The following is a 115,343-nucleotide window of genomic DNA, read 5'->3' on the forward strand; positions in this document are numbered from 1 at the left end:
TCTGCAGCTTCTACTTCAGCTTGCATTTGTTCAAATTCTTCGTTTAGTTCAACTTCTTGCTCTGGTGATTTTGTCTGCTCAGACATAGCTTACATGCTCCAATTCTTTACAACTGCGGTAATTATGGGGATTGAATTAAAAGATTCAAGAGGCTGATGAGCCGATTAACTTAAATTCTTGGATGATTGCTTCTATTTGCGCTGATTTTGGACAAATTACGCAAAATCGGCTCTGGTATTCATGGTTATTAAAATAAGGAACGCTGATCACCATCAACTCATTACAATCTGTAAATGGCAATTGCTCTGTGTTTAATACCGATACACCATTTTTAAATGCAAGTTTATCTTCAACAAAATTTAAAAACGATACACCTATATTTAAACTGGTTTGACAATCAACTTGGCGGTAAAGGTAGTTTTCACCGACCACAATACTGTTGTCTGAACCAAGCTTTTGGCTTAATTGCCGAGTCCATTGTGTTAGTGAATCATGGCAATTATTTGGTGCCGTGCCTGCCATTGCCTGCATACGATATAAGCCTTCCATTAAGGTTTGCTGACTAAACACGGTATTAAGCCAAGTAGCAAACTGGTAACGAACGGCATCAGATGAATCTTCAGGTTTGGTAATGCAAATGTTATGGCTTTGCCCTGCTCTATCTATTAGTAGAATTAGCCAATTGCTACCATCAAAATCAAGTACCTCTACTCGAAAGACCAACTGTGAGCTGACTTGAGGTAAGCCCACACAACAACACACTTTATAGCGCTGACTCAAACCATGGGCAAGCTCGACTAATTGTGCTTGCTCAGGCTGCCAATATGGTGCGATTTCAGGTAGAGCAAAAAACTCATCAAGCCAATAATCAAAACCGGCATTGGTTGGTACGCGGCCAGCAGAAGTATGCGGCGAATAGAGTAAGCCCACTTTTTCTAGCCGTGCCATAGCATTACGCACTGTAGCTGAACATACCGCCATGCCTTTTTGTTTGGCAATACGAGTTGAGGCTACAGGCTGACCTTCCCCGTTACAGTAAAGGCTCATCACAGCTGAAAAAATTTGTTGGTCGCGCGGATTTAATTTCATAATTCATACATCTTGCTTCTTGCCAGTGGATATTTGGGCGCAGCAAGTTTATTTCAAGTTATTTTCAAAGCATTAATTTTTAATGTAATCTATCGATATGAAAGTTTAAGTGCAAATAACATGGATTCACCGTTTAAAACCATAGGTTTAATTGGCAAACCTAATCACAGCGGGGCAGCTGCCACACTTGCTCGCCTGCACACATTTTTGCGAGCCTTGGGTTTCGAAGTGCTAGTAGAACAGCGCACTGGACGTCAACTTGAAGACCTTCCTCAAGAAAATCTAGTTAAATTGGTAGATTTAGGTGAACGAGCAGACTTAGCCATAGTCGTCGGTGGTGATGGCAATATGCTTGGCGCAGCTCGAGTATTAGCGCGTTTTGATGTCGCTGTGATTGGCGTAAACCGTGGCAACTTAGGCTTTTTAACTGACTTAAACCCAGAAGGTTTTGAAGCGAGCCTAGAACAAGTGTTAAGTGGCCAGTTCCTTGAGGAAAAACGCTTCTTGCTTGAAGTTGAAGTATATCGCCATGCCGAACTCAAAAGTGCAAACTTGGCAGTGAATGAAGCGGTACTTCATGCTGATAAAGTTGCGCATATGATCGAGTTTGAGGCCTTTATTAATAACGACTTTGTATTCTCTCAACGCTCTGATGGATTAATCGTTTCAACACCAACTGGCTCAACAGCTTATTCATTATCTGGCGGCGGGCCTATTTTAACCCCTGAGCTGAATGCGATTTCATTAGTTCCTATGTTCCCGCACACATTATCAAGCCGTCCTCTTGTGGTTGACGCTGACAATGAAGTACGTTTAAAGCTTAGCCTCGAAAATACCGACAGCCTACAAGTCAGCTGTGATAGTCACGTAGTTTTAGCTGTATTACCTGGTGACGAAGTAGTGATTAAAAAAGCAGACAAGCGTCTACGTTTGATTCACCCAAAGGAATACTCTTACTACAATGTATTAAGAAAAAAATTAAATTGGGGAAGCCGCTTATTTTAAGTGGCTTTTTTATCTCAAGCTAATTGCCAAGGCGTATTGATTAGCGCAAAATAATAAGACTAAAAGCTGTATTTTTTAAAGGATTCTAAGGCGAAATGAGTTATATCGTTTTTCTTGCTCTATTATTACTTATCACCTTACTAGGTTGTTACTGGGTGGTTGAGAGCAATCGTCGTAAAGCTATTGAAGCTGAAAAAAAACGTTTTAATCAACGAGTCAAAGAAATCAATAATGACTTTAAAAATAAATTAATTGATTTTAGCGAAGGCAAAATTATCCGCCCTAAGAATATTTCGCGCCTAAATATGATCACCAGCAATTACTTTGTAGTGCAAGCGCACAATGAAGAAAATCTCACTTACCTCGAATTCATTAGCGATTTGCTTATCAACACAATCATAATGGAAGCCAGTAAAGCGCAAAGCCCTGAGGAAATTGATCAGCTCGCTGACAGGTTACAGTATTTTATGGCTGAATTGCCTTACAACGGCATCGAGTACAATAAAGCGTTTTATCAAGAAGCCTTACCATCGCTGATTGAAGTAATTAAATATCAGTCCCCCACCGATTTACAGGACGATCAGCCGCTAGCCCAGAGCACGCAAGCTACAAATGAATCAGTCCAAGAAAATCAACTGCCAGAATTAAGCAAAGCTTAAAAATTTAATTTGCAAAACCCGAAAACACTGTATAAATTAACAGTTAATTGACTGGATGGATAAACAGTATGTTAATCGGGTTAGAAATTAAAAACTTTGCCATTGTAAGTAATTTAAGTACTGAGTGGCACAATGGTATGACAGCTATTACAGGTGAAACGGGTGCAGGTAAATCAATTGCAATTGATGCCCTGTCATTATGTTTAGGCGAGCGTGCAGATGCAGGTGCTGTTCGCCCAGGTACGGATCGTGCAGAAATTTGTGCACAATTTGATATTAGCCAACTCCCTCTTGCCCAGCACTTTTTAGAGCAACATTTACTCTCAAACAGTGAAGGCGAATGTTTACTACGCCGTGTTATTTGCAAAAATGGCCGCAGCAAGAGCTACATTAATGGCAGCTCAGTTACCGCTGCACAATTAAAAGAGATAGGTCAGTATTTAATTTCTATTCACGGGCAACATGCCCATCAGCATTTATTAAAAGCTGAACATCAGTTGCACCTGCTTGATGCCTATGCCGGCCACAACCAGCTATTAGCTGATGTTAAAGAGCGCTTTAAAGCCTACCAAGCATTAATTAAAGAATTTAATCAACTTGAAAAACAACAGCAGCAACAAGCAGCTCAAAAGCAATTACTGGAGTATCAAGTAGCTGAACTTGATGAATTTGCCCTGCAACCGGGTGAGTTCGAAGAGATTGAAGCTGAGCATCATAAACTAAGCCATAGCCAGACTATTTTAGAGTCATGCCAACGTGAGCTACAACACTTATACGAAAGTGATGAGCAAAGTGCGTGTTCATTGCTGCAACATAGCGCCCAACAATTTACAGAGCTGGCAAGCTACGATGAAAGCTTATCTAGCATAGCATCATTACTGAGTGAAGCTGCCGTTCAAGTTGAAGAAGCTAGCCGCGAGATACGCAGCTATGTTGATGTAACTGATTTAGACCCTGCCCGGTTAGACGAAGTTGAAACGCGTTTAACAGGTGCTATGGACCTTGCCCGTAAACATCATATAAAACCAGAAGAGCTGGTAGAATTTCATCAGTCAATCGCAGAAGAGTTAGCATCAATTAGTTATAACAGCGACCGCCTTGTTGCACTCGAAAGCGAAATTAACAATGCCCTTGAGCAATATAAACAAGCAGCAAAACTGTTATGTGAAAGCCGCCATAAATACGCAGATACGCTTAATCAATTAATTAGTGATAGCATGGCTAACTTATCAATGGAAAACGGCAGGTTTGCGATTGATATTCAACAAACTAGCGATAAAGCGCCAAGTGCAATGGGTTTTGATACTGTGTCGTTTTTAGTATCTACCAACCCAGGTCAACCGTTACAAGCACTGTCTAAAGTGGCTTCTGGTGGTGAGTTATCGCGAATTAGTTTAGCTATTCAGGTCATTATTGCTCAGCGTGTTACAACGCCGACTCTTATTTTCGATGAAGTAGATGTGGGTATTTCTGGACCAACCGCTTCTGCAGTTGGCAAGCTTTTACGCCAATTAGGTAAATCAACTCAAGTTATTTGTGTAACTCACTTGCCGCAGGTTGCAAGCTCTGGACATCAGCAATTTTTTGTAGCTAAAGAAATTGCAAACGGCGAAACCTACACTCAAATGAATAAGCTATCTAAAGAAGGCCGTATTGATGAAATTGCCCGACTACTTGCCGGTGACAATATCAGTAAAATGGCTAGAGCAAATGCCAAAGAGCTTATAAGCGCACACGCATAACCCATTTTTAGCTATGAAACTTAGATTGTTGATGAATTTGATGGTATAGAGTTTATAAATGAAAAATAAAAATATACTTACAGCTTTGGGTCTTGCCTTAATAACGCTTAACTCAGGGCATTCGTTTGGCGCAGTGGTTGAACCACCCTATAACGATACGCAGTTATTCGTTGCTTTATTTAAATGTATTTTGTTTGTCTTGCCCTCAACTACATTGTTGCTGGTTCTATGGAGTCGCTGGAAGCACTTAAGATTTAAGCAATTATTACAAACAGTATTAAATTATTCATTGGTCATCATGTTAGCTAGCCTGATAATGGTTAATCATCTAACAGCTGAGCTTTCATCATGGTTAGTTGTGTTTGCAGGTATTCATTCATTGCTTGTTGGCATTAATTATTTATTGGTTAAACAACACACTAACAAGATAAAAAATACACTTACTAGTTGCTGGTAATGAAATTACTTTGGCTGCAAAAAAAATCGCGAAACAGCACGTTTCGCGATTTTAGTTCTTATTTGCTGATTAGCGTTATTCGATTTCGCTAGCTAAATATATCAAATTCATAAATAAACGGTCTGTCATACTACTAACTCCGGTACCATTGGTATAATTACCAACTTTATTTTGAGAGTTAATAATTGCATTATCTGCGAGTAATATATCACCCGATTTCAAGTCAAAAACCACTGTCGGTAAGCCATCTGGATTGACAGCTAACACTTGGCTTTCTTCTGGCATTACTGAGAAGTACCCCTTTGAACCACCGGCCTGATAAAAGCGTGTAACCTCTCCAAAAGGACCTGCAAATATAGCTTGTTGTATTTGAGAGTTTAAACCTTCTGGGTTTTGGGTATTTGGTCCATCTATGTAGCCTTCTCTGGTTACTGTATAACCCCACTTTGAATACACCTTCTCGTCAGTCATATCGGAATCTGATGCTATGATGACAACATTTCCTTTCTTCTCTGACCAATTATATAGCTCTGCAATTTCAGTTTCAGTAAAATCACTGTTGTAAAAACTACCCATAAAGAAGATATCAGTGTTATAGCTTTCAATCGCTTCCTGAGTAATTGAGCCTGATGCCGCAAAATCATGATTAACCGATACTGATTTAGCTACAACCCCACTTTCACCAAAATTTTCTGGACTTGCAAGTTTAGCCATCGGTAAATCAAACAAGTAAGCGTTTAATGTGTAGTTTTGCCATCGTGCCTTTCTTTGCTTATCAATACTCGTAATTACAAGCGACTCTACTCCTGTACTACAAGTAGGCTGCGCATAACATGCAACAGGCTTTAGAGTATTTAGTGCTAAATCGTTTATTCGCACTGGGTATGTCCCCAATGTGCATGTTTTACCCGTTTCGATTGATGCTTTATATAATTTAGTAATATTAAAATTACCTTGATCATTAATGACTTCACGGGAAATTACCAATTCGTCATTTTGATTTAGAGCAGCACCTGTTACCGTCGTTAAACCATGTTCAGATTTTTTTGTTAACTCCAGTGTTTCCGGATCCAATAAAAAAATGCTTGTGGCAGAGATGAGGTAAACCTCACCATTTTTAACAACCATGTCGCCACGCAGAATATCTGAACTACTATCGTAGCCCTTCATATTGCCTAAGAACTGAGTTTCACCTGAATCAATAGCAACCTGGTAAAGCTTACTCCCTTTAGAGCCATAAATAACGTCTTTGTTAGGGTCATAAGCAAGACGGGTCATAGGGTTAGTACGTGCCACTACAGTGTGTTTGCCTGTAGACATATCAACATAGGCGAGTTGTGTAAATCGATACTTGTCGGCTTTTATAGGCAGATCATTTAACTCTTCATCTGATAAGTTGAGAACACTCGTATCCAGTTTATAAGTTAAAGGTCTTGGGGCTGAAACATAATAGAGTCTATTTCGATAGCTATCAAAAGCCATTGCTGCGGATGAGAACTTTGCAGCAGAATGAATGTTAGCCGTTTGCGCTTGCTCATCTAAAGAAAAAACGAAGCCCGAGCTCCCTCTCCCTGAGTTGATTCCATATAACTCACCCGAACATTCAGACGCGCTAAGGCCAGCAGGTATTAAGCCTAAAAGGCTAACTGTAGATAATAAAAACTTTTTCATTTTAAATTCCTTTCAATGTAAAAATAACTCACTTCCTGTTCAACTTTATTACTATCCTCCTTATAATTTTGAACGAAATTGATATAAAACTCACAAACAAAATCGCGAGACCACAAGCCTCGCGATTTCAATTAGCGTTTAAAATTACAATTAATCGATTTCACTCGCATAATTGATTAAGTTCATAAATAAACGGTCTGACATGCTCGATACCTCGGTACCATCAGTAAAGTTGTCTTCTTTATTTTGTGTTGTCAGCATACCGCTATCAGCAAGTATTATGTCGCCTGTTGCAGCATCTAAAACAATTGTAGGCAAGCCATCCTGATTTACAGCTAAGACTTGAGTCCCTGAAGGCATTTCAGAGAAGTAACCTTTTGCGCCACCAGCTTGGAAAAAGCGAGATACTTCACCAAATGGTCCTGCAAAGATTGCCTCTTGAGCTGCACTACCTACTCCTTCTGGGTTTTGTGTATTTGGACCATCAACATAACCATCGCGAGTAACTGTATAGCCCCAAGTCGTATACACTTTTTCTTCAGGGTAGTCAGAATCACCCGCTATTATCGCTACGTTTCCTTTTTTAAGGGACCAATTGTAAGCTTCATTTAATTCGCTATCTGTGAAGTCGCTTTTGTGGAAACTACCAATAAAGAAAACATCGGTGCCATAAGCATCTATCGCAGCTTCAGTAATCGAATTTGCCGCTGCAAAATCATGATTTACAGATACTGTTTTATAAACAGTTCCCTGTTCACCAAAGTTTTCTGTACTTAAAAGCTTCGCAAGTGGTTTATCCATTAAGTGGCCATTTAGTGTATAACCTTGCCAGGTTGCTTTTCTTAGCGTATCAATACTTGTAACAACAAAAGAGTCTGGCTCTACACTACATGTAGCTTGAGCATAGCAAGCAACTGGTTTTGCTGTATTTAGCGCCAAATCATTTATGCGCATCGGGTAGGTTCCCATTGCACACGTTTTGCCAGTCTCAATCGATGCTTTATATAACTTGGTAGTATTATAGTGACCTTGATCGTTTATAATTTCTCTAGAAATTAATAGCTCACCATTTTGATCAAGCGCAGCACCTGTAACAGCAATTAAGCCATGCTCTGATTTTTTCGTTAACTCCAATGTGTTCAAATTAACGGAAAAAATACTCGTAGCACTGATCAAAAATAGTTGGCCATCTTTAAAAACCATATCACCGCGTAAAATATCTGAGCTGTCGCCATAGCCAGTTAAGTTACCAAGTAATGTAGTTTTTCCTGATACAGGATCAACAGTATATAACTTGCTTCCTTTAGAGCCGTACATCATGTCAGTATTAGCGTCATAAGCCAGTCGAGTCATTGGATTAGATCGAGAAACTACTGTGTGTTCACCAGTTGCCATATCAACATAAGCAAGCTGAGTATATTTGTATTTAGCCCCCTTAATTGGCAGATCTTTTAACTCATCTTCAGATAAGTTCAAATCACTAGGATCAAGTTTGTAAGTTAGCGGTCGAGGAGCTGAAACATAATATAAGCGATCCCTTGCACTATCATAGGCTATAGCAGCAGAAGAAAACTTTGCTTTTGAGTGAATAGCGGCTGTTTGCTCTTGCTCATTTAAAGAAAAAACAATGCCTAGATGGCCGCGACCAGAATTAATTCCATACAACTCACCCGTACATTCATTAGCGACTACATTTGTAGATAAAGCACTTGTGACTGCAAGAACTGAAAGTAGCGATTTTTTCATATTATTACACCTAAAAATTAGGCCGACTAACTAAAATAATTAATAAAAATAATTAAATTACTGCTTTAGCATCAGACCATTACGTTTAAATTTTGTACGCAATAATTTTATTTCGCTACAGTTCAAACACAATCAGAAATTACTGATTTGTCTCGATTTATTATAAAAACAGACATAACAATTAGCACCAATTATGTAAAACACACTTTAGTATTGGCAATGGCTAATAACTTCTGATTTTCTATATTCTCAATGTTTTAATATTCTTACTGCTCCATATTTTCCACACATTTTCTCAGTAGCATAACGGCAAAATTGGTCACCGAAATATTTAATGAAGCTAACTGTAACTTTAATCCTTGCTCTTCTTTCTCTTCCTTGTATGGCTAATACAGATCACATACCGCAGATAGAAGAAATATTTGCCTTAGAGCAGAAAGGAAACCTAAAAAAAGCACTATTGTTAATTGAACAACTACAAAGCAATAGCACGCCTGTCGCAAAATCAACGATTGATTTGATAAAAGCCCCCATATTAAGAAAACAAGGGCAATACGAGGCTGCAATAGAGTTACTCTTACCTTTACAGCATATTGCTGAGTTGTCCAAAGAAGAGCATTATCAAATCCAAAAAGAGCTTGGTATCAATTACAGACGTCAAGTTAAAACGACCCAAGCTCAGCAGCATTATATGGCAGCACTCAAACTAGCTTACGAGTTAAAGGATAAAAACAAACAGGCACAAAGCCATAGTAATCTGGGTACCTTATATGACACGTTGAATGACCTAGACCAGTCTATGTTTCAGCAATTAAAAGCACAAAAGCTTTTAATTGGCAGTAAAGATAATGAGTTAATCGCCACCAATTTTTATAATTTAGCAAACCTTTCTCATCGCCTAGATGATCTTGCTCAGTCTGAATACTTCTACAAAAAAGCACTTGAGTTTGATATTAAAACAAAAAATCAAATAAACATTGCAGATACCAGCTTACAGTTGGCAAAGTTAGTTTATAAACGTGGTGACTATGAGCAAGCTTTACCCTTATTAAAAAATGCCTACTCACGCTTAGCTGATTTAAATGCTTATGAAGGAATGGCAACAGCAAAGCATACGCTAATGCAACTATATTTAAAGCTCGAAAATAAACATATGGCTTTAAGTAGTGCAGATTCAGGCCTCAGAGCAGCACTTAAATCTGGCTCAGCATTGAGTCAAATATATTCATATTTCAATTTAATTGAACTCCACCTGCCACTTAAGAACTCACAATTGATTGACCTCTATTTGAGTCGTTCAAAAGAACTTATCGAAGGAATTGATAATCGGTTACTAAATAAAAAGCTGCATGGCTACACCGCAGTTTATGCCGAACTTATCGGTGACTACAAACTCGCAACTGAGCAATTGAAGCTTGAAAATAAACTAGCCGAGTCTTTGTTTGAAGAACATTTAAATCAAGCCGTTGAAAAAAACAAAAAGCAATTAACAGCAATCGAGCAACAGCAACGTATTGATGATGAAGTGCAAAAAAATAAGCTCACTACAGCACAAATGAATAACCAGCGACTAGAAAAACAGATTTGGTTATTGTCTGCGGGTCTTGTTTTGTTGTTCACGACTCTTGCGCTCGTGCTCTATTACTTCAAGCATCGAAAAGCGCTATTTAAAGCAAAACTTTATCAATATAACCTGCTTGAAAAAGACAAAATGCTTGCTGATATATCCCATGAATTACGCACCCCTTTAAGCGTATTAAAACTGCATATAGAAGCACTTGAGCTCGATATTCAAGAAAACCGCGATCTAGCCTATAGCAAAATTAATGGCAAAATAGCGCAACTTAACAACCTAATTTCAGATGTGTATCAGTTATCTCAAGCAGAAAACAAGACTCTCGCGCTAAATCTCCAACGCTTAAATGCTGCAAATGTCTTTGCTGAGTACGAGCAAGACATGCGTCATTATGTTCGCAGCCACCACCTGACATTTTTTTCAGACATTATTATTGCTAATGATGTTGAGATCACGGTAGATAAACAAAAGCTCGATCAGATCCTTAATAATATTTTTACTAATGCCTGCCTATATACCGACAGCCCAGGTCATGTTCGGCTCAAAGTGAGAACTAACAAGCAAGAGCTGTTTATTCAAGTCGATGATACTTCTCCGGGTGTAGGTAAAGCCCATATAGGCAAACTCTTTGACCGTTTATATCGTGTTGAAGAATCTCGAAGCCGCGCATCAGGAGGCTCAGGTTTGGGGCTATCAATTTGCCAAAGTTTTGTCGAATTAATGTCTGGCAATATCAGTGCATTACCGGGTAAGTCGGGTGGATTATGTATCCGAATTTTACTGCCTTTAAGCAATAAATAAGCTTCTCCATTTTTCCACCATATTTTATTGCTTAAATAGCATAATAAACTACTGTGGAATGGAACCATGTCAGAGTCATTAAAGCATGCTCAATGGGCAAAATCTGTTGAGCGTAAACACCGCCAAAGCAAAGTTAAAAAAACCAAAAAATCACCTCTTCCTATCTGCGCCGCGCTTGCTTGTGTGCTATTGAGTGCTGGGTTTTATTATGCGAGTTATGAAAAACCGAAAGAGTATCCACCGTTATCTGCAGCGGCGAAACAGCGTATCTCGCAATTTTTTGCCAAACAGTTTTTACTGGGGCAATGGCGCTTAAATAAAATTAACTACTCATCTGATGCAATTCAGGTGTATGTGCAAACGCCAAGCAAAATTGCTCTAGAAGGTGAAGCTTTGAGTCAATATTTACATTACGCTTTATGCCCTGTTGCTAGCAAACGCATTTGGCAAGATATCAAAACGAGGGAATTATCAGTGTATGTGTTTAGCCATTCGATTCGAAAAGGTGATCGAACAGTATGTAATTTAGAAAGCGATGAACGCCAAATCAATTGATTTGACGTTCATCATAGCGATAGCCAGCACCATAAACGGAAGCGACTATCTTAGGAGAGAAATCTAAACTCTTAAGCTTTTTGCGAATATTTTTAATATGGCTGTCGATTACCCGATCGGTAATATCAAAGTTGTTTGGTTGGATATGGTCAAGTATCTGCTGCCTAGAAAAAACACGCTTTGGGGCTTTGTACAAAAGTTTAAATACGTCAAATTCCACTTTTGTTAAACCTAAAGAGACACCTTTAATTTCAACTTCAAGCGCATCTTCTAATAAGCAAATTGCATCAGTCGCTTGCACTACTACATCGGTACTAGGTGCTGACGCACAACGCCTTAAAATAGCTTTAACACGCATCACCAGCTCTGCACCGCTAAAAGGTTTACAAACATAGTCATCGGCACCATGTTCCAATCCTTTTAACCTGTCAGCCTCTTCGACTTTCGCGGTTACCATAATAATCGGCACCATAGAAAAAGCGCGGATCTGCTTCATGCACTCCACGCCATCTAAATTGGGTAACATTACATCTAAAATTATCGCATCCGGATTATTTTCTTTAACCCACGACATCACAGCACTGCCATCAGTGATGTGGTGAGTGGTAAAGCCAGATGCATTGAAGAACAACAGCACTTGTTCTGCAATATCTAAGTCGTCTTCAACGACTAATATCTGCGGCATTTCTATTTCCGTTTATATTTTTTTTATTGTTCTAAGTTGTTGCTTCACCATCGCTTTAAGCGTATCTGATAAGGTTTCATCTAATAAAACCATAGTCAGAATATCGTGCAGATCTTCACTATTCATAACCTCATTGAGTAAATCATTTTCAGATTTCGAATTTGGCTGAAAAAAGCTTAACTGCTCGTCATTTGTGTGTTCGCAAAACATTTTCTTTTTATCCATGTTGTTAGCATCAAATATTAAGATGGGCTTCTGCCTCTACTAAAGATTAAAACGCAACAATATGGAGCAAATATGGAGTTAGTACGAAATAATGAATTTTTTCTGTTCAACAGTTAGATTCATTCCTAGATTTTAGGTAATAAGCGCTATTTTTTCATTATTTTTCTAAAACTAGGTTAAATTTTCGTATCAATAAAATGATAGGCAATAAAAAAGCAAGCTCGGTAGCTTGCTTTTAAAAGTGTTGAATGGCGCCTTAGAATTAAACGCCTAAATAATCCATAATCCCTTCCGCGGCATTTCGGCCTTCGAAAATAGCCGTTACCACTAAATCTGAGCCGCGGACAATATCGCCACCGGCAAAAATCTTAGGGTTGGTTGTTTGGTGAGTAAATTCACCTTTTTCTGGTGCATTGATACCACCCCAATGATTGATTTCAACACCGTACGGTTCTAACCAATCCATTTTATGAGGTTTAAAACCAAATGCCATGAGCACTTTAGTTGCTTCAATAACATGCTCAAAACCCGCAACTTCTTCAGCACGACGACGACCATTTTCGTCCGGCTCACCAAGTTGCGTTTTCACCATTTTAACGCCAGCAACTTTACCTTGCTCATCAACCACAATACCTTTTGGCTGAACGTTAAAGGTAAACTCAACGCCCTCTTCACGGGCATTTTTAACTTCGCGCTTTGAGCCTGGCATGTTTTCTTCGTCACGACGATACGCACAGGTAACCTGTGTAGCCCCTTGACGAATAGAGGTTCTCACACAGTCCATTGCTGTATCACCACCGCCTAATACAACGACTTTTTCGTTCGCCATATCGATATAAGCTTGCTTGTCTTCTGCATAGCCCATAACACGGTTAGTGTTACCAATTAAAAACGGCAGTGCATCAAACACACCCTCTGCATCTTCATTCTCAAGGCCTGCACGCATACTTTGATAGGTACCCACCCCTAAGAATACGGCATCATATTCAGCCAAAATTTCATCAAGGGTAATGTCAACGCCAACTTCAGTGTTTAGCTTAAACTCAACTCCCATTTCCGTGAAAATTTCACGACGCTTTTGCATTACTTCTTTTTCAAGCTTAAATGAAGGAATACCAAACGTAAGAAGGCCACCGATTTCTGGGTGACGGTCAAACACCACAGGCTTAACACCGTTACGTACTAAAATATCCGCACAACCTAAACCAGCTGGGCCTGCACCTATGATAGCCACTTTTTTGTCAGACCATACCACATACGACATATCTGGTTTCCAGCCCATTTTAAAGGCCGTATCAGTGATGTACTTTTCGATATTACCGATAGTGACAGCGCCAAACTCTTCTTCAAGTGTGCAAGAGCCTTCACACAAGCGGTCTTGTGGGCACACTCGACCACACACCTCTGGTAAGCTGTTTGTACGGTGAGAAAGCTCTGCCGCTTCTAAAATACGGCCAGTACGAATGAGCTTTAACCATTGTGGAATATAGTTATGTACTGGGCATTTCCATTCACAGTACGGATTACCACAATCTAAACAGCGATCCGCTTGTGAGTTAACTTGTGTCTCAGAAAACGGCTCGTAAATTTCTACGAAAGATTGTTTACGTGCTGAAATTGGCTTTTTGCGCGGATCAACACGTTGTACATCGATAAACTGGTATACATTTTCGCTCATACTACCCCCTTACTGAGCCTGAACACGAAGCTCTGCGCTACTGCGCGCTCGGTGTCCGAGTAAACTTTTTACATCACTAGACTTTGGCTTAACTAATTTAAACATTGGCATGTATAAATCGAAGTTAGCTAAAATCTGCTCAGCGCGGTTTGAGCCGGTAAGCTCTAAATGCTCAGCAATGAGGCCGCGTAAATGTTCTTGGTGTGACGCCAACCCTTCAAGGGTAACAATTTCAACAAGCTCAGGGTTAATGCGTTTTTCAAAGTCGTTGCCCTCATCAAGAATATACGCAAATCCCCCTGTCATACCTGCACCAAAGTTAATACCTACTTTGCCAAGTACGCAAACCACACCACCTGTCATGTATTCACAGCCATTGTCACCAACACCTTCTACAACCGCTTGAACGCCTGAGTTACGCACTGCAAAACGCTCACCGGCACAGCCTGCAGCAAATAACTTACCGCCTGTTGCACCATATAAACAGGTATTACCGGCAATGGTCGCTTTGTGGCTTTCGAACGATGAACCCAGCGGTGGGCGAATTACTAGCTTACCGCCAGCCATGCCTTTACCAACATAGTCATTGGCATCACCAACCAGTGTCATTTCAAGGCCACCCGCATTCCATACACCAAATGACTGACCCGCTGTACCATGAAGCTCAACAGAGACAGGATCAGCAGCCATACCTTGGTTACCGTGTTTAGAAGCGATATAGCCAGATAACATAGCGCCCACTGAACGGTCTGTATTGCAAATACGGTTAACCAGTGAGATACCTGATTTTTCATCAATTGCTTGTTTAGCTTTTTCAAGCAAGGTTTCATTTAGCTGACCTAAGTAGTGTGAGCTATTTGGCGCACTACAATACAGTGTTTCACCCGTTGGGTTGTTAGGCACAGCAATCACTGACGACAAATCGACTTTCTTTTGTTTCTCTGTGTTGCCTTCGATTGCTTCAAGTAAGTCCAAACGACCAATTAAATCTGTTAAACGAGTCACACCTAAACTTGCCATAATTTGGCGAGCTTCTTCGGCTATAAACTTAAAATAGTTCATCGCCATTTCTGGTAGGCCATGATAATGCTTTTGGCGCAGCGTATCGTCTTGCGTTGCAACACCGGTCGCACAGTTGTTTAAGTGACAAATACGTAAGTATTTACAACCTAGTGCCACCATAGGGCCAGTACCAAAGCCAAAGCTTTCAGCACCTAAAATAGCCGCCTTAATGATATCTAGACCCGTTTTAAGACCACCATCTGTTTGCAAACGAATACGGTGACGTAAACCATTTTCTACCAGCGCTTGCTGGGTTTCAGCAAGACCAAGCTCCCAAGGGCTACCTGCATACTTAACAGAGGTAAGCGGGCTTGCACCTGTGCCACCGTCATAACCAGCAATGGTAATTAAATCTGCATAGGCTTTAGCTACGCCAGTTGCTATAGTACCTACACCCGGCTCAGAAACGAGTTTCACCGAGATCAGTGCATCTGGGTTTACTTGTTTTAAATCGAAAATAAGCTGGGCTAAATCTTCAATCGAGTAAATATCGTGATGCGGCGGAGGCGAAATCAAGGTCACACCTGGCACTGAGTAACGTAATTTTGCAATATACGGCGTTACTTTTTCACCCGGTAATTGACCACCCTCACCTGGTTTTGCACCTTGCGCCACTTTAATCTGAATGACATCAGCGCTACGTAAGTAATGTGGTGTAACACCAAAACGGCCCGAAGCAACTTGCTTAATACGTGAGTTTTTCTCTGTACCGTAGCGAAGCTTGTCTTCACCACCTTCACCAGAGTTTGAACAACCCCCTAAGCGGTTCATTGCAATCGCGAGTGCTTCATGTGCTTCTGGCGATAATGCACCAATACTCATTGCAGCAGAGTCAAAACGTTTGTAAAGCTCAGTTGCTGGCTCTACGTCATCAACACTCACACCGCTATCAGGAATTTTCACCGCCAACATGTCACGTAAATTGGTGATCGGCCGGTTATTTACTAAATCAGCATAAGCCAAGTAGTCTTTATAATCCCCAGAGCGTACTGCCTTTTGCAGTGTTTGAATAACATCTGGGTTATAAGCATGGTACTCACCACCGTGAACATATTTTAGTAAGCCACCATGACTTAATAACTTACGTTTACTAAATGCCAGCTTATGAAGTTTACGTTGGTCATCATCAAAATCAGTAAAACACGCCCCTTTGATACGACTAGCTACACCGTTAAAACAGGTTTCTACAACCGCATCTGATAAACCAACTGCCTCAAATAACATCGAGCAGCGGTACGAAGCGACAGTACTGATCCCCATTTTCGACATGATTTTATACAGACCCTTGTTGATCGCATTACGATAAGCAAGCGTTACTTCGCAATAGCTCTTGTTTAAAATCTTTTTGTCACTCATTGCAACTAATGATTCATATGCAAGGTACGGATAAATTGCCGTTGCACCAAAACCAAGTAATACCGCAAACTGATGCGCATCACGGACACTACCCGATTCGATGATGATATTAGATTCACAACGTAAGTTATTATCGACTAAACGCCTTTGAATTGAACCAACCGCCATCGCAGCCGGGATCGGTAAATGCGTTTCGCTAAAGTTACGATCACTTAAAATAAGCATGACACAGCCTGACGCTGCTTTTTCTTGTGCTTCATCACAAATACGTGTGATTGCTTTTTCTAAGCCTTCTTCTTGTGTGTAAGTGATATCAATTTTACAGTAGCTGTAATGCTCATCGTCAGCATTGATCAGCTGTTGCATATCAGCGTACATCAAAATCGGCGTATCAAACTGTAAACGCTTAGCGTGGCCGGTTGTTTCGTTAAATACGTTTTGCTCACTACCAATACAGGTTGCCAGTGACATAACGTGATTTTCACGAAGTGGGTCAATTGGTGGATTGGTTACTTGCGCAAATTTTTGTCGGAAGTAATCAAACAGTGAGCGATGGCCTTCTGACAGTACCGCAAATGGCGTGTCATCACCCATTGAACCTGTTGCTTCTTGACCATTTTCACCCATTACACGAATCACGCTATCAAGTTCTTCGTTGGTGTAGCCAAACATTTTTTGATACTTAAGCAGTGTTTCGTCATCAAAAGAACGGTTACCCGCATCTTTTTCAGATAACTGTTCAAATGGCGTTAAACGCTTAACGTTTGCTTCAAGCCATGCTTTATATGGATGGCGTGACTTAAGATCTTGGTCAATCTCATCTGAATGCCAAATTTTACCTTGATGAGTATCAATAACTAATAACTCACCTGGGCCAACACGGCCTTTCTCAACCACTTCGTCTGGCGCGTAGTCCCAAATACCTACTTCTGAGGCAAGGGTAATAAAACCATCTTGAGTGATTACATAGCGCGCAGGGCGTAAACCGTTACGGTCAAGGTTACAAGCAGCAAAACGACCGTCAGACATGACAATACCAGCTGGGCCATCCCATGGTTCCATATGCATTGAGTTAAAGTCGTAGAATGCACGTAGGTCATCATCCATAGCACGGTTTTTTTGCCATGCTGGCGGCACAAGCATACGCATTGCACGGAATAAATCCATGCCACCGGCTAAGAACAATTCAAGCATATTATCTAAACTTGAAGAGTCTGAGCCGCTTTCGTTCACGAAAGGTGCTGCTGATTGCAAATCTGGAATAAGTGGTGAGGCAAACTTATACGCACGGGCACGCGCCCATTGGCGGTTACCTTGAATCGTATTAATTTCACCATTATGCGCTAAATAGCGGAATGGTTGCGCCAGTGGCCAACGAGGTTGTGTATTAGTAGAGAAACGTTGGTGGAATACACAAATCGCACTGGTCATGCGAATATCAGCTAGGTCTAAATAAAAGTTAGGTAAGTCTACAGGCATCATTAAGCCTTTATAGACAGTAACTAAACCAGATAAGCTGGCAATATAAAAATGTTCATCGTTTTCGAGGCGTTTTTCAGCACGACGACGCGCTACATACAAGCGACGTTCTAAATCTTTTGGACGCCAGCCTTCTGGTGCGCTTACAAAAATTTGTTCAAAGCCGGGTAGTTGTTTTTTTGCAATTGGCCCTAAACATGACGCATCGGTAGGTACTACGCGCCAGCCTTGAATGCTCAAGGTTTCTTTTTCGAGTTCTTCACTCAACACATCTTTAGCTGTTTGCGCAAGTACAGGATCGGCATTTAAAAATACCATGCCAACGGCGTAGTTCTTTCCTAAATGCCAATCATGTTCGCTGGCAATAGCACGAAAGAAGCTATCAGGTTTTTGCATTAATAAACCACAGCCATCACCTGTTTTACCATCTGCAGAAATACCCCCACGGTGCTCCATGCGATCTAAGCCAGTGATTGCTGTTCGAATCAAGCGGTGACTCGCCTGACCATTGACCTGAGCTATTAAGCCAAAGCCACAATTATCTTTTTCTAATTTTGAGTCGTATAACATAGACCCCTCCCCTTGCTACAACGACTAGCGGTTCAGTCTTTTGTGACAGTGCTAGCAGACGAACAAAACTATCGCCAAATACCTCATGAGTCAATAGAGTTTTGAATACATATTCATATTCATGAATATTTCTCACTTAAAGCACTTTTTAAATTCTATGCTATTTTTTTACATTTAGTCGTATTTTACCCGTTATTTTTTTATGACACTGGTGTCAAATTTAACAACTTGTAAAAAAACAATCTAAAAACCCGCCGATTTACGTTAACGTAAACTGCGCTCTATTTTGAATAATTATTCAAAATATGAATATCAATGCAGTTTTTTACGGGGTCTCGCCTAGCCTAACTGCATCATTATTTACTCTTGGCTTTAGCATAGTTACAAACTACGTATCTGAGCAGACTACCTTAGTCGCAATGACTGAGTTCTTTACCCTTGCGTCAACAATCAGCAATTTAAAAGTGTCCGCAGCGGACACTTTTTCTGTCCGCGGACAGACATTAACTCACTGTTAAAACATAAAATAATTAAAAATCAATAAATTAAAAACTGGCACGCTACTGGTATAGATAAGACATCAGCGAAATTGAGGATTTCAAAATGTTCACTATCAGTTTGTTTATGGCTTCTCCACTTACCATGCTTGCCGTTGGCTTCATGATTGTGTGTTTTGAGAATCGTAAGGAGTTATGATGATTAAGGATACCAGTGCCCAAGATATTACAGTGGCCAAGAAAAACACCATTAAAAAGCCACTTATACTAGCAGCAGGTGTAATACTTGTTGGTGCACTCGGCTTTCAAGCATTGTTTGCCAGTAACGATGGCAGCATCTCGGTTGATGCAGCAAGCCTACAAATTAGTGAAGTAAGCCAAAAGACACTCACCAGAGATGTAGCAGCAAGCGGTAAAATCGTTGCAGCTAATGCGCCAAAGGTTTACAGCCCAGAACGCGGCTTTGTCGATTTAAAAGTTAAAGCCGGTGACAGCGTTGAAGTAAATGAAGTGATCGCAACCGTAACCAGCCCTGAGCTAACCAACGAGCTAAAACAACAACAATCAGTATTAGCGAGATTAGAAGGCGAGTTACAGCGCAAGCAACTTGAAGCGCGTAGACAAAAACTAAGCCTGACTAAAGCGCTCGATTTAGCGCAAGTTGAACTCAATGCTGCAGATAGAGAAAACCGCCGAGCTAAAATCTCAATCGAAAAACATTTAATTAGCCAAATAGATTTAGAAAAAGCCGTTGATGACTTAGCCCGTGCCAAGCTGTCTTATAAGCACGCCGAGCAAGAAGTCAGCTTAGCTAAAGATACCCTCGCATTTGAGCTAAAAGCTGCAGAGCGTGATCTGGCACGTCAGCAACTGATTGTTGATGATTTACTCAGACAAGTAAATGAACTCACTATTACCGCGAGTGTAAGCGGCATTGTGGGTAACTTATTAGTGCAACAAAAAGAAGCGGTCACACAAAGCCAACCATTAATGACATTGGTAGATTTAAGTAACTTTGAAGCAGAACTGCAAGTACCAGAAAGTTACGCCAATGAGCTAGGTCTTGGTATGCAAGTTGAGCTTACGTTAGGTAGTCGTCATGTCACAGGCACGCTATCGGCTATATCACCTGAAGTGAATAACCGCGAGGTGACAACCCGCGTACGTTTTGACAATGAGATTTCTGGCATCCGCCAAAACCAACGCTTAACCGCACGTATTTTATTAGAGAATCGCGACGATGTATTACAAGTAAAACGCGGCGCATTCTTACAACAAGGTGGCACCTATGCCTATAAGGTTGACGGTGACATGGCTTATTTAATCGATATAAAAACCGGTGCAAGCAGTATTAATGCTGTGGAGATAATTGAAGGCGTAGAGCCTGGCGATAAGTTAATTATCTCGAACTACGATCGCTTTAAAAAAGCACCCACACTGGTTTTACGCTAACAAATAAAAGGAATAATCAACATGCTTACAATGAACAACATCAGCAAAGTGTATCAAACAGATATGGTACAAACACATGCCCTTCGTGACTTTAACCTACAAGTAGAAGAAGGTGAATTTATTGCCGTAACGGGCCCAAGTGGCTCAGGAAAAACCACCTTTTTAAACATCGCCGGTATGTTAGAACCCTTTAGCGAAGGCCAATACATGTTAGACGGTATTGACGTGGGTAAGCTAAACGACAACCAGCGTGCAGATCTTCGTAATCAAAAAATTGGTTTTATTTTCCAAGGTTTTAACCTTATTCCAGATTTGAACCTCTATGAAAATATTGAAGTACCACTGCGTTATCGCGGTATCAAAGCCGCCGAGCGTAAGCGCCGAATCGAGCAATGCCTAGAGCAAGTTGGTTTAGCATCACGCGCTAAACACTTACCGCAACAACTTTCTGGTGGTCAACAACAACGTGTGGCTATTGCCAGAGCCCTTGCAGGTGAACCGCGCTTTTTACTTGCCGATGAGCCAACTGGTAATTTAGATAGTTTAATGGCGCGTCAAGTGATGGAGCTACTTGAACAAATCAACCGGGATGGCGCAACCATCATCATGGTTACCCATGATCCAGAACTTGCTCGCAGAGCACCTCGTAATATCCAAGTTGTTGACGGCCAACTCGCTGACTTCACCTTGTATCAAGGCACTCAAAACCTTAAAGCGGCTGGAGTGTAACCATGTTCCTTCATTATTTAGATTTAAGCTGGCGCAGCTTTAAGCGCACGCCACTTGTGAGCTTTTTAATGGTACTGGCCATTGCCATTGGTATTGGCGTAACCATGACCAGTTTATCTGTGTATCACATGATGTCGGCAGACCCTATTCCTGAAAAAAGTAGTGACCTTTATTCTGTGCAGTTACAAACTATGGATGAAGGCCGTACGTGGTGGACAGTCGATAACATGCCACTGCAATTAACTTATCAGGATGCCGTTAATCTTAATCAAGCAAATGCGGGTGGCAAACGTGTCACTATGGTTAGAACGGGTTTTTCGGTTTATTTAGACTCAGATAAAGTTAAACCATTTATTGGTCAAGCTCGCCTAACCACGCCTGATTTTTTCGATATGTTTAACCTATCGTTTATTTACGGTGGGGTTTGGAGCGCACAACAAGAAGCCGATGCCGCCCCTGTTGTGGTGATCAATAATGAATTAAACGACAAACTATTCGCAGGTGAAAACCCAGTAGGCAAAATGGTGTACCTTGATGATGCCAGCTACGAAGTTATTGGCGTGATTGATGATTGGGATATCACCACCAAATACTATGATCTGAACAACGGTGCATTTAATAAGACCGAGCAACTATTTTTACCATTTAGCCTAATGAAAGCACGCCAGCTTGAAAACTGGGGTAATACCAATGGTTGGAAGCACGAAAAAACCAATACCTTTAACGATAAGCTCAATTCTGAAATGGTGTGGTTACAATTTTGGGTTGAACTAAAAACACCTGCAGAAAAGCAAGCTTACCAAGACTTTTTAATGGCCTATATGCAAGAGCAACAAAAGCTAGGTCGTTTTAACCGCGAAAAATTAACCGCCACCTTACGCGATGTAAATGAGTGGATGCAGTACAACAATGTCGTTAGCGAAGACAACGAAATTCTGGTTGGCCTAAGCTTTATGTTTTTAGCAGTATGCCTTGCCAACATTTTAGGTTTATTACTAGCGAAATTTTTACGCCGCGCTCCTGAGGTTGGTGTGCGCCGTGCATTAGGTGCAAGCAAACGCCAAATATTCTTTCAACATATTGTTGAGGTCGCGATGTTAGGTTTCTTAGGTGGCATCTTCGGAATTATTTTGGCGCAAGTGGGCTTATTAGGCGTACGTCAAAGCTATAGCTACTACCAAAGCTTAGCCACTATGGATTTAACCATGCTACTCAGCGCACCTGTGATTGCAATTAGCACCTGTGTGATAGCGGGTCTGTACCCTGCTTGGCTGGTATGTAAAACCAACCCTGCTATTTATCTTAAGAGCCAATAAGGAAGACACCCATGTTAGAAATTAAACCTATCTTTCACGCCTTATGCCGCTCAAAAGTTGGCGCCATTTTATTACTGATCCAAATTGCCATCACCACTGCAATTGTTAGTAACGCAGCGTTTATTATTCAAGACAGAATTAGCTATTTAAGCCAAGAGACTGGCTATCCTGAACAAGACATTTTCGTTTTTAATGTCATGATGTTTGGCAAAGATGTGTCGCCGTCACAGCAATATGAGCTTGATGAAGCCATGCTTCGTCAAATACCTGGTGTAGTTGATGCTGCTTATTCAAGTAATACACCGCTTTCGGGCAGTGGCTCTTCGTCAGATTTTAGTTTAAAGCCAGCACCTGAAGAGAGTAAATCAGCGCGTAGCTCTTACATGTTTATCGATGAGCATGGCATTAATACTTATGGTGTAAAACTCATTGCTGGGCGTAACTACACCGAAGACGAAGTGATCGTCACCGATAACTATGATGAGCTTTCAAAAGTAACCGTTGTTACTAAAACTCTACTCGATGAGTTGTTCCCTGAAGGCAATGGTTTAGGGCAAACAGTCTACTTTGGTGACATTCCAATGAAAATAATTGGTGTTATTGATCTAATGAAAGGCCCTTGGCTTAAAGACAGCCGCCCAGATAACGTAGCACTGCTGCCTTTTATTAAACCTGGTACAAATGCACGCTTTGTGGTTAGAACAGAGCCTGGTCAACGCCAATCAGTCATGAACCGTGTTGAAGAAGCCATGCTGAAAAACTACAACAAACGCGTTATTTCTCGCATTCGTGGCTTAGATGACGATAAAGAGTCATACATGGCTGAAGATACATTAATGATGCGCATGTTGATTGTACTTATTACTATTTTAGTGTTGGTGACGGCCCTGGGTATTTTCGGCCTAACGCTGTTCAATATTAGCAAGCGTACTAAACAAATAGGCACTCGCCGCGCTTTAGGCGCCAGAAAATCGGCCATCATCAGCTACTTCTTAGTTGAAAACGCCATGATATGTATAGTTGGTTTAGTGATTGGTGTGATTGCTGCCGTGTATTTAGGCCAGTTGCTCATGCAGCACTTTTCAATAGCTCAGCTTGATGTTAGCTACGTGCTTGCTACAGCGCTGGCAGTGTTCGTTATGAGTTTATTAGCAGTCCTTGCACCTGCAAAACGGGCGGCGAATATCTCACCGAGCATTGCAACTCGAACAATTTAGTTCTCCCAACCTATGCTACACTGGATTAACAGTGTAGCATTCATCTTGCACCCTTATTAGGAAAATAACTAAAACAATAATATGGAAAAAATACTTATCGTCGACGATAACCCAGCCATTTTGGATGCATTGTCGTTATTACTCGAAATTCACGGTTTTGATGTTGTTACAGCAAGTAACCCGTTTGAGGCAATTCAAGCCGTACAATACCAACGTATTGCGCTTGTTATTCAAGACATGAACTTTACCGCCGACACCACTTCCGGCGAAGAAGGCAAAGAACTTTTTTATGCCTTACGAGACATAAACCCTCACCTACCGATTATTTTGATCACCGCATGGACAGAGCTTTCTACTGCCGTTGAACTTGTCAAAGCAGGGGCTGCTGATTATTTACCAAAACCATGGGACGATGCCAAGCTACTTACTTGTGTAAATAACCTAATCGAACTGGGTAGAGCAAAACAGCAAAACGAAACCTTTACACGCCACCAGCAAGAGCGTGACGCATCTGTGCAACAAGCAAATTTGGTGGGCTTGGTTTATAAAAGTACCGCTATGGAGCACATTGTTAATCTTGCGATTCAAGTGGCTAAATCGGATATTTCAGTGCTTATCACAGGCCCCAACGGCAGTGGTAAAGAGCGCATTGCGCAAATAATACAGGCTAATTCATTATTAGCTGATAAACCCTTTATCACTGTTAATGCCGGTGCTTTACCAAGCGAGCTTATTGAGGCTGAATTATTTGGTGCCGAAGCTGGCGCCTACACCGGTATTACTAAACAACGCATTGGCCGTTTTGAAGCGGCCGATGGTGGCACCCTATTTTTAGACGAAATTGGTAACTTGCCACTTTCTGGACAAATGAAATTATTACGCATTTTACAAACTGGTGAATTTGAACGTTTAGGCTCAACACAAACACGTAAAGTGAATGTGCGGGTGATTTCAGCAACCAATGAAGATTTAAGCCATGCAATTAAAACAGGTCAATTTCGCGAAGACCTTTACTACCGCTTAAATGTAATTGAGTTAAATTTACCAAGCCTTGCCCATCGCCCAGATGATATTTTAGCTTTAGTCGCACACTTTTTGCCTGAGCGCACACTGTCGTTAAGTACAGAAAAAACCCTGCTCGCCCATAGCTGGCCGGGTAATGTTCGTGAGCTTGAAAATGCCTGTAAACGCGCTGGCGTTTTAAAACCCTCAGGGGTGATTGAGCTTGCTGATTTTGGCTTACAAGTTGAAACAAACAGCCCAACACATACAAGAGCAGAGCCTAATAAACAAGAGATCGAACTTGCCATGCGCGAGTACAAAGGTGTGATTGCTAAAGTGGCTCGCCATTTTGGTTTAAGCCGCCAAGCACTCTACCGCAGGCTTGATAAATTTAAGATTGAATACTAATGCGTTTTTCGTTTCGATATAAAATCATCACTTTGTGTATTGCAGCGTCTGCATTGCCGCTTATATTGGTTTGTTATTTTGCGGGCATAAGCTTGCTTTACAGCCTATTAGCCCTACTCGCTTGCACCTTGATAAGCGGATTTTTTGCCGCGCAATTATCAGCTCCGCTCATTGATGGCATGAACTCGCTCGAAACCGGGCTGCTTAATTTTAAAGATGGTGAGCTGGCTACATTATTAGCCTATGATGGCAGTGATGAGCTAGGTGATTTATGCCGGCTTTATAACCAAACTGCAAAACAGCTTCGCCAAGAAAAACAATGGATTTATCAGCGTGAGTTGATGCTCGACAAAGTACTGCAAAGCTCCCCACAAGCTGTGCTTTTGACTAACGACCAAGGCTTTATTGTTTATAGCAACCACAGTGCCCGCAGCTTACTTGATGCTAAATCAGCCCTTGAAGGCGCCAAGCTAGAAAACTTATTAGATTCAAGCTGCGAGCAATTAACGCGTGCCATACACAAAGGTGTTGATGGCTTATTTACCCTCGACAAAGCGGATCAAGAATCACAAACTTGGCATATGGCAACAGGCCGATTATTACTTAATAATCAGTTTCATCAACTGTATGTTTTTAAACAGCTGACCCGCGAACTAAGCCGCCAAGAAGTAGAGGTTTGGAAAAAAGTTATTCGTATTATTAGCCATGAGCTTAACAACTCCCTTGGGCCAATGTCATCAATGCTTCATAGCGCGCAACTTTTAACAAAAGAAGTCGATGAACCACGCTTAAAACGGGTATTTACAACCATTGAAGACCGCATAAAACACCTTAATGAGTTTGTGCAAGGTTATGGTAAATTTGCCAAGTTACCCACCCCTCAACTATCAACGATTAACTGGCCGACACTGATTGAGCAATTAAAAAGTCAGTGGCAGGTTGAGGTCTCACTTGATGAGCGAGTGACAACTGACGCTGATCACACTCAGCTCGAACAGTTACTTATAAACCTATTAAAAAATGCCTATGAGTCAGGGTCAAACCCCGAAGGTGTCAGCTTAACTGTGCAACAAGAAGCAAGTGGCACACACATCACGGTGAGTGATAAAGGCAAAGGTATGAGTGAAGCTGTAATGGCGAACGCACTTATTCCCTTTTACTCAACCAAAGCAACAGGTAGTGGCTTAGGGTTAGCACTTTGCAGAGAAATAGTTGAAGCACACCACGGGCAAATCAGCTTACATAACCGCGAGCAAGGTGGATTAAGCGTGCATGTTTTGCTGCCCTAATGGCCTTTAACACATTCGAGATGGATCATGATTAACAAAGAAACCCGTAACATAATATGAGCTTTTGCAATGCTAAGTCGTATCATACTGATTAAATTACCACTTATTTAAACCTCTATGCTAATAAAGCCTTTTCGTTGAAACCTTGCTCATGTAACTTGGCAACGAGTTGTTCAAGCACCTCATCTTTTTGAGGGGCTACAGGCTGTGTTAATAGTAAAGAAGTCACATTGCCAAAACCTGGGTGATCAAAATCAGGGTTCTCAAGGCCATGTTGTGCTCTTAACGTTAGCAGCATAAGTGCAGCATAAGGTGTAAATTGCCAGTTCATATTATCGAACTCAAAAAACATCTTACTCGGTGGTGATGCTACCTGAGTGACTTGATCATCACATAACTGATTTAGATAAGCGGTGACTTTTGTTAAGTCAGTACTATTCCAATTATCTAAAATAGCTTGGTAAGCAAAGTCATCTACAATCGGTTTTAGAGTATTATCACCTTTCGCCCTATCAAACAACAAGATGATAAAATCACCAATATGACTTTTCGAACGGTTTATCCAGTTTTTCATATAACCGTTTTCGAATAATCTATAAAATTGCCGAGCATAATCATACTGATGTAATAAAAAAGCTGTAGCTAATTGAAATACACTGCCAGGTGAAATAACTCCTTCGTTTTCAACTCCAAAACGAATAAAACAGCGTTTTTGCTTTATATGCGCAATTGCTAATTCATAGTATCCATAATTTAAATAATAACTTAAGTGCTCTGCATCAATCACGCTGTCCTTAACTAAACTAGCTTGTGCAATATTTTCGTAAATTTTACATTGGCCTGACAGTTCAATATTAAGCTTTTCCCAAGGAGCAAAAGGTAATCGCTCATTAGAAAACTCTTCTCCCTGGGTTTTACCATGCTCAATATAGTGAGTAATTCTAACAATATTATCCTCAAAAATATTTTTATACTTTTCCGGGCCTTTGATTGCACGCTTACGCTTTCGTAAAAATTTTTCTAAGTTTTTATTCATTATTTACATGTACCTGCTTTTTTGATGAGTAATAATAAACTTTATTTTTTTCATACAACTAGCATTTTTTAATTATGATAAAATCTCACATTATACTTTGAATTTTTAAGATGTTATGGATATCAATAGTTTAAAAGAAGCACAGCTGTCGCTCTCTAAAAAAGTAAGAGCATCCGATGAAAAGCAGTGTGTTAAGACAATTGCTGGTGTCGATGTTGCTTATAACGAACAATCATCTGAAGTTGTTGGCGCAATTACGGTACTGAATGCTGATACATTAAAAGTACTTGAAGTACAAACTAGTATTGAGGCCATCAGCTTTCCTTATATACCAGGGCTATTTTCATTTCGTGAAGTGCCACCGCTTTTAAATGCATATAACAAACTGACCATAACACCTGATTTAATTGTTTGCGATGGCCATGGCCTTGCACATCCACGGCGTTTTGGTCTTGCTTGCCACTTGGGTGTCACATTAGATATCCCCACCATAGGTTGCGGAAAAACCAAGTTATTAGGCGAGTTTAATGAACTTGCAGCACACCGCGGCGCAACGGCAGATTTATTAGATAACGACGAAGTTATTGGCAAAGTGTTACGCACACAAGATAACATTAAACCTGTTTATGTATCTATTGGCCATAAAGTATCTTTAGATACAGCAGTTGAGTGGGTTCTCAAGCTAACGCCTAAATACAGACTTCCCGAGACAACACGTCAAGCTGATCAACTGGTAAATAAAACTTTAAAAGAACATAGAGAAAAGACTTATGAAAAAACATAAATCTTAACTCATTAATAAAGCTTAAGTTTGTATAATATTTTTACCTTCTTAAAATTATCATTTCGAAAAGAAATGACCTCATCTAATGTTAAATTAACTAAATGGTGAAAGCTTAGTTCTTCTAGCTCCAGCCAAGCATGTTTTTTCAGCTCGTATAAAACACCCCAGCTAATATTTGAAACTAAAAGCGTATTAACTGGGAACTCTAACAGCGACGGCAATAATTCTGTAAATTTTACATCCGTTACGTCTTGTAAGCTAAGCTCTATAACATTATCAGAAAGCAATTTTTTTATATCGCTAAAACTCGTGATTTTTAGCGGTGAGTCATCAACCTTAGCATTCAAAGAAAAGATATCGTCAATACTCTTATAGATATATATACCACGAAGCTTATTCTCTTTATTAAATGATAACTTTAAACTTCTTTTATCCCCAGCTTGAACCTTCACTTTGTAATAAGACAACACTGAAGGCTCATTCCATATATATTCATACTGAATAGGACCAGCGCCATAAATTAATTCAGAGTAACAATCATGCTTTTGAAAATGTTGAGACAAACCATCTAATTCCCACCCTTCAATGATACAACGTACATCACACACCCAGTCATAAGCAATCTCATAAACAACACCATTAAAAGGCTTACCTTCATGAAAAAGCTGTAAGTTTCCATCCCATTTTTCATCAATGATACTATCTAATAACTCAAGCCCTTTAATATCGATATAAGAAAAATTGTATTCTCCTAATATTTCGCCATTAAAAAATTGCTTTTTGCTAACAACAACCCCGCTTTCAGTGAAAATCGCAACCCCCGTAAAAGGCACCCCTTTGAAAAAGTAGGAACTTTCCTGTTTTACTAGCGCACCAGACACAACAAGTGGTGGAGCTTCACATTTCATTTAATAATCAACCCAGCAGAAAATTGAACATGCATTTTATTTTTAAGTTGTACTTAACTAAGAAAATAGGTAAAAAAAAAGCCGCAATCAGCGGCTTCTTTCAACACTAAATATAATTATTCAGCGTCTTTTTCTTTGTACTTTGCAGCTGTTTCAGTGATTAGTGGCTGTAATTCACCACGTTGAAACATTTCGATGATAATGTCACAACCACCGATAAGCTCGCCTTCTACCCATAGTTGTGGGAATGTTGGCCAGTTTGCGTATGCAGGTAACTCTGCACGGATATCTGGGTTAAGTAGAATGTCAACGTAAGCAAACTGCTCACCACACGCCATAAGTGCTTGTGATGCTTGTGAAGAAAAACCACAGTTAGGTAACTTTGGTGATCCTTTCATGTAAAGAAGGATTGGATTTTCAGAAATTTGCTGTTTAATTTTATCGATGGTTTCCATTTACAACCTCAAAAAAGACATTGGCTTACTACATTGGCCTTGAAAAAGTTTCACTGTGGCCTCAGATATATAACTTAAAATCGGCATTCGTAGCCACAATTTTAAATAGTCTTTAGCAATAGCATTGCTGTTTGCTAAAACTTGAGTAAAATACTCAACAATTATAGTAACACTATAATACCACTTGGTATAGGGAAGTACGCTGTTTACCTTGCTATTACCTATAACTGAGTGGACTATCAACCAAGAAGATGGAGATAAAAAATGGCATTTGAACTACCGTCACTACCATACGCAATCGATGCATTAGAGCCACATATTTCAAAAGAGACTCTAGAGTTTCACCACGGTAAACACCACAACACTTACGTTGTGAAATTAAACGGTCTGATCCCAGGCACAGAATTCGAAAACAAATCTCTAGAAGAAATCGTATGTTCTTCAGAAGGTGGCGTATTTAACAATGCTGCACAAATCTGGAACCACACGTTCTACTGGAACAGCCTATCTCCAAACGGTGGTGGCGAGCCTACAGGCGCAATCGCTGACGCGATCAACGCTAAATGGGGTTCTTTCGACGCATTCAAAGAAGCGTTAAACGACAAAGCAGTAAACAACTTCGGTTCAAGCTGGACTTGGTTAGTTAAACTAGCTGACGGCACTCTTGATATCGTTAACACATCAAATGCTGCAACGCCATTAACTGATGAAGGTGTTACTCCAATCCTAACTGTGGATCTTTGGGAACACGCTTACTACATCGATTACCGTAACGTTCGTCCAGATTACCTAAAAGGTTTCTGGGCATTAGTTAACTGGGACTTCGCGAACGCTAACTTCGCTTAATCTTCTGTTACTAGCAGTAATCAAAAAAAAGACGCTTCGGCGTCTTTTTTATTGCCAGTGCACGCCCCTTCTAAGTCGCAGCCAAGCCCTCAGCCAAAAAGCGTAATCAAGATGAGCTTTTTTCAATTAAATTCTTAATTTTCTTGCGCAAAAATTCAAAATCGTGACTAAGCTTTAATTAGCCTTTGCTTTTCTCTTAATCTAATTACACGTCATTTTAGCGGGTTTTCGGAGGTCTCTATGAGTATTTTTGAGCATTACCAATCACGATACGAAGCAGCGCAAGAAGAAGAATACAGTATTGAGGAATTTCTCGAGATCTGTAAGAAGGATAAATCAGCTTATGCCAGCGCACCTGAGCGGCTATTGATGGCCATCGGTGAGCCGGAGATTATCGACACTTCAACCGATGCGCGCTTAAGCAGGCTGTTTTCTAATCGCGTAGTCGCACGCTACCCTGCATTTCACGATTTTTATGGTATGGAAGATGCCATTGAACAAATCGTTTCTTATTTAAAACATGCTGCGCAAGGCTTAGAAGAATGTAAGCAAGTACTGTATTTACTTGGCCCAGTAGGTGGCGGTAAATCATCCATTGCTGAAAAACTAAAATACTTAATGCAGCAGGTACCTATTTACTCAATCAAAGGCTCGCCTGTTAACGACCACCCTTTAGCGCTATTTGACCCAAATGAAGATGCTGAACTTTTAGAAAAAGAATACGGCATTAAACCGCGTTATTTAAAAACGGTGATGTCACCGTGGGCTGCAAAACGCTTAAGTGAATTTAATGGTGATATTAGCCAATTTAGAGTGGTTAAGCGCTTCCCATCTATTTTAAATCAAGTCGCGATTGCGAAAACTGAGCCCGGCGATGAAAACAATCAAGACATTTCAGCGTTAGTGGGTAAAGTCGATATTCGCCAGCTTGAGCACTTTGCGCAAAACGACCCTGATGCCTACGCCTACTCAGGTGCACTTTGCTTAGCAAACCAAGGCTTAATGGAGTTTGTGGAAATGTTTAAAGCGCCAATCAAGGTGCTACATCCACTGCTTACAGCCACGCAAGAAGGCAATTACAACGGTACAGAAGGCATTAGTGCCCTGCCGTTTAATGGCATGATTTTAGCTCACTCAAATGAATCTGAGTGGCAAACATTTAAGAATAACAAAAACAATGAAGCATTTTTAGACCGTGTTTACATCGTCAAAGTGCCTTATTGTTTACGTGTATCTGAAGAAGTCAAAATTTACAATAAACTTCTTGAAAACAGTGAATTACATGATGCACCTTGTGCACCGGGCACATTAAAAACACTGGCACAATTTACCACTCTTTCGCGTATTAAAGAGCCTGAAAACTCAAGTATTTATTCAAAAATGCGGGTCTATGACGGCGAAAGCTTAAAAGATACTGACCCGAAAGCGAAGTCGTATCAAGAATACCGCGATTACGCGGGTGTTGATGAGGGCATGACCGGGCTTTCTACCCGCTTTGCGTTTAAGATCCTATCGCGGGTATTTAACTTCGATACCACTGAAGTGGCAGCCAACCCAGTGCACTTATTCTATGTTCTTGAACAGCAAATTGAGCGAGAGCAATTTACCGCCGATGTTGAAGAGCGTTACTTAAGCCACTTAAAAGGCTACCTCATTCCTCAGTATGTAGAGTTTATCGGGAAAGAGTTACAAACAGCCTATTTAGAGTCTTACTCTGAATATGGGCAAAACATCTTTGACCGCTACGTCACTTATGCAGATTTCTGGATCCAAGATCAAGAATACCGCGACCCAGATACTGGCCAGTTATTTGACCGTGCTGCGCTTAACGCAGAACTTGAGAAGATTGAAAAACCTGCGGGTATTTCAAACCCTAAAGATTTCCGTAATGAGATAGTTAATTTCGTACTGCGGGCGCGTGCCCACAACCAAGGCAAGAATCCGCTTTGGACCAGCTACGAAAAACTTCGCACAGTTATTGAGAAGAAAATGTTCTCAAATACCGAAGATCTGCTGCCGGTTATTTCCTTCAATGCGAAAACCTCTGCAGAAGATCAGAAAAAACACGAAGACTTTGTCAATCGTATGGTTGAGAAAGGCTATACCCAAAAACAAGTACGTTTACTTTCTGAATGGTATTTACGCGTTAGAAAATCGCAGTAAAAAACGTTTGTTTTAAGGGGGTTGTTATGGCGCATTTTATTGACCGACGCCTGAATGGAAAAAACAAAAGTACCTTGAATCGTCAACGATTCATCAGGCGTTATAAAAAACAGATTAAAGAAGCGGTATCTGATGCCATTAATAAGCGCAGCGTAACCGATACCACCAGCGGCGAGAGTATCTCTATTCCGCAACGTGATATCAGTGAGCCTATTTTTCATCAAGGACGTGGTGGCGACCGTGAACAGATCCACCCAGGCAATGACCAGTTTTCTACGGGCGACAAAATCAAGCGCCCGCAAGGAGGCGGTCAAGGTGGTGGTAGCGGCGAAGGTGAAGCCAGTGACTCTGGTGAAGGACAAGACGACTTTGTATTTTCTATTTCAAAAGATGAATACTTAGACTTATTGTTCGAAGATCTTGAACTGCCCAACCTGCAACAAAACCAGCTCGATAAACTGGTGCAAATGAAAACCCATCGCGCTGGTTTTTGTAACGACGGCATGCCAAGCAATATTGATATTGTTCGCTCATTACAAGGCTCGCTTGCTCGAAGAGTGGCGATGACTGCAGGCAAAAAACGCCACCTTGCAGAGCTTGAAGGTCAGCTCGCTCTGCTACAAGCTGAAGAGCAGCCAGACAAGGCAGCCATTGCGTTACTTGAACGTCAGATTGAGGAGCTGCAAAACCGCATAAAAGCAGTGCCATTTATTGATAATTACGACTTACGTTTTCGTAATTATGAAAAGCAACCACACCCAACAAGCAAAGCTGTGATGTTTTGTTTAATGGATGTGTCTGGCTCGATGGATCAAGCCACGAAAGACATGGCAAAACGCTTTTATATTCTGCTTTATCAATTTTTAACTCGTAGCTACAAAAATATAGAGGTTGTCTATATTCGTCATCATACCCAAGCGAAAGAAGTTGATGAGCAAGAGTTTTTCTATTCTCAAGAAACGGGTGGCACCATAGTATCAAGTGCATTAAAACTGATGAACGAAATCATCGCTGAACGTTATAACCCTGAAGAGTGGAACATTTACGCAGCGCAAGCCTCTGATGGTGATAACTGGGCTGATGATTCGCCAAACTGTGGCGAAATTTTACGTAATAAACTGTTAAAGGCGGTGCGCTATTACGCCTATATCGAAATTACCGCTCGTGCTCATCAAAGTTTATGGCGAGAGTATCAATCAATAGTGCAAACCCACGACAATTTTGCCATGCAACACATTCGTGGCGTTGAGGACATTTACCCTATTTTCCGTGAATTATTTAAAAAGAATCGTCAGCAGCAAGGCGCCGCATAGCCTTGCCAGTGAGGTAAAGTATGGCCGATAAACGTATTAGCGACGGTCCTGATTGGACATTTGATCTACTAACAGAGTATCAAACTGAGATTGAACGGGTAGCGAAAATTTATAAACTCGATACCTACCCGAATCAAATTGAGGTGATCACTGCTGAACAAATGATGGATGCCTATTCGAGTGTGGGTATGCCGATTGGCTATAGCCACTGGTCGTATGGTAAAAAATTCATTCAAACAGAGCAGAATTATAAGCGTGGGCAAATGGGCCTCGCTTATGAAATTGTTATTAACTCAGATCCTTGCATTGCCTATTTAATGGAAGAAAACACCCTGCCAATGCAAGCCTTGGTAATGGCCCATGCCTGTTATGGTCACAACTCATTTTTTAAAGGCAATTACTTATTTAAAACCTGGACTGATGCCAGCTCAATTATCGATTACTTATTATTTGCCAAAAACTACATTGCCAAGTGCGAAGAGAAATACGGTATTACCGAGGTCGAAAACCTGATTGATTCATGTCATGCATTAATGAATTATGGTGTAGACCGCTACAAGCGCCCGCAACGTATTTCTCTTTATGAAGAGCAAAAACGCCAACAAGAACGTGAAGACTACCTACAATCTCAAGTCAACGAGTTGTGGCGCACAATCCCTACTTCGCAGCAAGAGTCAAAAAAACGAGAACGCCGTTTTCCAGAAGAGCCACAAGAAAACATTTTGTACTTCATTGAAAAAAATGCGCCGCTGCTAGAATCATGGCAACGAGAAATAATTCGAATTGTGCGTAAAATTTCGCAATATTTTTACCCACAAAAACAAACTCAAGTGATGAATGAGGGCTGGGCTACGTTTTGGCATTACACCATTTTGAACCATCTGTACGACGAAGGTAAGCTCACCGATGCCTTTATGCTCGAGTTTTTACAAAGTCACACCAATGTGGTGTATCAACCACCCTACAACAGTAATTATTATTCAGGGATCAACCCCTATGCTCTTGGCTTTAACATGATGGTTGATATTCGCCGTATTTGCGAAAACCCAACAGAAGAAGACAAGAAGTGGTTTCCAGAGTATGCCGGCAGTGATTGGTTAGAAACCTTGCACTTTGCAATGCAAAACTTTAAAGACGAGAGCTTTATTAGCCAGTTTTTATCGCCAAAAATTATTCGTGATTTTAAGTTGTTTACCATTATTGATCATGAAAAAGAGCCAACCCTCAATGTCGGTGCCATTCATGATGAAATGGGCTATCACCAGGTGCGTGAAACCCTGTCGGCACAATACAACTTAAGTAATCACGAACCAAATATTCAAGTCTATAATGTTGATATTAGAGGAGATCGTTCACTTACTCTGCGTTATGTACCCCATAACAATATTCCTTTAAACAAGTCTAAAGATGAAGTACTAAAACACCTTTACAGGTTATGGGGCTTTAAGGTAAAACTGGAACAAGAAAGCGCAACAGGTGAAGTTTCATTATTGGGTGAATGCCCAAGCAGTGATGCCCGACACACAACAGAGTAACCAAAAATGAATAAAAAGATATTGGTGATCATCGACTCAACGGCCGATGCTAAAACATCTATATTACATGCAAGACAAAAAGCCAAAGGCATGAAGCATATTGATATTGTTGCTTTTAGCTACGAAGACACCAATAACATTTTATTCTCTATTCCACCTGATGAAGCGCTGGCTATTCAAGACAAAGAGCTTGCTAAAGTCCGTGCAGCACTTGGTCCACTTATCAGCGAGTATTTAGATGATGATAGCTATACTTTGCAAACCCTGTGGCATGAAAGCCCAGTACAATGGCTAGCCAATGAGCTTGATACGTCAGATTATGAAATGGTGATTAAAACTCGCCACATCGACGAAGAAACGCAATTTACAGAGCTAGACTGGCAGCTTATTCGCTTTAGCCCGCTGCCACTTTATTTGGCCGCCGATAACAAATGGCGTAACAATACCAATGTGCTGGCAGCCCTTGATTTAGGCAGTGAGAAGGCGACTAAATACTGTTTAAACGAAGCAATTATCAAAGCAGGCTTAGCCTATGCAAAAGACTACGACAGCGAGTTTTATGCCTGTTATACCGTACATGTATCACCGTTTTTACGTGATCTAGGCATTGTATTTTCAGATGAGCAAGTGATTAACGCCTTTGAAAAGCTACCCGTAGCACAGCGAACCTTAATCGAAGCGCACGACTTAAAAGACAAGCTTAAAATCAAAGCCGGTGTGGTTGAGCAAGTGATCCCAAGTGTTGCAGCTAAATTAAATGCTGACTTAGTGATTATGGGTTCGGTGGGTAATACAGGTATTAAAGGTCATTTAATTGGTAATACCGCCGAAAAAGTCATGAAGCTACTTAAAACAGATATTCTTGTTTTACCGCCACTTGGGGTTTAATCTGCTTAACTGAATAGAGTTACTATGAAAAAGGGGCTTAATTGCCCCTTGTTTGTTTATAAATCTGTGTAAGCTGTGACCTTGTTACGGCCGTTTTCTTTTGAGTGATATAAGGCTTTATCGGCAGCTTCAACCCACTTTTCGTAGCGATCAAACTTCTCGTCGAAGCAGGCAAAGCCAATACTGACCGTCAGTTGAATTTGTTTGCCATCAAAGTAAATTGATGAGTTCTCAATGAGTGTTCTTAATCGCTCAGCAAATATATGTGCACCTTCATGATCAGTATCAAGCAAGGTTACCGCAAACTCTTCACCGCCATAGCGACCTGCTAAGTCTGTTTCACGCAGAGTTTTACGCAGTAAGTCTGCAATATGACGCAGCGCCTCATCACCGCCGCGATGGCCATGTTCATCATTGACCTTTTTAAAGTGATCAATATCAAACATTAACAAGGTGCTACACCCGCCACTGCGCACTATGCGCATGTATTCTTTGCGTAGCTTTTCTTCCCAATAACCACGGTTAGTAAGCTTAGTAAGTGCATCGGTACGGCTCATTTGTTCAAGCTTGCTATTCGCTTCTTCTAGCTCTTTTTTATTCACCGCTTCATCGGTTACATCATAGATAATGATACAGATATGCGATACTTCACCTGTGGTCGTCGTCAGTGGAATAAAAGTGGCATTTTGATACATATGATCCGCTTTACCGGTAATTGGGCGGTAATTCTTAAAACGGAAAATATATGGCTGCTGCTCCCAAATAGTAAATGAGCGATTATTTAAAATGAACACAGACTCAGATTTGCTGCGAAACCACTTTTCATCGATTGATGGAAACAAATCAAACAGGTCTTTATCTTTCACCGCGCTTGGCAATAGGCCAGAATGGTTTTCCATAAACCCATTCCAGATGCATACTTTGTAGTCTCTATCGAGCACCACTAGGCCTACATCAACGGTATTAAACATATCCATTAACCAATGGAGTTCATTCATATTAAAATCGGCTGCAGGCATAGTTTAGTCTTCTAATAAATAAGCTACTTTGTACTTAAGGGTTTTTAATGAGTCCTCGGTGAACAGCAACATCAAATCACAGTTAATATTGTGATTTTCGATGCCATAGCTGATCTCAATCGCCAGCGTTCGTTGCCAGCGAGATTTATTCGCCTTTACTAAATCAGATACATCACAGTGTTGTCCCAGCACCACAGGATGACCTTGGCTAAAACGCATATCTAATTGGTGCGACAGTCCTGTCAGAATAGCCCCTATTAATATGTTACTCACATCCATTAATAGCTCTAATTCAACTTTATCGTTGAGCTCACCCTCATAATTCATTAACGAGGCGATTTCTTTAAAACTTGAATCATTTAACAGCAATAGTGCTTCGCCAGAAACACCGCCGCCAATAAAACCCTGACATACACCTGAGGTTGCGGCATTGGCATCAATCGAGCGCAAAGCCATATCTAGTTCATTGACTTCTAAAACATTTACATTAGGAATAGGAAGCTTTACGAATACATTAAGAAGACGCGCTAATAAGTCTCCAGCTTGCCCCATTGCGACATTGGTGAGTTCTTGGTAGATATCACGCACATCGGGATCAACTTGCTCACCTAGCTTATTAGCAAGACGCTCACGCATGGCTTTATCTTTAATACCATGATGTTCAATAATACTCGCTAGTTTCTCGGCGGAACAAGGTTTTTGAATAAAGTCGATTGCGCCTAACTCAAGCACACGTCGATGAGCATTAGGTTGGATGTCTCCAGATACAACAACAGTGAGAACATGAAGGTCTTGTTCTTGAATGGCTTGCAGTACTTCGTAACCATCCATTTCAGGCATGTTTAAATCGAGAAATAAAATTTCCGGCTGAATTTTTTTGATTTGCTCAATACAGTGAACACCATTTTCAGCAAACTCAATTTTTATATCCCAATCATCGGGTAAAGAGCGTGCTAATTGTCGACGTGCTAACTTTGAATCATCACAAACTAATACCGATGTTGACATATATTCTCTCTAAATCCACACTTTCTAACTAGCAAAAACATTAACTAGTAACTTTATTCTTATTTTTATATGTAAAAAATAGGGTCACAGGCACATGTTAATCAAACTAATGGTTATTTACAATTTTAAATTGTACTAATCCTTGGAGCCACTTCATGAGTATAATACACTGAAGTTAAATGCGTTAATTTAAAGGAATTTTATTATGTTACGTCCGCTAATGTTTGCATTAGGCGCTGTGTGCACGTTTAGTTATGCAGGTGATTTATCAGAAAATAGTTTAGACGCAGGTAAGGTTTCAGCCCAGTCTAAACCGGTTACTTTACTAGGGCAAGGTGTTGAAGTTGGCCAACAAGCGCCTAATTTTAAAGTAGTAGATGGCAACTTTACCCCCGTCACACTAGACAACTATCGAGGCCAAGCAGTGCTTTTAAGCGTTGTGCCAAGTTTAGACACAGGTGTATGTAGTATTCAAACCAAACACTTCAATGAAAAAGTAGCTTCAGAATACCCAAGTGTGGCGATGCTGACCTTAAGCGCAGATTTACCGTTCGCACAGAAGCGTTTTTGTAAAGCCGAGAATATAGACAAAATAGTGACCTTATCTGACTCTGTATGGCGTGACTTTGGTAAGAACTACGGTTTGATTATCAAAGATATGGGCTTGTTAACCCGTGCCGTATTTGTGCTCGATAAAGAACATAACATCGTTTACAAGCAGCTTGTCGATAACCTTTCAAAAGAGCCTGATTACGACAGTGCTATTGCGGCATTAAAGAAACTGTAAAAGCGCAATTTTAACTTGCAGTGATACAAACACAAAAAAACCGCCCAAGGCGGTTTTTTCATATCAGCAATTAGGCTATTAACCTAAAAGCTCACCAAGTTGTTGGCTAACAGCTTCAACAGCTTGAGTACCGTCTAATTTGTGGTACTGAGTGTTGCCTGCTTTCGCTTCAGCTTGGTAGTAATCAACTAATGGTTTAGTTTGGTCGTGGTAAATACCTAAACGCTTACGAACTGTTTCTTCAGTGTCGTCATCACGAATGATTAGGTCTTCACCTGTGATGTCATCTTTGCCATCAACTTTAGGTGGGTTATAAACAACGTGATAAACACGACCAGAGCCAGGGTGTACACGACGGCCGCCCATACGCTCAACGATAATTTCATCAGCAACGTCAAATTCGATAACGTGATCAACTACCACGCCATTCTCTTTCATTGCATCTGCTTGAGGAATAGTACGAGGGAAACCGTCTAGTAAGAAACCTTTTTCGCAATCTGGCTTAGCAATGCGCTCTTTAACTAGACCGATAATAATTTCGTCAGATACTAATTGACCTGCATCCATTACTTTTTTAGCTTCAAGACCAAGTGGTGTACCTTCTTTGATTGCTGCACGCAGCATATCGCCCGTAGAAATTTGTGGAATACCGTATTTGTCCATCAAAAACTGAGCTTGAGTACCTTTACCTGCACCCGGCGCGCCCAAAAGAATAATGCGCATATCATTGTCCTCTGTGTGATACTAATCTTAAAAATGGTCGATCAGTGGAGTTTTGTTTTTAGAGCCTGAATTCTTCCACAACTAAGGCTATACCTCAAGTAACTTATACCAATTGCCTATATTAGCGGCAATAAAAAAGGGAGCCTTGCTCCCTTTTCCAACTCATTGCGCTAAAACGCTTATTTGCTTAAATCTAGCATTAGTTTGTTCAAACGAGTTACAAAGCCTGCAGGGTCTTTTAACGTACCGCGCTCAGCCAGTAATGCTTGATCTAGAAGTACTTGTGACCACTGAGCAAACTTGTCTTCATCATGTTCAACATTTAAGTGTTTAACAAGCTGATGCTCTGGGTTAAGCTCAAAAATTGGCTTTTGCTCAGGCACCGTTTGACCAACTGATTCCATTAACTTTTGCATTTGCGAGCTCATATCGTGCTCATCAGCAACAACACATGCAGGTGAGTCAGTTAGACGGTGCGTAAAGCGTACGTCTTTAACGTTATCACCTAGTGCAGTTTTAATGCGCTCAACTAGGCCTGCAACTTCTTTTTCTGACTCTTCTTGCGCTTTTTTAGTTTCTTCGTCATCCATGTTGCCTAAATCTAAGTCACCACGGGTAATTGACTGGAATGATTTTTCGTTGAACTCTGTTAAGTAGCTCATCATCCACTCATCAACACGGTCGCTTAATAGCAACACTTCGATGCCCTTCTTACGGAAGATCTCTAGGTGTGGTGAGTTCTTCGCTGCAGCGAATGAATCAGCAACTACATAGTAGATTTTGTCTTGCTCTGGCTTCATACGCTCAATGTATTGCTCAAGCGATACATTTTGAGTGCTTTCATCAGTGTGTGTAGAAGCAAAACGCAGTAGCTTAGCAATGGCTTCTTTGTTAGCCGCATCTTCAGCTGGGCCTTCTTTTAACACCTGACCAAATTCATTCCAGAAAGATTGGTAATCTTCTTCGCGGTTTTTCGCCATACGCTCAAGCATCTTAAGTACGCGCGACGTACACCCTTTACGGATTGCTTGTGTTACTTTGTTGTCTTGTAAGATTTCACGCGACACGTTTAGTGGTAAGTCGTTTGAATCAAGTAAACCTTTCACAAAACGTAAGTAGCTTGGCATGAACTGCTCAGCGTCATCCATGATGAAAACGCGTTGTACATACAGTTTTAAACCTGATTGACGCTCACGGTTCCATAAATCGAAAGGTGCTTTTTTCGGGATGTATAACAGGCTGGTGTATTCTGTTTTACCTTCAACCTTGTTATGTGCCCAGCTTAGTGGCTCTTCCCAATCATGACCAATATGCTTATAAAACTCTTTGTACTCTTCGTCTGTTACTTCTGACTTATCGCGAGTCCAAAGTGCTGTTGCGCGGTTAATACCTTCCCACTCGCCTGGCTGTGCTGGAATTTTCTCGCCGTCAGGACCTTCAGATTCAGGTACCTCTGCTTTATACATCTCAACAGGAATAGAAATATGGTCTGAATATTTAGTTACGATGCTACGTAAACGGAACTCATCAGCAAATTCTGTTTCGTCTTCACGAAGGTGAAGAATGATTTCAGTACCACGTGATGGTTTATCAATCTCTTGTAATGTGTACTCACCTTCGCCTGCAGATTGCCATTCAATACCTTGGCTTTCACCTGCTTTACGCGTACGCACTGTTACTTTGTCAGCAACGATAAACGCTGAGTAAAAACCAACACCAAATTGACCAATCAATTGTGAATCTTTGCTTTGGTCACCAGTTAGGTTTTGGAAAAATTCTGCGGTGCCTGATTTTGCAATTGTACCTAGTGAATTGATCACATCTTCACGGCTCATACCAATACCATTATCAGTAATGGTGACCGTGTTTGCTTCTTTATCGGCACTGATACGTACTTTTAGTTCCGCATCGTTTTCGTATAAATCGCCATTAGAAAGCGCAAGGAAACGTAATTTATCTGCCGCATCTGACGCGTTTGATACAAGCTCACGTAGGAAAATCTCTTTATTAGAATAAAGAGAGTGAATCATCAGGTTTAATAGTTGTTTGACTTCTGTTTGAAAGCCTAATGTTTCTTTTTGTGCTGCAGTCATTGTGTAAATCTCCAATTAACAAAGTGTCTAATCTGCACTATGACTCTTTATATGGGGCAGGCTTTTTGAACTTCAAGGCAAAAAATTAAATTTACGGCTAAATTGGGGGGCTACACACAAAAAAGCCTGCTTAAAGCAGGCTTTTGATACCATATTAGGTATTAGTTTTGGTTTACGGCGCGTCGTCCGCTAAATGCGTGCATCAATGTCATACCATCAAGTAAGTCGAGCTCACCACCAACAGGGACACCGTGAGCAATACGAGATGCACCAACCTGATACTTATGACAAAGCTCAGCAATGTAGTGGGCTGTGGTTTCCCCTTCAACACTTGGATTGGTTGCGAGGATCACCTCATTAATGCCACCTTGTTGCAACTTGCTTTCAAGAATATCAAGGCCAATTTCTTTTGGCCCTATGCCATCAATTGGCGACAAGTGACCCATTAAAACAAAGTAAAGACCTTGGTATTGACCAGTTTGCTCAATAGCGAGTACATCGGTTGGTGATTCGACCACACACAATAAACCACTATCCTGGCGTTTAACACTTGAACAAATATCGCATACCGCTTGCTCTGTAAAAGTACGACAAGATTGACAATGCCCTACTTCATCCATTGCTTTGGTTAATGCATGGCCAAGCTGTTTACCACCTTGACGGTCACGCTCAAGCAAATGAAAAGCAATGCGCTGTGCCGACTTAGGGCCTATGCCCGGCTGGCATCGTAGCGCTTCAATTAGCTGTGTTAAACTAGGAGATAGTTGCATACAAAATCACTTAGAATGGCATTTTCATACCTGGTGGTAATTGCATACCGCCAGTTACTTTGCTCATGCGCTCTTGAGTTTCTTCAGCAACACGACGTACAGCATCGTTACACGCTGCCGCTAATAAATCTTCGATCATGTCTTTGTCGTCTTCCATTAGGCTGTCATCTAATTCAACACGACGAACATTGTGGTTACCAAGCATAGTTACTTTAACTAGGCCTGCACCTGCTTCACCTACAACTTCAAGGTTTGCGATTTCTTCTTGGGCTTTTTGCATGCGCTCTTGCATTTGCTGCGCTTGCTTCATCATGTTACCCATTCCACCTTTAAACATAACTGTCTCTCTTTCTAAACTACTTTAATTGGCATGAAGATAAGGGCTATTGTAACTAATTACAATGCCTGAATACTGTTTTCATCGATTATAGCGCTAAATAACTGCTGAAATTGCACTATATTTTCATCGCTATTTATTACATCAATCGCTTGTTGATGACGTCCCGCATCAATTTTTTGTTGAATCAAATACGGTGAATCAATTACGCCATCAGCAAACTCGATACTAAGCTCAACATTATGGCCATAAATTTCACTTAATGCGGCATTGAGCTTTTGTCTTAGCACAGCGCTATCTAAATGGCGCTGTGATGAATCAACTTCAATGTGCAGCTGATTATTCTGCTTGGTAAAGATTGAATGCAGCGCAAATTGGCGCATGCGACCACCCAGTCCCATGCGTTTAATTAAATACGCCCATTCGTCTTGTTCGTGTGCAAATTTAATACTGCTGATCGGGCTTTCAAAATCATCAGGTATCGGAATACTGGCTTCTTCAACTACTGGCTCTGGCGCTTTTTGTGGATTGATCTGCTCAAGTAACTCTGGCGCTAAGTTTTCGGTGATTGTTTGATGCTTTTCTCGAAAGTCGACTTTTTTTACTTTACTACTGCTCTCCCCCGTTTGCTGGGGGATGGTTTTTTTTACTTCAGCAGCCATTGCTTGCTGCTGAGGCTGAATGTTGGTCGCGGCTGTGCTTTGTTGCACTGGCGGCTCTGCTTTGGGCTTAGCTTCAGGCTGTGGTTCTGCTTTAGCATGAGTTTGCGTTGCTGCACCACTTAAACGCCCAGCACCTGAAATATTGCGATCTTGTAAAATACGAGCAATGGCCGACTGCGCCTGACTTTGCTGCTGTTGTAATTGTGCAGGTGCAGTTTGCTGTTGCTGAGGCGCAGATGCTTCATTGGCAGTAAAGCCCTGATCATAGGCGCTATTCATCACATCATCGTATTGCGCTGCAAGTGATGAATCCATTTGCGCATCATTATCGTCCATGTAATCTTGCGAAGAATACTCTGGTGATGAGTACTCAGCTGCAGGCACCTGCTCTGAGTGGCTTTGCTCTTGCTGTTGAGGCGCTGGTTGAACTTCAGCAACCATTGCAGTTTCAACTGATTGCTGAGGCTGTTGACAAACATCAGGCTGCTCTACTGCTGTTGCTTCAACTTGCTGGGCAGGCTCATGACTATGTGCCGTCTCTGCCTTGTCTGCTCGAATAGGCTCAGATTGTGTTGGCTGAGGCCCTGAAGGAACAGCAGTTGTCTGTGCAGAGCTATGTGCAACTGGTGCTTGCTCTGAAGCGGCTTGCTCACGTTGCGCCGTCGATTTTTTCAAAATATCACGCAGTGCACCGGCACCACTTGGCTTAACCTGTTGCTGGGTATTCGTTGGTGTTTGGCTTTGTGCAAATTGCGTAGGTTGGAATGCAAGCAGTCGCAACATGATCATTTCAAAGCCAAGTTTAGCATCGGGTGCCCACTGCAAATCTTTTTTACCATTGAGTAGCAATTGGTAGTAAACCTGCATCTGCTGTGCATCAGTGGTTTGTGCCACCTGTTCAATAAAATCTCGGTTAGTATCATCAAGTGCCGCTGCACTAGGCACAAGTTGCACAAGCTGAATAAGATGCGTCAGGGCAATTAAATCGTCGAGCAAGGCTACAAAGTTAGGGTTTCGGCTAACGACCGCTTTTACTTCTTGAAGTAATGCATCGCCATCTTGGCACAGTAACGCTGCTAACATGGTTTGGCTATATTGAGTATCCATCAAGCCAAGCATAGTTTGCACAGCCTGATGATTAATATTGCCATTGGTTTGCGCAATTGCTTGGTCTGTAAGACTCAATGCATCACGCATACTACCATCGGCTGCCTTAGCTAAAATAGACAATGATTTATCATCGAAACTTAGCTGTTCTTGATTAAGAACATGGGCAAGCTGATCATGAATTTCTGATTGCGACAAAGCATTTAAATTAAACTGTAAGCAACGCGATAAAATCGTCACGGGTAGTTTTTGCGGATCGGTTGTCGCTAATAAAAACTTCACATGCTCTGGCGGCTCTTCCAATGTTTTTAGTAATGCATTGAAACTGTGCTTTGACAGCATGTGAACTTCATCGATTAGGTATACCTTGTGACGACCACGTGTTGGTGCGTATTGAACGTTATCAAGGATTTCGCGGGTATCTTCTACTTTGGTACGTGATGCCGCATCGATTTCTAATAAATCAATATAACGGCCTGCTTCAATGTCAGTACAACTTGAACATTGGCCGCATGGCTCAGCAGAGATACCCTTATCGCAGTTGAGACTTTTTGCGAATATACGTGCAATGGTTGTTTTACCCACCCCACGGGTTCCAGTAAAGAGATAAGCGTGATGGAGTCTATTTTGTGTTAATGCATTAACTAATGCTTGTTTAACATGAGACTGCCCCACTAACTCGTGAAAGGTTTGTGGTCGCCATTTCCTTGCTAGAACCTGATAACTCATTAATTATTCGCCTTCGAATTCAACCAACTTTAAGATTTTGATGCCCATATCAGCAACTCGTTGCTCACCACCCAGCTCAGGTAAAGAAACAACAAATGCCGCATCAGTTGCGTTACCGCCAAGTTTAGCAACTAATTTTGCCGTTGCTTCGATTGTGCCACCTGTAGCCAGTAAGTCATCTACTAGTAACACTTTATCGCCAGGGACAATTGCGTCTGTATGAAGCTCAAGAATATCTTCACCATACTCTAATTGATAACTTTGTGAAATCACTTCGCGAGGAAGTTTGCCTGGTTTACGAACAGGAATGAATGGAATACCTAGTGCGTAAGAAAGTGGTGCACCGAAGATAAAACCACGAGATTCAGTACCGATGATTTTTGTAAAACCTTGGTCTTTATATGCTGCAATAAAGCTGTCGATGGTTGCTTTAAATGCGTCAGCATTAGCCATTAAAGTAGTTACGTCGCGGAACATAATGCCCGGCTTTGGGTAATCAGCGATCGTTGCAATGCTCTGTTTGATGAGCGTTGAAGTTGCTTGAGTCATAATTATACTGCTCAAAAAGTTTATCTAACAAAGCTCGAGAGTATAACATCACCTTAGTAGAAAGTCGGTAGCAAGTTTCGAAATTAATCACTTAACAAGAAATATAAGCTATAAAAAAGGCTGCATAATGCAGCCTATTGTCTTTAATTTGCTTACGCAGATTAAGATAAAGAAGTGATCCAACCAAGAATAGCGTTTAGACAGCCAATGCCACCGAATACAGCTAAAAACGCAATGAAATAAGTTGCATTGAACGGATCTTTAAAGTCTTTATCATTCGACATAATTACTACCTTTATTTAAGCACGACAAAATAAGGCGCTCATAATAGTCGAACTAAATACATCAATAAAGACTTTTAGCTGATTTTTAAACCAAGGTATTAGAAACCACAATGCCGCGTTCTGCCATTGCACTTAAGGTATTGAGCGCCCCCTGATACAACTGCTCTTGGCTAAATTGAGGCGCATGCTCTGCAACTGCTTGGCATACATCATTTAAATCTGCACCCGGCTGAGATTCAATAATATTAAGAAGTAATGCGGTCATCGCATTTGTCGATAAAAATTGTACTTCGTCATCGCTATCACGATAAACCACAAAGTAACTGGGTTGTGCTGCCGGTTCACTTGGTTGATTATCTGCACTGATGGTATGAACAGGAAAACTGTAACTCAAATTACGGGCAAGTGAACTTAAGAATAATGCAGAGCTTGTCACTTGATGAGCCGATAAACTGACTTCTTCTGCCACCTCTTGAGCAACCGATACATCAAGCTCAACCCATTCATAGTGCGCTAGCTCTAACATAAACGCGGGATCATCGCTTTGCACTTCATAGTCATTAGCAAGAAAAGCCAGAAACTCCCCTGCAATATCTAAAAAATAAGGTGATTTACAATCATGCTGGCTAAAAAACTGCCTAACGAGTCTGTGCCAAGCTTGCTCTGAATATAAACTTTTTAATACTGGATACGCAGAGCTGACAAACCCATCCACATTATTAAAAAATAAGTCGCGGTAAATAGCCATCCGACGCTCTTCAATATCACTAGGCTTAGCGTGTTGTTGAGGGTCGCGGATATGCGCCATAAACGCTTGCTGTACTTGAGTAAAATGTTCAGGCACTGTGTTTCACCCTTGCTTGGTTTTGCTTGCTCGCTGTTTGCTGCAGTGCTTCAATGGTTTTTAGCTCGGTTAACAACTCACTCATCGGCGGAATATTAAAATCACGCTCTAATAAAGTGGGAAATACGCCATGAACTTCATAAGCTTTTTCAAGCAATTGCCAAACAGGATCGATAACTGGCGCACCATGGGTATCAACCAGTAGATCTTCAGCCTCAGTGTAATGGCCCGCAACATGCCCATAGGCAATCCGTTTTGTTGGTAATTCAGCTAGGAATTGCTCAGCGTTATAACCATGATTAATCGAATTAACGTAAATATTATTCACGTCGAGCAGCAGTTTACAATCAGCTTCTTCTAAAACAGCATTAGTAAATTCAAGTTCTGTCATTTGTTGCCCAGGGGCGCCATAGTAAGACACGTTTTCAATAGCAATTGGCTGTTCTAAAATATCTTGTACTTGCCTAATACGAGAAGCAACATGCTTAATAGCATCTTCAGTAAATGGTATAGGCATTAAATCGTACATATGTCCTTCGCCCGAGCAGTAACTTAAGTGCTCGCTGAATAAACGAATATTATGCTCTTTAAAAAAGGTTTTAAGCGATTGCACAAATTCAATATCAAGCGCTGCTGGTGAGCCAATCGATAACGATAAACCATGGCAAACAAAGGCATGTTGTTCGGTAAGCTGTTTAAATTGTTTACCAAAACGCCCCCCAAGCTTTAGCCAGTTTTCAGGTGCAACTTCTAAAAACTCAATAGGTTTAGGAACATCAATGAGCATTTCATCAAGCATTTCTCGGCGCAAACCTAAGCCAATCAGCCCAAAATCAGCTACTGATTCATTTAACATACTACCTCCTACTAAAAAGGGCCTTTACGGCCCTTTTAAAAGCTAAATGAGCGCTTAGTGATTAGAACCACATTTACCTTCGCCACACTTACCTTCTTTAGCTTTCTTTTTGTCTGCGCCACATTTACCTTCGCCGCACTTACCTTCTTTGGCTGCTTTTTTGTCTGCGCCGCATTTACCTTCGCCACACTTTCCTTCTTTGGCTGCTTTTTTATCGCCGCCGCATTTACCTTCGCCGCACTTGCCTTCTTTGGCTGCTTTTTTATCTGCGCCGCATTTACCTTCGCCGCACTTACCTTCTTTGGCTGCTTTTTTGTCGCCGCCGCACTTACCTTCACCGCACTTGCCTTCTTTTTCAGCTTTTTTATCGCCGCCACATTTACCTTCACCGCATTTACCTTCTGCGGCATCTAGTTGATAGCCTGCTTGCATTTGCTGAAATTCAAATGGGTTTGCACTTGCATCAGTTGCTACAAAACTTGACGCACCTACTACAACCGCACCTAATGTTAATGCAATTGAATTTTTCTTAACTGTGTTCATTCGATGACTCTCTTTTTTATAAAGGGTTATTAAACAAGACCCGAGAACTAAAAATTACTTTCAAAATTTTTATAATTATTTTCTGAAAGTGCCAAGAATGCAAATTACGATTTATAAAACAATCCAGAAAAGCTAGAATACGCGTCCTAATTTTTGATGAGTTAACAGGTATCATGCGACTAGTTTTAGCACCGATGGAAGGCGTTGTGGATTTTAAAATGCGACAACTCTTAACTGATTTAGGTGGATTTGATTTATGCGTAACAGAGTTTGTTCGTGTCGTTGAAGACACACTGCCCGAACGCGTGTTTCATCGCTACTGTCCTGAGCTAAAAACCGGTGGCTATACCCGTGCAGGTACGCCAGTGCGTATTCAGTTGCTAGGTCAAGTTGCCCATGCTTTAGCAGCAAATGCCGTCAAAGCAATACGCCTAGGCTCCCATGGCATTGACTTAAATTTTGGTTGCCCAGCTAAAACAGTGAACAAAAGTAAAGGTGGTGCGGTACTGTTAAAAGACCCTGAGCACATGTACGAAATTATTAAAGCCGTACGTGATGCTGTTGATCCTTGCCATGAAGTTAGTGCCAAAATTAGGCTTGGTTTTGATGATGATAGTAATAGCCAAGAAATTGTTGATGCTGTTGTTAGCGCGGGTGCTTCAAGTCTTGCTATTCATGCCAGAACTAAAAGAGATGGTTACAACCCTCCGGCATACTGGGAAAAAATCCCCCCGTTGATCAAAGATAAAAATATTTCGGTCGTTGCTAATGGCGAAATTTGGCAAGTTGAAGATGCCATGCTTTGTCAAAAGCGCAGTCATTGCCAAGATTTAATGCTTGGTCGTGGTGCATTAGCGATGCCTGATCTAGCAAAACAAATAAAATCTCATGCAGAAAACGAGCATTACACTCCGATGTTATGGGAGCATGTGATATACCACATTATTCATTCATCTATGCACCAAGACGAGAGCAAATGTGAAAAGTATTTTGCTTCTCGTACTAAGCAATGGCTCGGCTATTTAAAGCGCCAATACCCACAAGCTAACGCACTTTTTGATGAGATCCGCCGCCTAAAAGCCAAAGACGAAGTTGCAGATGTACTAAGAAAGTACGCGAAAGCGCCGAGTATTGATACAAATCATAATTAGCAAATCGATTTTGTTTGATAATACCAGTATTGCCCACTTGGAAGAAAAGCGATGAACAATACTGAAATTCAAACAAAGTTATCTGCGGAACTTGCGCAGGTTCGACAACGTTTACTGGATATGCTGGCTAATTCTGATCAAGCCTATCATCAGCAACTGCTATCGCAACTCAAGGATCATCCCCCTTCAGACTGGTTAGAGCTGACAGCAAATAATCTCGGTTCTGAGTATCAAATATTGATTGCTCGAATAGAAAAGTTAGAAGCAGCACTATGCCAAATCGATATTGGGCAGTATGGCTATTGCTGTGATTGTGAAGAAAAAATTGATGACGAACGTTTACTTGCAGATCCTGCAAGCCAACGCTGTCGGCGATGCGCTCCATAGAGCGCAGCGCTGTACTAATTTATAAAAATAAAGCTCATCGCAGGATAAAGCACGATATCCTCAATTAACCAATCAGCTTGTTGCTGATTTACCCCTAGACGCTTCATCAAACTAACACGTGCTTGCTGTTCACTCCATGTGTGATAATGAATTCCTAAGTCGGTTTCCATCATAACTTGCCAGAAGTATTGCTCATCTTTTGTTAATTTACGCTTACTTTTGAGCGGGTCGAGATAATCAAGCTGCCAATCAAGACCTGTGTGCTGATGACTTTCTACAAAATAGTTCATTACTAATGGTTTAGCGTGAGAGTCTGATACAGGTAATACAAAATCTGCATTCTGCGATTGCTTTAACGAAGCCTGGATTTCACTTAACCAAGTTAAAGGCGGCTTAGTCTCACCACTAAAGTAATTAAGTTTACTTTGATACCAATCTTTACCATTTGCCAAACCGACTAAACCAAGTTTTGTACGCGGTTTATATTGAGTTAAATATTGATTAAGTTTGTTTAGTGCTGCTTGTACACTGTCATCGCTATTATCAAGGTGCGATTTGACCATATTATGTAAAAGCGTTAATTCGATTTTATTTAATTTCAGATTGCTTTGCTCAGCTGCAATTAGCTGCGTTTCAACTAACTCTAGCCAGTTAGCTAATTCATTTACTGAATAGTCATCTACTAAACGAGCTTGGTTAATAACATCACGTTGTACAGGCCACACAAAGTAACGTTCGGGATAACGCTCAGCAATAATTAAATAGTTCAATTGCGCCTGTTGTGACACATCTAACGTCGTCGTTTTTAGTCCTTGATAAGCTTGATGACGTGCTTGCAAATAACTTTCTGAGAAAGGCCAGCTAGCAGCTTCACTTTGCTGTTCTTGAGTCGATAATAAATTATTAATAGTTTGCAGCGCTTGCTGCCCTTCACTAAATGTTTTGAAATCTGATGTTTGCTCAGAGCAAGCTATCAGCATCACACTTGCGACAACTAATAATACGATCTGTCTTAGCATTTTAAAATTCCATAAAAAAAGCCCCAGAGGGGCTTTTTAATTTAAAACAACATCAATTAGATTTTTACACCGTTACGAGCGGCTTTATCTTTGATGAAGGTCGACCAGCTCTTCGCAAACTTGCGAGTGCGCGGATCGTCCATTGCTTTAGTGATAGCGTTATAAGCTTGCTTATACTTCTCTTGGTAGTAATAAGCTTCAGCTAAATCAGAGTAAATAGTTCCTTTTTTGTCAGAACCTAACTCTATTGCCTTGTTCAAACGAACAACGGCTGCACTATAATTTTGCGATTGTAAAAGTAATGAACCCGCTTTGCGGTAAAGCTCAGCATCATCATCAAATTTAGCCGCTTCTTCATAGTATTTAGCTGCTTTTTCAATATCTTTAGAACGGTGGTAGTTAGATGCCACTGCACTGATATTTTGCTTGTTACGCTTAACTTTTTCTTCGTTGATTGCCTTTTCAAGCACAACTGCTGCTTTGTAAGGGATATCATTTAACGAATAAAAGTTAGAAAGTACTTTGTATTCAACTTCGTTTTCAAAATAGCCATTTTTATAGGCAACTTCCATGGTCGCTAGACCTTTCTTGAAGTCTTCGGTTTGAAGGTAGTATTTACCTAAACCAACCCAGGCTTTTTTGTCTTCAGGCCAAACACGAACAATTTCTTCAGCAACACCTACCATATTTTTGTACTGTTTAAGTTCAAAATAGGCAGCTAGCTTTAATTGGTAAGCAGCCTTTGCAGGTTCTTTTGCCAATTCAATTGCTTTGTTTGCAGCAGGAAGTACGTCTTTGAAAAGTTTTAACTCGTAGTTTGCTTGCGCAATACGTGTATAAACCTTGTCGTCTTCCTCACCTGTGAAGTCCATCCAGGCTGCATAAGCTTCTTTCGCTTTTGCATATTGCTCGGTACCCGCGTACATATCACCTAGAAGTTTTAAGCCTTGCTCTTGGTCAGCAAAATTTAAAACGTCAGGCTGAACTGCAGCTGCGATATGCTTGATAGCCAATTGATACTGCTCTTTTTGAGCGTACATTTGACCTAAGTAACGATCGACTGTTGCCTTATCAAATTCATCCGAAGGATCAATTTCTTTAAGTAACGCAATCGCTTCATCAAGCTTCTCTTCATTATACAAATCAAACGCTTTAATAACTTTTTTACCAACGCGCTCGCCCATAACTTTAGTTTTTGCTTTTTTACGCGCTTCAATCTTCGCGTAATCTGGCGCTGCTAAAGCAGGTGCAGTGAAAGCTACACCTGATAGAGACATAAGAAGCGCAAGTGCAGTTACTTTAGATAAATTTCTCATTACTCGCCTCCTTAGTTGCCTTGGTTAAGTTTAAAGTCTAATTGTACTTGAAGACCAAATTGCTTCTGTGGTTTACCATCGATGATTTTCGGACGGTACTTCCACTTACGTAGCGCACGTTTAGCTTCGCGGTCGAAGATACGTTTAGGATCGGCGTCGATCACTTCAACATCTTCTACACCACCCACTTCATTGATAGTGAATGAAAGTTGTACCCAACCTTCTTTACCATCACGCGCTGCTTGCGTAGGGTATTTTGGTTCAATACGAACGATAGGTGTCGCGTCACCATCACGTCCAAATGCACCTGGACCACTTAGGCCACCAGCTGTGCTACCCACATCGATGCTTGGCATATTAAATGACAAACCACCAGTGTTAGGGTTGCTGTTTTCCGGCTGAGGCGGCTGCGGTTTAGGCGGCTGCTTTGGCGGTGGCGGAGGCGGAGGCGGAACACGCTTCCTCTCCTGCACCTTAGATTCAGGCGGATTCGTCATAATTTCGACTACGATCTGTTCTTTTTGTTCAGTCGCACGGTCAGCTCCACCGGAGATGAGGTACGCCATGAAGTAGAACAAGCCGAAAGTAACTGCCCCACCTGCAATCAGTGAAAACAGAAAACGAATCATTACTGATCTCCAGCTATTGAAATTTTAAGGTTATCACCCGTCGCTTTGATCTGGTCCATAACTTTAACTACTACGCCGTGTTTTGCTTCTTTATCAGCTTGCAAAATTACAACTTCAGTAGGTTGTTCTGCTAATAAACTTTCAAGCTTAGCTGATACACGCTCAACGTCTACTTGTTGTTTATCAATCCAGATCGCACCGTCAGCGCGGATAGCAACAAAAATGTTTGCATTTTTTTGCTTCGTAGCTGCAGCTGCTTTAGGTTTATTGACTTCGATACCAGCCTCTTTAACGAACGATGTAGTTACGATAAAGAAAATAAGCATGATAAATACGATGTCAAGCATTGGCGTCATGTCAACCGCTGCTTCTTCTTCTTCACGAAAACGTTGTTTACGTGCCATATTTAATTCTCTCTCTAGTGATGAGGCATGCTATCTACAAGTTTAGCTTTCGCCATTCTCGCTCTCGCTTCAAGACGTGAGCTAAAGAATACTCCAGATAGTGCCGCAACCATTCCAGCCATTGTTGGGATTGTTGCCATTGAAATACCTGATGCCATTAAACGTGCGTTACCAGTACCTTGAGTAGCCATGGTTTCGAAAACCGCGATCATACCCGTTACAGTACCTAATAAGCCGATTAAAGGACAAACAGCTACTAATGTCTTAATCAACAACATACGCTGATCTAATTTTTCAGACGCTTCAGAAATCCATGCTTCACGGATTCTGTGTGCGTACCAAGACGTAGTGTCTTGGCGGGCATCCCACTGAGCTACAATGTTCTTCGTCATACGAGGAAACTCAGCTAGTAGGAACCAATAGCGCTCAATCATTAAAACCCACATAAGAAAGAGTGCTATCGCGACCACGTATAATACCTGGCCGCCTGTGCCAACAAAATCCCTGATAGATTCCCAGATCTCCATCAGGACTAGCATTAGGCTTTCTCCTTCTCCGCGTGAGCAGCGATGATACCAGCGCTTTGCTCATCAAGGACATGTAGAACCGACTTACTACGACCCGCAACAATTGAGTGAAGTAGGATAAGTGGTAGAGCTGCAATTAGACCTAACGCTGTAGTTACAAGTGCTAGAGAGATATTACCAGCCATGATCTTCGGATCACCTGTACCGAACAATGTGATTGTTTGGAACGTAAGGATCATACCGATTACCGTACCCAGTAGACCTAGTAATGGAGCGATTGCTGCCAAGATCTTGATGATGTTGATACCAGCTTCGATGCGAGGCGTTTCACGTAGGATTGCTTCGTCAAGTTTAAGCTCAAGGTTTTCAACGTCTTGATTCTTGTTGTCAGCGTAAACCTTAAGAATACGACCCAGTGGGTTGTTTGTATTCGGAGTAGAAAGGTTCTTAAGCTGGCTCTTAATCTTAGTGCTAGTAAGCGCAAGATCAATGAAACGAACGATGAAGATAAGTAGACCAACAACTAATAATAGTGTGATGATGTAACCTACTTCAGCACCTTGCTCGTAGTATTCCATTAGTGATTTCTTCTGCGTGTTGATACGTAAGATCGCGCCACGAGTCGGGTCGATGTATACGCCAGCGTAGTTATCTGCAGAAGTACCTTCTAAATCGCTGATACCCGCTAGGATGTAGCTATCAGGTTGCTTACCTAGAGGTTGAATCGCTTTAGTTTCTGGAGAATAGATTAAATAACCGTCGTCAGTTACTAAGTTGAAGTTACCGATACGCGTTACTTTCTTCACAGAAGATGAACCGTCAAGACCTGCAACTTCAGTTTCGAAAGTTGAAACTTTAGCAGACTCAGTCATTTCAGTTTGAAGAGAAATCCAAAGCTCTTCTAGTTCACGAACAGTTGGAAGTTCTTTCGCAGCAGCTAGTGAGCGAAGTACTTCAGCACGTCCTGGTTTTTCAGCAGAAACAAGTGATGCTTCGATTGAACCGATTGCATCAGCAGCCGCACGACGTACAACACCGAACATCTCACCTAAAGTACCTTGAGCATTTAAAAGAGCTTGCTCTTTTTCTGCTAAAGTATTTTCGTTTTGAGCATATTCTTTAGCTAAACGGTCACCACGTGCTTTTTCAGCAGCTAGGTCGCTTTTAGCTTTGTTAAGTAACGCTTGCTTGTCAGCACGAGCTGAAAGGAACTCTTGTTCACGTTGCTTATTTAATTTGCCTTCAGAGATACGTTCTTGCTTAACTTGCTCAAGAATTTTGTCTAAAGCATCAGTGTTTGCGTGTGCATTAAGCGCGGTACCTGCAGAAACAGATAGTACTGCTGCAACAGCAAAACCTTTAAATAGTTTCTTCATTATTGATTACTCCGCGCCAAAAATTGGTAGTTTAACAAGTTCTAATGTCGCTTGTTTACGCGCCATACGGATAACTTCTTTAACAGGTTTTAGGTATTCTTCACCTAATTCTTTCCACTGTTTAGTGTTGTTATCCCACACCCACGCGTGCTTAAGGTCAAAAGACTGAGCTACGTAAGTGATACGACCTAAACGACCGAAGTCAACGTTGATGCTCTTACCATCGATCTCAAGAGTACCTTGAGAAGCAGTTACAGCTGAGCTGTATGCAGTTTCAACAGTGTAAGCTTCAAGAACTTGGCGGAATTTTTCAGATGTAGTAACTGAAGCTGACGCCATGATGTCACGAAGTCTTTCAACACGTGCTAGACGGTTTTCAAGATTGAACGGAACGTCCGCTTTGATGAATTGCTCAAGCGTATCGATCATGCGATACATCAAAGGCACAACGTTTTGTTTCGTGTTATCGATAGTTGCGATTTGACGGTCAAACGATTCGATTGAAGCGTTTTGGTCAGCGACCAAACGTGCTACGTGATCGTTGTAAACCTTCATTAGCTCAGTTTCGTCAACAACGCTACGGTACTCAGCGATTAGCTCTTGAGTTTGACCATATACATTGTCAATTTTAGTTTGAGACTTAACAGCAGCCTTTTGAATTTGTTGACCTGCATCTTGCACATCTTTCAAAGGATCTGCAATCACATTGCTGCTTGCAAATGCAAAAGCGCCAACCAACGCTGATGCTACAAGACTCTTTCTGATTTTAACAGACATAGTTCCCAACCAATTAAGTAATGTTACTTTTATAATTTAATTACCCTCCGAAGAGGACAACCCTGATATCTTTTAATAGATATCAACCCTCCAATAATGCTAAATGCATCTGAGTCTGTCAACTTGATGTTCGGCTTTCATCGGAAAAATTTGGTGACTCGTCGTTGATATGAAAATAACCAAAACAACGAATTAACAAAAATATAACAGCCACACATCTGTAAGGCTTCTATAGCCCTTTAGTAACAATCATCACATTCATATTCCGTTCAAACTTAAACATAAATGTAACATTTATTGAAATCAAAAAGCGGTAAAGAAAAATGAAAAAAAAATTCAGTTTTTTCATCTAAAAAATCTAATTAGAAGAATTTTTATGCATTTACAGGCAGGGAATGTTTAATAAGCAAGCAAACTGCTTACTAAACATTAAACGGGATTTAATCTTGACTTATAACTGCCGCCATTAGAACACGGCGCGGTCTTTTACTAGCTTAGCTAATGAGATAACTGAATCAACCTCAAGCTTTTCAAATATCTTTGTTTTGTAAGTACTGACGGTCTTGTTACTGATGAAAAGTTTTTCACCAATGTCTTTATTCGATAGCCCTTGCAATAGGTAATTCATTACGGCGAGTTCACGCTCAGTGAGTAACTCGTCAATGTCTTTTTCAGAAGCAATTAAATGCTCTTGAGGAAAAAAGGTGTAACCACGCAAGATCATTTCAACTGCAGAAGAAATATCTTCAAGGCTCTCAGCTTTGTTAACGAAGCCTTGCGCTCCCAACTTTGCTGCAGTGCGTATAATATGCTTATCTTGCTTAGCTGATAAGAATAACACTTTGCCAGTAAACCCTGCACTAACAGCCCGCTTGTATAAGCTAAAACCATCTGAGTCTTCTAACTCAATATCTAATATAGCTAACGCTACATTATTAGCTTTTAAAAATTGTAGTGCTTCTTTTTGACTTCCAACAGCTTGAACTTCGTTAACTAAGGTCGATTTGGATAAAACCATTTTAATTGCTGTTGCCACCATCGGGTGATCGTCTACCAAAAGTATATTATTTCCTATGCTCATCAATTAGCAAACCTTCATTATATCTATCAAACGAGTATTTTATTGCTCATTTAAATTACCGCTGTCTTATATATCACTAAGTTTAGCGGGAAATTCAGATGTTGGTAAAAAAATCTACAATCTCTGAAAATGAGTACTAAATTTTCTCGTTAGATCAAATTCTTCACTTACACAACGATCAATGTCATGTTTAATTAACTAAGTCTAAGAGCATATAGTACTTTAGATACCGAGAGTAGCTTTAAAGGAATAGTTGAGAAAGTTCTAGAAGAATTACCTATTAAAAAAGGCTAACACAATACTTTAGGTTTAAATAGGTTTAGGTACAACTGTATGATATTTGGGGAGTAAATGAATTTTGGTGAAACAGAAACTGTTTCACCAAAATGCTTAGGTTCACATAATAAATTATGCTACTTCTACGTTCTCAGCTTCAGGGCCTTTTTGACCTTGTTTGATGCCGAAAGATACTTGCTGGCCTTCGCTTAGAGTGCGGAAGCCTGTACCTGTGATAGCGCTGAAGTGTACGAATACATCAGGGCCATTTTCTTGTTCAATGAAACCGAAACCTTTAGCTTCGTTGAAGAACTTAACTTTACCAGTAACCGTGTTTGACATACCAAATTTTCCTGTAAGTCAATTATTAAAATTCAGCCATAATGGCTCTATCCTCCCTGAGTGAATGCCCAATAAACTTGGGGTAAAGTACAGGAAGAACCAATAACCAAACCGGTAACCGTACAGCCGCACATTATCCGTAAATTCAATACGCAAAAACTCAAAGCAATTTAAGACTAACACATTAAATAGCTTTTAGCTCTATTAATCGAAAATAATTTTAAGGTCAACCGCTCAAACAAAAATATATGACAGTACTATTTATAAACAATTAATTATAAATGAAAAAAGCCCATCAAATAGATGGGCTTTTTACTCTCGATTTAGACCTTGCTAAAACTTACTTAACTTGCCAGTCCATTTGTGCTTCTGCTTTGATTGGCACCACTTCTGAATCGCCTAGTTTATAGCTAGCTGGTACTGTCCAGCTCTCTTTTACTAGTGTAATGGTATCTTGGTTTCGAGGCATACCGTAAAAGTCAGGACCGAAGTGACTCGCGAAACCTTCAAGCTTGTCTAAAGCACCCGCTTCTTCAAACGCTTCAGCATAAAGCTCAATAGCTGCATGTGCAGTATATGCACCAGCACAACCACAGGCCGCTTCTTTTTTGTCTTTGTAATGTGGTGCAGAGTCAGTACCTAAGAAGAACTTTTTGCTGCCGCTTGTTGCAGCACCAATTAACGCTTGTTGGTGAATGTTACGCTTTAGAATAGGTAAGCAGTAATAATGCGGGCGAATACCACCTGCTAGCATATGATTACGGTTATAAAGAAGGTGATGAGCAGTAATGGTTGCAGCAACATTCTCTGGTGCATTATTAACAAACTCTACCGCATCTTTTGTCGTGATGTGCTCAAGCACAATTTTAAGACTCGGAAAGTCATTTACTACATCCGCTAAAATTGTATCTAAGAAGACCTTCTCACGGTCAAAAATATCAATTGATGAATCGGTTACTTCACCATGTACTAACAGTAACATCCCTACTTCTTGCATTGCCTCAAGTACAGGGTAAATATTCTTAACTGATGTCACACCAGAATCTGAGTTGGTCGTCGCGCCAGCTGGGTACAGTTTAGCAGCAACAATTTTACCTGTTGCCTTAGCTTTTTTAATTTCTTCTGGCGTAGTTTTATCTGTTAGGTAAAGCACCATTAATGGTTCGAAGTTACCTTGTGGGCCCGCAGCTTTAATTCGCTCATAGTAAGATAATGCAGTGTCTGTACAAGTTGCCGGTGGAACAAGGTTAGGCATGATGATTGCTCGCCCCATGTAACGGCTTGCATCACGAACGGTATCAACGAGTTGCTCACCATCACGTAAATGAATGTGCCAATCATCTGGGCGTGTAATTGTTAGAGTTTGCATCGAATTTAAATCTGACATTGCTTGTTTCCACGGCTAAAGTTAGGGGGATAGCATAAACATTGAGCAAATAACCTCGCTTATTTACCCAAGTTCATTTTCAGGTGCCTAGTTTACACCAGTATACGTTTTTTTTGAAAATAACTTTGTGGATAGTTTGATAGTAGGTTAACGTAATAAATTAATACAACATTTTGGTTACCTTTTATTCTATGCCTAAGAGTTTAGACACGGCTTTTGCACTTGAAGTCAAAACAGACCAATTACATATTATTAATCAGTTCTCATCATCTCTAATGCAGTTAGATACAGTTGAAGAGTTACTCGAATATGTTACATCAGAGGTAGTGAGCCGCCTGGGCTTTATAGAGTGTGTCATTTACCTAGCAGACGATAAAACACGTACCCTAAAAGAAATGGCGTCTATTGGCACGGCAAGTAGCCATGATACTTACCATATCGACCGAACAGAAATTAGCTTTGATCAAGGTATTACGGGTTATGTCGCAAGCACTGGCAAACCCTTAATGATTGGCGATGTCAGTCAAGACCCGCGTTATATTGCCGATTCTCGCCCTGCTCTTTCTGAGCTTTGCGTACCATTAGTTTACAAAGAAAAAGTACTGGGTGTCATTGACTGTGAGCACCCGCAAAAACATTACTACAATGATACGCATTTAGAGATTTTATCAACTGTCGCCCACTTACTCAGTGCCAAGATAAATCAAGTTCGCACCGTAGAAGACTTACAGCAAACTGTGATGCAGTTAAATGATGCACAAAAGCTAGAACGCTCGATGCTGCAAATCGCTAACTTAACCTATCAATCAAGCGAGCTAGATAGCTTCTTTGAATCTTTACACGGCATTATTACCTCTTTACTGAGGGCTGATAACTTCTTTATTGGCCTGTATGACAAGCAACTCGATGTGCTTGATTTAGTTTATATTATCGAAGAAGGCGTGCGTTCTAACGCCCATAAGAAAATATCGAAAGAACAACTAAAAGACACCGCATCTTATTATTTATTAAACATCGACCAATCTTTACTTTTTACGAAAGAAGAATTTCAACAACACATTGATGCGGGTCATTTTAAAATGGTTGGTCGTCAGGCCGAGTCTTGGCTAGGGGTGCCATTTAAAGTAAATGAGCGTATTAGTGGTGTTATCGCCGTACAAAGTTACAGTAAAAGCTATCACTATGACGAACATGACCGTGCCTTACTCACGTATGTGAGCCGCCAAATTAGCATGGCGATAGACCGCCAATTATCAAGACAAGAGCTTGAGCACCGAGCTCTTCACGACGAATTAACCGGCCTTGCTAACCGCTCGTTATTAATAGAGCGTATTAAACATGCGATCCTTCGTCTGGCAAGAGCAGATAAGCGCCACCAACATGCCCTGCTCTATCTAGACTTTGACCGTTTTAAAAGTATCAATGATTCATTAGGTCATGAGGTTGGTGACCACTTTTTGGTCAAAATCTGTGAGTTAATCTTAGGTACCATCCGCAATACCGATACCTTTGCCCGCTTAGGGGGCGATGAGTTTGCCATTTTTATGGAGAACATCACCGATAAACAACAAATTAAAGATGCCCTTGAACGAATTCAACTGGTTCTCGCTGAGCCTCTTGATATTGATGGCCACTTACTTCAGGCATCCACAAGTATTGGTGTTGCGTTTTGTGAAAGTAGTCGCGATCAAGCTTATAAGCTATTACAGCATGCTGATGCTGCAATGTACGAGGCGAAGTCATCAGGCCGCGGTAAAGTTAAGTTTTTTAACAATACCATGCGTAAAAAGCTCAAAAATCATGCGGATATAGAAAATGATTTACAGCATGGTATTGAACATGACGACTTTGAACTTTACTACCAGCCAATTTTTACCATTCAAGATGCACAGGTTGTCGGCTTTGAGGCGCTTGTGCGTTGGCACCACCCAAGTAAAGGCTTTGTCTCGCCAAATGATTTTATACCCGTTGCAGAAGACACAGGCCAAATTATTAACTTAGATTTACACTTGCTTGAACTCGCGGCAAAGCAAATCGCACTGTGGGCAAGTAAAGGTAAAGCGTTTGGCCGAATTACCGTGAATGTGTCATCACGTCATTTTGCAAGTCTCGACTTCGTCGCGCAAATCCATGCTTTGTACTCTAAATACAAACTCCCTTTAGGCTCGCTGTGCTTAGAAATCACTGAATCTGGGCTAATTGGTAATTTAGAGCTAGCAACAAAAATTATTAAAGGCCTTGAGCCTCTTGAAGTTAAACTGTGCTTAGATGATTTTGGTACTGGCTACTCAGCGCTTGGTTATTTACACCAATTACCTATCCATATTTTAAAAATCGATAAAAGCTTTATCGATCATTTAAATAAAGCACACAACCCCTTGGTGGATGCCATATTATCGTTAGCACAGTCGTTAAAGCTCGATGTTGTTGCGGAAGGGATTGAAACAGAAAAACAATTGGCAATCTTAAAACAAACTCAATGTAAGTTTGGTCAAGGCTTCTTAAAAGCGAAACCCATGCCAGCCAGCGAAGCAGAAAAAGTCATCACTCACGGATTGGTATAAGCTAAGATAAAAAAGCCTTGCAAATTCAAGGCTTTAATTATTTCAACTTGGCAAGAAGTTACAGCTCGCCGGGGGAGAAGTTATCAACGGCTATCGCTTGTTTACGTAGCTCATTGGCTTGATTCATACGCTCTGCAACGGTTTCGTTTATCAAGTTTTTCTCTGCTGCTGCGGCAATTGCGCCCTCAAGTTCAAGTTTTTTGGCAATAGTGCCTTCTTTTTGCCATTTACGAAGCTGCTTAAAGTCTTCATGGGTGTCAATCATGGCTAAAAAGGCATTTTCCATGACACCCGTGCCTGCATTTTCATCAACATAACAAAGATGGGTTAATCTGTCTCTAAAGACCCCTGGTTTGCTCATGTGCTCACACATTGTTTGTGCTAACTCATCGCTTGGACGGTGGTAATGATTACCCAGAGGGAACACAATACGTTTTAGTAAAAAATTAACCACTGGGTTAGAGAAGTTTTTAAAGAAGCCATCGAATGCTTGACCAATGCAGAATAACGAATGCTCAACGGCATATTGCACAAATGGTAGGTCAGCTTGCTGACGCCCTTCATCTTCATAACGTTTCAATACACATGAAGCAAGGTATAAATGGCTAAGCACGTCACCTAAACGTGCCGAAATCATCTCTTTGCGTTTTAACTCACCGCCTAATACTAGCATCGCAACGTCAGTACAAAATGCTAAACCACGACTCATGCGACTTAACTGTTTATAGTAACCAGTGGTTGCGCCACAGACAGGGGCTTTAGCGAAGTAACTTCGCGTTAAACCGTGCACAAATGCCATACCTGCATTACTGCCTGCAAATAAAATATGTTGCAGTAGTAATGAGTCAAACTCTTTTAAAGCAACATCTTGGTCTTCCATTGCTGCTGCTTCCATTTCTTTTAAAACAAACGGATGACAACGGGTAGCGCCTTGACCAAATATCATCAAGTTACGAGTCAGAATATTTGCACCTTCAACGGTAATCGATACCGGGATCCCCATATAGCCATGGGCTAAATAGTTATTCGGCCCGACTTGAATACCTTTACCAGAATGAATGTCCATCGCGTCGTTCATAACTGTACGGCCCATTTCAGTCATATGGTACTTAGCTATAGCGGTAACCACAGATGGACTTAGTTTTAAATCAATCGCCCCTGCGGTCATTAGCCTCGCTGATTCTAAGGTGTAAGTTAAACCACCAATGCGAGCGAGTGCTTCTTGAACACCTTCAAATTGGCCAATCGACACACCAAATTGTTGGCGAACGGTTGCATAGGCTGATGTCATTCTTGAAGCCAAGTGACCTGTTGCCGTACTAAGTGCCGGTAACGAAATACCGCGGCCCGCACTTAAACATTCAACTAACATGCGCCAACCTCTACCTGCGCCCTTTTCGCCACCGATGATCCAATCAAGCGGAATAAACACATCTTTACCGTACGTTGTGCCATTCATAAATGCCATGTTTAACGGGTAATGACGCTCACCTGTTTGCACACCTTCGTGATCTGTCGGAATAAGTGCACACGTGATACCAAGCTCTTTTTTATCACCCAATAAACCTTCAGGATCGTACATTTTAAATGCAAGACCCAGTACTGTGGCGATTGGCGCAAGGGTGATATAACGTTTTGACCAGTTAAGTTTTAAGCCAATCACTTCTTCACCGTTATGCATGCCCTTACAAACCACCCCAGTATCAGGAATACTGCCTGCATCAGACCCAGCCTCAGGGCCCGTTAATGCAAAACAAGGCACATCATCGCCCTTAGCTAGGCTTGGCAACCAACGCTCTTGTTGCTCTTTGGTACCGTAATGAAGAAGCAATTCGCCAGGACCTAAGCTATTGGGGACCATAACGGTGACCGCAGCGGTTAAGCTCTTAGTGGCAATTTTCGATACAATGGTTGAATTAGCAATGGCTGAAAACTCTCGGCCACCAAATTCTTCAGGAATGATTAGTGCAAAAAATCCTTCTTTTTTTAGGTAGTCCCACACTTCTTTTGGTAGGTCTTTATCTTTTTGCACGATTTGATAATCATCAAGCATGGCTAGCAAAGTTTCGACTTGCTCACCCATAAATGCGCGCTCTTTTTCGCTGAGTTCAGGTTTAGGAAAACGATGCAGCTTTTGCCAATCAGGGTTACCACTGAATAACTCACCGTCCCACCAAACATCACCCGCTTCCATAGCTTCACGTTCTGTTTGCGATAACGGCGGCAAAACTTTTTTAAATAGTCTAAACGTAGGTCGTGTGACAAGATTGATGCGAATGTCTTTCACAGCAAAAATTACAATCACAGCAACTAGTAACAGAATGATTACGGTCGTCATTGTGCAATCCTTTTATTTTATTTAACTGGTTCAAGTATGACTGATCGTGCCATAAATACAACGTAAGCAGCGCTTACTTAGCTTGTTTTCAACTAGGCAGTTTGTTGTTTACTAAGACACTGCTATTATGCATGGGCAATAAATAACAATAAACTTCTAGGGAACGTTATGAAAAAGACTCCATTTAAGCTCAGCATCAGCGCGCTTATGGTCGCCAGTGCACTAGCACTTACAGGCTGTAATGATGACACTGCGAGCACTAAAACAACGACTGCTGAAGTCAAAACAAGCCAAGTAACCGCACAAGATGCCGCTAAATTTATCGCCGATACTGAAAAAGAATTAAGCGCGCTTTATTTAGAAGCAAGCCGTGCTGAGTGGATTTATGCCAACTTCATCACCCATGATACTGCTGAACTATCTGCTGAAGTAAATCGCAAAATGACAGAAGCTGTGGTTCGTCTTGCTAATGAAGCCGCAAAGTTCGATAGTTTAGAGCTTGATTACGATGCACGTCGTAAACTCGATAAACTTAAACTCGCACTTACCTTACCTGCTCCACAAGATGCTGAAAAAACAGCTAAGCTCTCACAATTAGTGGCTGAGCTAGGGGGTATTTATGGTAAAGGTAAATACTGTAAAGAAGATGGTAGCTGTTTAAGCCTTGGCGAGATGACTGCTAAAATGGCAACGAGCCGTGATTACAATGAATTGCTTGATTTATGGCAAGGCTGGCGACAAGTTTCAAAACCTATGCGCCCACTTTATGAGCAACAAGTTGCACTCACCAATGAAGGTGCAAAAGAGCTAGGTTATGCAGATACAGGTGCTATGTGGCGTAGTAAATACGACATGCCAGCCGATGATTTTGCAAAAGAACTCGACCGTATTTGGGGCCAAGTTAAACCGCTTTATGATTCATTACATTGTCATGTTCGTGCCAAGCTAGGTGAAAAATATGGCGAAGATAAAGTACCACAAGACCAGCCTATCCCTGCACACCTACTAGGTAATATGTGGGCACAAACGTGGGGTAACATTTACGATGTTGTTGCACCAGAAAATGCCGATCCTGGTTATGACGTAACAGAACTATTAGCTGAGCACGATTACGACGAACTTAAAATGGTACGTGGCGCTGAGAAGTTCTTCACCTCAATGGGTTTTGCGCCATTGCCAGATACCTTCTATGAGCGCTCGCTGTTCACTAAACCGCAAGACCGTGACGTACAATGTCATGCATCTGCATGGAATATTGATAGCAAAGATGATCTACGTATTAAAATGTGTATTCAACGCACAGGTGAAGAATTCTCTGTTATTCACCATGAACTAGGGCATAACTTCTACCAACGCGCCTACAACACACAGCCTATTTATTATCAAGAAAGTGCGAACGATGGTTTCCACGAAGCGATTGGTGACACCATTGCACTTTCTGTAACGCCGGGTTATTTAAAAGAAATTGGTTTATTAGACGACGTGCCTGATGAATCTAAAGATATCGGCCTGTTAATGAAAATGGCATTAGACAAAGTAGCATTTATCCCATTTGGTTTATTAGTAGACCAATGGCGCTGGAAAGTTTTCTCAGGTGAAGTAACGCCAGAGAACTACAACAAAGCGTGGTGGGAATTACGTGAAAAATACCAAGGTGTACAAGCGCCTATCGCACGTAGCGAAGCAGACTTCGATCCAGGTGCTAAGTATCACGTACCAGGCAACACGCCTTACACACGTTATTTCTTAGCGCACATTTTACAATTCGACTTCCACAGAAGTTTATGTGAAATTGCCGGTAACGAAGAAGCGATTCACCGTTGTTCTGTATACAACTCTGCTGAGGCTGGTGAAAAACTAAATGCTATGTTAGAAATGGGCTCAAGCCGCCCATGGCAAGAAGCACTTGCGACAATCACTGGTAAAGAAGAAATGGATGCAACAGCAATCTTAGATTACTTTGCACCGTTACAAAAATACCTTGATGAGCAAAATGAAGGCCGCCAGTGCGGTTGGTAATGATAAAAACGAAAAAGCCCGCATAATGCGGGCTTTTTTATATCATCAAATTAATGATTAAAACTGTAAGCTTAGGTTTGCAAAGTATGCATCGTAGTCTGAGTCATCCCAGTTGTTTGCATAACCAGCTTTTAAGCCAACGTTTTTATTAAAGAAGTGCTGAGCACCAAAGCTGTAGTCATCTTCTTTATTAAACGTTACAAATACCGATGTTGCTTTAGAGAAGTAGTAGTTAGAACCTAGCTCCCAAGATCTACCACTATCATCAGTATCAGCAATTGTACCTTCAATCGTTAGGTAATTACCTTGTTGAAGATCCATAAAGTATTTAGCGCTAACCGCACGATAATCAAACTCGTCGTCTGCTGTGAACGTGAAACCTAAGTAATCAGTGCTGTTAATTTGATGATTGTACTTAAGGTCGAACATTACATAGTTATCACCATCTTCAACGTCAGTGAAAGTCGCTTTTAGAAGAAGGTTAGGGTTAAAGAAGTAACCCGCAGACACATTGAATAAATCAGTGTCTGAACCGTAATCGTAATTGCTGTAACCCGCACCGATTACAAAATCTTGTACGAAGTACTCACCGCCGATGTTAGTCACATCACCAAAGTCATCATCTGCGTACGAACCAAACACGTTAGTTGTTCTGTTGATGTATTCAAACTGGTCGTATGGACCCATCGTTTTCTTTGGTGCGAAGTAATAAGTTGAATCAACACTTACAGTGTCGTTGCCATCGGTGTCCTTGTATCCTAAATGGCTGATTGATTGGTAACTATCCGCAGCAGTCGCGGCAGTTGACAGAAGCATACTCGAAATAATAACTGCTAACTTTTTCATAAACAGATTTCCCTATTAACATTGTTTCATTGCTGTTGAAAACTAGCCTGATGGCTAAGTTGGGCACATGCTAACGTCAGAAAACTGAATGGAAACTTAACTAAGCGTTTGTTTTTACTTGATTAATTGTAATAAAGTGTCGGTAAATGTAAAGAAAAAGTTGGCCAAAACTTTCATCTTTTAGCCAACTTTTAATAAAAAAACAAGATTTGTCAGTACTTTATAAAGCAAATTGACTTATAATTCTATAAACCTCATTAATGTTATCTCCTGCTTTAAAGTCTTTACTGATTGGCGTTGGATCTGAACCAACCCAAATTTTCAGTTCAGCATCTAGGTCAAAATGCCCGGCACTTTCTTTACTAAACTTAGTAATTTTTGAGTAAGCAATACTCAGCATTTCAACTTTAGAACCGGTAACACCTTGTTTATCTATGATAATTAATCTTTTATTAGTAAAGATGAACATATCACGAATAACTTTATAGGCTTTTTGAACTGTTTCACCATCAATCAATGTATTAGCAAGCAGCTCTTCTAAGTCGTCGTTATCGACTTCACTTGCATTACCCATTAATCCACTTAATAGACCCATAACTAGCTCTCCTTATGAAAAATTTGATTTTCGAGTGTGTGACCATTTACCAGTTGACGATACTGCCAACCTTGCTGATAACAAAATTGTAGAAGATTGATGTCAAAAGGCTCAGCGGTTTTCTCAAACTCGATCACATATTCTTTTGCTTGGCTCATATAAACATGATGTACATGGGCAAGACCAGCAAGCTTTGCTTCTACATCATCATAGTGTTGATTTAACTGCAGCGTAATAAAGTGTTTATTATCTTGCGTGCTAGAACGGGCTTGATGCTCACTTAACACCCCTTTATCGAGGTGTAAAACTTGTGAGCATAAACGCTCAAGTTCAGTTAAGTCATGGGAGCTTAAAATAAATGTTGCTTCGTTACTTAAAGAACTTACCAGCTCCCTTACCTCACGAGCATGAATTGGATCAAGGCCTGCAGTTGCTTCATCAAGCATCACTATTTCAGGTGAGCCAATTAATGCCTGTGCAATCGTCACTCGCTTACGCATACCATGAGAAAGATCATCTGGTCGTTGCTTAGCCACTTCTGATAAACCAACGAGCTCTAAAACACGAGCCGTTTCTTTTTTACGAACCGCACCACTGAGCCCTTGTAATTGACCATAAAAGTTAAGTTGATGCGCAATACTAAAACGAGGATCAAGCTGGGCATCTTGCGGTAACGCGGTTAGCTTACCAAATAACGCCGCACTGCCTGGGGTATACCCCATTACCGATAGCTTTCCTGAGCTAGGTAAAATATAGCCACATAACAAACTGAATAACGTTGTTTTACCTGCACCATTAGGACCAACTAGCGCTACCGGTGCCCCTTTGTTTATCTCAAAGCTGACGTTATCGAGCGCTCGCTTAGCCCCGTAGTTTTTTGACAAGCCTTGTGCTTGAATTAAAACGGTCATAATGAGCTCCTTGCAAAAATTCGTTCACCAGCAACCAGTAGCACTGCCGTTTGTAAAAGTGGTAAACCAAGAGCCAGTGTCACACCTGCACGTTGACCTGCCATTAAATCAAGTTGATAGCCCGGAAATATGTAATTTAAAACCTCAAATGCAGGCCATTGCCATGTTAGTAAGCCAATCACAATATTACCGCCAGCAAAAAACAAAATAGCCAAAACAAACGCAAGACGCGATGAACGGGCAAATGTATTTAAAAAGCTCATCAAGGCAATAAATGGCATAACTGCAACAAGCAAATAAAATAACAACATAAAGCTTCGCGATAAGCCAGAAAGCAGTAAACTTGGCTCACGATAGCCAAGCATTGCAACCGTTGCCATCAAGGTAACAAACAACAATGCAGCTAAAATGAGTAGCTGTCCTAAAAAGCGGCCAATAATAATTTCTGAACGAGTAGCTCTAAGTGATAAAAAGCGTAACGTACCTCGCTGTCTGTCGCCCACTGTTTGGTCACTACATAAAAACAAACAAAAGCTTGGGAAACTAAATAAGGCAACCAGCCAATAAACGGCAAGTTCAGATTCAGGCCAATCAAGTAATTTACTGATGCCAATGGCGCCAAATGCTTGCCTTGCAAAGTCGGCAAAATCAGGTGAGCTAATCAAGGTCACAGATTGGGCAATGGGATAGCGTAAAATTAGTAGCCAACAAATGGCAAAAGCGGTAACCGCCAACAAACCACGTTTGGTCAGAAATAGTCGTACCAGCTCAAATTGGGCAATTTGTGCAAGGCGTTTAGGATGTAACTGCGTCACTCATAATCCTTAATGAATTTTATTATTAGAATTACACTAAGTTGAAACAGCTTGAATTACCAGAAAAAAAAGACCCGACAAGCGGGTCTTATGTAACAAAGTATAAACTTTTAACCTAGAGGCGGCTTTCGTACACTGCAAGCGCTTGGTCAAGATCGGCAAGTAAATCAGCCACATCTTCAAGACCAATGTGTAGCCTTATTACCGGGCCTTGTGACCAACCTGTTTCAGAACGAAGCCCTTTCATGCTGAGGTTTGCCGTGACCAAGCTCTCATAGCCGCCCCAAGAAAAGCCCATTTTAAAATGGTGCAGGCTATCTAAAAACGCATCAATTGCTTGTTGATTACCCTGCTTCATTACAAATGAAAATAAGCCGTTGCTGCCATCAAAGTCTCGTTTAAAGAACTCATGACCCGGGCACGTTGCAAAAGCAGGATGGCGAATATGATCAACCAGTGGGTGTGTTTCAAGCCATTTAGCTACTTCGATGGCGGCTTGTTCATGCTGTTTTAAACGCACAGCCATAGTACGCAGACCACGTAGCGCTAAATAAGCATCATCAGCAGAGGTGCATTGCCCTAGTAGGTATGAATTTTCTCGAAGGGTTGGCCAATACTTTTTATTAGCGACCGCCACACCCATCATCACATCAGAGTGACCAACGATGTATTTTGTCGCTGCTTGAATACTAATATCAACGCCATGCTCAAGCGGTCTAAAATGCAGACCATTACCCCAGGTGTTATCTAGCATGGTCATTACACCGCGCTCATTAGCCTTAGCAACCATGGCTGGCACATCTTGCACTTCCATAGTGATTGAGCCAGGAGATTCTAAAAACAATACGCGAGTGTTATCTTTAATAAGCTCACTAATTCCTGCGCCAATTCCCGGTGGGTAATAGGTTGTTTCAATACCTAATCCAGCCAGTATTTTGTCGCAAAAATCACGGGTTGGCTCGTAAGCGGTATCCACCATTAAAATATGATCGCCTGTTTTTACAAACGATAGCAGCGCATTGCTTATTGCAGCCGCACCTGATGGATAGAGCGCACAGCCTTCGCCGCCTTCAAGTTCAGCAATCGCTTCTTGCAGAGCAAAATGTGTCGTCGTACCGCGACGGCCATAAAATAACGTTTTGTCGCCTCGTTTCTTCGCCGCTGCTTTTAAATCAGCCACTGAATCGAATACCACTGTTGATGCACGTTGCACCACAGGGTTCACAACCCCTTGTGTATATGCTTTTTTACGCCCTGCAGAGACGATTTGGGTATTTTTATTTGTCTTTGTCATAATTTGTCCAAGCTGTGCTTTACAGGTTGCGCCAGTGCTCAACCAAAAATCGAGAAATAGAATCTTGTCGGGTTAGTTTAAGGTGGCTGCCCTGCTCATGCCATTGGCCAAATTCATTAAGTTCAGCACGGCTAAACCATCTTGCATCGTCTAACTCGTCTTTATCTACCTGAATATCTTCTGAAACCGCTGTGGCCATAAAGCCAAACATGATTGATGATGGAAATGGCCAAGGCTGTGAAGCGATATATTGAATATCTGTCACCGCAACACCGGCTTCTTCCATGACTTCGCGGGCAACGGCCTGCTCTAGTGTTTCACCTGGGTCAACAAAACCAGCAAGAGTTGAAAAAACACCGTCAGGCCAGCTTGCTTGACGGCCTAGTAAGCAGCGCTCAACTCCATCTGAAAAGGTTTTAGTCACGATCATAATCACCGCAGGATCAGTTCGCGGAAAAGTTTGATGCTGGCAAGTTTGGTTCTCACATAAACGTGAATGCCCTGCTTCAACCATGTTATTTTCATGACCACAACGACCACAAAAACGGTGCGTTGCGTGCCAAAAACACAAGCCCCTTGCCAGTGCGGCAATCGAGCCTTGTTTTAGCTCAACTTGTGGGCCTAACTTGCGAATATCAACAAATTCAGCGCCATTAAGCATAGGCTCAATGAGTGAGTCTGGAACATGGCTGACATCTAAAGCAAAATGCGCCACATCATCGTCGTCTAAACCCAATAAAATGCCTTTTGATAAATCGAGATGATCCACTTGAGATAAGCGTAAATAACACACTTCAGGACTGTCTTTAACAAATAAACTTTGATTGTTATTGACCAATAACCAGCGACTCTGAGAATTCATTTGAGCCTTTAACCACTTTGGATCTTTACGGCGATTTGATGCACGATCCAATGGCATTTGAGAGTAATTCAGCATGGCGTTCCTTGAAAATAGTTTACTCGCTAAAACTACCATAAGCGGATAATAAACCCAATTTATTACAGGCATAAAAAAAGCCCAAACTGGGCTTTTTTATTCTCTCTCACAATTTTACAAGGTCGCTAGATGCGCTTGTAGTTTTTGGTTCTCAGCTTCAATATGCTGATAGAACTCTAAATCTTCTAATTTACTCGCGGCAGCTTTATCAATGATGATCACCGCATCTTTATGAAGTTGCAGTGCTGAAGCTGGGCATTTAGCCATTAACGGGCCTTCTACCATGGCATGAACGGCATCCGCTTTACTTGCACCCGTTGCTAAAAGCACAACTTTTTTGGCTTCTAAAATAGTGCCAATGCCCATAGTGATTGATAAATGCGGTTGATATTCGCCTTCTGCAAAAAATCGTGCATTGTCTTCAATCGTCGCTTTCGTCAGTGTTTTTACACGGGTGCGTGATGTCAAACCTGATGAAGGTTCGTTAAAACCGATGTGACCATTACGGCCAATACCAAGTAGTTGTACGTCAACACCACCAGCCGCTGTGATTTTTTGCTCATATTCAGTACAAGCAACAAGCGGATTTACTGCATCACCCGGCGGTACATGGGTGTTTTGTTTGTCGATATCAACATGGTTAAACAGCTGCTCATTCATAAAGTAACGGTAACTTTGAGGATGCTCGCCAGTTAAACCTAAGTATTCGTCTAAGTTAAATGTTGTCGCTTGGCTAAACGAAATATCGCCAGCTTTATTTTTTTCGATCAGTTGTTGGTACAAAGCAACAGGTGTTGAACCTGTGGCAAGACCGAGTACCGAGGCTGGTTTTTTTAGTAATTGTTTAGCAAAGATGTTGGCACCATACGCTGCAACTTGGGCTGCATCATCAAGAATCACTATTTGCATATCGATTAGCTCTAATTATAAGTTGGAAAAAAATGGGACCTAAAACCCAACCCCACGTGCAATCGAGCTGGGTTTTAGATCAAACCACTGCCAGGATACGATGCAGTAGCTACAACCATTATGACAACGCTGTCATTATCACTTCTAGTTTTATCTTTGTAAAGTAAAAGTGAATAAAAAATTACTCTTTCTGTTAGTGTTTAATAATTATCAAACACTAACAAAGATCTTACGACGATACATCCAATGCAATACCAGCATTTGTACTGCTAATAACGCAATCACCGCCATCAGGGGTTGCCATGCCTCTGGCACAGCTCGAACCACCCCACCAAATACGCTTTGGCTTACATAACCCCAATTCACTAGACTTGACGCTAAATAAATAATAATCGAGTTTGCACCTATGATCACAAATGGATACGCAGCGCGTTGCCCCGGTAAAATATCAACCAGTGCATAAAATACGGCGAGCAATATGGCACTCCAGCCAACGGTCACAAGCACAAATGAGCTGGTCCAAAGTTCTTTATTTACTGGGAACTGTAAATCCCATAACCAGCCTAAGCATACACTTACCACACCTGCGGCGAACAATAAGGCGGTCATTTTCCACTCGCCAATTTGCTGAGCACGTGCCACTAATTGACCTGCAAACACGCCCATTAATGCATTAACTATCGCAGGGATATTCGACAACACACCTTCTGGGTCTACTACACGGTTTTGATAACTAATCCCCGGCAGTAAGTGTGCATCAAACCATGCATTCCAACTCCCTGCTGCTGAAAGGTCACCAGCACTGCCACCCGGCACTGGAACAAAACAAAGTAGTAACCAATACCCCACTAAAATAGCCGCAGCGGTAATAATTTGTGTTCGTAAACCAGTATGCCAAACCAACATTGCACAGAAGAACCACGCAATAGCGATGCGGCCAAGCACACTGGCATAGCGAATTTCATCTAACGCCATCGGCATCCCTGTGCCCCAGCCGTGGTTATACAAAATACCCAATAAACACAATAGTAAAAGACGTTTACCCGCCTTACGGTAATACACTTTGCGCTCATCAAACGGTAAATGGTCAATGCGTTTCGGGGCTAACCCCATCGCAACACCCGATAAGAATATAAACAATGGGAAAATCAGATCGTAAAATGTGAAGCCATGCCAAACGCTGTGCACTGTGTGTGCTTCAAAAACTTTCCAGCCAGTCCAGCCAGTTAAAACGAAGAGCGCTGCGAATAGTGACTGTCCGCCTAATATCCAAAACATATCCATGCCGCGCAGTGCATCCAGCGATGCCAAACGTTTTCTTGTTGGTTGTGTTGTTGTCATTGTATTACCTTAAATAGAAAAAGCCCCGCGATACAACGGCGGGGTTTTTACCAGGGAAGCTTGTTATAGCGCTTTTCCAGCAATAAAGGTGGCTTGTACATTTTGCTGTGCGTCTAACACTACAAAGTCAGCGTCAAACCCGTTCAGTAAGCGACCTTTTTTATGTAAACCTAAATATTGTGCAGGATAAAGTGATGCCATACGTAAGCTCTCAGCAAGGCTAACATCCAATGTGTTCACTGTGTTGCGCACCGCACTTGCCATATCAAGTACGCTGCCTGCTAATTCACCGGTCGTTGAATTTAATCTATCGCCAGTACGAATAACTTTACGGCCATCAAAGAAATCAAACTCCATATCATCAGTCCCCACAGGTGGCATTGCATCTGTGACTAACATAATTTTTCCGCGCTGTTTGCTGCGAATTGCTAATTTAGCTGATGATGGGTGTACATGGTGACCATCAACAATTAAACCGCACCAGCTGTTATCATCCCAAAGTGCAGCACCCACAACACCAGGCTCTCGCGATGTAAATGCTGACATAGCATTAAATAAGTGGGTAAAACCATCTGCCCCTGCAGCAAGTGCTGCATTTGTGGTCGCAAAGTCTGCATTGGTGTGGCCAATTGATACTTTTACACCACACTCAACCAAGCGCGCGATATCATCAGCACTGACATTCTCAGGTGCTAAGGTAACCATTTTAATGCCTAAGTCTTGGCGGGCATAAATTGCAAATTCTTGCTCTGTAATAGGGCGAATAAATTGCTCGCTGTGGGTGCCTTTTTTCGGCAATGAAAGGTGCGGTCCTTCGAAGTGCACACCCATTACGCCCGGAACACCTTCAGCAATTGCTTGTGCAGTTGCATCGGCCGCTTTTGCCATGACTTCGACTTGGTCAGTGATCAGGGTTGGCATAATCGCTGTTGAACCAAACTGACCATGTGCTTTGGCTATTCTATCTAAGCAATCTGGCGTTTGTTCAGCGTTAAAAAACGCCCCGCCACCGCCATTCACTTGTACATCAATAAAACCGGGGGCCACTAACCCCGTTAATGCAACGGCATTAGCATCTGCTTCCACACGCTTGAACACACCGTTATCGACGCTAAAATACACATCAGATAAAAATTCGTCACCGGTAAACAATGAACTTGCATGATAAATCGTCATTACAAACTTACCTCTTGGTTTTGTTCAAGGACAGATTGCTGAGCAAAATACACCGCGCCCATTTCCGGTGGTTGAATAGGAGATTCAACGCGTTTCGCAATATCTTCTGCAAGCCACTTATTTAATGGCTCGGCTAAACCGCCAATCATAGATAACCGTGGCGGGTTATTCTCTAATAAGCGCTGCGCTAATTTACTAACGTAATCAGCCCCTTCTTTCACAATGGAGATAGCAACTTTGTCATTATTATTGGCTGCTTCAAATACATAACGGGCTAATTTGGCAAAACTACTCGAAGGCTGACCAGACATTTGTTCAACAATTGCCATCGCATTGTCAGCTGCAAAATGCTCGGTGATCACGTTAGTTAGGTTTGTTGCTTCGCCTAGGCCATCAAGGTCTAACAAGGTCGCTTTTATTGCTTCAAGACCCATCCAGGCGCCGCTGCCTTTATCACCTAAGGCAAAGCCATGACCACCAAAGTTAGTTGTGCGACCATTTACACATGAGAAACCACATGAGCCAGTGCCTGTGATGATCACCGCACCATCACTCCCTTCGTGTGCACCGATACAGGCTGTATGTAAGTCGGTGGTGAGGAACATTTGTTTGAATGGATGCTCCCATTCCATAATCTTGTCGTACAAACTTGGCAGGTTTACACCTGCTAAACCTAAGCCGGCATAAAGCTGATGAACGGTTTCAAGCGGTAAACCCGCATCACGAAGTGCTAATTGTGTTGAGACCATAATTGATTCGAGAGTACGTTCCAAACCATGTAATGGATTTGCAGGACCACCTAGGCCAGTTCCTAATACACCTTGTTTAACAGAGTAGATAGTTGCTCGACATTTCGTTCCGCCACCATCAATACCAATAAACAATTGGTCCTCATTCACACTCTTCGCCATCATTTAACGACCCCTAGCCTTCGTTTAGTTTTTGTCTAAATCGCATTATTTTTCTTATCAGAATGCGAAATCATCTCAACCTTTGTTGATTTAATGTTACACAACAAATGACAGCGTTGTCATTATATTTTTTATAAAAATTCGTATAACTTTCATATTTATTTTTAATTAATTGAATTAAAACGCTTTATTTAACAGACAAGAAAATTAGAAACCACATCAACAATGTCCTATAACACCTTTATTTATGCTTTTTTGCATAATTTAGTGCGTTGTGCGTGACTATTCCTTTATTTATCATCAAGTGTAGCTAATGTTAGCTTAGCTGAAATAATACTTTAGTTAAACATTTTATTTTTATAGGAATATTTTTTCACCTTGATAGTAGCAGTGAATCGTCAATACAATGAAATTCAGCAGCAGATTGCTTTAAAATATCAGCGGTGAGGTGCTCTGCCCCATAGACATCACACGGTAGCTGATACTTATTCGCTAAGTGACCAAGTAATAATGCAAAATCACCATCACCCGAAAGTAATACCATTTTATCGAGCTGCTTAGCATGCTCTAGCATGTCAATGGTAATGCCAACATCCCAATCCCCTTTCGCACTGCCATCTTTGCGCTGAATAAAAGGTTTCAGTTTTACCTCAAAGCCAATTGCGCGCAGAATATTTTGAAACTGCGATTGCTTTTCATCGCCACGATATATTGCATACGCAATGGCGCAATCAATTTGGTAGAGTTCGCTCATTTGTGCCCAAAAGGCATTGTAGTCAAAGTTTTTCTTGTAGCTTTCTCTACAGGTGTAATAAATGTTTTGTACATCTACAAAGATACCGACTTTTGGCTTATCAACTGCTGACATAAATTTTCTGTTTTTAGTGATTTGTGTTCACTGTAGCATATCTAGGTTGATATTTACGAAAAAGTAACCTAAATTGGTTACATAAAACAAAGTAACCAAATTTGGTTACTTATTGCGATGTAACTAAATTAAGTTACTTAATCTAAGGGATCATAATGATTGCGGTGATCAGCGGTGATTTAATTAAATCACAAAAAATTCCACAGCAAGAATACGACGCCATGCTTTATCAGCTTGATCAAAGCTTGCGCTTTGTTGCTAAGCGCTTTAATGCAAGCTTTACCATTTACCGTGGCGATGCATTGCAAGTACAGCTAACAGAGCCTGAGCTTGTATGTCATGCAGCCATCTTGTTGTATTTGCAAATGAAGGCAGCCAATTATGAGCTGCGACAAAGCTTGGCTATTGGCTCACTCGATAACCCCCGCGCCGATATTAAAACAGCCACAGGTAGTGCTTATACTTTATCTGGCCGTGGTTTAGATAACATGAGCCAACAACGCTTAGTGTTAAATATTGAAAATAACACCCTTGAAGAAGCCTTTGCGCTTAATATTGCGCTTGTTGAAGTCCTGCTTGAAAAAATGAGTCAAAAGCAGGCCAATGCCCTGTTTTATTATTTAACCGCTGAGAACAACAGCCATGCAGAGCTTGCCAAAGAGCTTAATACTAGCCGAGAGAATGTCACTAAGTTACTCAACCTAGCGCATTATCAACTTATCGAACGTTTTATAAATTACAGCCAAACCACACTCCAAGGATTGTTATGACCAGTTTTGCTCTATTACTCACCGCATTAGTATTGGGCCACTTACTTGCAGACTTTTATTGGCAGCCAATGAGCTGGGTACACGACAGAAACAACCGTCATTTTCGTGCCAGTAAACTCTATTTGCACGTATTAACACACGGCGTGACCTCTTTAGCAGTGCTAACACTGTGGGAATACACTTACGGCTGGCAAGAGTTCTCTCGTGTATTGTTAGCAACGGTTGCAATTATGCTAAGCCACTATGTCATTGACTTGGCAAAGTCATATTCAAGTAAAGGCGTAGTGCCGTTTTTACTCGACCAGTTGGCGCATCTTGTTGTGATTGTAATGCTAAGCATTTGGCTTAGTGATAAGAATGAATTTTATAGCTTAGCGTGGCAAAAGCTGATTGCCCTCGATACCTTGTTTGTTATTGCAGCTTATTTATTGGTGCTTAACCCAAGCTCTGTGTTTATCCGCATGATGCTAGAGAAAATCAATATTCAGATAAACAATGAAGGCAGTATTCCTGCCGCGGGGCATTTTATTGGCTTGCTCGAGCGAGTGTTAATGTTGAGCTTTATCTTGTTAGGTGAATACGGCGGCGTGGGCTTTCTGCTAGCGGCCAAGTCTATCTTTCGATTTGGTGATTTAAAAGAAAGTAGCGAAAAACAACTCACTGAGTATGTCATGCTGGGCACTTTATTAAGTGTCACCGTGACACTCTTTATTGGTGTCGCTACCTTATATTGCATTAAACTCGTTTAATCGCTTAGAAAAACAAAAACGCGCAATTGCGCGTTTTTTGTTTTAACTGCTATTAACTATCCGCAGCGGGTTTACGTCTTGGGCGAGATGGCCCCGATACACGCTGGCGATTACCCGCAGGTTTATTACCTGCTGGTTTAGTGCTATTCGATTTTTTCCCGTTGTTAGCGCCTTTTTGGTTTTGGCCCTGCTCTTTACCCTTACCCTGCCACTTACCTTGTGAAGGTCGCTTTTGCGATTTAGGGTTTGGCTTTTGTGCAGGTTTTGCTGCACCTTGACCATCTTGAGCTGGTGCTTTTGGCTTTTTCGGTTTCTTTGGTTTTTTCGGCTTGATTGGACGCGTATCTAGTGGCCTTTCAGCAACTGGTTTGCTTGGCTCAAAGCCTGCTTCGGTTGCACGCGGAATAAGCTCACCAATAAATCGCTCAATACCATATAAATCGTCGGCATCATCTACTGTTACAAACGAAATAGCATGGCCCGATGCACCCGCTCGGCCTGTACGGCCAATACGGTGTACGTAATCTTCATAAATATTCGGTAAATCGTAGTTAACAACGTGCGGTAGCTCAACAATATCAAGACCACGGGCAACGATATCAGTTGCAACTAGTACGCGCACTTCACCGGATTTAAAGCCTTCGAGTGCTTTAACACGAGCGCCTTGCGATTTATTACCATGAATCGCAGCGCCGACAATATCATCGCGTTCAAGCTGCTTAACTAAACGGTTTGCACCATGCTTGGTACGGCAAAATACTAATACTTGTTGCCAATCATTAGTACGGATCAAGTGGCTAAGCAATGCTGTTTTACGTGATTTATCTACCGCATAAACAGATTGAGCAACCGTTTTAGCTGTGGTGTTTTTTGCCGCGACTGAAATTTCAACGGGGTCGTTAATGAGCCCTTTTGCAAGTTCACGAATTTCATCAGAGAAAGTCGCTGAGAACATCAGGTTTTGACGTTTAGCAGGCAATTTAGCAATGATACGTTTGATGTCATGAATAAAGCCCATATCAAGCATACGGTCGGCTTCATCAAGGATCAGCACTTCTAAATCATCAAACTTAACAGCATTTTGATTGTGTAGGTCTAATAAACGACCAGGTGTGGCTACTAAAATATCAACACCTTTACGAAGGCGCATCATTTGCGGGTTAATTTTAACGCCGCCATAAACAACAAATGAGCTAACATTTGAATGCTTAGCATATTGCTCAACATTTTCGCTTACTTGTAAAGCCAGCTCACGGGTTGGTGCCAATACTAATGCACGTACTTTGTTGCCACCCGCTTTAGGGCCTTTTGACAAACGCTCAATTAACGGCAGCGTAAAACCTGCAGTTTTACCTGTGCCAGTTTGCGCTGCGGCCATAACATCACGGCCTTCAATGATCGCAGGGATAGCTTGTGATTGAATAGGCGTAGGTGCTTCATAGCCCTTTTCTAAAACTGCATTTACTAAAGCTGGTGATAAACCTAACCCATCAAAACTCATACTATCTCTCTTTAAAAATTTCAGCCGATTCGGCGAAGTGCGCGCATTATACCTAGGATAGTCAATAATGCATGGAATTATTTGCAAACTAACATTTAATGCTGATTAGCAGACAAATTTCAGGCATAAAAAAAGCGGCTCAAATGCCGCTTTGTCTTATATACCCAAATCACCTCAAGGTGGTTCGGGTATAACCAATCTTTACTTGACACCAAGTTCGCGTAAACGCTCTTGTAAGTAGCTGTCTGCTGTGTAGCGCTCAGAAAGCACAACATCAGGACGCGGGTGTAAGAATAGTGGTAACGAAATACGTGATTTCGTTGACGCTTTACCCGTTGGGTTGATCACACGGTGAATCGTTGATGGAAAGTAACCACCTGACGCTTCTTGTAACATGTCACCAATATTGATGATCAGGTTACCAAAATCACATGGTACGTCTAACCAACCACCATCTGTTTTTTGTACTTGTAAACCTGGCTCATTCGCCGCAGGTAATACAGTTAGTAGATTGATGTCGCCATGCGCTGCTGCACGGATTGCACCTGGCTCTTCATCACCTGTCATTGGTGGGTAATGAAGAATACGCAGAAGTGTTTGCTCAGAGTTAGCAATCATATCTTTAAGGTCGATAGAGAACTTAGCGCGCACCTCTTCTGGTGCTTCAGCTTGAACCCAGCTTAATAATGTTGCTGCAAACTCATTCGCTAAACGGTAGTACTCACGGATTTCTTCTTCTAGCTGTGCTGGAACGCGGCCTTTTGGATAAACGTGGTAGTACTCTTTAATATCTTTAACGGTAAAGCCTTTTGCAACTTCTGACACTGATGGTGGGAAGTAACCATCTTGTGTTTCTTTTGAAAATAAAAACTCGTGCTTTTGCTCAGAATTAAAGAATTCTTGCCAATTTTTGTAAATAGACTCAACTAATGACTGAGGGATTGGGTGATTTTTTAGTACACCGAAACCTGTGTTTCTTAGTGACTCAACAAATTGAGCGGCCGCATCGCTCACTTTATAATCAACGGTAGGTAAATGTTGCATTTGTCTTTTCCAGTGAATAAGGTTCAAGAAGTCTGTGCTAAGCATAGCATTTCTTCATTATAGCGCTTCGCGAGGATAGAGAAACACAGGTAAAAACATAAGGACTTATGTCCGCTCCACCTTGCTTAGCTCCTTAACTTTGATACAGATCAAGCAACAAATCATTTGCTATTTATTAGCAAGTAAAAATGCGTTGAGCTCTTTACTCATTCGTTCTACAAGCGCTTTTGGGCCACCATCATACATATCGTTATGGCGCGAATCTTTAAGCTTAATTTGCGTCACTGGGTACATAGCAAGTTCTTGCGGCGTTAGCAATACGTTGTCATCTGCTGGGTAATCGCTACCGCGTAGTGTCAGTACAGCAATATTTTTGTTTCTTGGGGTCAGCATCCGACGATGATCAAGGGTGATCAGCTTAGCCACCTTAGCAGGATAAATAGCGGCATATAACGCTGCAATATCACCGCCATTTGAGTGCCCAAATAAAGTGAGCTGATTAAAGTCATACGCAGGGTATCGCTTTGCAAGTTCTACGGCTAAAAACTCAAGGGTTTGTACACCGCGGTGCCAGTTTTCCATACGGGTGGTCATGTAGGGTGGCTCAGGGTTTAAACTCGGATCGCCTTTTAACTCATGAGCCACTTCAACCGTTAAGTAACCATGCTGATGAAAGGCCTGCTGGGCAAATTGATAGTCTGTATGTGCCATACCATAGCCTGCCCCAATAAACGCCACGGGGCATTTCTTCTTTATCGTGCATTTGCTATCGGCTGTTGTAATGGTCACCGGAATATGGCGTGCCCGCTCAGTATCAAACAGTGTCTCTGTTTGATTTGCAAAGGCTGTTTGCCCGCAAAGCGTTAAAGCGAGCAATAGCGCCGGCTTTTTAATATTTAACATGCTAATTTGAATTCTAAGCTACGTTTAACCATCGGCCACTCACCATCAATAATTGAAAACACCACGGTGTCGCGTACGCATCCATCGGCCATAATTTGGTGATTACGAAGCACCCCATCTTGTTTCGCTCCTAAGCGAGCAATGGCATTGCGCGAAGCCTGGTTATGCCAATGGGTACGAAACTCAACAGCAATCACATTAAGTGTTTCAAATGCATAACTCAGTAGCAGTTTTTTACATTCAGTATTAACTCCAGTACGCTGAAAACGCTTGGCATACCAGGTATAGCCAATTTCTAAACGGCGGTTTTTACTGTCGATATTACAAAAGCGAGTTGAGCCTATCACCTCATCGGTGTGTTTATCGATGACAGCAAATGGTATTGCGCGACCAAGTGACTGTTGTTCAAACGCCATATTTAAATAATCGTCAACACGTTCTTCATTGGGCACTGAGGTAAACCAAAGCTCCCAAAGCTTTCCATCTGAAGCGGCGTTTACTAAAGCATCACGGTGCTCAAGCGTTAACGGCACTAATTTAACAAATTGACCTTCTAAGGTGATGGGGCTTAAATCCATAACTTTCCTTAACCTTAATTAGTAATAATATTTAATCCACCAGCTCTATATCGAGCCCTGCTAATAAATCCAAAGCGGCATAACGTTCAAATTTGGCCTTACTGATATTGTTAGCTGTTATATCAATGGCGAAATGACTGGCACCAATAAAATTAGCTTTACTGAGGTTAGTTTGTTGAAACAAGCTGTCACGAAAGTCCGTATCAGTAAAATCAGCAGATGTAAAATCTGCATGTCTAAAATCAACATCTTTGGCAAAACAGCTACGCATTTTTAAAGCTTTTAAACTAAGTTCAAAAAAGCTGCTGTGGCTAAGTTCACAGCCAACAAAACTCACTGGAGCACGGCTGGCGAGTAGCGGCCAATCAACATCAGTAAAACGAACACTGGTTAATTTACACTGTTTAAAGCTTACTTCTTCAAGCGAGGTGTATCTAAGCCCAAGCGCAGCTAAATTACAATTTTTAAACTCACACTCTATAAACCGGCAGTTTTCAAACTGACTATTGCTAAAGTCACAGTCAATAAATTCACATTGCTCAAATTCGCAATGCGAAAATGTTTGCCCTGCAAGGTTTGCTTCAAAGGTGTGCTCAAAATAAAGGGAATGGCTTGCGATCACGCGGTGGTCTCAATATCTTGTTTAAGCGCAAGTACAGCAATAAAAATAAGACCAAACAATTGAATTAACGCTAGTAACCCACCAATAACGGCCACCATGATAGGCGTGGAGGTTTTGCGCTTACCCAAGAAATAGCTGATAGCGGCAAACACAGGGATTAAAATAACAATTATTTGCCCGATTAAAGTTGCATTGATATTCATACTCTTTCCTTGAAGAACATACTAAATATTCATTTAAGCACAAAAAAACCCTAAGGCATACACCTTAGGGTTTTCGTTGATCAGCTTATAAATTATTCAGCGTCTTTCGCTACAACATCAATTGCAAGCTCAGTTAATGCATCGGCATTTGCTTTGCTTGGTGCATCTGTTAATAAACATGATGCTTGCGTTGTTTTAGGGAAAGCAATAACGTCACGAATATTATCAGTACCGCATAGCAGCATAACTAAGCGGTCAAGACCAAACGCAAGACCCGCATGCGGTGGCGTACCATATTTAAGTGCATCAAGTAAGAAGCCAAACTTGTCTTGCTGCTCTTGCGCTTCGATACCTAAAATTCTAAATGCTGTTTCTTGCATTTCTGCATTGTGAATACGTACCGAACCACCACCAACTTCGTAGCCGTTTAATACCATGTCGTATGCATCTGATAGTGCACCAGCTGGGTTTGCTTCAAGCTCTTCAGGAGAAATACCTTTTGGTGCAGTGAATGGGTGGTGAACCGCATGCAATGTACCTTCGTCGTCTTCTTCGAACATTGGGAAGTCAACAACCCATAATGGTTTCCAGCTATCTAAATCAGTAATACCTAAATCAACACCAATCTTAAGACGTAGCGCGCCCATCGCTTCGTTTACAACGTTACGCTTATCAGCACCAAATAAAATGATGTCGCCAGATTGTGCGTTAGTACGCTCAAGTAATTGGTTGATCACTTCTTCGTTTAAGAACTTAGCGATTGGTGATTGTACACCTTCAACGCCCGCTGCACGGTCGTTCACTTTCATCCATGCTAGGCCTTTCGCGCCATAGATACCGATGAATTTAGTGTAATCGTCGATTTGTTTACGAGAAAGCTCAGCACCGCCTGGTACAGTTAATACAGCAACACGGCCTTTTTCGTCATTAGCAGGACCAGAGAATACTTTAAACTCAACGTCTTTTACTAAATCAGCAACGTCTACAAGTTGCATTGGGTTACGTAGGTCTGGTTTATCAGAACCATATAAACGCATTGCTTCGCTGTATGGCATTACTGGGAAGTCGCCTAGGTCAACGTCTAGTAATGATTGCCACATTTCGCGGATCATTTTCTCAGTCATTGCACGCACTTCATCAGAGCTCATGAATGACGTCTCTAAATCGATTTGTGTGAATTCTGGCTGACGGTCAGCACGTAAGTCTTCGTCACGGAAACATTTAACAATTTGATAGTAACGGTCAAAGCCCGACATCATTAATAATTGTTTAAATAACTGTGGTGACTGAGGTAAAGCGTAGAAGCTACCTTTGTGAACACGGCTAGGTACTAAGTAGTCACGGGCACCTTCAGGTGTTGCTTTTGTTAGTACTGGTGTTTCGATATCTAGGAAACCGTTGTCATCTAAGAAACGACGCACAAAGCTACTCGCTTTTGCACGAAGTTTGATACGGTCGCTCATTTCAAGACGACGTAAATCTAAGTAACGGTATTTTAAGCGGCGCTCTTCAGAGTTTTGCTGATTAAAATCAAGTGGTAATGGCTCTGAACGGTTGATGATAGTTAAGCTTGTGCCTAAAATTTCAACTTCACCTGTTGCCATGTCTTTATTTACTTGGCTATCAGGGCGTGCGCGAACAACACCTTTTAACTGCACACAAAACTCTTGACGTAGTTTATTCGCAGTATCCATTAATCCTTCTACTTCAGGATCAAAAACAACTTGTACTAAACCTTCTCTGTCACGTAAATCGACGAAGATAAGACCACCAAGGTCACGGCGTTTGTTGATCCAACCACATAGTTCAACTTCTTGATCTACGTGAGATTTATTTAGCTGTCCGCAATATATAGAGCGCATAGTATTCCTGTCAGTTAAAGACTTATAGCCGCCTGCTCTTAAGAGTTCGCTATTTTGAGAGCAAAAGCCACTATACAAAGTAATCATTTAAGGCAGAGCATTATACCCAAACCATCGCAAAATGCGAGTGCCAGCAGTGCCTGTCGGGGGCTAAATATACACCCCGACTTCTGAGCAAACATTTCTTTTGATACACTAGCTAAAGTTTAAATTTATTGGTTGGTTTAATGCTGTATTTAGGTTGTCCGCAGTGGTCTAGCACCGCATGGAAAGGAAATTTACTCTCTAGTCACTGTAAAAGCGCCGACATGCTCAGTGAGTATGCGCAATCTTTTAATTCAGTCGAGGGCAACACCAGTTTTTATGCTGATCCAAGTCATGAGTCATTATTGCGCTGGCATGATGCGGTACCCGAAGACTTTAAATTTACGTTTAAGTTTCATCGGCGTTTTAGTCACGAATTACAACTGACGAATATAACTAGTGAGCTTAATGCGTGGCTAAACTTATTTGAGCCAATTTTTGCTAAAACGGGGCAAATCATGTTACAGCTACCCCGCGCCTTTGGCCCAGATGCTCTCCCCCTTCTTGCTAATTTTATTGCACAACTCCCCAAGCAACTTAGTTACGGTGTGGAAGTACGTCATCCCGGCTTTTTTAATAAGGATGATGCTGAGATTCGTTTAAATCAGCTGTTAATTGAAAATAATATAGACCGCATCAGTATGGATACCCGCGCTTTGTTTGCTGTTCCCGCCGATACCGATGCACTCATTGATGCGCAAAAGAAAAAGCCTTATTTACCTGTGCATGCCATTGCAACAGGAAATCAGCCTATGCTGCGCTTTGTGATTGCCAATCTTGAACATGAATACAAGTCGTATTACCAGCCATGGCTGAAAAAAGTAAAGCAATGGCTTGATGAAGGAAAATCACCCTATTTGTTTTTCCATACCGCAGATAATCGCCAGTCGCCACTTTTAGCAAGACAGTTTTGCCAAGATTTAGGTTACAATCACCCCGTGCTTGCACCTTTTATAGGTGAACGCGAAGCAAGCCAAAGCAGTTTATTTTAGCGCCCGATTTATCAGAGAAAACATGAAAGATTACAGCCGTTATTTTCAAGGTTACCCGCCGCACATCATTGAGCAAGTGTTACAGCTATTTAATGGCGACAGAGCTGCTAACTACCTAAAGGGCAAATACCCTGATGCCCATAGCATTACCAGCGATAAAGCTTTATACAATTACGCCACTGAACTAAAAAAGCGCTACCTTAAAAATGCCCTGCCTTTTGGTCGTGCCGCATTCAAAAAACAAGGCGATATGGTTACAAATGCCTTAGGTACCCATACTTTTCGTATGCAAGGTAAAACCCGAAAACACGATCTTGCCATTAATAGCGACCTGCTTCGCGCACCTGAACCACTTCTCAAAGCACTTGTCGTACATGAGCTGGCTCACTTTAAAGAAAAAGACCACAACAAAGCCTTCTATCAACTTTGCTGCCACATGGAGCCGCAATATCATCAACTAGAACTGGATTTAAGAATATTCAGTGTGCTGGTAGGTGAAGGGAAAAATCCTTACTAAAGATATTAGTAAAAATAATATGAAATCTAATACCAAAATAGACTGTTTACTTGAGCTTTTTTATAACATCATCACTAAAGAGCATTAGAATCAATGCACCTTCGCAAAGAGTAAGTAAATAGCCAATAGATGCATCAAAATACATTGTTACATATAACCCAAGAATGTAAGGGCTCACAAGAAAGTTAAAGGCGATCAGTGAACAAAATAACCACTTTGCTAATTTTTTGTATAAATAAAGACCAAGCAGACTTAATACATATACCATAGAGTAAATGTATGGAAACGAGCTTTGAGGTTCAATGATTCCACCTGTTCCTGAAGCAGATAATAAGTGAGAAATGTCTTCAGAGTAAATATATTGCCAAATATAAGGTAAGAAAAAAAAAGTCGTATATAAAACTGCTGTAACCAGCACAGTAAACTGAAAATATCTAGTCATGTTTCTCTTGCCAAAAATTTTAAACTTAATATTTACAATAATTAAGTTATTGGTTCATAGCAATATGTTCCTCTAAGAATACGTTATGAGTAAGGCTGTTGATTTCAAGACAAATAAAGCCTCATTCAAAATGTTTTTATTCATAAACGTTCAATCAAAATTGCCCACTCTAATTTCGGCTGAAAGCTGACAGCTAAACTTCTGAAACCTCAAACCTTCTTTGCCCTATCAGCTGCCCAGACTCGGTAACCACTTTGACGACCCATTTCCCTGCAGCATTAGCAGGGAAATTCGTTTTATGGCTCCACGCTCGATAGCCCTCTTTACGACCACCAGAAATATCCAAGGCTATACGGTCAACTTCTTTTCGATTATGCACCCAAACGTGGAAGATTTTCTCATTTAAACCTCGCGGTGCTTTTACCGCACTAAAACTATATAGACCGTTTTCATGTAAGCTCTGCTCAGTGAGTTCTGTTATTGGCGAAAGCGGTTTACGAGCTTGTGCATCTAGCTGATATGACATACTCATATCGGTTAAACGCAGTGCTGCAGGTGGCACAAAACTACGTAATTGCCAAAGCCCGGCACCTAATGAACAAAGCAATAACACCAACAACGGAAAACGCCACCATTTAGCATTGGGCATCAAATTGCCAAGACTGGGGACCGTTAAAATAACAGCTGTTATTAGTGCAATTTCAAAACTTTGGCTGGTCGTTAACTTTAATAAAATAGGCAAGGTAACCGACAGCACGACAAACAAAGAAAAGCTATGAAACACACTAAACCAAACACTGTGCCTTGCAAGCTTTTTATAATAGAGAGGATCAACAACAGAAACGAACGCACAAAGTATAATTAAAGCGGTAAACGCGGCCTGACCATGGTCCCAAGTAGTCACCGCTAAGAAAAATGGTAAAGCAAAAAACAAACTTTCTTGCTGCACAACTTGCAGCGCAAAGCGCATCACATTAGGCGACACCGCCACACCAAAACGCTCCTCTACCTTATCTCTTAGCCAGTTATCTATTAACAACCACAACCAAGTGACTAATAACAAAATAGAGATAAGCTGCGAAAACGATTCTTTTCGTTCAACAAAGACATAGCTTGCTACACCACTACAAAAAGCCAACACCGCCATCAACCCCGGCCGCTTCTGCATCATGAAAACAAATTTAGTTATAAAGTTTTTTAAGTAATTCATGCAATCATCAAATCCATTTAAGGCTTTATGAGTAAAGCATAAATTGGATGAATGTAGGCTTTAAAACGAGCTTTAAGTTCAAAGCTTTAAGCTGTAAGGTATTTAGATGAAGTGAACAAGCATAGAGTATTTTCTAAAAGGAAAAAATGGAATGTTATATAGAGTATTGATAATACTTTTATTAATTTCTAAGTGTACAACTGCAAACGCATTTGAAGATTATAGTTTTCTAAATGGTGAATGGTTTTGCAAAATGAAGTCTGTATTACCAGACGATGCAATACTAGATGTTGATAGCCACGTAACGACTTCAATTAAAGATTTAAACTCATATTCAAAAAGCTTTTTTTAATTTTATTTTAAGCAAAACCCTGATTTGGTCTCTGTTATCTCTGTTGAATCCTCAGAAAAAATGGATTTCGAGGGTGATATCATGATCAGCTTTAATTCTAAAACCCATAAAACAAATTTAATAAAAGACGATCTAAATATCTTTTCACCAGAGTCTGTGAAAAGCTTCACTCGAGGGCCTTCAGTGACAGTTAAATCGAAAATCAAAAAAATAGACGATGAGACTATTAAGTTAATTGGGATCCCTGACAAAGATGTTATCAATTGCTCTAAAGCACAAAAAAGCGCGGTCTGACCCGCGCCTCTATTTTATCTGACGGCTGAAAGCTGATGGCTGACAGCTCAAGTCTTTGGGTTACAAACCAAGTTCTGCCATAAAATCATCATCTGCATCGTCTGCTTGTGATGATGCTTTTTGCTTTTCAGCTTTTTGTTTAGCTTCGTTTTCGATGATGTCATCCGGGTCAACCGCTTCTGAAATATCAAAGTCATGTAGTTTGATAAATTCAGTTTTATCCATGGCTAATTCTAGATAGAAGATATTTTGCTTCGCTGTGGTGAAGGTCACACGGCGTGCTTGTGGTCTATCCATAGTGGTATCAACAGAGATTTGCACCTGCTTATTAATTGCCATCATCTTAGGTTGGTTTTGCGTGATAGAAGTATGCAGCTGGTCGCGTACTTTTGACGTAAAGTCACCAACGATTTGGTTCATCAGTTCGCCAAGTACGTTTGCTACATCATCTGATAAATGGCTTTGTGCAATTTCTTCTTCTGGCATTCCCATGTTACGCATGTAGTCATGGTAAATTTCCATGGCAGCTTGCGCTGTGAAGTTTGTTACCACAAGACCGGTAAAGCCACCATCGAACAATACAAAACAGCCAATATCTGGGCGCATACAGGTGCGGGTGATTTTTTGAACCATGGCAGAATAACTAATACTGTTACCGCTTGCTGAAGACAGAACTCCAGTCACTGAATGACACAGAGTTGATAAGATATCTTCTGTACTGATCACTTTGCTTTTTGTCATTAAACTTCTCTTTTTTGTACTTGTTATTGATAATTCTAGCCAAGCTACTGAATTTATCACTGACTATCCAGTTAAAAATGCTAAAATAGCGGTATTATTTTTTAAAGAGACTGTTCAAGTGACGCAAAAAGACAGTATTTATGCCACTGAGCAAGCGGTTAAAGACTTTAGCTTTGACCAACATGTAGTAGAAGTTTTCCCTGATATGATCCAGCGCTCGGTGCCGGGTTACGCAACCATTGTTAGCACTATGGGTAAGCTGGCTGGTGAGTACGCGCAAAGCAATTCAAACCTATACGACTTAGGCTGTTCTCTTGGCGCTGTAACGTTAAGTATGCGCCGTAATATTCGCACCGATAACTGTAATATTATTGCCGTCGATAACTCAGAAGCGATGGTTGAGCGCTGTAAATTACATTTACAAGGTTTTCGCTCTGACGTGCCGGTCACAGTTACACTAGGTGATATCAACGATTTAGACATCGAGAATGCCTCTGTGGTTGCGATGAATTTTACACTGCAGTTTATTCCACCTGAAAAGCGCCAAGCGGTGCTTGAAAAGATTTACGCAAATTTAAAACCAGGCGGTGTTTTGCTGCTGAGCGAAAAAATTAGAGGTGAAAATGAGCAATGCGATAATTTACTCATTGATTTACACCATGATTTTAAACGTCACAACGGCTATTCGGAGCTTGAGATCAGCCAAAAGCGTACGGCTATCGAAAATGTCATGCGCCCTGATCATTTATCTACCCACTTAAACCGATTAAGTGAAATTGGTTTTAGCCAAACGCAAGTGTGGTATCAATGTTTTAACTTCTGCTCGATGATTGCAATCAAGTAATCATCACAACGATATAAAGAGTATTTCATGTCTCAATGGTTTAACCAATTTTACGCTGCAATTGCACAAAGCCCGCTTAGCCACTGGCTCGAAACTTTGCCAGGTCAATTAAAACACTGGGAACTCGAAGCCAGCCACGGTGATTTACCGAAATGGCAAAAAGTGCTGAAAAACTTACCTGAGGTAAGCACAAACCATGTGAATATTCAGGATAAAGTACAAATTGGCACCGGTGATGAGCTTTCTGAAGGTCAGCAAAAACAGTTAACGCATTTATTAAAGCGCATGATGCCATGGCGTAAAGGACCCTTTAGCTTACACGGTATCGAGATTGATACTGAGTGGCGCAGTGATTGGAAATGGGATCGTTTACTACCTCATATCGAACCGTTAAAAGGCCGCACTGTGCTTGATATTGGCTGTGGCTCGGGTTATCACTTGTGGCGCATGCGCGGTGAAGGCGCAAATTTTGTGGTGGGTATCGATCCATCCGATTTGTTCTTATGCCAATTCCAAGCGATAAAGCATTATCACCAAGATGAAAACGTGCATTTATTGCCATTGGGTGTTGAAGCTCTGCCAGAGCTAAAAGCATTCGATACAGTTTTTTCGATGGGTGTTTTATATCATCGTCGTTCGCCTATCGACTTTTTAGCGCAATTAAAAGCACAGCTTCGCCCTGGTGGTGAGTTAGTCCTTGAAACACTGGTTGTTGAAGGTGATGAGCACACAGTTTTAGTGCCAACTGACCGCTATGCAAAAATGCGTAATGTATGGTTTATCCCAAGCACCGCGGCATTAAAACTATGGATGGAACGCGTTGGCTTTAAAGATGTACAAGTTAAAGACTGTGCAATCACAACGCTTGAAGAACAACGCAAAACCCAGTGGATGGAAAACGAATCATTAGTCGACTTTTTAGACCCTAATGACACCAGCAAAACCATTGAAGGTTACCCTGCCCCTCTTCGCGCTATTTTAACCGCGAAAGCTTAACAAATAGTGAGAAGTTTCGAGTTTCAAGGTTAAAAGTTCATTTGCCTGATACTTTTGCCTTGGAACTTGAAAACAAAAAACCGGACAACTGTCCTTGTCAAGTCGGTTAAAGTGATTTTTCAACTAGCCGCGCCAGTGCAATTGTTGTAAAATACGCGCGTTTCTAAGCAACCCACATGCAACTTTTTTGAGGAAAACCTGTGAGCGAACAAAAACAGTCTCTTAGCTATAAAGACGCGGGCGTAGATATCGATGCCGGTAATGCACTTGTTGAGCGTATTAAAGGCGTAGTTAAAAAAACCAGACGTCCTGAAGTAATGGGCGGTATCGGTGGTTTTGGCGCACTTTGCGAACTACCAACTGGCTATAAAGAGCCTGTACTGGTTGCTGGCACAGACGGTGTTGGTACAAAACTACGTTTAGCAATCGATCTTAAAAAGCACGACACAGTGGGTATCGACCTTGTTGCTATGTGTGTAAACGACCTTATTGTACAAGGTGCAGAGCCACTATTTTTCCTTGATTACTATGCAACGGGTAAATTAGACGTAGATACTGCGGCTGATGTTGTAACAGGTATTGGTAAAGGCTGTGAGCTTTCTGGCTGTGCATTAATCGGTGGTGAAACTGCTGAAATGCCAGGTATGTACGACGGCGAAGACTACGACATGGCTGGTTTCTGTACTGGTGTTGTAGAAAAATCAAAAATTATCGACGGTACTAAAGTTGCTGCAGGCGACCAATTAATCGCTCTTGCATCAAGTGGTCCTCACTCAAACGGCTTCTCATTAATTCGTAAAGTTCTTGAAGTATCTGGCGCAGACACGAGCGCTGAGCTTGAAGGCAAAACACTTGGCGATCACCTTTTAGAGCCAACTCGTATCTACGTTAAACAACTACTTGAGCTATTCAAGCAGGTTGACGTACATGCGTTATCTCACATCACGGGTGGTGGTTTCTGGGAAAACATCCCGCGCGTACTTCCTGAATCTGCAAAAGCAGTAATCAAAGGTGACAGCTGGGAATGGCCTGTTGTTTTCAACTGGTTACAAGAAAACGGCAACATCACAACACACGAAATGTACCGTACATTCAACTGTGGTGTAGGCATGGTTTTAGTTGTTCCAGCTGACAAACTTGAGCAAAGCTTAACAATCCTTAAAGATCTTGGCGAAAATGCATGGCATATCGGTGAGATCCAAGATGCGAAAGCAGGCGAAGAGCAAGTAGAAATTTTAGGTGGTCGTGACTAATGACCCCTTGTCGTCTTGTTGTATTAATTTCTGGTAGCGGTTCAAACCTTCAAGCCATCATTGACGCGTGTGCGCGTGGTGAGATAAAGGCCGAAATCGCCGCTGTAATTAGTAATAAAGCCGACGCCTATGGCCTTGAGCGAGCAAAAAATGCAGGTATACAAACATGTGTACTAAGCCATAAAGATTTTGACTCGCGCGAGGCCTATGATGCTGAGTTAATGGACATTATTGACAATTTTGAACCAAATCTAGTTGTATTAGCTGGTTTTATGCGTATTCTTACACCTAGCTTAGTGCAAAAGTTTAAGGGAAAAATGTTGAACATTCACCCTTCTTTGTTGCCTAAGTACCAAGGGCTGAATACCCACCAGCGAGCGATAGATGCAAAAGATGAGGTTCATGGTGTTAGTGTTCACTTTGTCACAGAAGAGCTAGACGGCGGTCCCGTTGTTCTTCAAGCCAAAGTGCCGGTACTCGAAAACGATACCGCAGAGACACTCGCACAACGTGTTCATCAGCAAGAACATATAATCTATCCGTTGGTGGTCAAGTGGTTCAGTGAACAACGACTCAAGATGGAAGCAGATTATGCAGTTTTTGATGAAAAGAAACTTCCTGCACACGGCGCGCACTACCCAGAATAAAAATCTAAGTGCCCTACTCGCTTGTGTGGGCACTTTATTACTTCCTACCAGTGTATTAGCTGGCGACCTCACTCAATACGAAGCCAAATACGATGTACTTCGTAAAGGCGAAACCCATGGTAAAGCAGTACGCGAGCTGAAAAAAGCCGCAGACGGTAACTACGTGATCACTTATCACAGTGAAATCGAATGGATGATTTTTTCAGACTCACGAAAAGAAACATCCATGTTTACTTATCATGATCAGAAAATTTCTCCGCTAAGTTACACTATGGAGCGTTCGGGCACCGGGCCTGATAAAGAGTACAGCTTAAAATTTGATGCTACGCAAAAGCAAGTTCAAAGCAGCCAAAGTAAATACCCTCTTAAAATTGATTGGTCAGATGATTTTCAAGATTCACTGTCTTATCAAGTGCAAGTACGCGAAGAGCTAAAACAAGGTAAAACGCAATTATCGTATCCACTGATTGATAAAAAAGGCAACCTTCGTAATTATGACTTTGAAGTTGTCGGCACAGAAATGATTTCGCTACCTATTGGTAATGTAGAAGCGATTAAAGTAAAACGATTATACGATAACGATAAGCGTCAAGCGCTTGCTTGGTTTGCCCCAGAAATGGACTACATGCTAGTTCGTATGTGGAAAGGTGAAAAAGGCGTAGAGCAATTTGAAGTGCAGCTTAATTCATTCACCGTGACCACACCTGTTAGTGTTCCAAATGAAGTGCAACAAGAAGTGAGTAATGAAGCGCCTGAGTAGCGCTTCATCTTTTATTTAAATCTTTTCGCCCATTTTAAACAGGGCAAACTCACCTGGCTCCATTTTCTGCCAGCGTTCATCATTGGTGAGCGGCCTTGTTGCAATCACAGTAACCACATCGTTCGGTGTGGTTTCTTTTTGAAAATCAATCACCATGTCTGCATCAATTAATGTCGCTTTACCAAACGGTGCACGGCGTGTGATCCAATGTAGGTTATTGGTGCAATAAGCTAAAACATAAACACCATCGGTAAGTAGCATATTAAATACGCCTTTTTCACGCAGTGTGTGGGCAAGCTTGGCAGCATAACGAAATACAGACGCCATATTTGATGGGCGTTTAGGGTATTTTTCGCGAATTTTATCCAGCAGCCAGCAAAACGCCAGTTCACTGTCTGTATTCCCCACAGGTCGATAGTAATCTGGTTTTAAATCATGATAATTTGATAATTGCCCGTTGTGAGCATACGTAATTTCACGGCCCCATAACTCGCGAGTAAATGGGTGGGTATTTTCAAGGCACACTCGGCCACGATTACCTTGGCGAATATGGCTTATCACCGAAATACTTTTTATTGGATAGGCTTTAACTAGTTTGGCAATTTCTGATTGGCAACTTGGCTCAGGATCTTTAAATGTACGACAGCCTTTGCCTTCGTAAAAAGTGATGCCCCAGCCATCTTTATGCGGGCCAGTATTACCACCGCGTTCTAATAATCCTGAAAAACTGAAACAAATATCCGTTGGTACATTGGCCGACATGCCAAGCAACTCACACATAGAACTCTTAACCTATAAAACTAATCGAAGGAAGGCATGATGGGCTGATCCCTGCCTGCGCTCATTGTTAAACATACCGCTAAGGATGGCAACTGCTATGCTGAGATTTTCAGAACTATCTGAGCAATTCACAACTAATCGTAAGTATAACGGCGCTGATTATAAGTAATTACTCAACAATTCCTCATCTGCTGTAAATGTTTTTGCACTGATAGCCATTTTTAAAATAATAAAACTCACCAAACAAGCCGTTTTAATCCTTGTTCCCCTCTTGATAATTCGCTTTTCTAGCGCTACTCTAAAAGAGGTGGTCTGACCTCTATTAAGGAATAATCAATGACTCTCATATTTTTACTTGGTTTACTCGTGCTGCTTAGTATTGCGAGTTACCACAGAGCAAGCTGGAATACCTGCTTAGGTATTGCCGTTGCGACTTTACTTGTTGGCACATTTGCTGGCGCGTTTGGCGCAATTAGTTGGCTACTATTCTTACTTATCGCTGTGCCACTTTCTGTGACTGGCGTTCGTCAACAATACATCATCAAACCTATCTTCGCTGCTTTCAAAAAAGTAACCCCGACGATGTCGGATACTGAAAAATCAGCAATCGATGCCGGTACGACGTGGTGGGAAGCGGATCTTTTTTGTGGTCGTCCTGACTGGAACAAATTGCACCAATACCCAGCACCTAAACTGACTATCGAAGAACAAGCGTTTATTGATGGTCCAGTTGAAGAAGTGTGTAGCATGCTAGATGACTGGCACGCAACTCACGAACTAACTGATTTACCGCAAGATGTTTGGCAATATCTAAAAGATAATAAATTCTTTGCCATGATCATCAAAAAAGAATTTGGCGGTTTAGAGTTTTCTGCTTATGCACAATCATGTGTACTGCAAAAGCTAACCAGTAAATCGACGCTACTTTCTTCTATCGTAGGTGTACCTAACTCATTAGGTCCAGGCGAATTACTTCAGCACTATGGTACTAAAGAGCAAAAAGATCATTACTTACCACGCTTAGCAAGTGGTCAAGAGATCCCATGTTTTGCTTTAACATCACCAGAAGCCGGTTCTGACGCAAGTGCAATTCCAGATTACGGTGTTGTTTGTAAAGGTCAATGGAACGGCGAAGAAGTTGTTGGTATTAGCCTAACGTGGAACAAGCGTTACATTACTCTTGCTCCTGTTGCGACTGTACTTGGTCTTGCATTTAAACTACAAGATCCAGACGGTTTACTAGGTGATGATAAAGAGCCAGGTATTACCTGTGCGCTGATCCCTACAGATACTCCAGGGGTCGAAATTGGCCGTCGTCACTTCCCGCTAAACGTACCATTCCAAAATGGTCCTACTCGCGGTAAAGACATCTTCGTACCACTTGATTACATCATTGGTGGCCCGAAAATGGCTGGTCAAGGCTGGCGTATGCTTGTTGAATGTTTATCTGTTGGTCGTGCAATTACATTGCCGTCTAACTCAACAGGTGGCATTAAAACAATTGCGCTTGCAACAGGCTCTTACAGCCGTATTCGTCGTCAATTCCGTTTACCAATTGGTCAAATGGAAGGTGTTGAAGAATCAATGGCAAAACTTGCAGGTTACGCATATAGCTCTGATGCTGCTGTTAGCATGTCTACAGGGGCTGTTGACCTTGGTGAAAAACCATCGGTTGTCTCTGCGATTATCAAATACCACTTAACTGAGCAAATGCGTGAAGCAACGATTCACGGCATGGATGTTCATGGTGGTAAAGGCATCATGCTTGGTCCAAACAACTACTTAGGTCGCGGTTACCAAGGTGCGCCAATTGCAATTACCGTTGAAGGTGCAAATATCTTAACGCGTAACATGATCATTTATGGTCAAGGTGCAATTCGTTGTCATCCATTCGTGTTAACTGAGCTAGGTGCTTGTGCAATTGAAGACCGCGAAGAAGCACTTGCTGTATTCGATAAAGCGTTAATGGGTCACGTTGGCTTTACTATTTCGAACCTTGTTCGTACTAAGTGGTTAGCATTAACAAATGCTCGCTTCACAAGTACACCGTACAAAGACGAAACAGCTGAGTTTTATCGTGTTGCGTCACGTTTCAGTGCATCATTAGCATTAATGTCAGATATCAGCATGGCAGTATTTGGTGGTTCATTAAAACGTAAAGAGCGTATCTCTGCACGTTTAGGTGACTTACTAAGCTACTTATACCTTGTATCTGCAACACTTAAACGTTACAACGACGAAGGCCGTAAAAAAGAAGATTTTGCGCTTGTTCAATGGAGCTGCCAAGATCACCTTTACCACTGCCAACGTGCACTCGCTGACTTAATTAATAACATGCCATCTGCACCACTACGTGCAATGCTAAAAATCATGTTATTCCCATTCGGTCGTCCAGTTCGTAAGCCTACTGATAAGCTTGAGCACAAACTTGCACACTTATTACAAGTACCAAGCGAAACTCGTAACCGTTTAGCTAACTACATTTACCTTAAAAACGAGCCACTTAACCTTGTTGGTCGTCAAGAGCAAACGCTTAAAGACATCCTTGAAGTTGAGCCTCTGTTTGACAAGGTATGCCGTGAAAAAGGCGTAAAACTGCCTTTCTTCCAGCTTGATAAAGTAGCGCAAATGGGCCTAGAAGCAGGCATTTTAAGCCAAGCTGAAGCTGACAAACTAGCTGCTGTTGAAAAAGCCCGTCTTGACGTTATTAACGTTGACGACTTTGACCCAGCAGACTTAGTTGCAGGTAATGTTGCCCGCGGCGAGAGCGATAAAAAAGCAGACGCCGCTTAAGCTAGCAAAACAATTCCAATTGTTATGAAAAACCAAACCAGCGCAAATTGCGCTGGTTTTTTTTGCGCTAAATATTGCTGCAATACACACCACACTGCCCCAATAGGGATGTAAATCAAGTTAGTGCCAAGCATGCTTATAACGACAATGAAAGCCACAGAAAAAAATATAAAGCTCGGTAAAAACTGGCTTATATAAAACGGCTTATCTTGGTTATTGCTTTGAAAGAACAGCCGATATTTTTTAAAAACAGCCAAGCAATCGAACTGCAGCGAGCTTGTTAGCAACACGCATACTGAAAAAGCCAAAGCCAGTACCAAGTCGCTAAAGTCATTACGCACTGCAATTAGCTGTAATAAAGCGAGCAAGCATGCTAGCAAGACTGAACCACGCCATATTAAGCTCCAGCTATGCTGTATAAAGTAACTAAGCCAAAACAAAGCAAGCGAGTGTACTTTTAACTTATGACTTATTCTTACAGGTGGGAGTAAAATCGAACAGCCGAAAATTGCAATAAAACTTAGATAGTATTGCAGTGAAGTTAAACTAGCAGGCAGTAATACCAAGATAGAACTGAGTAATAAACTATAAAAAAGTGCACGTGGCCTATAAAGAACAAATACTCCACATAGCCACTGCAACAGCATAAACAGTATAAAATGAGGCACTTGTAGCCATTGCTTTAACGATAGGTCGACTGCTATTAGTAAACTGGCAATAAGCCAAGCATTACTTAACAGTAGTAACTTGCAGTCAACACATACTCGCCAAGAGGATTTATATAGACTTCGCTGAAATGCCCTATTTTGCTCATTTTTAATGGCTGGTGCCATGGCCCATAACATTACTGATTCAAGTAAAAGATAAATCACTGCTAATTTTGCACCGTAACCAGGTGCTGCATGGCTATCGACTATTTTACCAAGTCCTAAAAACAACAATAAAACCATACCAAGAAAAGCTGGGCCCAGTACCAGTGCAAACAACAAGCTAAAATTCTTTAACTGAGACAGCATGCTCTTGAGGGTGGTCGTATATGCTAAGTATCGAAAAGAAAGGAATGAGAAGTAACTTGCAAAGGAATTTATCATAGTGATGTGCACTCAAAACCGTGCTGTATAAACACCTCTGGTTCGTGGCTTGTAATGATAATTTGCCCATTAGGTTTATTATCAAGGTAGTCATCAAGTAAGGTCAGCAAAAATTTTATACTTGTTTGATCAAGTGCAGCACTCGGTTCATCTAATAGCAAAAATGGAGCTTGCTTTAAAAAAGCAGTTATAAGCTGACACTTCTTTTGATTGCCACTCGACAAAGCACTAAAGCGAGTATTGAGGTGCTCTTTAAAGTTAAATCCAGTAATGAGTTGCTCAGGCATATCTTTCTTTAACGCCTTGCAACTAAGTTCAATAACTTGTCGCGCAGTTAAAAAATCTGGCAGAGCAATACGGTCGCTAGCAATTGAAACAATGTTTTGCGGCGATTTTAATGCTTGATTATTATATAAAACCTGCCCTGATTGCGGCTTTTCAAGGCCAGCTAGCATCATCAATAATGTTGTTTTTCCTCTGCCATTGGCTGCCTGTAAACAAACTCGTTTACCTTGAAATTGCTTATTATAGTTTTCAAAAACGTGGGCTGAAGCAAAGCGCTTATTGAGGTTGTTAATTTCAATCATGTTTATTCCTTTAATAGTGAAAAAATAGTAACACACTCATATCTCTTATTAGTTACATGATTTGTAACAAATATCGAACGGGTAAAACTTGCGTTTAGATTATGAACAGGCAACACTTTAAAACGAAAAATTAACAAGGAATAATTACAATGAAACCGAGTTTTCAACTAGCAGCTGTTGCATGCGCACTTAGCCTTGCACTTGCAGGATGTTCACAATCAACCTCACCAACGAGCAGCACCGAAAGCGTGCAACAAAGCCAAACTGTTAAACAGTATGACGCTGAAACCTTTTTTGATACAACCTCAATCATGGGCAGCAGCTTTTCACCAAAAGGCGACAAAATACTCGTTAGCAGTGACGAAAGCGGTATTTATAGCCTTTATGAAGTAGATATAAAAACCGCCAAAAAAACCCGCTTAACAGATTTTGAAGACAGTACGTATGCTGTGGCTTATTTCCCTAAAGATGAGCGCGTACTATTTACTAAAGACTCTGGCGGTAACGAGCGTTATCACATCTACGTTCGCGAAACAGATGGTACAGTTAAAGATCTTACGCCAGGTGAAGAAACCCGTGCAGGATTTGCAGGCTTCACAGAAGACGGTAAACACTTTTTTATAACCAGCAATCAGCGTGATGCTAAGTTTATGGACCTATATCGTGTTGATGCTAATAGCTATGAAGTAACGCCTGTTTATCAAAATACCATGGGGCTAGATGTCGGTGCGATCAGCCCTGACGGTCGATTTATTGCTTTATCGAAAAACAATTCGAACAAAGACAGCGATGTATTTATTCTCGATACGCGTAAAAAAACACTGAAACCAGAGCTCATTACCCGTCATGACGACGACGCTAAGTATGGTCCAGAAACCTTCTCAAGAGACAGTAAATCATTATATTACTCAACCGACTCCAAAGGTGAGTTTGCAGAAGTGTGGCGCTATGACTTAACGACCGGCGAGCACAGCCCTGCCCTCAAAGATGAGTGGGATGTGAGTTTTATCTACTTCTCTAAATCTGGCCGTTATCAAGTAAGCGGTGTTAATGCTGACGCAAGCACTAAAGTGTCGATAATTGATACCACCACAGGTAAAGGTATTGCCATGCCATCGCTGCCTGCTGGTAACTTACGTGGTGTGAACTTTTCAGCTGATGAAAAGACCATGGCGTTTTATTTAAATTCAGATACCTCGCCAAGTAACCTATTTGTGTGGCAACTCGGTGAATCAAAAGCTAAACAATTAACCAACACATTAAGTGATGCAATTAATCAAAATGACTTGGTTGAAAGCACAATTGTGCGCTTTAAAAGCTTTGATGGTTTAGAGATCCCCGGGGTTTTATATAAGCCTAAGCAAGCTAATAGCAACAACAAAGTACCAGCTTTAGTTTGGGTGCACGGCGGTCCTGGCGGCCAAAGTCGTACAGGATATAGTGCAATGCAGCAGCATCTAGTCAATCATGGTTATGCCATTTTTGCAGTTAATAACCGTGGCAGCTCAGGCTATGGTAAAACCTTCTTCCATTTAGATGATAAAAAACACGGCACTGACGATTTACAAGATATTGTTTACGGTAAAAAACACCTGCAAAGCCTAGATTGGGTTGATGCTGATAAAATTGGCATCATGGGGGGCAGCTATGGTGGCTTTATGACCGCCGCAGCTCTTGCCTTTGAACCTGAAGAGTTCAAAGTAGGCATTAATATATTTGGTGTAACAAACTGGGTTAGAACCTTAAACTCGATTCCACCATGGTGGGAAAGCTTTAAAAAGGCGCTGTATGATGAAATGGGCGACCCAGCGACAGACGGTGAACGTCACCGTGCCATTTCGCCACTATTTCATGCTAAAAACATCACCAAGCCATTAATGGTGATCCAAGGTGCTAACGACCCTCGAGTTTTACAAGTTGAAAGCGATGAACTTGTTGCCGCTGTAAAGGCAAATGGTGTGCCTGTCGAATATGTATTATTTGATGATGAAGGCCATGGTTTTACTAAAAAAGAAAACCGCATAAAAGCCTCAAATGCATACCTTGAGTTTTTAAATACCTACTTAGATAAATAGCAAAATTGCAAAGATAAAGAGCCGGTATGATGCCGGCTTTTTTTATGCAAAACACCTGTATAGATTCAAAATTTAACAGTTTACACAGTACTGTATAAAATACTGTATATCTTTACTGGTAAATTTTTCACCTTTTCCAACCATCAAAATAAAACCGTAAAGCACTGTTTAATAACAATTAAATTATTTTGACTAAAATTAAACTGAATCATTGGTTAAAAAATAGCAAAAAAGTACTTGCGCAAAAACACTGTATAAACTACTGTATACACATACTGTATAAACAACCAGTGAGTGAAAGTTATGTTACAGCCAATTACCTTAAGAACAGTTAAAAGCTACCAACAAGATAACGACAAAGCGTCTGTTAATTTAATTCAAATTGAAGACGAAATTTCAGCAACTTTTGAGCTGTTAAAAGTATTGCATCATTACAATAGCCAAAATGCATGGACACTATTAATTGCTCCTGATCATGTTCCTAGTAAAGCCTTACTAGATTCATGTTCGATTGATACCAGCAAACTTCTTGTGATCAGACAAAAACATTTAGTTAATCTTGAGTACGTTCTTAGTTCAGCATTACATAACGGTAATTTTGCTGCTGTGATCACATGGACAGATATTGTAAACAATCATCAACTTGATTCGATGAACTTAAACCTTGAGCAGGCATCTGCTAAATTTTATTGTTTTACAAAAAGCGCTCAATTAAACAATTTAGTACCGCAGCCACAATAGGCTTGTTAAAATAACAATTTATAGTTTTAGGTAAGTTGTTATGACATCACTCACACACTCCCTTTGTCCTTGTGGCAGCGAATCGACTTACGAGCTTTGCTGCCAGCCTTTTCATACAGGTGCAAGCCAAGCTGATACGCCAGAGCAACTTATGCGTTCTCGTTTTAGTGCTTACGCACTAAAAGATGCAAAATATGTATTTAGTACCTATGCACAAAGCCAGCAAGCCGCTAACCCTGTTCGCGAAATTAAAGATTTTGCTAATAGCTGCCGTTTTACCAAGCTAAGTGTTTTAGATACTGAACATAACGAGCAAGAAGGTTTTGTCGAATTTAAAGCTAATTACTTTTATCAAAACTTGTATTGTGAGTTACACGAGAAGTCGCGTTTTATTAAAGAAGATGGCCTATGGCGTTACCTAGACGGTGATATAACGCCAGTTGCAGATATTAAAATAGGCCGTAACGACGAGTGCCCTTGTGGGAGCGGCAAAAAATATAAAAAGTGTCACGCTCTTTAGTTACCATTAACCTGGTAAATCCAGTCTAAGGCTTGGGTAATCGTTGTTGGGAATGCGGTTGCATGGCGTGCCTGAGGAATAACAAATAAATTTGTTATAACCAGCGCGCCGCTTTGTTTATTAATTTTAGCTGCTAATTGCCTTGCGCCCGACACCATTTTTTCACCTTCGCTTTCTTCAAGTTCTCCGATACCAATGTACACTTTAGTTGCTTTACCTGCAGGTACGACAGGCAAAGCTAACAGGCTGTGCTGCTTAAACCACACTGAAGGACTGCCGATAATATAATTTGAAAAAAGCGAAGGCTCAGTGAATAAGGTATAAGCCGCAAATAAACCGCCAAGTGAGTTACCGACTAACGTACCTTTTTGGTTAGTTCTGTAGTGAGCCTTAATGTATGGTAATACAGAGTGTTTTAAATAGTTTAGGTACTGGCTTGCTCCGCCAGTTTTACGTTGCCAATTTTTATCTTCAAATGGCGTATAGTCATAAATACGGCTATTAAGCCCAGATACACCTTTTTGATATCCTACTGCAACGATAATTACCTCTTCTATAGCCCCCGAATTCATCATAAAGCGACTAGCACCAGAGGCAATTGGCAAACTGTAGTTTGCATCTAATAGGTAAACAACTGGGTAGCGCTTCTGGTTTTGCTTTTGGTAGCTGCGTGGCAATTTAATCGTAATGGGGTATTCGTTTTTGGTATGTTTATCTTTAAGTAACACAGTATTAGTACGTGGCAAAGTAAACGGCTCAGCATTGCTTACAGAGCTCACACTCAAAACACTGATCACAATAACTAACAGTAAATAAGGCATAGTTAATCCTTTAGCCACTTCTTAATTGGTAACAGCCACTCATCTTTTGGTTTATAAAATGCGCCATGGGAGAGCCCTGTATTAATGCTTATTTCTTCGAACTTGGTTACGTCACTTCTATCAATTAAAAATTGGCAAGAGCCAACCTGATCTGAGCGCTCAAAGATAGAATACACTTTGCCATAAGCCTTAACTGATGTGTGATTTTTTATATGGCCTGAACAACCTGCCAATATAATTAAGTTAATATGTGTACGTTTAAGTTCATTAGCCGCCAGTATCGATAATGCCCCGCCCCGTGAAAAACCAACCAAACTAATGTTCGACTCAGCAACACCGGCACTGATCAATGCTTCAACATCTGCAGCGAGTTTTTTCGCAAACGTAAATGGCTCAGTACCTTTTGGCCTGTGATAGGCAATTAAATGATAGCTTTCATCTGCCAGTGCTTCTTTTACAGCCACAAAATCATAAACCCCAAAGGTTTTGTGAACAGGCTTAGGGTTTGTCCCTTCAACGATAAAACCATGTGAATAAAAAACGTAGTGACCATGCGGGTCAATCTCTGTTGGAAACTGGCTGTAAATAGTGCCAGCGCAAACAGGCAAAACCCAGCATGCACAGAGTAAAATTACGGTACGTATCACAAGCATTCCTTTAAAAATCACGTTACACCTAATAGAAGATAATAACACCTTAAAAAATAATATCTTAGCAAACAACTAAACCCTACTCTCAGTAATTTTAATTAAATATCAAATTACTAATCGCAAGCTGTATCACGATTTAAACGGCTAGTTTCAACTTGAGGTAAATTCATGGAATTTCATAGTTAAACTACAAAAAACTCCATGACAACGCTGTCAATTATTTATAAAAAAGCGTATTGTAAAAAAGCAGTTAAAATAACCACATATTTTAGACGTCTAGACGTTGAAAAAATAAATTCTAAGGCGTAGTATGTTCGTAATCTGAGTTAGACTCACATTTTCCATGAGATTTTTTAAAGATGATTGATATAAAGCACCTAAAAACCATAGCGACCCTTAAAGAAACAGGCTCTTTGGTCAATACCGCCCGTGAGTTGTTTTTAACTCAATCGGCTTTATCGCATCAAATTAAAGATCTCGAGAATAAGTTAGATTGCCAGCTATTCGAACGTAAAACACAGCCTGTGCGTTTTACTCCGCAAGGTATGCTACTTCTGGAGCTTGCTAATGAAGTATTACCTCGTGTTGAGGCAACAAAATGTCGGTTAAAAGAAAGCCTTAACCAGCCAATCTCAAATTTACGTTTAAGCGTTGAGTGTCATGCCTGCTTTCATTGGTTGCTCCCAACCATCAAAGAATTTAATAATTTTTGGCCTGATATTAAAATTGATTACGAGCGCGGCTTTAGTTACGACGCCATTCCAGATTTAATTAATGATGAATTAGATCTAGTGCTGACTTCTGATATTCGTGAACCCGATCAGCTTGAGTATGCTCACCTATTTGATTTTAAATTAAAGCTGATAGTCGCACCGGATCATGAGTTGGCAAAAAAAGCCTATGTCACCGCCCTTGATTTAAAAAACGAAACAATTATTTCGTACCCTATTCCCCGTGAGCGCCAAGACATCTTTAAACATTTTATTCAAAATGCACGCTTTGATGGCACGCTTAAAACGGTTGACCAAGGCTTATTGATATTTCAATTAGTGAGTGCAGGTATGGGGGTTGCAGCATTACCAGACTGGCTAGTCACTCCTTATGAAAGCCAAGGACTCATTAAGTCTATTCCGTTAGGTGCACTAGGCCTTACTCGCCCTATGTATTTAGCGATGAAAAAGAATATGAAAGATAACCCAGTTTATCGCCACTTTTTAAATACGTGTAAGCAAAATAACGGTCGCTAAAACAAGGTAAAATAACTAACATAGCTGCATAAATTACTAATAATGTTAATACCCAAACCACCTCAAGGTGCGAGTTTCAGTTGGAATTAAAAGCGATTTAGGCAAGGCATTGATTGCAAACAATAGTGGTTCTATGGTTAAAATCAATAACGCAGTATAATTCGCTTTTAAACCAACCCTTTGGGCGCTTCACAGGTGCTTACTCTCATCGTTGTTACTTCTTAAAAGGGGCTGCCATTTTTGCAAAGTAACGCCTTGATATTAAGGCACCTGTGAAACGCTGAATTCTGTACCTTGAGGAGGCTTGGGTATACATGTTTGAAATTAAAAAGATCATTGGCTCTTTATTAATGCCCCTGCCGTTGCTCGGGCTGCTTACTTTAGTGATGGTATTTTTAGCCATTGCCCATAAACGCAAAGCACTCTATTTTGGCTTTGTTAGCATTTTAACTTTAATGCTGATAAGCACGCCATTTATTGGCCAATCACTGATAGCTGCAAACAATAACCCTGCATGGCAATTTAACCAAGCAAAACACCCTAAACTTGATAATATAGTGGTACTTGGCTGCTCTATAATGCCCAACTCGCGCCTTCAAGCAAACCACCAGTTAGGCGATTGTGCACTTAGTCGCTTACTTGAAGGTGTTAAACTTGCCCACCACTACCCAAATGCCACCCTCTATGTATCAGGAGGCGGCTTTGCTAATGCCACCAATAGCCAGCTCATGTTTGAAACAGCAAAAACGCTTGGTATCTCAGCAACTAGAATTAAACAAAACCCTCTCGCCATGGACACCGCAGAAGAAGCGAAACGACTTGCCATTTATTTAGTCGATAAAAAAACTGCCTTAGTCACCTCAGCGAGCCACATGCCGCGAGCGAAAGACTTATTTAATGCACAAGGCATTGATGTGATCCCAGCGGCAACCGACTTTCAAGATTTTAGTCAGTATCCAACGTACAAACAGTTTATACCTAACATTGCAGTACTTGTTGCAGTGACCAGAGTAGCGCATGAGAAAATTGGCAGTGCATGGGTGAGTGTGCGCCGCTGGATTGATCCAGAGGCGCTGTAGAACAATCAGACTGGATTATCGATATCGATAAACGTTACATCAAAACCATGTTGCTCAGCTAAAAGCTCGCCTAAGGCTTTAATGCCATAACGCTCAGTAGCATGGTGACCAGCTGCAAAAAAGTCGATACCTTGCTCGCGTGAACTATGAATCGTTTGCTCAGAAGCCTCACCTGTAAGATAAGCATCAATCCCTTGGGCAGCTGCTAAATCAATATACCCTTGTCCGCCACCTGTGCACCAAGCGATGGTTTCAATTTTCTCTTTTCTTACCAAACTAGCTAATGGTGCACGGTTAAGTACTTGAGTTATTTTGGCGCTAAATTCTTCGCCACTTAAAGGGGTTTTTAAACGCCCTTTTACCGGCACACTATTTGGACCAGATTCAAGCCCACCTGTGAACTCAATATCGAGTAACTTAGCCAGTTGCGCGTTATTACCAATTTCAGGGTGTATATCTAGCGGTAAGTGATAGCCATATAAGTTAATATCATTATTTAAAAGCGCTGCAATACGGCGCTTTTTCATGCCCGTGATTGGCTGCGATTCCCCTTTCCAGAAATAGCCGTGATGTACCAAAATAGTATCTGCATTTTCTGCAATAGCGGCATCAATCAATGCTTGGCTAGCTGTGACACCCGTCACTATCTTTTTTACGTCGCTCGCACCTTCAACTTGTAAGCCATTTGGGCAAAAGTCAGCGATAGAATCAGGTTTAAGAATGTCGTTTAATAATTGAGTAAATTGTTTGCGTTGCATATAAAAATCGTCCTTCAACCCTCTATTTTGTGCAAATTTTGGCGTTTATGAGTGAAAAATGGAAGGAAAATCGCAAAAAATTGAAAAGTAAGCTGAAAATAGGTATAAATATATATTCTTAATCTGTGTTTACAACGTATAGGGTCTCTGATGAGCAAACTAGACAAAACAGAAGTGTTAAATGCCTTCGAAGCAGCATACGAAGCAGCGAATGGTAAGAAACCTGAAATCACAACAAAACCTGGTTGGTATAGCATCGACGGTGGCAAAAATATGCGCCTTGCTGATGTTGCAGCACTGACTGAAGAGCTCACTTCTGGTAAAACAGTTGAGCCTAAAGCAGAAGAAGCACCTAAAGCACCAGCGAAAAAAACCAAAACTAAAACCGCTGCACCGGCTAAAACAGCTAAGAAAGCATCGTTCACTGTTGTTACAGCAAACGATGACGGTTACAAAGCTGAAGAGCTTTGGATTGTTAACCTAGCTGAAAAAGACCACGATTGTCGTTTACCGCGTGGTGTTGTGTAATCAAATTACACTTAGCAATTTTAAAAACCGCTACTCGTTAGCGGTTTTTTTATGGCTGTTCATTTGGCTAGTTATAACCCATTGGCTACTATGGCCAAACAACACAATAAATACGGTGCCAATCAATACAGGCATCACTAAAAAGTCCCAGCTTTGCATAGATTGCATTATCAAAATTGGGTTTGCGCCTGCAGCAGGATGTACTGTGTCCGTCAACATCATTAGGCTAATTGCCAACCCTGTGGCTATAGCTATTTCAACTGGCCCTACTCCAACATAATTTACAAATACGACACCGATTAGTGCAGTTAAAAAGTGCCCACCGATAACATTCTTCGCTTTCGCAAGCGGACTATGTGGCACACCAAATACCAACACCGCAGTTGCTCCAAATGGGGCCATCAACCACACACCATAACTTCCTAATTGCTGTAAATAGGCCAACACAAAAATTGCCATACAAGCAAATATACCCGCAATGGCCGCCTTGCTTACTTTATTCTCCATAAAACCTCCAATAGGTAGACCGACTTGTCTACCTGGCAAATAGTAGACAAGTCGGTCTACTTCTGTCAAGCTGTCATTAGTCACCCAATGAGGCCTTGTTATGGATAAACGAACACATATTATTTTGACCGCCCTGTCACTTTTTTATCAAAAAGGCATTCATAGTGTGGGGATAAACGAAATTATTAGTGCGGCGGGTGTCGCCAAAAAAACCATGTACCACCATTTCACAAGTAAAGATGAATTGTTACTCGCGTGCCTTAGTGAGCGCCATACCCGATTTTTAAATTGGTTAACGCAAGCCACCAGCAAGCTAACCACTGTTGAAGAGTTTAAAGTCGCTTTGATCAGCTGCCATGAAGCTTGGTTTAACTCTGAAGTGACTGAGTTAGGTGATTTTAATGGCTGTTTATTTATTAACACTGCCGCTGAGTTTGCTGATCCTGCAAGCCCGATAAATCAAGCCTGCAAAGAGCATAAAATGGTAGTACAGCAGTTAATTAAACAGCGTCTATCAGCGTGTGAAAACATGGAAAGCTCGCAGCTCGACTCACACAGCCACTATTTGATGACGCTGGTAGAGGGCATGATCTGCCAAGCAAAACTAGTAGGAATTAAACAGTTTCCTTATTTAAAGCAATAAATAAACAATAAAAAAGCGGCACAATGGCCGCTTTCAGTTTAGATTTTTGCTATGTTAGATTTTTTCAAAATATAACTTTTCGCGTTTTTTCTCACCCACTTCGTTCATGGTTGCAGCATCAAATAAACGACCATTGATCATAGTGTAATCGATTTTATCTGTATCACGAATGTTAGTTAGCGGGTTACCGTCAATAACAATTAAATCGGCAAGTTTACCCGGCTCAAGAGAACCGATGTTGGTATCAAGGCCAATGTATTTAGCAGGATCTAAGGTTGCTGCACGAATTGCTTCAAGTGGTGTCATACCACCTTGCGCAAACATCCAAATCTCCCAATGTGCCGCTAAACCTTCACGTTGACCGTGAGCACCTAGGTTTACTAAAACACCTAAGTCTTGCAGCTCTTTAGCAACACGGGCATTGTTAAAGTGGTTATAGTGATGATCGGGCGCCTTAACACGACGCATTGAACGAGGTAAAAGCTGATTCTTTGGTACAAACTTACTTAAGCGTGGGTGATTCCACACATCTGTCTTGTCGTACCAATAATTTTCACCCCAAATACCACCGTATGCAACACCCAGTGTCGGCGTGTAGCCTACATCACTTTGTGACCAAAGCTGGCGAATATCATCGTAAATATTGGCAACAGGAATTGAGTGTTCAATACCCGTATGACCATCAACTACCATAGTTAAGTTATGCTGCAGTAATGAACCGCCTTCTGGCACAACCATCATTTCAAGTTCACGACCTGCTTCAATAACTTGTTGGCGCTGTTCACGACGAGGTTGGTTATAGGATTTAACACTAAACGCACCTACTTTCTTTAAACGCTCAAGATGGAATTTAGCATCTTCTAACGAGTCAATATGCGATGTATAACCTGGCATATTTGCACCATATAAAATGGTACCTGTAGAGAAAATACGAGGGCCGACAATCATGCCCGCTTTTTGCATTTCGCTTGCAGCAAAAATCTCAGTGGTGTCGTTTGATGGATCGTGAATCGTTGTCACGCCTAACGCTAAACCCGCTAAGTTCTTCCAGTTTTGCTGTGGAATGATCTCATCGCTGCCTTGCGAGCCGTGCGCATGTGCATCAACAATACCCGGCATAATTGTCTTCCCAGTTACATCAATTACTTCTGCACCTTTAGGAATAGCAACACTGTCTTTACTACCAACTGCTTTAATATGCTTACCATCAGTAACAATAACGCCGTTTTCAATAACCTGCTCACCGTTCATGGTGATAATACGCGCACCAGTTAACGCAAAGATTGATTTAGGCTCAGCCATGGTTTTTGTAAAACCAATGTTATCGCCGCTTTTAACTTTAAAGTCAGTCTCTGCATTTTGGTTAATATCAAATAAACCCGCTAGGCTGGCATGATATAACTCTGGGCCTAAGCTCCAATAAAGTTTATCGCTTGTGCCACTCCAGCTGATGTTTTCACCCGCGCGAACAGAAAGCTGCTCAATTGGGAATTGGCTATCTTTCGGGCCAATATTAATGGTTTTGCCACGCTCAACAAATGGCGTAACAAATACTTTAAAACGCTCAGCAAACGCTAAGTATTGGCCATCTGGTGATACTCTAAACTCTGTAGCATGTTCTGACTCGTAAAGTTTACGAACTTGCTTTGATTCAAGCTCAACAACACTTAATGTTGGTTTTGGCCAAGGGCTCATCACATAAATACGGTCATTCGCTGCACCAAACTGCGGCTGATAACCTGATTTAGTGATAAGTGTTGAATTACCGCCTTTAGCACTTACTGAGTAAATGCCTGGCTCTAATGACCATGTTGGGTTAAGGATACTACCGCCAGACGCTTTACGGTAAACAACTGTTTTGCCATCAGGGCTGAAAGTTGGCTCTACATATTTACCCGGCTCTTTAGTAATGGTATCGCCACGGCCACTGCGCGCAAATACAACACGAACTGAGCCCTGTTCGTTATCATCCCATGTGGTATAAACAATCTTCTTACCATCACGAGAGAACTGCGGGAATAATTCAAAGTGGTCGTCTTGCTTAGTCAGGCGCTTCACTTTGCCAGACTCTAAATCACGTTTATAAATATGACCTAGCGCTTCAAATATAGCCGTTTCACCATCAGGTGAAATTTGTACATTACGCAGCATTTTCACATCAAAATTATCGCTATCGATGTTTTGTGTAAAACGCACGGCTTTTTGAATTTGCTTATTGGTCTCAACTTTAAATGGAATAGTCGAGACAGACTTATCATCTACATCTAGCTTATGAATGATACCACCCGCCCAAAAGACTAGTTGTTCGTTATCTGGCGTCCAAGCAATTGTTGGGTATACGCCATGAATTGCCCATGTCTCTTGCATATCACGCTCAAGCTCGCCATACAGCTTGGTATGCTCACCGGTGTGAAGATCATATAAGTACAAGCTTGTTTGGAAATCATCGCGCTTAATATACGCAAGCTTTTTACCATCTGGTGAAGGTGTCGGTCGAATAGCCCCACCCATGCCATCAATAATTGTTTCAATCTCGCCAGTTTCACGGTCATAGCGTTTAATTTTATAAATACCCGCTACAGAATCTTTAGAGTAATGGAATGTTTTACCCGGCGTTGCATCATGCGAGAAATAAACATAACGACCATCCGGTGAGAACATTGGTTCGCCTAAGTCTTTTTGGTCGTTCTCACGTGCGGTTAGCTGCACACCTTTACCACCCGCTTTGTGGTAAAGCCATACTTCACCAGCACCTAAAGAGCGGCTTGCAGTAAAGTGCTTACGCGCAACTAAGTAGTCACCATCTGGGCTCCAAGCTGGGCTGTTTAACAAACGAAATGTTTCGTTCGTTACGGCTTTTTGGTTTTCACCATTTAAATCCATAACCCAAATGTTATCGCCACCACCTTGGTCTGAAGTAAACGCAATGTGCTTACCATCAGGGCTAAAGCGTGGTTGCATTTGCCATGCAATATCACTGGTTAATTGCGTTGCAGTGCCACCTGACATTGGCATGGTATAAATATCGCCGAGTAGGTCAAACACCACTGTTTTACCATCAGGGCTAATATCTACGTTCATCCACGTGCCCTGCTCAACACTAATTTTAGCGTCTAGGAATTGGCCTTTTGGTGCGTCCACCTGCCACTTGTCGTCATTTGATTGCTCAGCTGCCGCCACTTGCCCAGTTAGAGCAAGTGAAATAGATACAGCGAGCGCTGTATGAAGCATTTTCTTCATTGAAATCTCACTTTTTATTGTTTTGCTTATATGCACACGTTTAAGATTGCACCAAATAGCATAGCAAGATTCCAGTGATTCGTGTTAAACAGACGTAAATAGTCGACTAATGCCACGCAATCGGATCAAACTGATAAAAGCCAACCAGTAAATGATAAATTTCTGGGTCAAACTGCCTTAGCTCAGCGGGTTTTTCTAAAAAGGTTTCGGTGATAACAGCAAAAAACTCTGCCTCATTAGTCGCGCCATAGCTATGAATAACATGAGGCATGCCATAAGCTAAATGAGTTTTCAGTTGATTAAAGGCGCGGCTAAATACTTTTGCCCACTTTTGGTAATCCTCGTTACTCGAAAGCAGTGGTGTACCCGTGGTTTTGCCGGTTTCTTGGTCGAGCTGATGGGCAAATTCATGAAACACTAAATTATGGCCATCGCTTGGTAAACGGTTCCCCTCAAGGACATCATGCCAACTCAATACCAGTGTTCCGCCTGGCCATGATTCACCTTGACGCACCGTATTGTGATAACTAACAAGTCCGGCATTATCGCGGGAAGTTTGCGGGGCATAATACGCGCTTGGATATAACAGGATCTCTTTTACATTACGATACAGTGGCCATGGTTTATTAAGCACTAAAACACAGGCATCGGCTGCCACAATCAGCTTCATTGCATCATTAAGCTTAAGGCCATCACAACCGATAAAGCGTTTTTCATTTAAAAACCAAACGATATGACGCTCCAGCTTTTCGCGGTCGGCATCCGTCATCTTTCGGTAGATAGGCATATATTTTAACAGCAGATTTTTTTGCTGAACATTGAGGGAGTTATTAAGGTATTTTTTCTGCCAAAAGTGATTACGGATATCGTCCCAGCGCCAGTAACACACAACAAAAATTATTAAAAAAAGTATCAAAACCAGGTTAAGCATTACTATCGCCTAAAAAACAATCTTGATACTTTAATGTGTGCAAACAAAAAAAGATCAATTGTTTACACACATTTTTATTTTTAAAGCTGATTAATCGAGCGTAATACAGCCTTGATTATAAATGAAAATTTGGTTCCGGCCGTTATTCTTCGCATTGTATAAAGCGTTGTCGGCGTGTGATAGCAAGCGGTCGTAGTCTGCAACTTGCGCGTTATCTGCCACACCAAAACTTACCGTTACAGAAAGGCTATCTGCTAATTCTGAGAAATCGTAACCCGCTATCTCTAAACGGATAATTTCACACAATCTTGCGGCCTCTTCAGCGTTTTTGTATGGAAACAACAGGGTAAATTCTTCACCGCCCCAACGCGCCGCATAACCTCCATCAGGGAAGTTCATGCGCAGTAAACGAGCTATTTCACAAATCACTTTATCACCAATTAAGTGCGAGAAATTATCATTAATGAGTTTGAAGTGATCAATATCCATAATGGCAATACTAAGCGTTTTATTATCACGTTGGAACTGACTAAAGTTTTCAGACAACCATATATCAAAGGCACGTCTATTCGGTAATTGCGTTAATTGGTCATGATTCGCTAAATGAGCAAAGGCATCGGCTTGCGTTTGTAAATCATGCATTTGCTGTTCAACTTTTTCAGTTAACTCAATTTCAATGCGCTTGTAATGATATAAGCGGTATTTATAAATGGCATAAGCAGCAAAAAGCACTGCAACTAAGATAAATAATTTAAAGCTGGTTTTCTGCCAAAAATAAGGGGCTATTTTAAACCGCAGTACTTGTTCATTATCTTGCCAATCACTATTTGGATACCCAGCGCGCACTTTAAAGGTATAGTTACCCGGTGGTAAATTAGTGTATTCGGTAATGGCCAAGCGCCCCCGGTCTACCCATTGTTGATTGTAACCACTTAATTGCGTTTGGTAGTTTAAACGCCCGGGCATAATAAAACTAAGCCCAGCGTAATTAAACGAAACACGAGAAACACCAGCAGGCAAGCTCAGTACCTCATTTCCAACGGGTAAAGTCATGGGTTTGCCATCGACTTCGAAGCTTTCAATAACCGTCGATAGTCGGCGTTTACTGGCTTCTTTTAAACGCTCCGGTGTCGCAATAGCAACGCCTTTTGCTGTGGCAACCCATACTTGTCCATCTGAATGAAGCACAGCAGCAGGGTTTGAACCACCATTAGCTTGCGCGCTAAGCATGCCATCGCCTTCATCATAAAGCTGCATCGAAACACTCATTGGCTGAACTTTTTCAGGGTTATCTAGCAGTGCTACTAGCTGAGCTTTATTGACTTGAATAACACCGCGGTTACTAGTCAGCCACAATGAATCACCTTGTTCAATGACTTGGAACAGCTTATCGACAGGTAAACCTTGATCTCGACCAAATAAGCTCATTTTATCTGTACTGAGATTGTAACGAACGAGACCTCTATCGGTTGCAAGCCACATTTTATCGCCATCTAAGTAAAAGCCGAATGCATACTCAGTGCTGAACTGCTTTGGAAACTCGAGAGTTTTAAATTGCTTAGTAGCTGGGTCAAAAATGGACACACCGACGCCCGTGCCAACCCATAATCTACCATGGTCATCCTCATTAAGTGCCATTATGAAATCACCGGCTAGGCCATCCTCCGTGGTAAACGAATGAATTTGCCCTGCAGGGTCTATCTTGGTTAAGCCTGCAGCGGTACCAACCCATAGATTATCAAAAGCATCAAACAACACAGCGCGAACTTCGTTACTGATCAGGCCATTACTGCGGTTTTTTACTGGGTAAATTTGCCCATTAACCACTTTCATTAAACCGGCAGTATAAGTGCCTAGCCAGACTCCGCCCTGCTTATCTTCAGTTAAACTTAAAACGGATAGTGGGTCTTTTTCATAGGCTTGAGTAAGGGTTGTGAGCTTGCCATTTTCAATACGATTTAAGCCATTACTACTGCCCACCCATAAGCTGCCATCAGAATGCGATAACACGGTACGCACATAATCAGATGCAAGCCCACGACTTTGGCTCCAATTCGTAAATGGTGCTTCGCGCAGGCGGAATAATCCGGCATTCGTGCCAACCCAAATACTTTTTTCCCGATCGAGCAATAAGGATAAAATACGGTTGTTGGGTAAGCCATCATCTGCCGCTAAGTTTTCAAGGCCTAAACTGCTAAGTCTAAATACCCCTTTATTGATAGTGCCAAACCACAAATCGCCTTGTGCATCTTCGAGTAAACTAGCAATTGATTCGTTGTTAAGGACG

At 41.2% G+C, this 115,343-nt stretch carries 106 protein-coding genes (2 of these 106 cut by a window edge); 41 read left to right on the forward strand and 65 right to left on the reverse strand.

Going from position 1 to position 115,343, the window contains the following annotated elements; genetic code table 11:
• Positions 1-86, reverse strand: the start of a protein-coding gene (grpE, locus tag L1266_RS02590; RefSeq protein WP_054551515.1) for a nucleotide exchange factor GrpE. 523 nt of this gene lie to the left of the window's left edge; 86 of the gene's 609 nt are visible here — the first part of the coding sequence; the start codon lies at positions 84-86; its stop codon lies beyond the left edge, outside the window.
• A gap of 58 nt (positions 87-144) precedes the next feature.
• Entirely contained in the window at positions 145-1,089 is a 945-nt protein-coding gene (locus tag L1266_RS02595; protein WP_054551516.1) for an HrcA family transcriptional regulator, read from the reverse strand.
• Between the two features lie 120 nt (positions 1,090-1,209).
• On the opposite strand from L1266_RS02595, the gene nadK reads away from it, so the two are divergent.
• The 4 genes from nadK (at position 1,210) to L1266_RS02615 (ending at position 4,952) form a co-directional block, all read left to right on the forward strand.
• Complete coding sequence (gene nadK, locus L1266_RS02600; protein ID WP_166340406.1) at positions 1,210-2,094, forward strand: NAD(+) kinase; 885 nt, start codon at positions 1,210-1,212, stop codon at positions 2,092-2,094.
• Between the two features lie 95 nt (positions 2,095-2,189).
• Positions 2,190-2,753, forward strand: coding sequence for a hypothetical protein (locus tag L1266_RS02605; protein ID WP_235376788.1), 564 nt, complete (start codon positions 2,190-2,192; stop codon positions 2,751-2,753).
• 68 nt (positions 2,754-2,821) lie between these two features.
• Complete coding sequence (gene recN, locus L1266_RS02610; protein ID WP_235376790.1) at positions 2,822-4,495, forward strand: DNA repair protein RecN; 1,674 nt, start codon at positions 2,822-2,824, stop codon at positions 4,493-4,495.
• Positions 4,496-4,553: 58 nt separating this feature from the next.
• Complete coding sequence (locus tag L1266_RS02615) at positions 4,554-4,952, forward strand: hypothetical protein (protein ID WP_235376791.1); 399 nt, start codon at positions 4,554-4,556, stop codon at positions 4,950-4,952.
• A gap of 75 nt (positions 4,953-5,027) precedes the next feature.
• Here L1266_RS02615 and L1266_RS02620 read toward each other — a convergent pair whose 3' ends face one another.
• Together L1266_RS02620 and L1266_RS02625 are read right to left on the reverse strand one after the other, a co-directional pair.
• A complete protein-coding gene (locus tag L1266_RS02620; RefSeq protein ID WP_235376792.1) occupies positions 5,028-6,623 on the reverse strand; it encodes a hypothetical protein in 1,596 nt (531 codons plus the stop codon).
• Positions 6,624-6,773: 150 nt separating this feature from the next.
• Positions 6,774-8,369 (reverse strand): hypothetical protein, encoded by a 1,596-nt coding sequence (locus tag L1266_RS02625; protein WP_235376793.1) that lies wholly within the window; start codon positions 8,367-8,369, stop codon positions 6,774-6,776.
• A 334-nt stretch (positions 8,370-8,703) separates the two neighbouring features.
• Between L1266_RS02625 and L1266_RS02630 the strand changes: the two genes are divergently transcribed.
• Positions 8,704-10,746 carry an ATP-binding protein gene (locus L1266_RS02630; protein WP_235376795.1) on the forward strand — a complete coding sequence of 681 codons (2,043 nt, stop codon included), beginning with the start codon at positions 8,704-8,706 and terminating at the stop codon, positions 10,744-10,746.
• Between the two features lie 66 nt (positions 10,747-10,812).
• Positions 10,813-11,301: a hypothetical protein gene (locus tag L1266_RS02635; protein ID WP_138600461.1), complete on the forward strand. Its 489-nt coding sequence runs from the start codon at positions 10,813-10,815 to the stop codon at positions 11,299-11,301.
• Here the strand turns inward: L1266_RS02635 and L1266_RS02640 are convergent.
• The 4 genes from L1266_RS02640 to gltB all read right to left on the reverse strand — a co-directional run bounded on the left by L1266_RS02640 (position 11,294) and on the right by gltB (position 18,356).
• Positions 11,294-11,986, reverse strand: coding sequence for a response regulator (locus tag L1266_RS02640; protein WP_235376797.1), 693 nt, complete (start codon positions 11,984-11,986; stop codon positions 11,294-11,296). The genes L1266_RS02635 and L1266_RS02640 overlap by 8 nt on opposite strands.
• Positions 11,987-11,998: 12 nt before the next feature.
• Positions 11,999-12,196, reverse strand: a complete 198-nt coding sequence (locus L1266_RS02645) for a hypothetical protein (protein ID WP_054551940.1) — start codon at positions 12,194-12,196, stop codon at positions 11,999-12,001.
• 277 nt (positions 12,197-12,473) lie between these two features.
• Complete coding sequence (locus tag L1266_RS02650) at positions 12,474-13,889, reverse strand: FAD-dependent oxidoreductase (RefSeq protein WP_235376798.1); 1,416 nt, start codon at positions 13,887-13,889, stop codon at positions 12,474-12,476.
• Between the two features lie 9 nt (positions 13,890-13,898).
• Positions 13,899-18,356, reverse strand: a complete 4,458-nt coding sequence (gltB, locus tag L1266_RS02655) for a glutamate synthase large subunit (RefSeq protein WP_138600455.1) — start codon at positions 18,354-18,356, stop codon at positions 13,899-13,901.
• A gap of 695 nt (positions 18,357-19,051) precedes the next feature.
• On the opposite strand from gltB, the gene L1266_RS02660 reads away from it, so the two are divergent.
• From L1266_RS02660 to L1266_RS02685, 6 genes are all read left to right on the forward strand, one after another.
• Positions 19,052-20,305: an efflux RND transporter periplasmic adaptor subunit gene (locus tag L1266_RS02660; RefSeq protein WP_235376801.1), complete on the forward strand. Its 1,254-nt coding sequence runs from the start codon at positions 19,052-19,054 to the stop codon at positions 20,303-20,305.
• Positions 20,306-20,326: 21 nt separating this feature from the next.
• Positions 20,327-21,034, forward strand: a complete 708-nt coding sequence (locus tag L1266_RS02665) for an ABC transporter ATP-binding protein (RefSeq protein WP_054551528.1) — start codon at positions 20,327-20,329, stop codon at positions 21,032-21,034.
• A gap of 2 nt (positions 21,035-21,036) precedes the next feature.
• The gene (locus L1266_RS02670) at positions 21,037-22,350 is read left to right on the forward strand and encodes an ABC transporter permease (RefSeq protein ID WP_235376802.1); all 1,314 of its coding nucleotides are present in this window, start codon (positions 21,037-21,039) and stop codon (positions 22,348-22,350) included.
• Positions 22,351-22,361: 11 nt separating this feature from the next.
• Positions 22,362-23,567 carry an ABC transporter permease gene (locus L1266_RS02675; RefSeq protein ID WP_138600449.1) on the forward strand — a complete coding sequence of 402 codons (1,206 nt, stop codon included), beginning with the start codon at positions 22,362-22,364 and terminating at the stop codon, positions 23,565-23,567.
• Between the two features lie 81 nt (positions 23,568-23,648).
• Positions 23,649-24,977, forward strand: coding sequence for a sigma-54-dependent transcriptional regulator (locus L1266_RS02680; protein WP_235376803.1), 1,329 nt, complete (start codon positions 23,649-23,651; stop codon positions 24,975-24,977).
• The gene (locus L1266_RS02685) at positions 24,977-26,266 is read left to right on the forward strand and encodes a sensor histidine kinase (protein WP_138600445.1); all 1,290 of its coding nucleotides are present in this window, start codon (positions 24,977-24,979) and stop codon (positions 26,264-26,266) included. The genes L1266_RS02680 and L1266_RS02685 overlap by 1 nt, the downstream gene beginning before the upstream one ends.
• 115 nt (positions 26,267-26,381) lie before the next feature.
• Here L1266_RS02685 and L1266_RS02690 read toward each other — a convergent pair whose 3' ends face one another.
• On the reverse strand, positions 26,382-27,302 hold the full coding sequence (locus L1266_RS02690) for a hypothetical protein (protein ID WP_138600443.1): 921 nt from the start codon (positions 27,300-27,302) through the stop codon (positions 26,382-26,384).
• Positions 27,303-27,417: 115 nt separating this feature from the next.
• On the opposite strand from L1266_RS02690, the gene nfi reads away from it, so the two are divergent.
• Entirely contained in the window at positions 27,418-28,086 is a 669-nt protein-coding gene (nfi, locus tag L1266_RS02695; RefSeq protein WP_138600441.1) for a deoxyribonuclease V, read from the forward strand.
• An 11-nt stretch (positions 28,087-28,097) separates the two neighbouring features.
• Here nfi and L1266_RS02700 read toward each other — a convergent pair whose 3' ends face one another.
• Both L1266_RS02700 and L1266_RS02705 read right to left on the reverse strand, forming a co-directional pair.
• Positions 28,098-28,994 carry a hypothetical protein gene (locus tag L1266_RS02700; protein ID WP_235376804.1) on the reverse strand — a complete coding sequence of 299 codons (897 nt, stop codon included), beginning with the start codon at positions 28,992-28,994 and terminating at the stop codon, positions 28,098-28,100.
• Positions 28,995-29,110: 116 nt separating this feature from the next.
• The gene (locus tag L1266_RS02705) at positions 29,111-29,449 is read right to left on the reverse strand and encodes a Grx4 family monothiol glutaredoxin (RefSeq protein ID WP_054551536.1); all 339 of its coding nucleotides are present in this window, start codon (positions 29,447-29,449) and stop codon (positions 29,111-29,113) included.
• A 264-nt stretch (positions 29,450-29,713) separates the two neighbouring features.
• Between L1266_RS02705 and L1266_RS02710 the strand changes: the two genes are divergently transcribed.
• The 5 genes from L1266_RS02710 to L1266_RS02730 all read left to right on the forward strand — a co-directional run bounded on the left by L1266_RS02710 (position 29,714) and on the right by L1266_RS02730 (position 36,194).
• Positions 29,714-30,295, forward strand: a complete 582-nt coding sequence (locus tag L1266_RS02710) for a superoxide dismutase (RefSeq protein WP_054551537.1) — start codon at positions 29,714-29,716, stop codon at positions 30,293-30,295.
• A gap of 240 nt (positions 30,296-30,535) precedes the next feature.
• A complete protein-coding gene (locus L1266_RS02715) occupies positions 30,536-32,458 on the forward strand; it encodes a PrkA family serine protein kinase (protein ID WP_054551538.1) in 1,923 nt (640 codons plus the stop codon).
• Between the two features lie 26 nt (positions 32,459-32,484).
• Positions 32,485-33,771 carry a YeaH/YhbH family protein gene (locus tag L1266_RS02720; protein ID WP_130167088.1) on the forward strand — a complete coding sequence of 429 codons (1,287 nt, stop codon included), beginning with the start codon at positions 32,485-32,487 and terminating at the stop codon, positions 33,769-33,771.
• A gap of 20 nt (positions 33,772-33,791) precedes the next feature.
• A complete protein-coding gene (locus L1266_RS02725; protein ID WP_138616001.1) occupies positions 33,792-35,306 on the forward strand; it encodes a SpoVR family protein in 1,515 nt (504 codons plus the stop codon).
• Positions 35,307-35,312: 6 nt separating this feature from the next.
• Positions 35,313-36,194 carry a universal stress protein gene (locus L1266_RS02730; protein WP_166338066.1) on the forward strand — a complete coding sequence of 294 codons (882 nt, stop codon included), beginning with the start codon at positions 35,313-35,315 and terminating at the stop codon, positions 36,192-36,194.
• Between the two features lie 56 nt (positions 36,195-36,250).
• Here the strand turns inward: L1266_RS02730 and L1266_RS02735 are convergent, their stop codons facing one another.
• Both L1266_RS02735 and L1266_RS02740 read right to left on the reverse strand, forming a co-directional pair.
• Positions 36,251-37,213: a sensor domain-containing diguanylate cyclase gene (locus tag L1266_RS02735; RefSeq protein WP_054551542.1), complete on the reverse strand. Its 963-nt coding sequence runs from the start codon at positions 37,211-37,213 to the stop codon at positions 36,251-36,253.
• A gap of 3 nt (positions 37,214-37,216) precedes the next feature.
• Positions 37,217-38,221, reverse strand: coding sequence for a response regulator (locus L1266_RS02740; RefSeq protein ID WP_054551543.1), 1,005 nt, complete (start codon positions 38,219-38,221; stop codon positions 37,217-37,219).
• Between the two features lie 205 nt (positions 38,222-38,426).
• On the opposite strand from L1266_RS02740, the gene tpx reads away from it, so the two are divergent.
• Complete coding sequence (gene tpx, locus L1266_RS02745; RefSeq protein ID WP_054551544.1) at positions 38,427-39,008, forward strand: thiol peroxidase; 582 nt, start codon at positions 38,427-38,429, stop codon at positions 39,006-39,008.
• A gap of 78 nt (positions 39,009-39,086) precedes the next feature.
• On the opposite strand, the gene adk is transcribed toward tpx, so the two are convergent.
• The 10 genes from adk to L1266_RS02790 form a co-directional block, all read right to left on the reverse strand.
• A complete protein-coding gene (gene adk, locus L1266_RS02750) occupies positions 39,087-39,731 on the reverse strand; it encodes an adenylate kinase (protein ID WP_036967590.1) in 645 nt (214 codons plus the stop codon).
• A 179-nt stretch (positions 39,732-39,910) separates the two neighbouring features.
• Positions 39,911-41,824, reverse strand: coding sequence for a molecular chaperone HtpG (htpG, locus tag L1266_RS02755; RefSeq protein WP_235376805.1), 1,914 nt, complete (start codon positions 41,822-41,824; stop codon positions 39,911-39,913).
• 161 nt (positions 41,825-41,985) lie between these two features.
• A complete protein-coding gene (gene recR, locus L1266_RS02760) occupies positions 41,986-42,594 on the reverse strand; it encodes a recombination mediator RecR (protein WP_054551546.1) in 609 nt (202 codons plus the stop codon).
• A 10-nt stretch (positions 42,595-42,604) separates the two neighbouring features.
• Positions 42,605-42,931 carry a YbaB/EbfC family nucleoid-associated protein gene (locus L1266_RS02765; protein ID WP_054551547.1) on the reverse strand — a complete coding sequence of 109 codons (327 nt, stop codon included), beginning with the start codon at positions 42,929-42,931 and terminating at the stop codon, positions 42,605-42,607.
• Positions 42,932-42,990: 59 nt separating this feature from the next.
• Positions 42,991-45,429 (reverse strand): DNA polymerase III subunit gamma/tau, encoded by a 2,439-nt coding sequence (gene dnaX / locus L1266_RS02770; protein WP_235376806.1) that lies wholly within the window; start codon positions 45,427-45,429, stop codon positions 42,991-42,993.
• 3 nt (positions 45,430-45,432) lie between these two features.
• Positions 45,433-45,978, reverse strand: coding sequence for an adenine phosphoribosyltransferase (gene apt / locus L1266_RS02775; RefSeq protein WP_054551549.1), 546 nt, complete (start codon positions 45,976-45,978; stop codon positions 45,433-45,435).
• A gap of 161 nt (positions 45,979-46,139) precedes the next feature.
• Positions 46,140-46,262, reverse strand: a complete 123-nt coding sequence (locus L1266_RS22230; RefSeq protein WP_254907726.1) for a hypothetical protein — start codon at positions 46,260-46,262, stop codon at positions 46,140-46,142.
• An 85-nt stretch (positions 46,263-46,347) separates the two neighbouring features.
• Positions 46,348-47,106, reverse strand: a complete 759-nt coding sequence (locus L1266_RS02780; RefSeq protein WP_283235034.1) for an HvfC family RiPP maturation protein — start codon at positions 47,104-47,106, stop codon at positions 46,348-46,350.
• Positions 47,099-47,962, reverse strand: coding sequence for an HvfB family MNIO-type RiPP peptide maturase (locus L1266_RS02785; RefSeq protein ID WP_138616016.1), 864 nt, complete (start codon positions 47,960-47,962; stop codon positions 47,099-47,101). Before L1266_RS02785 ends, L1266_RS02780 begins: the two co-directional genes overlap by 8 nt.
• A 54-nt stretch (positions 47,963-48,016) precedes the next feature.
• Positions 48,017-48,505 (reverse strand): HvfA family oxazolone/thioamide-modified RiPP metallophore, encoded by a 489-nt coding sequence (locus L1266_RS02790; RefSeq protein WP_235376807.1) that lies wholly within the window; start codon positions 48,503-48,505, stop codon positions 48,017-48,019.
• Between the two features lie 173 nt (positions 48,506-48,678).
• Between L1266_RS02790 and L1266_RS02795 the strand changes: the two genes are divergently transcribed.
• The gene (locus tag L1266_RS02795; RefSeq protein WP_187490784.1) at positions 48,679-49,656 is read left to right on the forward strand and encodes a tRNA-dihydrouridine synthase; all 978 of its coding nucleotides are present in this window, start codon (positions 48,679-48,681) and stop codon (positions 49,654-49,656) included.
• Between the two features lie 51 nt (positions 49,657-49,707).
• Entirely contained in the window at positions 49,708-50,043 is a 336-nt protein-coding gene (locus tag L1266_RS02800) for a TraR/DksA family transcriptional regulator (RefSeq protein WP_054551553.1), read from the forward strand.
• 14 nt (positions 50,044-50,057) lie between these two features.
• Here the strand turns inward: L1266_RS02800 and L1266_RS02805 are convergent, their stop codons facing one another.
• The 10 genes from L1266_RS02805 to pyrC all read right to left on the reverse strand — a co-directional run bounded on the left by L1266_RS02805 (position 50,058) and on the right by pyrC (position 59,177).
• Entirely contained in the window at positions 50,058-51,062 is a 1,005-nt protein-coding gene (locus tag L1266_RS02805) for a hypothetical protein (RefSeq protein ID WP_235376808.1), read from the reverse strand.
• A gap of 56 nt (positions 51,063-51,118) precedes the next feature.
• The gene (locus tag L1266_RS02810) at positions 51,119-52,378 is read right to left on the reverse strand and encodes a tetratricopeptide repeat protein (RefSeq protein WP_054551555.1); all 1,260 of its coding nucleotides are present in this window, start codon (positions 52,376-52,378) and stop codon (positions 51,119-51,121) included.
• 11 nt (positions 52,379-52,389) lie between these two features.
• Positions 52,390-53,007 carry an energy transducer TonB gene (locus tag L1266_RS02815; RefSeq protein ID WP_054551556.1) on the reverse strand — a complete coding sequence of 206 codons (618 nt, stop codon included), beginning with the start codon at positions 53,005-53,007 and terminating at the stop codon, positions 52,390-52,392.
• Positions 53,007-53,411, reverse strand: a complete 405-nt coding sequence (locus tag L1266_RS02820) for an ExbD/TolR family protein (protein ID WP_054551557.1) — start codon at positions 53,409-53,411, stop codon at positions 53,007-53,009. The genes L1266_RS02815 and L1266_RS02820 overlap by 1 nt, the downstream gene beginning before the upstream one ends.
• A 14-nt stretch (positions 53,412-53,425) precedes the next feature.
• Positions 53,426-53,950 carry a MotA/TolQ/ExbB proton channel family protein gene (locus L1266_RS02825; RefSeq protein ID WP_054551558.1) on the reverse strand — a complete coding sequence of 175 codons (525 nt, stop codon included), beginning with the start codon at positions 53,948-53,950 and terminating at the stop codon, positions 53,426-53,428.
• Entirely contained in the window at positions 53,950-55,314 is a 1,365-nt protein-coding gene (locus L1266_RS02830; protein ID WP_054551559.1) for a MotA/TolQ/ExbB proton channel family protein, read from the reverse strand. Before L1266_RS02830 ends, L1266_RS02825 begins: the two co-directional genes overlap by 1 nt.
• Before the next feature lie 6 nt (positions 55,315-55,320).
• A complete protein-coding gene (locus L1266_RS02835) occupies positions 55,321-56,091 on the reverse strand; it encodes a DUF3450 domain-containing protein (protein WP_054551560.1) in 771 nt (256 codons plus the stop codon).
• Between the two features lie 466 nt (positions 56,092-56,557).
• Complete coding sequence (locus tag L1266_RS02840) at positions 56,558-57,172, reverse strand: response regulator transcription factor (protein WP_082389172.1); 615 nt, start codon at positions 57,170-57,172, stop codon at positions 56,558-56,560.
• A 408-nt stretch (positions 57,173-57,580) separates the two neighbouring features.
• Positions 57,581-57,790 (reverse strand): cold-shock protein, encoded by a 210-nt coding sequence (locus L1266_RS02845; RefSeq protein ID WP_036967526.1) that lies wholly within the window; start codon positions 57,788-57,790, stop codon positions 57,581-57,583.
• 340 nt (positions 57,791-58,130) lie between these two features.
• Positions 58,131-59,177 carry a dihydroorotase gene (gene pyrC / locus L1266_RS02850; protein ID WP_054551562.1) on the reverse strand — a complete coding sequence of 349 codons (1,047 nt, stop codon included), beginning with the start codon at positions 59,175-59,177 and terminating at the stop codon, positions 58,131-58,133.
• A gap of 191 nt (positions 59,178-59,368) precedes the next feature.
• Here pyrC and L1266_RS02855 point away from each other — a divergent pair, with 191 nt between their 5' ends.
• Complete coding sequence (locus tag L1266_RS02855) at positions 59,369-61,741, forward strand: EAL domain-containing protein (protein ID WP_235376810.1); 2,373 nt, start codon at positions 59,369-59,371, stop codon at positions 61,739-61,741.
• A 58-nt stretch (positions 61,742-61,799) separates the two neighbouring features.
• On the opposite strand, the gene L1266_RS02860 is transcribed toward L1266_RS02855, so the two are convergent.
• A complete protein-coding gene (locus L1266_RS02860; RefSeq protein ID WP_235376811.1) occupies positions 61,800-64,079 on the reverse strand; it encodes an acyl-CoA dehydrogenase in 2,280 nt (759 codons plus the stop codon).
• 168 nt (positions 64,080-64,247) lie between these two features.
• Between L1266_RS02860 and L1266_RS02865 the strand changes: the two genes are divergently transcribed.
• A complete protein-coding gene (locus tag L1266_RS02865; RefSeq protein ID WP_054551565.1) occupies positions 64,248-66,098 on the forward strand; it encodes a M2 family metallopeptidase in 1,851 nt (616 codons plus the stop codon).
• 57 nt (positions 66,099-66,155) lie between these two features.
• Here L1266_RS02865 and L1266_RS02870 read toward each other — a convergent pair whose 3' ends face one another.
• The 11 genes from L1266_RS02870 to L1266_RS02920 all read right to left on the reverse strand — a co-directional run bounded on the left by L1266_RS02870 (position 66,156) and on the right by L1266_RS02920 (position 76,701).
• Positions 66,156-66,944: a putative porin gene (locus tag L1266_RS02870; RefSeq protein WP_235376812.1), complete on the reverse strand. Its 789-nt coding sequence runs from the start codon at positions 66,942-66,944 to the stop codon at positions 66,156-66,158.
• Between the two features lie 220 nt (positions 66,945-67,164).
• Positions 67,165-67,539 carry a PH domain-containing protein gene (locus L1266_RS02875; RefSeq protein WP_054551567.1) on the reverse strand — a complete coding sequence of 125 codons (375 nt, stop codon included), beginning with the start codon at positions 67,537-67,539 and terminating at the stop codon, positions 67,165-67,167.
• Between the two features lie 2 nt (positions 67,540-67,541).
• Positions 67,542-68,450 (reverse strand): ABC transporter ATP-binding protein, encoded by a 909-nt coding sequence (locus L1266_RS02880; protein ID WP_054551568.1) that lies wholly within the window; start codon positions 68,448-68,450, stop codon positions 67,542-67,544.
• Positions 68,447-69,265, reverse strand: coding sequence for an ABC transporter permease (locus L1266_RS02885; protein WP_235376813.1), 819 nt, complete (start codon positions 69,263-69,265; stop codon positions 68,447-68,449). Before L1266_RS02885 ends, L1266_RS02880 begins: the two co-directional genes overlap by 4 nt.
• Before the next feature lie 115 nt (positions 69,266-69,380).
• A complete protein-coding gene (locus L1266_RS02890; RefSeq protein WP_235376814.1) occupies positions 69,381-70,559 on the reverse strand; it encodes a cystathionine beta-lyase in 1,179 nt (392 codons plus the stop codon).
• 19 nt (positions 70,560-70,578) lie between these two features.
• Positions 70,579-71,496 (reverse strand): NAD(+) diphosphatase, encoded by a 918-nt coding sequence (gene nudC / locus L1266_RS02895; RefSeq protein WP_138601666.1) that lies wholly within the window; start codon positions 71,494-71,496, stop codon positions 70,579-70,581.
• A gap of 114 nt (positions 71,497-71,610) precedes the next feature.
• Positions 71,611-72,405, reverse strand: a complete 795-nt coding sequence (gene nagB / locus L1266_RS02900) for a glucosamine-6-phosphate deaminase (RefSeq protein WP_063705946.1) — start codon at positions 72,403-72,405, stop codon at positions 71,611-71,613.
• A 210-nt stretch (positions 72,406-72,615) separates the two neighbouring features.
• Positions 72,616-73,746, reverse strand: coding sequence for a transmembrane glucosamine N-acetyltransferase NagX (gene nagX, locus L1266_RS02905; protein ID WP_235376815.1), 1,131 nt, complete (start codon positions 73,744-73,746; stop codon positions 72,616-72,618).
• A 63-nt stretch (positions 73,747-73,809) separates the two neighbouring features.
• On the reverse strand, positions 73,810-74,922 hold the full coding sequence (gene nagA, locus L1266_RS02910; RefSeq protein WP_235376817.1) for an N-acetylglucosamine-6-phosphate deacetylase: 1,113 nt from the start codon (positions 74,920-74,922) through the stop codon (positions 73,810-73,812).
• Positions 74,922-75,836, reverse strand: a complete 915-nt coding sequence (gene nagK / locus L1266_RS02915; protein ID WP_119852015.1) for an N-acetylglucosamine kinase — start codon at positions 75,834-75,836, stop codon at positions 74,922-74,924. Before nagK ends, nagA begins: the two co-directional genes overlap by 1 nt.
• Before the next feature lie 370 nt (positions 75,837-76,206).
• Entirely contained in the window at positions 76,207-76,701 is a 495-nt protein-coding gene (locus tag L1266_RS02920) for a LabA-like NYN domain-containing protein (protein ID WP_054551576.1), read from the reverse strand.
• 155 nt (positions 76,702-76,856) lie between these two features.
• On the opposite strand from L1266_RS02920, the gene L1266_RS02925 reads away from it, so the two are divergent.
• Together L1266_RS02925 and L1266_RS02930 are read left to right on the forward strand one after the other, a co-directional pair.
• Entirely contained in the window at positions 76,857-77,471 is a 615-nt protein-coding gene (locus tag L1266_RS02925; RefSeq protein WP_235376818.1) for a hypothetical protein, read from the forward strand.
• Positions 77,468-78,220, forward strand: coding sequence for a DUF3307 domain-containing protein (locus L1266_RS02930; protein WP_235376819.1), 753 nt, complete (start codon positions 77,468-77,470; stop codon positions 78,218-78,220). Before L1266_RS02925 ends, L1266_RS02930 begins: the two co-directional genes overlap by 4 nt.
• Before the next feature lie 52 nt (positions 78,221-78,272).
• Here the strand turns inward: L1266_RS02930 and L1266_RS02935 are convergent, their stop codons facing one another.
• The 7 genes from L1266_RS02935 to aspS form a co-directional block, all read right to left on the reverse strand.
• On the reverse strand, positions 78,273-79,721 hold the full coding sequence (locus tag L1266_RS02935; RefSeq protein WP_235376820.1) for a DEAD/DEAH box helicase: 1,449 nt from the start codon (positions 79,719-79,721) through the stop codon (positions 78,273-78,275).
• Between the two features lie 201 nt (positions 79,722-79,922).
• The gene (locus tag L1266_RS02940; RefSeq protein ID WP_235376821.1) at positions 79,923-80,765 is read right to left on the reverse strand and encodes an isopenicillin N synthase family dioxygenase; all 843 of its coding nucleotides are present in this window, start codon (positions 80,763-80,765) and stop codon (positions 79,923-79,925) included.
• A 168-nt stretch (positions 80,766-80,933) separates the two neighbouring features.
• Positions 80,934-81,668: an alpha/beta hydrolase gene (locus L1266_RS02945; RefSeq protein WP_187490771.1), complete on the reverse strand. Its 735-nt coding sequence runs from the start codon at positions 81,666-81,668 to the stop codon at positions 80,934-80,936.
• Complete coding sequence (locus L1266_RS02950; protein ID WP_187490770.1) at positions 81,662-82,246, reverse strand: GNAT family N-acetyltransferase; 585 nt, start codon at positions 82,244-82,246, stop codon at positions 81,662-81,664. The genes L1266_RS02945 and L1266_RS02950 overlap by 7 nt, the downstream gene beginning before the upstream one ends.
• 31 nt (positions 82,247-82,277) lie before the next feature.
• Positions 82,278-82,868: a pentapeptide repeat-containing protein gene (locus tag L1266_RS02955; RefSeq protein ID WP_235376822.1), complete on the reverse strand. Its 591-nt coding sequence runs from the start codon at positions 82,866-82,868 to the stop codon at positions 82,278-82,280.
• Positions 82,865-83,071 (reverse strand): hypothetical protein, encoded by a 207-nt coding sequence (locus L1266_RS02960; RefSeq protein ID WP_235376823.1) that lies wholly within the window; start codon positions 83,069-83,071, stop codon positions 82,865-82,867. Before L1266_RS02960 ends, L1266_RS02955 begins: the two co-directional genes overlap by 4 nt.
• A 92-nt stretch (positions 83,072-83,163) precedes the next feature.
• The gene (gene aspS / locus L1266_RS02965) at positions 83,164-84,933 is read right to left on the reverse strand and encodes an aspartate--tRNA ligase (protein ID WP_166339426.1); all 1,770 of its coding nucleotides are present in this window, start codon (positions 84,931-84,933) and stop codon (positions 83,164-83,166) included.
• A 227-nt stretch (positions 84,934-85,160) separates the two neighbouring features.
• On the opposite strand from aspS, the gene L1266_RS02970 reads away from it, so the two are divergent.
• Positions 85,161-86,009 carry a DUF72 domain-containing protein gene (locus tag L1266_RS02970; RefSeq protein ID WP_235376824.1) on the forward strand — a complete coding sequence of 283 codons (849 nt, stop codon included), beginning with the start codon at positions 85,161-85,163 and terminating at the stop codon, positions 86,007-86,009.
• Positions 86,010-86,031: 22 nt separating this feature from the next.
• Positions 86,032-86,526, forward strand: a complete 495-nt coding sequence (locus L1266_RS02975) for a M48 metallopeptidase family protein (protein ID WP_175079048.1) — start codon at positions 86,032-86,034, stop codon at positions 86,524-86,526.
• A 46-nt stretch (positions 86,527-86,572) separates the two neighbouring features.
• Here the strand turns inward: L1266_RS02975 and L1266_RS02980 are convergent, their stop codons facing one another.
• Together L1266_RS02980 and L1266_RS02985 are read right to left on the reverse strand one after the other, a co-directional pair.
• Positions 86,573-86,968, reverse strand: a complete 396-nt coding sequence (locus L1266_RS02980) for a hypothetical protein (RefSeq protein ID WP_054551587.1) — start codon at positions 86,966-86,968, stop codon at positions 86,573-86,575.
• A 193-nt stretch (positions 86,969-87,161) separates the two neighbouring features.
• Positions 87,162-88,178, reverse strand: coding sequence for a DUF5924 family protein (locus tag L1266_RS02985; protein ID WP_166339430.1), 1,017 nt, complete (start codon positions 88,176-88,178; stop codon positions 87,162-87,164).
• A gap of 433 nt (positions 88,179-88,611) precedes the next feature.
• On the opposite strand from L1266_RS02985, the gene L1266_RS02990 reads away from it, so the two are divergent.
• Positions 88,612-88,824: a hypothetical protein gene (locus L1266_RS02990; RefSeq protein WP_235376825.1), complete on the forward strand. Its 213-nt coding sequence runs from the start codon at positions 88,612-88,614 to the stop codon at positions 88,822-88,824.
• A gap of 60 nt (positions 88,825-88,884) precedes the next feature.
• Here L1266_RS02990 and L1266_RS02995 read toward each other — a convergent pair whose 3' ends face one another.
• Positions 88,885-89,565: a DUF3334 family protein gene (locus tag L1266_RS02995; protein WP_054551591.1), complete on the reverse strand. Its 681-nt coding sequence runs from the start codon at positions 89,563-89,565 to the stop codon at positions 88,885-88,887.
• A gap of 118 nt (positions 89,566-89,683) precedes the next feature.
• Between L1266_RS02995 and cmoA the strand changes: the two genes are divergently transcribed.
• The 5 genes from cmoA to L1266_RS03020 all read left to right on the forward strand — a co-directional run bounded on the left by cmoA (position 89,684) and on the right by L1266_RS03020 (position 94,065).
• Positions 89,684-90,409, forward strand: a complete 726-nt coding sequence (gene cmoA / locus L1266_RS03000) for a carboxy-S-adenosyl-L-methionine synthase CmoA (protein WP_235376826.1) — start codon at positions 89,684-89,686, stop codon at positions 90,407-90,409.
• 27 nt (positions 90,410-90,436) lie between these two features.
• A complete protein-coding gene (gene cmoB, locus L1266_RS03005; protein ID WP_235376828.1) occupies positions 90,437-91,405 on the forward strand; it encodes a tRNA 5-methoxyuridine(34)/uridine 5-oxyacetic acid(34) synthase CmoB in 969 nt (322 codons plus the stop codon).
• 200 nt (positions 91,406-91,605) lie between these two features.
• Entirely contained in the window at positions 91,606-92,658 is a 1,053-nt protein-coding gene (purM, locus tag L1266_RS03010) for a phosphoribosylformylglycinamidine cyclo-ligase (RefSeq protein ID WP_054551593.1), read from the forward strand.
• The gene (gene purN / locus L1266_RS03015) at positions 92,658-93,305 is read left to right on the forward strand and encodes a phosphoribosylglycinamide formyltransferase (RefSeq protein ID WP_138599716.1); all 648 of its coding nucleotides are present in this window, start codon (positions 92,658-92,660) and stop codon (positions 93,303-93,305) included. Before purM ends, purN begins: the two co-directional genes overlap by 1 nt.
• Complete coding sequence (locus tag L1266_RS03020) at positions 93,262-94,065, forward strand: DUF3108 domain-containing protein (protein WP_442960589.1); 804 nt, start codon at positions 93,262-93,264, stop codon at positions 94,063-94,065. Before purN ends, L1266_RS03020 begins: the two co-directional genes overlap by 44 nt.
• Positions 94,066-94,080: 15 nt before the next feature.
• Here the strand turns inward: L1266_RS03020 and L1266_RS03025 are convergent, their stop codons facing one another.
• Positions 94,081-94,845: a class II glutamine amidotransferase gene (locus L1266_RS03025; protein WP_054551596.1), complete on the reverse strand. Its 765-nt coding sequence runs from the start codon at positions 94,843-94,845 to the stop codon at positions 94,081-94,083.
• A gap of 336 nt (positions 94,846-95,181) precedes the next feature.
• Between L1266_RS03025 and fadE the strand changes: the two genes are divergently transcribed.
• A complete protein-coding gene (gene fadE / locus L1266_RS03030; protein WP_054551597.1) occupies positions 95,182-97,638 on the forward strand; it encodes an acyl-CoA dehydrogenase FadE in 2,457 nt (818 codons plus the stop codon).
• Here fadE and L1266_RS03035 read toward each other — a convergent pair.
• Both L1266_RS03035 and L1266_RS03040 read right to left on the reverse strand, forming a co-directional pair.
• Positions 97,635-98,729, reverse strand: coding sequence for a DUF6136 family protein (locus L1266_RS03035; protein WP_054551598.1), 1,095 nt, complete (start codon positions 98,727-98,729; stop codon positions 97,635-97,637). The genes fadE and L1266_RS03035 overlap by 4 nt on opposite strands.
• Entirely contained in the window at positions 98,726-99,316 is a 591-nt protein-coding gene (locus L1266_RS03040) for an ATP-binding cassette domain-containing protein (protein WP_054551599.1), read from the reverse strand. Before L1266_RS03040 ends, L1266_RS03035 begins: the two co-directional genes overlap by 4 nt.
• Positions 99,317-99,465: 149 nt before the next feature.
• On the opposite strand from L1266_RS03040, the gene L1266_RS03045 reads away from it, so the two are divergent.
• From L1266_RS03045 to L1266_RS03055, 3 genes are all read left to right on the forward strand, one after another.
• Positions 99,466-101,391, forward strand: coding sequence for a S9 family peptidase (locus L1266_RS03045; protein ID WP_235376829.1), 1,926 nt, complete (start codon positions 99,466-99,468; stop codon positions 101,389-101,391).
• Between the two features lie 303 nt (positions 101,392-101,694).
• Positions 101,695-102,132 carry a SulA-like leucine-rich domain-containing protein gene (locus L1266_RS03050; RefSeq protein ID WP_054551944.1) on the forward strand — a complete coding sequence of 146 codons (438 nt, stop codon included), beginning with the start codon at positions 101,695-101,697 and terminating at the stop codon, positions 102,130-102,132.
• A gap of 40 nt (positions 102,133-102,172) precedes the next feature.
• Positions 102,173-102,652, forward strand: coding sequence for a YchJ family protein (locus L1266_RS03055; RefSeq protein WP_054551601.1), 480 nt, complete (start codon positions 102,173-102,175; stop codon positions 102,650-102,652).
• Here the strand turns inward: L1266_RS03055 and L1266_RS03060 are convergent.
• Positions 102,649-103,473 carry an alpha/beta hydrolase gene (locus L1266_RS03060; RefSeq protein WP_166339443.1) on the reverse strand — a complete coding sequence of 275 codons (825 nt, stop codon included), beginning with the start codon at positions 103,471-103,473 and terminating at the stop codon, positions 102,649-102,651. The two genes, L1266_RS03055 and L1266_RS03060, sit on opposite strands and share 4 nt — an antisense overlap.
• A 2-nt stretch (positions 103,474-103,475) precedes the next feature.
• Positions 103,476-104,120: an alpha/beta fold hydrolase gene (locus L1266_RS03065; protein WP_235376830.1), complete on the reverse strand. Its 645-nt coding sequence runs from the start codon at positions 104,118-104,120 to the stop codon at positions 103,476-103,478.
• A 362-nt stretch (positions 104,121-104,482) separates the two neighbouring features.
• On the opposite strand from L1266_RS03065, the gene L1266_RS03070 reads away from it, so the two are divergent.
• Both L1266_RS03070 and L1266_RS03075 read left to right on the forward strand, forming a co-directional pair.
• Positions 104,483-105,370, forward strand: coding sequence for a LysR substrate-binding domain-containing protein (locus L1266_RS03070; RefSeq protein WP_054551603.1), 888 nt, complete (start codon positions 104,483-104,485; stop codon positions 105,368-105,370).
• 314 nt (positions 105,371-105,684) lie between these two features.
• Positions 105,685-106,449, forward strand: a complete 765-nt coding sequence (locus L1266_RS03075) for a YdcF family protein (protein ID WP_235376831.1) — start codon at positions 105,685-105,687, stop codon at positions 106,447-106,449.
• Between the two features lie 5 nt (positions 106,450-106,454).
• On the opposite strand, the gene L1266_RS03080 is transcribed toward L1266_RS03075, so the two are convergent.
• The gene (locus L1266_RS03080; RefSeq protein ID WP_235376832.1) at positions 106,455-107,207 is read right to left on the reverse strand and encodes a Nif3-like dinuclear metal center hexameric protein; all 753 of its coding nucleotides are present in this window, start codon (positions 107,205-107,207) and stop codon (positions 106,455-106,457) included.
• Positions 107,208-107,357: 150 nt separating this feature from the next.
• Here L1266_RS03080 and L1266_RS03085 point away from each other — a divergent pair, with 150 nt between their 5' ends.
• A complete protein-coding gene (locus L1266_RS03085) occupies positions 107,358-107,735 on the forward strand; it encodes a hypothetical protein (protein WP_054551606.1) in 378 nt (125 codons plus the stop codon).
• A gap of 30 nt (positions 107,736-107,765) precedes the next feature.
• Here the strand turns inward: L1266_RS03085 and L1266_RS03090 are convergent, their stop codons facing one another.
• On the reverse strand, positions 107,766-108,242 hold the full coding sequence (locus L1266_RS03090; protein WP_235376834.1) for an HPP family protein: 477 nt from the start codon (positions 108,240-108,242) through the stop codon (positions 107,766-107,768).
• A 100-nt stretch (positions 108,243-108,342) separates the two neighbouring features.
• Here L1266_RS03090 and L1266_RS03095 point away from each other — a divergent pair, with 100 nt between their 5' ends.
• A complete protein-coding gene (locus tag L1266_RS03095; RefSeq protein WP_235376835.1) occupies positions 108,343-108,885 on the forward strand; it encodes a TetR/AcrR family transcriptional regulator in 543 nt (180 codons plus the stop codon).
• A 54-nt stretch (positions 108,886-108,939) separates the two neighbouring features.
• Here L1266_RS03095 and L1266_RS03100 read toward each other — a convergent pair whose 3' ends face one another.
• The 3 genes from L1266_RS03100 to L1266_RS03110 form a co-directional block, all read right to left on the reverse strand.
• On the reverse strand, positions 108,940-112,125 hold the full coding sequence (locus L1266_RS03100) for an amidohydrolase family protein (protein ID WP_235376836.1): 3,186 nt from the start codon (positions 112,123-112,125) through the stop codon (positions 108,940-108,942).
• A gap of 106 nt (positions 112,126-112,231) precedes the next feature.
• The gene (locus L1266_RS03105) at positions 112,232-113,056 is read right to left on the reverse strand and encodes a M90 family metallopeptidase (protein ID WP_054551610.1); all 825 of its coding nucleotides are present in this window, start codon (positions 113,054-113,056) and stop codon (positions 112,232-112,234) included.
• Between the two features lie 90 nt (positions 113,057-113,146).
• Positions 113,147-115,343: the 3' portion of a ligand-binding sensor domain-containing diguanylate cyclase gene (locus L1266_RS03110; RefSeq protein ID WP_235376837.1), read on the reverse strand. Its footprint extends 710 nt past the window's final position; the window shows 2,197 of its 2,907 coding nt (coding positions 711-2,907); the start codon falls outside the window, past its right edge — the gene reads right to left on this strand; the stop codon is at positions 113,147-113,149.

It is taken from the genome of Pseudoalteromonas sp. Cn5-37, from assembly GCF_021532495.1.
In the GTDB taxonomy this organism is placed as follows: Bacteria; Pseudomonadota; Gammaproteobacteria; order Enterobacterales; family Alteromonadaceae; genus Pseudoalteromonas; species Pseudoalteromonas simplex.

Bases quoted from the DNA above. Each gene is read 5' to 3' on its own strand.
- L1266_RS02595 (WP_054551516.1), bottom strand. From the start codon at position 1,089: ATGAAATTAAATCCGCGCGACCAACAAATTTTTTCAGCTGTGATGAGC.
- nadK (WP_166340406.1), top strand. From the start codon at position 1,210: ATGGATTCACCGTTTAAAACCATAGGTTTAATTGGCAAACCTAATCAC.
- L1266_RS02605 (WP_235376788.1), top strand. From the start codon at position 2,190: ATGAGTTATATCGTTTTTCTTGCTCTATTATTACTTATCACCTTACTA.
- recN (WP_235376790.1), top strand. From the start codon at position 2,822: ATGTTAATCGGGTTAGAAATTAAAAACTTTGCCATTGTAAGTAATTTA.
- L1266_RS02615 (WP_235376791.1), top strand. From the start codon at position 4,554: ATGAAAAATAAAAATATACTTACAGCTTTGGGTCTTGCCTTAATAACG.
- L1266_RS02620 (WP_235376792.1), bottom strand. From the start codon at position 6,623: ATGAAAAAGTTTTTATTATCTACAGTTAGCCTTTTAGGCTTAATACCT.
- L1266_RS02625 (WP_235376793.1), bottom strand. From the start codon at position 8,369: ATGAAAAAATCGCTACTTTCAGTTCTTGCAGTCACAAGTGCTTTATCT.
- L1266_RS02630 (WP_235376795.1), top strand. From the start codon at position 8,704: ATGAAGCTAACTGTAACTTTAATCCTTGCTCTTCTTTCTCTTCCTTGT.
- L1266_RS02635 (WP_138600461.1), top strand. From the start codon at position 10,813: ATGTCAGAGTCATTAAAGCATGCTCAATGGGCAAAATCTGTTGAGCGT.
- L1266_RS02640 (WP_235376797.1), bottom strand. From the start codon at position 11,986: ATGCCGCAGATATTAGTCGTTGAAGACGACTTAGATATTGCAGAACAA.
- L1266_RS02645 (WP_054551940.1), bottom strand. From the start codon at position 12,196: ATGTTTTGCGAACACACAAATGACGAGCAGTTAAGCTTTTTTCAGCCA.
- L1266_RS02650 (WP_235376798.1), bottom strand. From the start codon at position 13,889: ATGAGCGAAAATGTATACCAGTTTATCGATGTACAACGTGTTGATCCG.
- gltB (WP_138600455.1), bottom strand. From the start codon at position 18,356: ATGTTATACGACTCAAAATTAGAAAAAGATAATTGTGGCTTTGGCTTA.
- L1266_RS02660 (WP_235376801.1), top strand. From the start codon at position 19,052: ATGATTAAGGATACCAGTGCCCAAGATATTACAGTGGCCAAGAAAAAC.
- L1266_RS02665 (WP_054551528.1), top strand. From the start codon at position 20,327: ATGCTTACAATGAACAACATCAGCAAAGTGTATCAAACAGATATGGTA.
- L1266_RS02670 (WP_235376802.1), top strand. From the start codon at position 21,037: ATGTTCCTTCATTATTTAGATTTAAGCTGGCGCAGCTTTAAGCGCACG.
- L1266_RS02675 (WP_138600449.1), top strand. From the start codon at position 22,362: ATGTTAGAAATTAAACCTATCTTTCACGCCTTATGCCGCTCAAAAGTT.
- L1266_RS02680 (WP_235376803.1), top strand. From the start codon at position 23,649: ATGGAAAAAATACTTATCGTCGACGATAACCCAGCCATTTTGGATGCA.
- L1266_RS02685 (WP_138600445.1), top strand. From the start codon at position 24,977: ATGCGTTTTTCGTTTCGATATAAAATCATCACTTTGTGTATTGCAGCG.
- L1266_RS02690 (WP_138600443.1), bottom strand. From the start codon at position 27,302: ATGAATAAAAACTTAGAAAAATTTTTACGAAAGCGTAAGCGTGCAATC.
- nfi (WP_138600441.1), top strand. From the start codon at position 27,418: ATGGATATCAATAGTTTAAAAGAAGCACAGCTGTCGCTCTCTAAAAAA.
- L1266_RS02700 (WP_235376804.1), bottom strand. From the start codon at position 28,994: ATGAAATGTGAAGCTCCACCACTTGTTGTGTCTGGTGCGCTAGTAAAA.
- L1266_RS02705 (WP_054551536.1), bottom strand. From the start codon at position 29,449: ATGGAAACCATCGATAAAATTAAACAGCAAATTTCTGAAAATCCAATC.
- L1266_RS02710 (WP_054551537.1), top strand. From the start codon at position 29,714: ATGGCATTTGAACTACCGTCACTACCATACGCAATCGATGCATTAGAG.
- L1266_RS02715 (WP_054551538.1), top strand. From the start codon at position 30,536: ATGAGTATTTTTGAGCATTACCAATCACGATACGAAGCAGCGCAAGAA.
- L1266_RS02720 (WP_130167088.1), top strand. From the start codon at position 32,485: ATGGCGCATTTTATTGACCGACGCCTGAATGGAAAAAACAAAAGTACC.
- L1266_RS02725 (WP_138616001.1), top strand. From the start codon at position 33,792: ATGGCCGATAAACGTATTAGCGACGGTCCTGATTGGACATTTGATCTA.
- L1266_RS02730 (WP_166338066.1), top strand. From the start codon at position 35,313: ATGAATAAAAAGATATTGGTGATCATCGACTCAACGGCCGATGCTAAA.
- L1266_RS02735 (WP_054551542.1), bottom strand. From the start codon at position 37,213: ATGCCTGCAGCCGATTTTAATATGAATGAACTCCATTGGTTAATGGAT.
- L1266_RS02740 (WP_054551543.1), bottom strand. From the start codon at position 38,221: ATGTCAACATCGGTATTAGTTTGTGATGATTCAAAGTTAGCACGTCGA.
- tpx (WP_054551544.1), top strand. From the start codon at position 38,427: ATGTTACGTCCGCTAATGTTTGCATTAGGCGCTGTGTGCACGTTTAGT.
- adk (WP_036967590.1), bottom strand. From the start codon at position 39,731: ATGCGCATTATTCTTTTGGGCGCGCCGGGTGCAGGTAAAGGTACTCAA.
- htpG (WP_235376805.1), bottom strand. From the start codon at position 41,824: ATGACTGCAGCACAAAAAGAAACATTAGGCTTTCAAACAGAAGTCAAA.
- recR (WP_054551546.1), bottom strand. From the start codon at position 42,594: ATGCAACTATCTCCTAGTTTAACACAGCTAATTGAAGCGCTACGATGC.
- L1266_RS02765 (WP_054551547.1), bottom strand. From the start codon at position 42,931: ATGTTTAAAGGTGGAATGGGTAACATGATGAAGCAAGCGCAGCAAATG.
- dnaX (WP_235376806.1), bottom strand. From the start codon at position 45,429: ATGAGTTATCAGGTTCTAGCAAGGAAATGGCGACCACAAACCTTTCAC.
- apt (WP_054551549.1), bottom strand. From the start codon at position 45,978: ATGACTCAAGCAACTTCAACGCTCATCAAACAGAGCATTGCAACGATC.
- L1266_RS22230 (WP_254907726.1), bottom strand. From the start codon at position 46,262: ATGTCGAATGATAAAGACTTTAAAGATCCGTTCAATGCAACTTATTTC.
- L1266_RS02785 (WP_138616016.1), bottom strand. From the start codon at position 47,962: ATGTTAAATGAATCAGTAGCTGATTTTGGGCTGATTGGCTTAGGTTTG.
- L1266_RS02790 (WP_235376807.1), bottom strand. From the start codon at position 48,505: ATGAACACAGTTAAGAAAAATTCAATTGCATTAACATTAGGTGCGGTT.
- L1266_RS02795 (WP_187490784.1), top strand. From the start codon at position 48,679: ATGCGACTAGTTTTAGCACCGATGGAAGGCGTTGTGGATTTTAAAATG.
- L1266_RS02800 (WP_054551553.1), top strand. From the start codon at position 49,708: ATGAACAATACTGAAATTCAAACAAAGTTATCTGCGGAACTTGCGCAG.
- L1266_RS02805 (WP_235376808.1), bottom strand. From the start codon at position 51,062: ATGCTAAGACAGATCGTATTATTAGTTGTCGCAAGTGTGATGCTGATA.
- L1266_RS02810 (WP_054551555.1), bottom strand. From the start codon at position 52,378: ATGAGAAATTTATCTAAAGTAACTGCACTTGCGCTTCTTATGTCTCTA.
- L1266_RS02815 (WP_054551556.1), bottom strand. From the start codon at position 53,007: ATGATTCGTTTTCTGTTTTCACTGATTGCAGGTGGGGCAGTTACTTTC.
- L1266_RS02820 (WP_054551557.1), bottom strand. From the start codon at position 53,411: ATGGCACGTAAACAACGTTTTCGTGAAGAAGAAGAAGCAGCGGTTGAC.
- L1266_RS02825 (WP_054551558.1), bottom strand. From the start codon at position 53,950: ATGCTAGTCCTGATGGAGATCTGGGAATCTATCAGGGATTTTGTTGGC.
- L1266_RS02830 (WP_054551559.1), bottom strand. From the start codon at position 55,314: ATGAAGAAACTATTTAAAGGTTTTGCTGTTGCAGCAGTACTATCTGTT.
- L1266_RS02835 (WP_054551560.1), bottom strand. From the start codon at position 56,091: ATGTCTGTTAAAATCAGAAAGAGTCTTGTAGCATCAGCGTTGGTTGGC.
- L1266_RS02840 (WP_082389172.1), bottom strand. From the start codon at position 57,172: ATGAGCATAGGAAATAATATACTTTTGGTAGACGATCACCCGATGGTG.
- L1266_RS02845 (WP_036967526.1), bottom strand. From the start codon at position 57,790: ATGTCAAACACGGTTACTGGTAAAGTTAAGTTCTTCAACGAAGCTAAA.
- pyrC (WP_054551562.1), bottom strand. From the start codon at position 59,177: ATGTCAGATTTAAATTCGATGCAAACTCTAACAATTACACGCCCAGAT.
- L1266_RS02855 (WP_235376810.1), top strand. From the start codon at position 59,369: ATGCCTAAGAGTTTAGACACGGCTTTTGCACTTGAAGTCAAAACAGAC.
- L1266_RS02860 (WP_235376811.1), bottom strand. From the start codon at position 64,079: ATGACGACCGTAATCATTCTGTTACTAGTTGCTGTGATTGTAATTTTT.
- L1266_RS02865 (WP_054551565.1), top strand. From the start codon at position 64,248: ATGAAAAAGACTCCATTTAAGCTCAGCATCAGCGCGCTTATGGTCGCC.
- L1266_RS02870 (WP_235376812.1), bottom strand. From the start codon at position 66,944: ATGAAAAAGTTAGCAGTTATTATTTCGAGTATGCTTCTGTCAACTGCC.
- L1266_RS02875 (WP_054551567.1), bottom strand. From the start codon at position 67,539: ATGGGTCTATTAAGTGGATTAATGGGTAATGCAAGTGAAGTCGATAAC.
- L1266_RS02880 (WP_054551568.1), bottom strand. From the start codon at position 68,450: ATGACCGTTTTAATTCAAGCACAAGGCTTGTCAAAAAACTACGGGGCT.
- L1266_RS02890 (WP_235376814.1), bottom strand. From the start codon at position 70,559: ATGACAAAGACAAATAAAAATACCCAAATCGTCTCTGCAGGGCGTAAA.
- nudC (WP_138601666.1), bottom strand. From the start codon at position 71,496: ATGCTGAATTACTCTCAAATGCCATTGGATCGTGCATCAAATCGCCGT.
- nagB (WP_063705946.1), bottom strand. From the start codon at position 72,405: ATGCAAATAGTGATTCTTGATGATGCAGCCCAAGTTGCAGCGTATGGT.
- nagX (WP_235376815.1), bottom strand. From the start codon at position 73,746: ATGACAACAACACAACCAACAAGAAAACGTTTGGCATCGCTGGATGCA.
- nagA (WP_235376817.1), bottom strand. From the start codon at position 74,922: ATGACGATTTATCATGCAAGTTCATTGTTTACCGGTGACGAATTTTTA.
- nagK (WP_119852015.1), bottom strand. From the start codon at position 75,836: ATGATGGCGAAGAGTGTGAATGAGGACCAATTGTTTATTGGTATTGAT.
- L1266_RS02920 (WP_054551576.1), bottom strand. From the start codon at position 76,701: ATGTCAGCAGTTGATAAGCCAAAAGTCGGTATCTTTGTAGATGTACAA.
- L1266_RS02925 (WP_235376818.1), top strand. From the start codon at position 76,857: ATGATTGCGGTGATCAGCGGTGATTTAATTAAATCACAAAAAATTCCA.
- L1266_RS02930 (WP_235376819.1), top strand. From the start codon at position 77,468: ATGACCAGTTTTGCTCTATTACTCACCGCATTAGTATTGGGCCACTTA.
- L1266_RS02935 (WP_235376820.1), bottom strand. From the start codon at position 79,721: ATGAGTTTTGATGGGTTAGGTTTATCACCAGCTTTAGTAAATGCAGTT.
- L1266_RS02940 (WP_235376821.1), bottom strand. From the start codon at position 80,765: ATGCAACATTTACCTACCGTTGATTATAAAGTGAGCGATGCGGCCGCT.
- L1266_RS02945 (WP_187490771.1), bottom strand. From the start codon at position 81,668: ATGTTAAATATTAAAAAGCCGGCGCTATTGCTCGCTTTAACGCTTTGC.
- L1266_RS02950 (WP_187490770.1), bottom strand. From the start codon at position 82,246: ATGGATTTAAGCCCCATCACCTTAGAAGGTCAATTTGTTAAATTAGTG.
- L1266_RS02960 (WP_235376823.1), bottom strand. From the start codon at position 83,071: ATGAATATCAATGCAACTTTAATCGGGCAAATAATTGTTATTTTAATC.
- aspS (WP_166339426.1), bottom strand. From the start codon at position 84,933: ATGCGCTCTATATATTGCGGACAGCTAAATAAATCTCACGTAGATCAA.
- L1266_RS02970 (WP_235376824.1), top strand. From the start codon at position 85,161: ATGCTGTATTTAGGTTGTCCGCAGTGGTCTAGCACCGCATGGAAAGGA.
- L1266_RS02975 (WP_175079048.1), top strand. From the start codon at position 86,032: ATGAAAGATTACAGCCGTTATTTTCAAGGTTACCCGCCGCACATCATT.
- L1266_RS02980 (WP_054551587.1), bottom strand. From the start codon at position 86,968: ATGACTAGATATTTTCAGTTTACTGTGCTGGTTACAGCAGTTTTATAT.
- L1266_RS02985 (WP_166339430.1), bottom strand. From the start codon at position 88,178: ATGAATTACTTAAAAAACTTTATAACTAAATTTGTTTTCATGATGCAG.
- L1266_RS02990 (WP_235376825.1), top strand. From the start codon at position 88,612: ATGATCAGCTTTAATTCTAAAACCCATAAAACAAATTTAATAAAAGAC.
- L1266_RS02995 (WP_054551591.1), bottom strand. From the start codon at position 89,565: ATGACAAAAAGCAAAGTGATCAGTACAGAAGATATCTTATCAACTCTG.
- cmoB (WP_235376828.1), top strand. From the start codon at position 90,437: ATGTCTCAATGGTTTAACCAATTTTACGCTGCAATTGCACAAAGCCCG.
- purN (WP_138599716.1), top strand. From the start codon at position 92,658: ATGACCCCTTGTCGTCTTGTTGTATTAATTTCTGGTAGCGGTTCAAAC.
- L1266_RS03020 (WP_442960589.1), top strand. From the start codon at position 93,262: ATGAAAAGAAACTTCCTGCACACGGCGCGCACTACCCAGAATAAAAAT.
- L1266_RS03025 (WP_054551596.1), bottom strand. From the start codon at position 94,845: ATGTGTGAGTTGCTTGGCATGTCGGCCAATGTACCAACGGATATTTGT.
- fadE (WP_054551597.1), top strand. From the start codon at position 95,182: ATGACTCTCATATTTTTACTTGGTTTACTCGTGCTGCTTAGTATTGCG.
- L1266_RS03035 (WP_054551598.1), bottom strand. From the start codon at position 98,729: ATGATAAATTCCTTTGCAAGTTACTTCTCATTCCTTTCTTTTCGATAC.
- L1266_RS03040 (WP_054551599.1), bottom strand. From the start codon at position 99,316: ATGATTGAAATTAACAACCTCAATAAGCGCTTTGCTTCAGCCCACGTT.
- L1266_RS03045 (WP_235376829.1), top strand. From the start codon at position 99,466: ATGAAACCGAGTTTTCAACTAGCAGCTGTTGCATGCGCACTTAGCCTT.
- L1266_RS03050 (WP_054551944.1), top strand. From the start codon at position 101,695: ATGTTACAGCCAATTACCTTAAGAACAGTTAAAAGCTACCAACAAGAT.
- L1266_RS03055 (WP_054551601.1), top strand. From the start codon at position 102,173: ATGACATCACTCACACACTCCCTTTGTCCTTGTGGCAGCGAATCGACT.
- L1266_RS03060 (WP_166339443.1), bottom strand. From the start codon at position 103,473: ATGCCTTATTTACTGTTAGTTATTGTGATCAGTGTTTTGAGTGTGAGC.
- L1266_RS03070 (WP_054551603.1), top strand. From the start codon at position 104,483: ATGATTGATATAAAGCACCTAAAAACCATAGCGACCCTTAAAGAAACA.
- L1266_RS03075 (WP_235376831.1), top strand. From the start codon at position 105,685: ATGTTTGAAATTAAAAAGATCATTGGCTCTTTATTAATGCCCCTGCCG.
- L1266_RS03080 (WP_235376832.1), bottom strand. From the start codon at position 107,207: ATGCAACGCAAACAATTTACTCAATTATTAAACGACATTCTTAAACCT.
- L1266_RS03085 (WP_054551606.1), top strand. From the start codon at position 107,358: ATGAGCAAACTAGACAAAACAGAAGTGTTAAATGCCTTCGAAGCAGCA.
- L1266_RS03090 (WP_235376834.1), bottom strand. From the start codon at position 108,242: ATGGAGAATAAAGTAAGCAAGGCGGCCATTGCGGGTATATTTGCTTGT.
- L1266_RS03095 (WP_235376835.1), top strand. From the start codon at position 108,343: ATGGATAAACGAACACATATTATTTTGACCGCCCTGTCACTTTTTTAT.
- L1266_RS03100 (WP_235376836.1), bottom strand. From the start codon at position 112,125: ATGAAGAAAATGCTTCATACAGCGCTCGCTGTATCTATTTCACTTGCT.
- L1266_RS03105 (WP_054551610.1), bottom strand. From the start codon at position 113,056: ATGCTTAACCTGGTTTTGATACTTTTTTTAATAATTTTTGTTGTGTGT.